The 103,481-nt window shown below is 40.3% G+C and carries 91 protein-coding genes, 1 other RNA gene and 2 riboswitches; of the genes, 77 read left to right on the top strand and 15 right to left on the bottom strand.

Annotated elements, in window-relative coordinates:
* From RR45_RS03890 to RR45_RS03900, 3 genes are all read left to right on the top strand, one after another.
* On the top strand, window positions 1-1,190 hold a 1,190-nt coding region (locus RR45_RS03890), incomplete at its 5' end, for a lipase family protein (protein WP_179295323.1).
* Window positions 1,191-1,229: 39 nt separating this feature from the next.
* Window positions 1,230-1,529: a hypothetical protein gene (locus RR45_RS03895; protein ID WP_031365367.1), complete on the top strand. Its 300-nt coding sequence runs from the start codon at window positions 1,230-1,232 to the stop codon at window positions 1,527-1,529.
* Between the two features lie 4 nt (window positions 1,530-1,533).
* Complete coding sequence (locus tag RR45_RS03900) at window positions 1,534-1,833, top strand: hypothetical protein (RefSeq protein WP_031365368.1); 300 nt, start codon at window positions 1,534-1,536, stop codon at window positions 1,831-1,833.
* 349 nt (window positions 1,834-2,182) lie between these two features.
* Here RR45_RS03900 and RR45_RS03905 read toward each other — a convergent pair whose 3' ends face one another.
* Entirely contained in the window at window positions 2,183-2,971 is a 789-nt protein-coding gene (locus RR45_RS03905) for a Cof-type HAD-IIB family hydrolase (protein ID WP_031365369.1), read from the bottom strand.
* A 39-nt stretch (window positions 2,972-3,010) separates the two neighbouring features.
* Here RR45_RS03905 and RR45_RS03910 point away from each other — a divergent pair, with 39 nt between their 5' ends.
* Both RR45_RS03910 and holA read left to right on the top strand, forming a co-directional pair.
* Window positions 3,011-5,383: a DNA translocase FtsK gene (locus tag RR45_RS03910; protein WP_072353502.1), complete on the top strand. Its 2,373-nt coding sequence runs from the start codon at window positions 3,011-3,013 to the stop codon at window positions 5,381-5,383.
* Window positions 5,370-6,371, top strand: a complete 1,002-nt coding sequence (holA, locus tag RR45_RS03915; RefSeq protein ID WP_031365371.1) for a DNA polymerase III subunit delta — start codon at window positions 5,370-5,372, stop codon at window positions 6,369-6,371. The genes RR45_RS03910 and holA overlap by 14 nt, the downstream gene beginning before the upstream one ends.
* Before the next feature lie 533 nt (window positions 6,372-6,904).
* Here the strand turns inward: holA and RR45_RS03920 are convergent.
* On the bottom strand, window positions 6,905-7,690 hold the full coding sequence (locus RR45_RS03920) for a DUF559 domain-containing protein (RefSeq protein WP_031365372.1): 786 nt from the start codon (window positions 7,688-7,690) through the stop codon (window positions 6,905-6,907).
* Window positions 7,691-8,018: 328 nt separating this feature from the next.
* Here RR45_RS03920 and RR45_RS03925 point away from each other — a divergent pair, with 328 nt between their 5' ends.
* The 6 genes from RR45_RS03925 (at window position 8,019) to tkt (ending at window position 16,604) form a co-directional block, all read left to right on the top strand.
* Window positions 8,019-9,167: an amidohydrolase gene (locus tag RR45_RS03925; RefSeq protein WP_031365373.1), complete on the top strand. Its 1,149-nt coding sequence runs from the start codon at window positions 8,019-8,021 to the stop codon at window positions 9,165-9,167.
* Window positions 9,168-9,554: 387 nt separating this feature from the next.
* Entirely contained in the window at window positions 9,555-10,505 is a 951-nt protein-coding gene (glyQ, locus tag RR45_RS03930) for a glycine--tRNA ligase subunit alpha (RefSeq protein WP_031365374.1), read from the top strand.
* Window positions 10,505-12,535: a glycine--tRNA ligase subunit beta gene (gene glyS, locus RR45_RS03935; RefSeq protein ID WP_031365375.1), complete on the top strand. Its 2,031-nt coding sequence runs from the start codon at window positions 10,505-10,507 to the stop codon at window positions 12,533-12,535. The genes glyQ and glyS overlap by 1 nt, the downstream gene beginning before the upstream one ends.
* Before the next feature lie 32 nt (window positions 12,536-12,567).
* A complete protein-coding gene (locus tag RR45_RS03940; protein WP_031365376.1) occupies window positions 12,568-12,810 on the top strand; it encodes a DUF896 domain-containing protein in 243 nt (80 codons plus the stop codon).
* A 226-nt stretch (window positions 12,811-13,036) separates the two neighbouring features.
* The gene (locus tag RR45_RS03945) at window positions 13,037-14,533 is read left to right on the top strand and encodes a gluconokinase (RefSeq protein WP_031365377.1); all 1,497 of its coding nucleotides are present in this window, start codon (window positions 13,037-13,039) and stop codon (window positions 14,531-14,533) included.
* A gap of 79 nt (window positions 14,534-14,612) precedes the next feature.
* On the top strand, window positions 14,613-16,604 hold the full coding sequence (tkt, locus tag RR45_RS03950; protein WP_031365378.1) for a transketolase: 1,992 nt from the start codon (window positions 14,613-14,615) through the stop codon (window positions 16,602-16,604).
* Between the two features lie 62 nt (window positions 16,605-16,666).
* Here the strand turns inward: tkt and RR45_RS03955 are convergent, their stop codons facing one another.
* Together RR45_RS03955 and RR45_RS03960 are read right to left on the bottom strand one after the other, a co-directional pair.
* The gene (locus tag RR45_RS03955) at window positions 16,667-17,290 is read right to left on the bottom strand and encodes an NAD(P)H-dependent oxidoreductase (RefSeq protein WP_031365379.1); all 624 of its coding nucleotides are present in this window, start codon (window positions 17,288-17,290) and stop codon (window positions 16,667-16,669) included.
* Between the two features lie 2 nt (window positions 17,291-17,292).
* Window positions 17,293-17,748: a MarR family winged helix-turn-helix transcriptional regulator gene (locus tag RR45_RS03960; protein WP_072353503.1), complete on the bottom strand. Its 456-nt coding sequence runs from the start codon at window positions 17,746-17,748 to the stop codon at window positions 17,293-17,295.
* A gap of 234 nt (window positions 17,749-17,982) precedes the next feature.
* Here RR45_RS03960 and RR45_RS03965 point away from each other — a divergent pair, with 234 nt between their 5' ends.
* The 22 genes from RR45_RS03965 to RR45_RS04070 all read left to right on the top strand — a co-directional run bounded on the left by RR45_RS03965 (window position 17,983) and on the right by RR45_RS04070 (window position 48,482).
* Entirely contained in the window at window positions 17,983-19,341 is a 1,359-nt protein-coding gene (locus RR45_RS03965) for an APC family permease (protein ID WP_031365381.1), read from the top strand.
* Between the two features lie 262 nt (window positions 19,342-19,603).
* A complete protein-coding gene (locus RR45_RS03970) occupies window positions 19,604-20,686 on the top strand; it encodes an aspartate-semialdehyde dehydrogenase (protein ID WP_031365382.1) in 1,083 nt (360 codons plus the stop codon).
* A 135-nt stretch (window positions 20,687-20,821) separates the two neighbouring features.
* Window positions 20,822-21,103, top strand: coding sequence for a vWA domain-containing protein (locus RR45_RS03975; protein ID WP_031365383.1), 282 nt, complete (start codon window positions 20,822-20,824; stop codon window positions 21,101-21,103).
* A 90-nt stretch (window positions 21,104-21,193) separates the two neighbouring features.
* Window positions 21,194-23,002, top strand: a complete 1,809-nt coding sequence (locus RR45_RS03980) for a lipase family protein (RefSeq protein ID WP_031365384.1) — start codon at window positions 21,194-21,196, stop codon at window positions 23,000-23,002.
* A 302-nt stretch (window positions 23,003-23,304) separates the two neighbouring features.
* Window positions 23,305-24,327: a DUF6273 domain-containing protein gene (locus RR45_RS03985; protein WP_143188725.1), complete on the top strand. Its 1,023-nt coding sequence runs from the start codon at window positions 23,305-23,307 to the stop codon at window positions 24,325-24,327.
* A 59-nt stretch (window positions 24,328-24,386) separates the two neighbouring features.
* A riboswitch (Lysine riboswitch) is annotated at window positions 24,387-24,564 on the top strand.
* Window positions 24,565-24,695: 131 nt separating this feature from the next.
* On the top strand, window positions 24,696-25,574 hold the full coding sequence (gene dapA / locus RR45_RS03990; RefSeq protein ID WP_031365386.1) for a 4-hydroxy-tetrahydrodipicolinate synthase: 879 nt from the start codon (window positions 24,696-24,698) through the stop codon (window positions 25,572-25,574).
* 117 nt (window positions 25,575-25,691) lie between these two features.
* Window positions 25,692-27,410 carry a ribonuclease J gene (locus RR45_RS03995; protein WP_072353505.1) on the top strand — a complete coding sequence of 573 codons (1,719 nt, stop codon included), beginning with the start codon at window positions 25,692-25,694 and terminating at the stop codon, window positions 27,408-27,410.
* Between the two features lie 295 nt (window positions 27,411-27,705).
* Window positions 27,706-28,230: a bifunctional pyr operon transcriptional regulator/uracil phosphoribosyltransferase PyrR gene (pyrR, locus tag RR45_RS04000; RefSeq protein WP_031365388.1), complete on the top strand. Its 525-nt coding sequence runs from the start codon at window positions 27,706-27,708 to the stop codon at window positions 28,228-28,230.
* A complete protein-coding gene (locus RR45_RS04005) occupies window positions 28,231-29,511 on the top strand; it encodes a uracil-xanthine permease family protein (RefSeq protein WP_031365389.1) in 1,281 nt (426 codons plus the stop codon).
* Between the two features lie 266 nt (window positions 29,512-29,777).
* A complete protein-coding gene (locus RR45_RS04010) occupies window positions 29,778-30,701 on the top strand; it encodes an aspartate carbamoyltransferase catalytic subunit (protein ID WP_425268460.1) in 924 nt (307 codons plus the stop codon).
* Window positions 30,702-30,726: 25 nt separating this feature from the next.
* A complete protein-coding gene (locus tag RR45_RS04015; protein WP_031365391.1) occupies window positions 30,727-31,815 on the top strand; it encodes a carbamoyl phosphate synthase small subunit in 1,089 nt (362 codons plus the stop codon).
* The gene (carB, locus tag RR45_RS04020; RefSeq protein WP_031365392.1) at window positions 31,815-35,003 is read left to right on the top strand and encodes a carbamoyl-phosphate synthase large subunit; all 3,189 of its coding nucleotides are present in this window, start codon (window positions 31,815-31,817) and stop codon (window positions 35,001-35,003) included. Before RR45_RS04015 ends, carB begins: the two co-directional genes overlap by 1 nt.
* Window positions 35,004-35,209: 206 nt before the next feature.
* Window positions 35,210-37,006 carry a heavy metal translocating P-type ATPase gene (locus RR45_RS04025; protein WP_031365393.1) on the top strand — a complete coding sequence of 599 codons (1,797 nt, stop codon included), beginning with the start codon at window positions 35,210-35,212 and terminating at the stop codon, window positions 37,004-37,006.
* 398 nt (window positions 37,007-37,404) lie between these two features.
* A complete protein-coding gene (locus RR45_RS04030) occupies window positions 37,405-38,190 on the top strand; it encodes a dihydroorotate dehydrogenase electron transfer subunit (RefSeq protein WP_031365394.1) in 786 nt (261 codons plus the stop codon).
* The gene (locus RR45_RS04035; protein ID WP_031365395.1) at window positions 38,190-39,131 is read left to right on the top strand and encodes a dihydroorotate dehydrogenase; all 942 of its coding nucleotides are present in this window, start codon (window positions 38,190-38,192) and stop codon (window positions 39,129-39,131) included. The genes RR45_RS04030 and RR45_RS04035 overlap by 1 nt, the downstream gene beginning before the upstream one ends.
* Window positions 39,124-39,828 (top strand): orotidine-5'-phosphate decarboxylase, encoded by a 705-nt coding sequence (gene pyrF, locus RR45_RS04040; RefSeq protein WP_031365396.1) that lies wholly within the window; start codon window positions 39,124-39,126, stop codon window positions 39,826-39,828. The genes RR45_RS04035 and pyrF overlap by 8 nt, the downstream gene beginning before the upstream one ends.
* A 103-nt stretch (window positions 39,829-39,931) precedes the next feature.
* Complete coding sequence (gene gpsB, locus RR45_RS04045) at window positions 39,932-40,339, top strand: cell division regulator GpsB (protein ID WP_031365397.1); 408 nt, start codon at window positions 39,932-39,934, stop codon at window positions 40,337-40,339.
* A gap of 54 nt (window positions 40,340-40,393) precedes the next feature.
* Window positions 40,394-40,790: RNase P RNA component class B (rnpB, locus tag RR45_RS04050), an RNA gene on the top strand.
* A 70-nt stretch (window positions 40,791-40,860) separates the two neighbouring features.
* Window positions 40,861-42,012 (top strand): THUMP domain-containing class I SAM-dependent RNA methyltransferase, encoded by a 1,152-nt coding sequence (locus tag RR45_RS04055; protein ID WP_031365398.1) that lies wholly within the window; start codon window positions 40,861-40,863, stop codon window positions 42,010-42,012.
* A gap of 1 nt (window position 42,013) precedes the next feature.
* Window positions 42,014-43,819 carry a cell division site-positioning protein MapZ family protein gene (locus tag RR45_RS04060; protein WP_031365399.1) on the top strand — a complete coding sequence of 602 codons (1,806 nt, stop codon included), beginning with the start codon at window positions 42,014-42,016 and terminating at the stop codon, window positions 43,817-43,819.
* Window positions 43,820-44,038: 219 nt separating this feature from the next.
* On the top strand, window positions 44,039-44,761 hold the full coding sequence (gene purC / locus RR45_RS04065; RefSeq protein WP_031365400.1) for a phosphoribosylaminoimidazolesuccinocarboxamide synthase: 723 nt from the start codon (window positions 44,039-44,041) through the stop codon (window positions 44,759-44,761).
* 4 nt (window positions 44,762-44,765) lie between these two features.
* On the top strand, window positions 44,766-48,482 hold the full coding sequence (locus tag RR45_RS04070; protein ID WP_031365401.1) for a phosphoribosylformylglycinamidine synthase: 3,717 nt from the start codon (window positions 44,766-44,768) through the stop codon (window positions 48,480-48,482).
* A 195-nt stretch (window positions 48,483-48,677) separates the two neighbouring features.
* Here RR45_RS04070 and RR45_RS04075 read toward each other — a convergent pair whose 3' ends face one another.
* From RR45_RS04075 to RR45_RS04090, 4 genes are read right to left on the bottom strand one after another with little or no spacing between them, the layout of a single operon-like run.
* Entirely contained in the window at window positions 48,678-49,628 is a 951-nt protein-coding gene (locus RR45_RS04075) for a siderophore ABC transporter substrate-binding protein (RefSeq protein WP_031365402.1), read from the bottom strand.
* A gap of 41 nt (window positions 49,629-49,669) precedes the next feature.
* A complete protein-coding gene (locus RR45_RS04080) occupies window positions 49,670-50,422 on the bottom strand; it encodes an iron ABC transporter ATP-binding protein (RefSeq protein WP_031365403.1) in 753 nt (250 codons plus the stop codon).
* Entirely contained in the window at window positions 50,419-51,375 is a 957-nt protein-coding gene (locus RR45_RS04085) for an iron chelate uptake ABC transporter family permease subunit (RefSeq protein WP_031365404.1), read from the bottom strand. The genes RR45_RS04080 and RR45_RS04085 overlap by 4 nt, the downstream gene beginning before the upstream one ends.
* A complete protein-coding gene (locus tag RR45_RS04090) occupies window positions 51,376-52,332 on the bottom strand; it encodes an ABC transporter permease (protein WP_031365405.1) in 957 nt (318 codons plus the stop codon). It lies immediately after the preceding gene.
* 201 nt (window positions 52,333-52,533) lie between these two features.
* On the opposite strand from RR45_RS04090, the gene radC reads away from it, so the two are divergent.
* A complete protein-coding gene (gene radC / locus RR45_RS04095) occupies window positions 52,534-53,214 on the top strand; it encodes a RadC family protein (protein ID WP_031365406.1) in 681 nt (226 codons plus the stop codon).
* 43 nt (window positions 53,215-53,257) lie between these two features.
* On the opposite strand, the gene RR45_RS04100 is transcribed toward radC, so the two are convergent.
* Together RR45_RS04100 and RR45_RS04105 are read right to left on the bottom strand one after the other, a co-directional pair.
* On the bottom strand, window positions 53,258-53,965 hold the full coding sequence (locus tag RR45_RS04100; RefSeq protein WP_031365407.1) for a gamma-glutamyl-gamma-aminobutyrate hydrolase family protein: 708 nt from the start codon (window positions 53,963-53,965) through the stop codon (window positions 53,258-53,260).
* Complete coding sequence (locus tag RR45_RS04105) at window positions 53,962-54,627, bottom strand: redox-sensing transcriptional repressor Rex (protein WP_031365408.1); 666 nt, start codon at window positions 54,625-54,627, stop codon at window positions 53,962-53,964. Before RR45_RS04105 ends, RR45_RS04100 begins: the two co-directional genes overlap by 4 nt.
* 249 nt (window positions 54,628-54,876) lie before the next feature.
* Here RR45_RS04105 and RR45_RS04110 point away from each other — a divergent pair, with 249 nt between their 5' ends.
* From RR45_RS04110 to RR45_RS04155, 10 genes are all read left to right on the top strand, one after another.
* Window positions 54,877-56,787, top strand: a complete 1,911-nt coding sequence (locus RR45_RS04110; RefSeq protein WP_031365409.1) for an ABC-F family ATP-binding cassette domain-containing protein — start codon at window positions 54,877-54,879, stop codon at window positions 56,785-56,787.
* Between the two features lie 6 nt (window positions 56,788-56,793).
* A complete protein-coding gene (gene glf, locus RR45_RS04115; protein ID WP_031365410.1) occupies window positions 56,794-57,924 on the top strand; it encodes a UDP-galactopyranose mutase in 1,131 nt (376 codons plus the stop codon).
* A gap of 86 nt (window positions 57,925-58,010) precedes the next feature.
* On the top strand, window positions 58,011-58,643 hold the full coding sequence (gene pyrE, locus RR45_RS04120) for an orotate phosphoribosyltransferase (protein WP_031365411.1): 633 nt from the start codon (window positions 58,011-58,013) through the stop codon (window positions 58,641-58,643).
* Between the two features lie 68 nt (window positions 58,644-58,711).
* The gene (locus tag RR45_RS04125; protein WP_031365412.1) at window positions 58,712-59,977 is read left to right on the top strand and encodes a dihydroorotase; all 1,266 of its coding nucleotides are present in this window, start codon (window positions 58,712-58,714) and stop codon (window positions 59,975-59,977) included.
* 98 nt (window positions 59,978-60,075) lie between these two features.
* Window positions 60,076-60,663, top strand: coding sequence for a DUF1054 family protein (locus RR45_RS04130; protein ID WP_031365413.1), 588 nt, complete (start codon window positions 60,076-60,078; stop codon window positions 60,661-60,663).
* Between the two features lie 143 nt (window positions 60,664-60,806).
* Window positions 60,807-61,739: a homoserine O-succinyltransferase gene (locus RR45_RS04135; RefSeq protein ID WP_031365414.1), complete on the top strand. Its 933-nt coding sequence runs from the start codon at window positions 60,807-60,809 to the stop codon at window positions 61,737-61,739.
* A gap of 35 nt (window positions 61,740-61,774) precedes the next feature.
* Entirely contained in the window at window positions 61,775-62,485 is a 711-nt protein-coding gene (locus RR45_RS04140) for a DnaD domain-containing protein (RefSeq protein WP_072353506.1), read from the top strand.
* On the top strand, window positions 62,475-63,119 hold the full coding sequence (nth, locus tag RR45_RS04145; RefSeq protein WP_031365416.1) for an endonuclease III: 645 nt from the start codon (window positions 62,475-62,477) through the stop codon (window positions 63,117-63,119). Before RR45_RS04140 ends, nth begins: the two co-directional genes overlap by 11 nt.
* Complete coding sequence (locus RR45_RS04150) at window positions 63,116-63,814, top strand: tRNA (adenine(22)-N(1))-methyltransferase (protein WP_031365417.1); 699 nt, start codon at window positions 63,116-63,118, stop codon at window positions 63,812-63,814. The genes nth and RR45_RS04150 overlap by 4 nt, the downstream gene beginning before the upstream one ends.
* Entirely contained in the window at window positions 63,801-64,571 is a 771-nt protein-coding gene (locus RR45_RS04155; RefSeq protein ID WP_031365418.1) for a Nif3-like dinuclear metal center hexameric protein, read from the top strand. Before RR45_RS04150 ends, RR45_RS04155 begins: the two co-directional genes overlap by 14 nt.
* A 405-nt stretch (window positions 64,572-64,976) precedes the next feature.
* On the opposite strand, the gene RR45_RS04160 is transcribed toward RR45_RS04155, so the two are convergent.
* The 3 genes from RR45_RS04160 to RR45_RS04170 form a co-directional block, all read right to left on the bottom strand.
* Complete coding sequence (locus RR45_RS04160; RefSeq protein ID WP_031365419.1) at window positions 64,977-65,549, bottom strand: TetR/AcrR family transcriptional regulator; 573 nt, start codon at window positions 65,547-65,549, stop codon at window positions 64,977-64,979.
* 96 nt (window positions 65,550-65,645) lie between these two features.
* Complete coding sequence (yidA, locus tag RR45_RS04165) at window positions 65,646-66,452, bottom strand: sugar-phosphatase (protein WP_031365420.1); 807 nt, start codon at window positions 66,450-66,452, stop codon at window positions 65,646-65,648.
* A gap of 53 nt (window positions 66,453-66,505) precedes the next feature.
* Window positions 66,506-67,825 carry an HD domain-containing protein gene (locus tag RR45_RS04170; protein ID WP_031365421.1) on the bottom strand — a complete coding sequence of 440 codons (1,320 nt, stop codon included), beginning with the start codon at window positions 67,823-67,825 and terminating at the stop codon, window positions 66,506-66,508.
* A gap of 326 nt (window positions 67,826-68,151) precedes the next feature.
* Between RR45_RS04170 and RR45_RS04175 the strand changes: the two genes are divergently transcribed.
* The 8 genes from RR45_RS04175 to RR45_RS04205 all read left to right on the top strand — a co-directional run bounded on the left by RR45_RS04175 (window position 68,152) and on the right by RR45_RS04205 (window position 79,346).
* Window positions 68,152-69,105 carry a thiamine pyrophosphate-dependent dehydrogenase E1 component subunit alpha gene (locus tag RR45_RS04175; protein WP_031365422.1) on the top strand — a complete coding sequence of 318 codons (954 nt, stop codon included), beginning with the start codon at window positions 68,152-68,154 and terminating at the stop codon, window positions 69,103-69,105.
* Entirely contained in the window at window positions 69,098-70,054 is a 957-nt protein-coding gene (locus RR45_RS04180) for an alpha-ketoacid dehydrogenase subunit beta (RefSeq protein WP_031365423.1), read from the top strand. The genes RR45_RS04175 and RR45_RS04180 overlap by 8 nt, the downstream gene beginning before the upstream one ends.
* Window positions 70,055-70,435: a YwiB family protein gene (locus RR45_RS04185; protein WP_072353508.1), complete on the top strand. Its 381-nt coding sequence runs from the start codon at window positions 70,055-70,057 to the stop codon at window positions 70,433-70,435.
* Window positions 70,436-70,582: 147 nt separating this feature from the next.
* Complete coding sequence (purM, locus tag RR45_RS04190; RefSeq protein ID WP_031365425.1) at window positions 70,583-71,605, top strand: phosphoribosylformylglycinamidine cyclo-ligase; 1,023 nt, start codon at window positions 70,583-70,585, stop codon at window positions 71,603-71,605.
* Window positions 71,602-72,147, top strand: a complete 546-nt coding sequence (purN, locus tag RR45_RS04195) for a phosphoribosylglycinamide formyltransferase (protein WP_031365426.1) — start codon at window positions 71,602-71,604, stop codon at window positions 72,145-72,147. The genes purM and purN overlap by 4 nt, the downstream gene beginning before the upstream one ends.
* Window positions 72,148-72,368: 221 nt before the next feature.
* Window positions 72,369-78,395, top strand: coding sequence for a KxYKxGKxW signal peptide domain-containing protein (locus RR45_RS04200; protein ID WP_031365427.1), 6,027 nt, complete (start codon window positions 72,369-72,371; stop codon window positions 78,393-78,395).
* 109 nt (window positions 78,396-78,504) lie between these two features.
* A complete protein-coding gene (locus RR45_RS11165; RefSeq protein WP_167362573.1) occupies window positions 78,505-78,648 on the top strand; it encodes a hypothetical protein in 144 nt (47 codons plus the stop codon).
* Window positions 78,649-78,839: 191 nt separating this feature from the next.
* A complete protein-coding gene (locus RR45_RS04205; RefSeq protein WP_031365428.1) occupies window positions 78,840-79,346 on the top strand; it encodes a flavin reductase in 507 nt (168 codons plus the stop codon).
* A 122-nt stretch (window positions 79,347-79,468) separates the two neighbouring features.
* Here RR45_RS04205 and RR45_RS04210 read toward each other — a convergent pair whose 3' ends face one another.
* The gene (locus tag RR45_RS04210) at window positions 79,469-80,269 is read right to left on the bottom strand and encodes an aminoglycoside 6-adenylyltransferase (protein ID WP_072353509.1); all 801 of its coding nucleotides are present in this window, start codon (window positions 80,267-80,269) and stop codon (window positions 79,469-79,471) included.
* A gap of 386 nt (window positions 80,270-80,655) precedes the next feature.
* A riboswitch (TPP riboswitch) is annotated at window positions 80,656-80,760 on the top strand.
* Window positions 80,761-80,907: 147 nt separating this feature from the next.
* On the opposite strand from RR45_RS04210, the gene thiD reads away from it, so the two are divergent.
* Genes thiD through thiE form a run of 5 tightly spaced genes read left to right on the top strand, consistent with a single transcriptional unit; the run spans window position 80,908 to window position 84,358 of the window.
* Window positions 80,908-81,723 carry a bifunctional hydroxymethylpyrimidine kinase/phosphomethylpyrimidine kinase gene (gene thiD / locus RR45_RS04215; RefSeq protein WP_031365430.1) on the top strand — a complete coding sequence of 272 codons (816 nt, stop codon included), beginning with the start codon at window positions 80,908-80,910 and terminating at the stop codon, window positions 81,721-81,723.
* Entirely contained in the window at window positions 81,720-82,415 is a 696-nt protein-coding gene (gene tenA, locus RR45_RS04220) for a thiaminase II (RefSeq protein WP_072353510.1), read from the top strand. The genes thiD and tenA overlap by 4 nt, the downstream gene beginning before the upstream one ends.
* Window position 82,416: 1 nt before the next feature.
* Entirely contained in the window at window positions 82,417-82,893 is a 477-nt protein-coding gene (gene thiW / locus RR45_RS04225) for an energy coupling factor transporter S component ThiW (RefSeq protein ID WP_244148288.1), read from the top strand.
* 30 nt (window positions 82,894-82,923) lie between these two features.
* Window positions 82,924-83,745: a hydroxyethylthiazole kinase gene (gene thiM / locus RR45_RS04230; RefSeq protein WP_167362574.1), complete on the top strand. Its 822-nt coding sequence runs from the start codon at window positions 82,924-82,926 to the stop codon at window positions 83,743-83,745.
* The gene (gene thiE / locus RR45_RS04235) at window positions 83,738-84,358 is read left to right on the top strand and encodes a thiamine phosphate synthase (protein ID WP_031365433.1); all 621 of its coding nucleotides are present in this window, start codon (window positions 83,738-83,740) and stop codon (window positions 84,356-84,358) included. The genes thiM and thiE overlap by 8 nt, the downstream gene beginning before the upstream one ends.
* 19 nt (window positions 84,359-84,377) lie before the next feature.
* Here the strand turns inward: thiE and RR45_RS04240 are convergent, their stop codons facing one another.
* Entirely contained in the window at window positions 84,378-85,046 is a 669-nt protein-coding gene (locus RR45_RS04240) for a DUF6198 family protein (RefSeq protein ID WP_031365434.1), read from the bottom strand.
* A gap of 471 nt (window positions 85,047-85,517) precedes the next feature.
* Between RR45_RS04240 and cls the strand changes: the two genes are divergently transcribed.
* The 20 genes from cls (at window position 85,518) to metE (ending at window position 103,381) form a co-directional block, all read left to right on the top strand.
* Window positions 85,518-86,990 (top strand): cardiolipin synthase, encoded by a 1,473-nt coding sequence (cls, locus tag RR45_RS04245; protein ID WP_031365435.1) that lies wholly within the window; start codon window positions 85,518-85,520, stop codon window positions 86,988-86,990.
* Between the two features lie 319 nt (window positions 86,991-87,309).
* On the top strand, window positions 87,310-88,296 hold the full coding sequence (gene guaC / locus RR45_RS04250) for a GMP reductase (protein ID WP_031365436.1): 987 nt from the start codon (window positions 87,310-87,312) through the stop codon (window positions 88,294-88,296).
* Between the two features lie 313 nt (window positions 88,297-88,609).
* Complete coding sequence (locus tag RR45_RS04255; protein ID WP_031365437.1) at window positions 88,610-89,824, top strand: MFS transporter; 1,215 nt, start codon at window positions 88,610-88,612, stop codon at window positions 89,822-89,824.
* A 58-nt stretch (window positions 89,825-89,882) separates the two neighbouring features.
* Complete coding sequence (gene rpsP / locus RR45_RS04260; RefSeq protein WP_003137168.1) at window positions 89,883-90,161, top strand: 30S ribosomal protein S16; 279 nt, start codon at window positions 89,883-89,885, stop codon at window positions 90,159-90,161.
* A gap of 114 nt (window positions 90,162-90,275) precedes the next feature.
* Window positions 90,276-90,515 (top strand): KH domain-containing protein, encoded by a 240-nt coding sequence (locus RR45_RS04265; RefSeq protein WP_031365438.1) that lies wholly within the window; start codon window positions 90,276-90,278, stop codon window positions 90,513-90,515.
* 94 nt (window positions 90,516-90,609) lie between these two features.
* The gene (rimM, locus tag RR45_RS04270; protein WP_031365439.1) at window positions 90,610-91,125 is read left to right on the top strand and encodes a ribosome maturation factor RimM; all 516 of its coding nucleotides are present in this window, start codon (window positions 90,610-90,612) and stop codon (window positions 91,123-91,125) included.
* A gap of 1 nt (window position 91,126) precedes the next feature.
* On the top strand, window positions 91,127-91,855 hold the full coding sequence (gene trmD, locus RR45_RS04275) for a tRNA (guanosine(37)-N1)-methyltransferase TrmD (protein ID WP_031365440.1): 729 nt from the start codon (window positions 91,127-91,129) through the stop codon (window positions 91,853-91,855).
* Window positions 91,856-92,458, top strand: a complete 603-nt coding sequence (locus tag RR45_RS04280) for an HAD-IA family hydrolase (protein WP_031365441.1) — start codon at window positions 91,856-91,858, stop codon at window positions 92,456-92,458.
* Window positions 92,448-92,828 carry a DUF1149 family protein gene (locus RR45_RS04285; protein WP_031365442.1) on the top strand — a complete coding sequence of 127 codons (381 nt, stop codon included), beginning with the start codon at window positions 92,448-92,450 and terminating at the stop codon, window positions 92,826-92,828. Before RR45_RS04280 ends, RR45_RS04285 begins: the two co-directional genes overlap by 11 nt.
* Before the next feature lie 6 nt (window positions 92,829-92,834).
* Window positions 92,835-93,680 (top strand): DegV family protein, encoded by an 846-nt coding sequence (locus tag RR45_RS04290; protein WP_031365443.1) that lies wholly within the window; start codon window positions 92,835-92,837, stop codon window positions 93,678-93,680.
* On the top strand, window positions 93,681-94,445 hold the full coding sequence (gene dapB / locus RR45_RS04295) for a 4-hydroxy-tetrahydrodipicolinate reductase (RefSeq protein ID WP_031365444.1): 765 nt from the start codon (window positions 93,681-93,683) through the stop codon (window positions 94,443-94,445). It begins immediately after the preceding gene.
* Window positions 94,442-95,659 carry a CCA tRNA nucleotidyltransferase gene (locus RR45_RS04300; RefSeq protein WP_031365445.1) on the top strand — a complete coding sequence of 406 codons (1,218 nt, stop codon included), beginning with the start codon at window positions 94,442-94,444 and terminating at the stop codon, window positions 95,657-95,659. The genes dapB and RR45_RS04300 overlap by 4 nt, the downstream gene beginning before the upstream one ends.
* Window positions 95,660-95,898: 239 nt before the next feature.
* A complete protein-coding gene (locus RR45_RS04305) occupies window positions 95,899-97,776 on the top strand; it encodes an ABC-F family ATP-binding cassette domain-containing protein (protein ID WP_031365446.1) in 1,878 nt (625 codons plus the stop codon).
* Entirely contained in the window at window positions 97,777-98,130 is a 354-nt protein-coding gene (locus RR45_RS04310) for a DUF2200 domain-containing protein (RefSeq protein WP_031365447.1), read from the top strand.
* A complete protein-coding gene (locus RR45_RS11030; protein WP_143188726.1) occupies window positions 98,127-98,411 on the top strand; it encodes a GNAT family N-acetyltransferase in 285 nt (94 codons plus the stop codon). The genes RR45_RS04310 and RR45_RS11030 overlap by 4 nt, the downstream gene beginning before the upstream one ends.
* Window positions 98,339-98,725 (top strand): GNAT family N-acetyltransferase, encoded by a 387-nt coding sequence (locus tag RR45_RS04315; RefSeq protein ID WP_084463426.1) that lies wholly within the window; start codon window positions 98,339-98,341, stop codon window positions 98,723-98,725. The genes RR45_RS11030 and RR45_RS04315 overlap by 73 nt, the downstream gene beginning before the upstream one ends.
* Before the next feature lie 4 nt (window positions 98,726-98,729).
* Window positions 98,730-99,569 (top strand): thymidylate synthase, encoded by an 840-nt coding sequence (locus RR45_RS04320; RefSeq protein ID WP_031365448.1) that lies wholly within the window; start codon window positions 98,730-98,732, stop codon window positions 99,567-99,569.
* A gap of 141 nt (window positions 99,570-99,710) precedes the next feature.
* A complete protein-coding gene (locus RR45_RS04325; RefSeq protein WP_084463428.1) occupies window positions 99,711-100,520 on the top strand; it encodes a threonine/serine exporter family protein in 810 nt (269 codons plus the stop codon).
* Between the two features lie 18 nt (window positions 100,521-100,538).
* Window positions 100,539-101,006, top strand: coding sequence for a threonine/serine exporter family protein (locus tag RR45_RS04330; RefSeq protein ID WP_031365450.1), 468 nt, complete (start codon window positions 100,539-100,541; stop codon window positions 101,004-101,006).
* A 119-nt stretch (window positions 101,007-101,125) separates the two neighbouring features.
* Window positions 101,126-103,381 (top strand): 5-methyltetrahydropteroyltriglutamate--homocysteine S-methyltransferase, encoded by a 2,256-nt coding sequence (metE, locus tag RR45_RS04335; protein ID WP_031365451.1) that lies wholly within the window; start codon window positions 101,126-101,128, stop codon window positions 103,379-103,381.
* The last annotated feature ends 100 nt before the right edge of the window (window positions 103,382-103,481 follow it).

Genomic DNA, 103,481 nt, shown 5'->3' on the forward strand with positions numbered 1-103,481 from the left:
CAATTCGTGGGAGTGATGGTGCAAGTATCTCCAGCTTGAATGACTGGGTTTCAAACGATGCCAATTTTGCTTTGACCAATACTTATATCCCACAAGCCAAACTTGCCAATCTTGCTTTGCAAGAAAAAATCAAAGAACTCAATGCCAAAGCACCTAATGCGGTCTTAAATGTTACGGGTCATTCGCTAGGGACAATGGTTTCAGCTCAAGCAGTCGCCAAACTTTATCAAGATGATATGAAAGCTTTTGATAAAATCGGAAAAGTTGTGCTATTTGATGGACCAGATGTTACGAAAAGTCTGAAAAAGATGGGGCTTTCCGATAAAGAAATTCAAAGGATTGGAGAGAAAGTCACTTACTATGTTAATCCTTTTGACATTGTGAGTATGTTGAATAGAACAGAACCCTTGGAAAAACAATTTGGGAAAGTGAACATCATCGTTCCTCTTCATTTCAATTCGACTTTTGATGGGCAAAGTAGTCACGATTTTGGGGAGTTTCAATTGGATGCGCATGGGAATCCTTTGGTTGCGAGCAAATCATTTCATCCGGAGTTGCTTGAAGCAGGAGAAAAACTTGCGAAGTTGATTGACAAAACGATTTCAACGCTTTCAGTAAGTGTCTCAATTACTGGTTTAGCAGGTGCTATCGCTGGGGGAATTACAGGATTGATTGCGCTAGGTTTGACCGCAGTTCAAGCAAAAGAGCTTTATGATTCTTATCAAAATATTATCCAAGTGGCTAAGAAAAAGTCTAAGGCATGGAACACGGCACATATTCCTGACTATCAAAATAGAATTCGATCCGCTACAGGTGCTCAAAAAATCGAATTGAGAGCCGAGTTATTACAGTCAGTTGCTCAAGATGCTGTTTTTCAATCAGAAGATATGGCGATTGAAGTAAAGACAATGGTAGATGAAGCAAAAGAAAAAGTCCAACAAACTATTAATGAAACGCATCAAGCAGTCGGAAATATTGTTCAATATTTAGATTATTGGGAAGTAAACAATCTTCTTTCTGAGTTTAATCTCTCTCAATTTTGGGATACGGGTAATGAAGAAGAAATTAGAAGTAAAACGGATCATTATCAAAAAGAGATGGAACACTTTGCGACAACTTTGATGAAAGTTTCTCAAAATATTCAAGAAGTAGATGCCCAAGGGGCAGTGGGTTTCAGTAAATTAATGTAAAGAATAGTTGAGGGAATGCGAGAAATGTACGAGACTTTTATGAATAATCCCTATCTAAATCCAGGATTATTGAATGAACAATTCGCTGAGGCGATGAAAGTTCAAGAACGATATGCAATTCAAGAAATTTTAAAAGCTAAAAAACTTTCAATCGAAATGCAAAGAAAGGCTCTTGATAAAAAATTAGATACGAAGAAAGAAGAAATGAAAAAATTTGCGAGTCAAACAGTCGCTTCAAATTTTAAGGAAGGATTGACGGGTAAAGCTGCCGAAGCGGCAGAAACACAGTTAAATTTATCAAAGTTTCAGCCAAGTTTTAATAATCCGATCAAGGGATAGACAAATGGACAATAATGAGAGATGGCGACTTGAAGAAGAATACGACGAAAAAATGAGATTAATCAATCAAGCGGAAGAGACAATTGAGGATTACCGCAATCAATTTCATCGAAAAACAAGTGATTTAGCTGATTATATTCATCGGTTTTATCATGAGTTGGAGAGCGAGTATGGGCGTCCCAATACCCAGCACTTTGAAGAAAATGTCGCTGAGTTTAACTGGTTTCTAAAACAAAAACAACAAGAGCTTGAAGAAACACGTGACGAAGCACGTAGAGATTATTACAGGAAAATGGAAGAATAGTTTTTTGTGAAGTCTAAATAAAGATATACCTACACCTAATGTTGCTTATCTCAATAGTATTTTACCCAATCATTGCTTTCAACATCTTAGATATGTTTTATTTATCAGGTTTTAATAGTAGTTTCTTACGATAGATAGTTAGTGCGCATATATCAGTTGTAACATCTTAAAAAACCGACAGAGTAGAATATAGTATAGTATAGTTGAGTTGAGTATACCTTACAAACCAAACCTATCATTTATAGAGCCAAAAGAAAGGCAATTAGAGTTGCATTGCCTTGCTTTTGGGGTTCTAATTGTCTTTAGCCTGATCGTCTGACATAAGCAATCGTGCAAAATGTCACATCACTTAAAGCCACCCCCAATGCTTAAAAGCATTGACGATACCATGGTCGGTATTGGCAGTTGAGGTAAATTCAGCAATTGTTTTGAGCTCATCTATGGCATTTCCCATGGCAGTTGCATGGTCAACTGATTCTAGTAGGTGAATGTCATTTGGACCATCACCAAATCCGTAAGTTTCGCCAGTAAAGCCTAATAATTCAACGACTTTCTTGAAGCCTGTCCCCTTGTTTGAACCCGCATTGATGATATCAATGGAATAAGGCGTATTCTTGAAGTAATTAAATTCAGGCACTAGATTTTGATAATAGGCGACATCGGATGCTTGATTGCTGAAAATTAGGAGCATGTTAATTTCGTCTGTCAAGTAGCGCGTGTCATTGACTGTTGGTAATGGTGCATCGGTATAACCGTAAGCATCTTTGACAAGAGGGGTCATCTCAGAAACACAGTAACTTTCCTTATTATAAAACGCAAGGGCTTGATGTTTAGCTTCTGCTAATGTTTTCAGTCTCTGGATATTAGCCACCGCCATTGGCTCGTGGTAAATAGTTTCGCCCTCAACGATGATATATTGACCGTTCATAGCTACCACACTCGTAATACCTGACTGAGCCATGAGTGAGTCTAATTCAAAATGCCCACGCCCAGTAGCAATGACAGGTAAAACACCGTTGCGTCGAATGTGGTGGAGGGCTTGAATAACTTCCTCGTCTAGTTTGCTTTGTTGGTTTAAAAGCGTGCCATCAAGGTCGAAAAATGCCATCGCATGATATGTCTTGTTTATATTTTCCATACAATTAGTATAACAAATTATGGTATAATTATAGTAATTATGGCTAAAAAAACTCAGAAAAAAACACAAAAAAATAGAAAAATATCCAAAAAAGCTCAGGCTGAACAAGCAGAAAGACGAAAACTTGTCGCTCTGTTTGTCAGCTTATTTTTGCTAGTCTTTGCCGCAACACGTCTTGGCGTGGTCGGGATTTCGCTCTATAACTTAATTCGCATCGCAGTCGGCAGCCTCGCCTATCCAGTCATCATCGCAGCTATTCTCATCATTATACTACCCATCTTCAAAAAAGAATTCTCATCAGAACACCGCAAATCTGTCGTCGGTCTGATTTTAATCTTTTTGTCAATGGTACTGGGCTTTCAGGCATATTTTGACAAATTAACAGGGACTAACCACACTTGGACTCTGGTTTCAAGTCAGCTTCTTAAATTAAAAGTGACAGAGTTTGTGGGCGCGGGGATGCTTGGGCATGCCATTTATTCGCCATTGAAACTTTTATTTTCAGTTATCGGTGTTTATTTGCTTGCAGGATTTTTGCTCTTATCAGGTTTATACTTCCTATCACCACAATTTTGGCAGAACGTTTTTGCCAAACTAAAAGCAAGTTCAGTAGCGCGACATACTAAGCGTCAAGACAAAAAAGTAAAACGTCAAGAAGCGCGCGAAGTGGCAGAAAAAGCAGCAGCTGTCACCGCAGCCATGCCAATTGAACTAGCAGAAGAGCTTGAACCAGTAAGTATTGACCCACAAGAATTGTCTGCACCAAGTAACTATGATGTCTTACCTTACAAAGAACCTGAGATAGTTATGCCAGACTATGAACCAGAAACAGGCGAAATCATAACACCAGAAACGACTGCAGATGACGCGATGCAAGAAGATGATAATCAACCTATCAATTTCACAACAACACCCGAGATGTCTCGTTATCGCCTACCTGATGCCTCTTTACTTGCGCCGACACCCATTAAAAATCAAGCTAATGAGCGTAAGAATGTTCAACATAATATTAAAATATTAGAGACAACCTTTAAAAGTTTTGGCATTCAAGCCACAGTCGAGTCTGCAGTAGTTGGCCCGTCAGTCTCTAAATATGAAATTAAGCCTGCAACAGGTGTTAAAGTCAGCCGTATTTTAAATCTACAAGACGATTTGGCATTAGCTCTGGCAGCAAAAGATGTCAGAATTGAGGCACCAATCCCAGGTAAATCAGTTGTTGGTATTGAAATTCCTAACTCAGAAGTCGCTATGGTTGGTTTCCGTGAGATGTGGGAAAATGCGCGGACCAATCCGGAAGAACTCTTAGAAGTACCACTTGGTAAGGCAGTTGATGGCACAATTAAAACTTTTAACCTCGCTAAAATGCCCCATATCCTAGTTGCAGGTTCTACAGGTTCAGGAAAGTCAGTCGCTGTTAACGGTATTATTACCAGCGTCCTGATGAAAGCTCTACCTAGTCAAGTTAAGTTCCTCATGATTGACCCTAAAATGGTCGAACTGGATGTCTATAATGACATTCCACATCTCCTCATACCAGTCGTGACCAACCCACGTAAGGCAGCTAGAGCCTTGCAAAAAGTCGTGGATGAGATGGAAAACCGCTATGAACTTTTCCGTCGAGTCGGTTCACGTAATATCGAAGGCTATAATGCTAAAGTCGAAAAATTCAACGCTGAAAATCAAGAAAAACAACAGGCTTTACCACTTATCGTTGTTATCGTTGATGAGCTAGCCGACTTGATGATGGTCGCATCCAAAGAAGTCGAAGATGCTATCATTCGGATTGGGCAAAAAGCACGTGCGGCAGGTATTCACATGATTCTTGCAACACAGCGTCCATCAGTTGATGTCATCAGTGGTTTGATTAAAGCCAATGTACCAAGTCGAGTTGCTTTCGCTGTCTCATCTGGTACTGATTCTCGGACCATCATTGATAGCAATGGTGCAGAAAAACTACTCGGTCGTGGGGATATGCTTTTCAAACCGATTGATGAAAATCACTCGATTCGTTTGCAAGGTGCCTTTTTATCAGATGACGATGTTGCTAGTGTCGTTGACTTCATAAAAAACCAAGCCAGCGCAGATTATGATGAAACTTTTGACCCAGGTGAAGTGGCAGAAGATGATGCCAGAAGTTTTGATAGTAATGGAAGTGCCGGTACATCAGATTCTGGAGACCCACTTTTCGAGCAAGCTAAACAGCTCGTTATCGAAAGCCAAAAAGCCTCAGCATCCATGCTACAACGTCGCCTTTCGACAGGCTTTAACAGAGCCACACGTATCATGGAAGAGCTAGAGGCAGCCGGCATTATCACACCTGCTGAAGGTACAAAACCTCGGAAAGTTTTAGTAGCGCATCTGGAAGAGCCTGCGGCTGATACTGAAAATGGAGGTAACCATGACAGTATTTGATGAGCTATCACGCGTAACAGCAGAAACCTTACCTCAGTTTACCGTTATCTCAGGGGAAAATGACGATATTATTTCTGAGCTGAAAACGCAAATCCTAGAGAAAATCGGCTTTGATTCATCTGATTTATCTCAGGCCTATTTCGACATGACAGAGTCTGACCCCGATTTAGCACTCGAAGAATTGGAAAGCCTCCCTTTTTTTGGAGACGGCATGCTCGTTGTATTTGAAAACCTTTGGGATTTAACGACAGTCAAAAAATCAGTCTTAAATGACAAGCAATTAACACGGTTAGAGCATTTTTTAGACCATCCGCTTGAGTCAACTCAGGTCATTTTTATCTTTCATGGCAAGCTAGATGGTAAGCGTCGGATTGTCAAAAAACTTAAAAAAATAGCCTTTGATTTAGAGGCAACTGACTTAAAATCAAATGAATTGACCCAGTATTTTGTTTCTGATTCAGGTTTACAACCTAATATTGTTAATCTAATCATTGAGAAGTCAAATGCTAATTTTGCCATCATCAGACAGAATATCGAAATGGTCAAAACCTATGCGGATGGTAGAGCAATAACGCCTGATGATGTCCAAGCAGCAGTACCCAAATCCCTATCTGACAATATTTTTGACCTGACGGAGTTGATTTTGAAGTCAAAATTAGTTGATGCACGGGCTTTGGTAGCAGATTTGGTGTTGCAGGGAGAAGATGAGATTAAGTTGTTGTCGATTTTGACGACAAATTTTCGCTTGTATTTTCAAATCAAACTTTTATTAGATAAACACTATACAGACCGCCAATTGGTAGAGTTTTTGAAGATTAATCCTTACCGTTTGAAATTTTTGGTTGGGCCTGCGCGAGCTAGAAGCAAAGCTTTTTTGGCTCAAGCCTTGCGCCAGTTGATTGACACTGACTTCAAAATCAAGTCAGGTCAGGCAGATAAAAAATTTCTTTTGGATATGGCTTTGATTCGCTTATCGGGGATAAAATAAATGAATGAGACTGAGATATATTGTGCAGTCAACGATTGAAAAAGCAAATCGGGTGTTAAATTAATCACCTGATTTGCTTTTTTTGTATTATCGTCATGCTAGCTTGTCAAGAAGAAGGAAATATGAACTGCTCTTCTTGACGACGATATGGTAAATTATTCAATGGTCATAGAGATTTAGCAAATTTATATTGTTTCCGAGAAAGATTCCCAAATTCGCACGAAATCGACTTTTTTGTGACTAAAATCGTATTGTTTCTGAGAAAGATTCCCAATTTCGCACGAAATCGACTTTTTTGTGACTAAAATCGTATTGTTTCTGAGAAAGATTCCCAATTTCGCACGAAATCGATGTTTTTGTGACCAAAATCGTATTGTTTCCGAGAAAGATTCCAAAATTCGCATGAAATCGATGTTTTTGTGACCAAAATCGTATTGTTTCTGAGAAAGATTCCCAATTTCACACGAAATTGATGTTTTTGTCACTAAATTTACATGAATGTATTTAATTCAATTTAGTACTACTTCTCGTGATCAATAATGTTTCTTTACAATTTTCTTGCCGTAATATCTCCGTTTAGGTATTCCGTAATTTTCAAGTATCTGAGCAAATCGACCGTTTTCAAAATCATGATTCATCACACGCATTATCTCGTATCCTTCTCGAATTAGATCCGATTCTCTTTGCCTTTCATTTGCCCGCTCATTCACATTACTGCTATATTTTATAAGACCATCAGCTTCTAAAATAATTTTTCGACCTTTAAATTCAAATAAAAAATCAACACGATACTTCTTTTTATTTTGACAAATCACTTGGTGTTGTTGAACTGGGATTATGACACCTGCCACATATAATTTAAGGCGAACTTTAGTCTCAAATGGTGATTCATCCAGTCTACTTGCAAATGATACTAGATGTCTTAATTTTGCAACCCCAGATTTCTGCTTTTGAGACTGACAATAGTTTAAAATTGTTTCTACACTGATTTCATTTTTATATAAATGATGACTAATTGATGAAATAGCTGAAATTTCTGTGTCGTTGACAGCAAGTTCAAGTAGTAAATCAACGAGTGTGATCACATTAAATCCTTTATATTTGCTCTTTTTAAAATAGGGTCGAATGTGCGTAATCGCTGTTCTATTTTTTATTTTCTTGTTAGATTGTACCGTATGAATTTCCAAAGGCAATTCCTCCCACCGTGGAGTTTCATAGAGAATTGCTGCATTTGTGTAACAAAAAATAGTATCAGGATTGTTTTTGGCATAATCTGTCATCATATTCAATAGTATTTGATTTTTATCTGTTTCTATCATCTATATCATTTCTCCAAATAAATTCTTTTCTACTTTAGAATACGTATTTTACGCTTAATTGTTATAATATAGACAATGTTTTTATGTACTCATCAGTCCAAACTAGATTTTTCAACATAAATTGAGATTGAATAAAATTTTCGAAAAAATGATAGATTAAATTATGCTAAATTTATACTTTCGTCATCTGAAATCAATGGCTTTATTTATTTTTTGTTAAAAATAAATAAAGCATGATACAATGGAGTAACAGTTATTTGATCTTATAACATCAAGTTAGCGTATCATGATCCTTAATTAAATATGATATAGAAAAGGAGTAACAGCAATGACAATTTCAGCTGAGCATTACGACGAGTTAGTATCAATTCGTCACCATACTCATGAAAACCCTGAGCTGTCAGGTCAAGAATTTCAAACAACAGCATTTTTAAAGCGATATCTTGAAGATTTAGATATCCAAGTATTAGATACAGGTCTCAAAACGGGTTTAGTGGCTCAGCTCGGTCAAGGAAAACCTGTGATTGCCTTGCGAGCAGATATTGATGCGCTTCCGATTTTAGAAAATACAGGGTTAGCGTTTGCTTCTAAAAATGATGGTGTCATGCACGCTTGTGGTCATGATTTGCATCAAACAACTTTACTGGGTGCTGCAAAGATTTTGAAAAATCGTGAGGCTGAGTTGCAGGGAACAGTTAAACTGATTTTTCAACATGCCGAAGAAATCCATATTGGGGCAGATGAGATCATTGCGACTGGTGTCTTATCAGATGTGCAAGCAGTTCTTGGTTACCATAATATGCCGACACTGCCAGTTGGGCAGATTGGTATTCGAGAAAAAGGCATCATGGCTGCTGTTGATCAATTTTTTGTGACGGTTAAAGGTGTTGGCTCGCATGCTGCATACCCACATGAGGGTGTAGATAGTATTGTGGCGACTACTGCTATTATTTCAAGCTTGCAGCAACTGGTTTCGCGTAATATTGATCCACAACACGCTGTTGTCGTTTCTGTTACGCATATGGTAGCCGGTAATACTTGGAATGTCCTACCGGATGATGCCATTTTTGAGGGGACAATCCGAACGTTTGATACAGCCGACCGCTCTCTTGCCAAAAAACGATTTTATGATGTCACTGAAAATGTTGCGAAAGCTTACGGTGTGACAGCAGAAATTGATTGGATTGTTGGGCCTAATGTGACTTACAATAATCCAGAATTATCTGCGTTTTTATTCGAAAAAACGAGTGCTTGGCACGATGATGTTGTCATACCCGAAGCATCAAATGCTGGTGAAGATTTCGCGACTTATGTAGAGCAGATACCGGGTGTTTTTGCTTTCATTGGCAGTAATGCGCCAGGCAGTCCTGGTCTACATTTCTCTGACATGGTACTGAAAGATGAGACTATTCCTGTTGCAGTTGATTATTATGTCAATAATGCTTTTGCTCTGTTGGAAAAGTTAAGAAAAGGCTGAAGTTAGAGCAGCTCTAAAAGTCAAATTTTACAAATGAGAAAAGTAATGTGAGGGAGAGGTTACATTACTTTTTGATTAGTACAAATTGTTCAAGTTTTTATATGCTTAAGTTGATATGTTATACCATAGATATATCCCCTGAACTTATCACATCATTTTTTGACAATCATCATAAAATTTGCTAAAATAGTCTAAAGCAAAGAAAGCAAGTGGCGCGGGTGGAGCTTGAAAATGAATATGAGCGCTTGATTGATTAAAACAATCAAGAATTCAGGTGGAACCGCGTCGATAAGGCGTCCTGATACTAGAACACAATGTGTGTTGAGTATCTGGGCGTTTTTGTGTTCTATGCAACATTTTAAATGGCAAGACAGTCGTAATGGAGGAATTATGTCAAAAAAACTATCATTTCAAGAAATCATCCTAACGCTCCAAGAATTTTGGAGTAAGCAAGGTGCTAATCTTATGCAAGCCTACGATAACGAAGTAGGTGCAGGCACCATGTCGCCTTATACTTTTTTACGTGCCAATGGTCCAGAACCGTGGAACGCTGCTTATGTGCAGCCATCACGTCGCCCAGCAGACGGTCGCTATGGGGAAAACCCAAATCGCCTGTTCCAACACCACCAATTTCAAGTGGTGATGAAGCCATCTCCTAAAAATATCCAGCAGCTCTACTTGGATAGCCTTGCAGCATTGGGCATTAATGCCCTAGAGCATGATATTCGTTTCGTCGAAGATAACTGGGAAAATCCGTCTATGGGTGCTGCTGGGATTGGCTGGGAAGTTTGGCTGGATGGGATGGAAGTAACGCAGTTTACGTATTTCCAGCAAGTCGGCGGGATTGAAGTCGATTCTGTGACGTCTGAGATTACCTATGGTCTCGAGCGTTTGGCGTCTTATATCCAAGAGGTTGAGTCGGTTTATGACCTTGAATGGGGCAATGGTGTGCTTTATGGTGATATTTTTACCGAGCCTGAGTATGAGCATTCTAAATTTGCTTTTGAGGAAATCGAAACAGATACTTTTTTGACGCTCTTTGATACTTATGAAGCGCAATCAACTAAATTGCTTGATTTGGGTCTCGTGCATCCTGCCTATGATTTCATCTTGAAATCAAGCCATACTTTTAACTTGCTAGACGCGAGTGGTGCGGTTTCTGTTACGGAGCGTGCGGGTTATTTGCACCGCGTGCGGACGATGGCACGCAAAGTGGCGCGTACTTTCATCAATGAGCGTGCAAAACTTGGTTTTCCGCTCTTGAAAGATGTAGCATTACGCGATAAATATCTGGGAGAAAATGGCAAATATACGGAAGTTGCTGGAGGTGACAAATAATGGCAAACTATTTACTTGAAATTGGCGTGGAAGAAATGCCAGCGCACCTTGTAAGTGCTGCGTCTCAACAACTTGCAAGGCGCACGGCTGACTTTTTGACAGAAAACCGCGTGACCTTTGAAACCATCACTAAATTCTCAACACCACGCCGTCTGGCTGTTTTGGTCAATGGTCTAGCAGATACCTCAGCGTCAATTGACGAAGAAGTCAAAGGCCCATCAGCCAAAATTGCCAAAGATGCAGAAGGCAACTGGTCAAAAGCTATCCAAGGTTTCTCACGTGGTCAAGGTGTCACACCAGATGACTTGGTCCTAAAAGGCGATTACTACTACGCCAATAAACACATCGCAGGCAGCGCAACAGCTGATATTTTGACGAAAATCGGCAGCGATGTCATTAGCAAAATGAACTTTTCGACCTACATGAAGTGGGCGAATAACAACTTCCTTTTCGTCCGTCCAATCCAGTGGCTCGTTAGTTTGCTTGATACAGACCTCGTGCCCTTTGACCTGCTCGATGTCACAGCAAGCAACGTGACTTACGGGCACCGGTTCTTGTTCGACGATACAATCGTTTTAGAAAATGCGTCAGATTATGAAACAAGTCTGAAACAAGCCTTTGTCGTAGCAGATGCAGACGCTCGTAAAGCAACAATCCAAGCACAAATTGCAAGCCTTGCCAAAGCCAATAGCTGGGAGATCTACCTAGAACCAGGCTTGCTTGAAGAAGTCAATAACCTAGTAGAATACCCAACAGCTTTCGTGGGTGACTTCGATGCCAAATATTTGGAAGTGCCAGAAGAAGTGTTAGTCACATCAATGCGTGAACATCAACGTTATTTCGAAGTGCGTGATTTGGCTGGTAACCTCCAACCACATTTCATTTCAGTCAGAAACGGGAATGCTGAGCACATTGAAAATGTCGCCAAAGGGAACCAAAAAGTTTTAGTCGCGCGTCTGGAAGATGCTGAATTTTTCTGGCGTGAAGACCAGAAACTCAAAATTGCTGATTTGGTTGAGAAACTCAAAAAAGTGACTTTCCATGAAAAAATCGGATCAGTCCACGCCCACATGGGACGTGTGAAATTAATTGCTGAGAAATTACGTCAGCAAGCCAACTTGCCAGCAGATTACGATGCAAAACTTGATCGCGCTGCTGATATTTACAAATTTGACCTCTTGACGGGCATGGTCGGTGAATTTGACGAGTTGCAAGGTGTTATGGGTGAAAAATATGCGCGCCTTGCAGGTGAAGATGCGGCAGTAGCTACAAGTATTCGTGAACACTACTTACCAACATCAGCTGACGGCGCCTTGCCAGAAACTGAAATCGGTGCAGTCCTTGCCATTGCTGATAAACTGGATACCATTCTCTCATTCTTCACGGTTGGCTTGATTCCAAGTGGTTCAAACGATCCCTATGCCCTTCGTCGTGCGACAGCAGGTATTTTACGAATTATTGAAAATCAAAACTGGGATATTGAGCTGGATACGCTTATCGCCGAACTTTATACGCTTGACTTAAATGGTTTCAGCTATGACCGCAAAGCTGATGTCATGACCTTTATCAACGGTCGTGTGGCTAAGATGCTTGAAGGCACAGCGCGTTATGACATCATCGAGGCAGTTTTAGCGACTGGTTCGCTTGATGTGGCAGGTTTAAGAGCAGCAGCTCAAGCCATTGATGCGAAAACAAGCGATGCTGACTTTAAAACATCAGTCGAAAACTTGGCACGTGTCTTTAACTTGGCAAGTAAACTTGAAACGGTATCAGCAATTGACGAAAATCTCTTTGAGAATGCATCTGAAAAAGCGCTGTTTGCGGCTAACCAAGCCTTGACATTGACAGACGATAGCACACAAAATATCATCGCTTTATTCGCCTTATCAGCTCCAATCAGTGATTTCTTTGATAACACGATGGTCATGATAGACGATCAAGCCCTTAAAAATAACCGTTTGAGCTTGCTTGCTGACATCGCAGGAAAAGCAGGTCAAATCGCTGACTTCACATTGATTAATACAAAATAATCAAGTATATACGCACGTTTAGGAGTAAAAAAATGGTAACACCTCAAGATATTGAAAGAATTAATGAACTTGCTCGTAAGAAAAAGACAGAAGGCCTCACAGAAGCCGAGAAAGTCGAGCAAGCAGAACTTCGCCAAGCTTATCTTTCTGGCGTTAAATCAAGCTTGCGCCACCATGTCGAGTCAATCAAGGTCGTAGACCCTGATGGTAATGATATCACACCTAAAAAAGCTAGAAAAGCGCAATATGATAAAGGTTTGCGCGATACTTTATAAACAATTAATCATAAAAATGGTGCTGGAAGTCATTTCCAACACCTTTTTTTCTTAAACGCAAGTAGACTGAGGCCTATCTATGATTGCGTATTGCTTTATACGGGTTTCTTCAGTATAATTTGATTGATGGGAACGTTGACAAATCAGACATGAGGTGACTCAGAAAAAAATTATAACTGCTAATCATTATTTTTGTCATATCAAATTGAGAAGATTGGGGGAAAATATGACGTATTGGATTGGCGTTGATATTGGGACAACAGCGACGAAAGCTGTCCTTTTTACAGCATCAGGAAAAGTTAAGGCAAGTTATACGATAGCGTATGACCTTTATCGTGATTCTTCAGGGATGGCGGAAGAAGTACCAGAAGATATTTTCGATGCCGTAATTGGCACCATACGAGCGGTATCTGATAGCCTAACCGTAACAGATAAACTAGCGGGTATTGGTTTTTCGGCACAGCAACATTCATTAATTGGAGCTGCTTATGATTTTAGACCATTAACGCGCGTCATAACATGGGCTGATATGCGGGCTAATGAAGAGGCAACAACTTTAAGAAACTCTGAGCAAGGACATGCTATTTTCATGCGGACAGGTACACCGATTCAGCCGATGTCACCCTTAGCAAAATTGCTTTGGTTAAAAAACAAGCATCCCGAGCGATTTCAGGCAGTGCGATACTTCATGGATATCAAAACCTATGTGTTTAACAGGTTATTTGGTGTTTATAAGCTAGATTTATCACTTGCTAGTGCGACTGGTCTTTACCACCTAGAGAATCAGCAGTGGGATTATGAGATTCTAGATATGTTAGGTATCACACGTGATAAGTTGCCTGAGATTGTTTCACCTTACGAAATTGAATCCGGCTTATCATTAGACGATGCGCAAAAAATGAATATTCCACCAGACACATCATTTATTTGGGGCGCAGCCGATGGTCCGATGTCTAATCTAGGCGTTAATGCCATGCAATCGAGTATTGCGGCTCTAACCATAGGGACATCAGGCGCTATTCGTGTCATGATAGACCAACCTCTTGTTGATAAAAAAGCAAGGACTTTCACCTATGCTCTGGATGAAACACATTGGGTTATAGGTGGTGCGACAAATTCTGGTGCATCTGTACTGGCTTGGCTAAAAGAGCAGGTCTTTGCTGACAAACTCACGTTGGAAGAAATGACAACAATGGCAGAAAAAGTTCCACCTGGTAGTCAAGGCTTGATTTTTCATCCCTATCTGGGAGGTGAACGGGCACCGATTTGGGATGCGACGGCGACGGGTGCCTTCTTTGGTCTTGGCTATGAACACGGTCAAGCAGAGATGGCGCGTGCTGTTATAGAAGGGATTACCTATAACATCCATGCCATTGCATATGCACTTGAGGAAGTAGTCGGCGAGATAAAAAGCATTCAAGCAACGGGAGGCTTTGTAAACTCTGAACTTTGGTTACAGATTCTTGCTGATATTTTTGAAATGCCAATTCATATTCCTGAAAGTCAAGAGGCTGGTTGTTTGGGTGCTATCATTTTATCGCAAAAAGCACTGGGGGTGATTTCAGATATTGATGAAGTCGCCAAGCAAGTAACGACTAGTACAGTCTATATGCCTTTGCCAGAGCATTTTTCTACTTACCGTGAACTAGAAAGACTCTATACTGAGTTACTCGCGCATTATCAAACGAGATATGGCAAATTGTCGGCATTTAAAAAAAGATAAATTCACAACCTTTTTCTGAAAATTCTGTTAAAAATATGGTATAATTTCTATAACTTAAAAAATGAGAGGCTTTTCAAACATGACTTTTGACAACACTGATCAACTGGGGGTCAATACGATCCGCACGCTTTCTATGGATGCTATCCAGAAAGCAAATTCAGGTCACCCAGGACTTCCTATGGGTGCAGCGCCAATGGCTTATGTCCTCTGGAGCAAATTCCTTAATGTCAACCCTTTGACGCATCGTGATTGGTCAAACCGTGACCGTTTCGTCCTGTCAGCTGGGCATGGTTCAGCGATGCTTTATTCACTCTTGCATTTGGCAGGTTATGATGTGACGATTGACGATTTGAAAAATTTCCGTCAATGGGGCAGTAAAACACCAGGACACCCAGAAGTGGATTGGACAGATGGTGTTGAAGCAACGACTGGACCATTAGGTCAAGGGATCGCCAATGCGGTTGGTCTGGCCATGGCTGAGGCACATTTGGCTGCGACTTATAACCGTCCAGGTTATGAGATTGTTGATCACTATACTTATGCGCTTAATGGTGATGGCGATTTGATGGAGGGTGTTTCTCAAGAAGCCGCATCTCTCGCAGCTCAGCTCAAATTAGGTAAGCTTGTTTTATTATACGATAGCAATGATATCTCTTTGGATGGGCCAACTTCAAAATCATTTCCAGACAATATTAAAATGCGTTTCGAATCTTATGGCTGGCAACATATTTTGGTTAAAGATGGCAATGACTTAGCAGAAATTGAAGCCGCGATTATCCGTGCCAAGGCTGAAACTGACAAACCAACGATTATCGAAGTGAAAACAATCATTGGTTTTGGTGCCGAAAAACAAGGCACATCTGGCGTTCACGGTGCACCATTGGGCCCTGAGGGTGTTGCTTTTGCTAAGGAAAACTATGGTTGGGATTATCCTGACTTTACAGTGCCAGCAGAGGTTAACAAACGTTTCCTTGAAACGCTACGTGCGCGTGGTGAAAGTCTTGAACAAGTTTGGCGTGAAACATTTGATGCCTATGCACAAGACTATCCAGAGCTTGCCAAACAATATGCGAATGCTTTTAGCAATGTCACACCTGAGCTTGAATTGCCCAAATATGAGCTCGGTACATCAGCTGCAAGCCGTGTAACATCACAAGAAACGATTCAAAAATTATCAGCACAACTGCCAAACCTTTGGGGGGGGTCAGCTGACCTTTCTGCCTCGAATAATACTATGGTCAAAGTCGAAAGCGATTTTGAGGCAGGTAATTATGCTGGTCGTAATATCTGGTTTGGTGTGCGTGAATTTGCCATGGCAGCAGCGATGAATGGGATTGCTCTTCATGGCGGCACACGTGTCTATGGCGGGACGTTCTTCGTCTTTTCTAACTATCTCTTGCCAGCTGTTCGTATGGCTGCTTTGCAAGATATCCCTACCGTTTATGTCTTGACACATGACTCAATTGCAGTCGGTGAAGATGGCCCAACGCATGAACCAGTGGAACAATTGGCAAGTGTCCGTTCAATGCCTAACCTTAACGTGATTCGCCCTGCGGATGGCAATGAGGTGATTGCGGCTTGGCGTCGTGCGGTGACTGAAACCAAACGCCCAACGGCTTTGATTTTGACCCGTCAAAACTTACCAGTTTTACCTTATACAGCTGAACTTGCTGAAGAAGGCGTTAATCGTGGTGCCTACATCATTTCGCCTGAGCAAAAAGATGCTGATTTAGACGGTATCATCATTGCGACAGGTAGCGAAGTAAAACTTGCAATTGACACACAAACTGAGCTTGCTAAAGACGGGACGAATGTGCGCGTCGTATCAATGCCTGCACAAAATATCTTTGATGAACAGTCAGCTGATTACAAAGAAGAAATTTTACCACTTGCCGTGACGAAACGTCTAGCTATCGAAGCGGGTACAAGCTTTGGTTGGGGTAAATATATCGGCCTTGCTGGCAAAACGTTAACCATCGACACTTGGGGTGCCTCAGCACCAGGCGATAAAGTTTTCCAAGAATATGGCTTTACAGTTGAGAACGCTGTTAAGATTTATCGTGATTTGTAAATTATTTTGATAGAAAATAAAGATAGTCTGAGGCTTATGCTCCAGACTATTTTTGATATCATTTACAAGGTTAGAGCGTGCTGTCTAACTTTATTAAGAAAGAGTTGGCGTTTTTTTAACGTGTTGCTTTCGCGTCCTAGATTACCCAAGACCATTATTTTCTTTGTTTTAATGCCACAATGGTTGAGTACAGCATTTTTTAGGCTAGAAATGCCATAAGAATCTGGAACGGAAATGAAACCTGAGAATAAGCGATACCAGAAAGTTGGCGCCATAGAAGTTGTGATAATATCTGCTGTTTTACCTTTCAAGAGTGGTTTAAATTGGCGACCACGTAAATAATTTAGGAAGAAGTTGCCTTGCTGATTACTTGAATAAGCAATACGAGGTGTGAAAACACGGTCAATCCAACCTTTTAACAGACTTGGCATGGTACTCCACCAGATCGGATAGATAAAGATAAAATGGTCAGCCCATTGAATTATCGCTTGTGATTTTTCAATTTCAGGGTCGTCAGGCATGTGTTCACGATAACCTAAACGCAAAACAGGGTCGAAGCTCATTTTGTTAAGTTCAAGTGTTTCAATCTCATGTTTACTGCGGTCTAAATTGTTGACAACTTCATCAAAAATTGCTGCTGAGAAACTTTGTTCGTCGGGATGCCCATTGATAACTAAAATCTTCATGATTATTTCCTATCCTTTATCTGATTTTCAATATGTGTAACACCTAGCGCTAACTTCCCTAAAAGGGTCTGGAGTTGCGAGATTTCATTTTCCTCAAATGATTGAAAGAGCAGTTTGAGTGCTGATGTTTCGATTTCTTGATTTCTAGTTTTACATGCCCAAGCTTTTTCGGTTAATTCAAGCCAAACGGCATTTTGCTTGCCTGAGTGAAACTGGACGTAATCATTTTTAGCTAATGATTGTGCTAATTTTTTGATATTTTGACGCGAACAACCGAGTTTGACGGCCAATTCACTCAGGTTGCTAGGTTCACTACTTGCCTGTAATAGGGTGATGAGCATGTATTGTTTCATCGTCACTTCTTCTTGCAAGAGATTTCCAACCGTTTGCATTCTGTTTGCAAGTATAAAAATAGAAGCGAAAACTTCTTGCGTTTGGGTAGGGGCGTGTTCAATCATGTTTTTACCTCGTATCGTAATTAATTACCACAATACAGTAATTAGTTACGATTTGCAAGTTATTCTTTTAATTTGTATTTCAAAAAAATATTTATTTTTACCCGGAGTGTTTGATTCGGGGCAATTCCCATGGTATTAATTATTTTTATGACTTGTTAAAACATCAAAAGTAGTTTATAATGTTTCAGTGGAATCGCTTACTAAAAATTTGTAAGTGGTGAAAATAGGAGACAAATGCAACAAGAAAAAACACGCAAGTTTGGTCTTTTGATGTCGATTGCGATGATTATTGGGATTGTGATTGGATCAGGTATATTTTTCAAAGCAGATGATATTCTAATTCAAACTAACGGAAATATTATGATGGGCTGTCTTGTCTTGCTATTAGGGGCTCTCGGAATTATATTTGGTGGGATTACCATTTCAGAATGGGCTAAGTTGACTGATGATGCGGGAGGGCTTATTTCGTATGCAGAAAATGCTTTTGGTAAATTATTTGCTTTTTTACTGGGTTGGTTTCAGAGTACGGTTTATTTCCCAGCGTTAGTTGCGATTGTTTCCTTTGTGGCGGCAAACTATACATTGGCGCTTTTTCCTTTCTTAGGTAGTGCGACATACGGTATCTGGCTGATGACTTTAGTCTATTTAATAGCTATTTATGGCATAAATCTTTTGTCGAGTAAACTATCAGAGATTTTTCAGACATCATCCATGTTTATTAAGTTGATTCCTCTCTTTTTGATTGCGATTTGTGGCTTAATATTTGGGAACCCACATGCTATTGCATCACATTCGATTACTTTGCCAATTATGCTATCGTCAACAGGTGCCATCGTAGCTGTCGCTTTCTCTTATGATGGTTGGGCTGTTGCACCATCCATTGGCCATGAAATCAAAAACTCGAAACGCAATTTACCCTTGGCACTCATCATTAGTCCTCTTATTATTTTGACAGTCTATGTCAGCTATTTTGTCGGCATTTCCCTGATGATTGGGCCTGGTGAGATTATGAAAATGGGAGATTTAGCTTTTTCTGAAGCAGCTGAGCGTTTGTTTGGACCGGTGGGGGAGCGACTTATGCTGGTTGCGGTGATTATCTCTGTTCTGGGGACGCTTAATGGCTTGGTGGTTGCAAATATTCGGGCGCCTTACTTTCTGGCTTTACGCAAGGAGCTGCCGTATAGCGATAAAATCGGTGTGCTACATCCGAAATTTAACTTGTCTATTTTATCTACTTTGATGAGCTTTGTCATGTCATTGATTTGGTTGGGGATTCATTTTTTGTCGCTCACAGTGCCAAGTATCAGCAGGTTTGGAATTGATATCTCGTCAATTCCGATTGTTATTATGTATCTCTTTTATACAGGGCTATATGTGGGCGTGATGATGCGCACGGCTAAAGGGCTGATTCATAATAAGCTCATCGGCTATGTTTGCCCGATATTTGCGATTCTAGGGGCATTCATGATTTTATATGGCGGCTTGACTGCCGCCAATGGTGTGATCTATTTAATCGTATCAGGTTTGATTTTAGTGAGTGGATTAGCGCTCTATCAATTTGTTGTTTGCAAGAAACCTAAAAATAGCGTATAATAGATTTATGCGATGAGTCGATTTGGAACGCAAGTTCCTTATTTACGCTGAGAGATTCGGGGCTTAGCCCGTCAAGGATTGATGGAATCTTGTCAAGAAATGTGAACTTTTTGGCACGGCTATTGTAAATAGTTGCTCTGGGGATCCCCTTTGTCTATGACAGAGGGGATTTTTTTAATCAAAAAAGACTTTCATTTTGATTAAAAACGTGATAAAATAGGGCTATTAAAATTTTTTAGAAAATTCAAACGAGGAAACCCACATGTCAAAAGAATACGTTGTTGCAGTTGTCGGCGCCACTGGTGCTGTAGGTAGTCGCATGATTGAAATGCTCGAATCATCAACGCTCCCAATCAAACAAGTGCGCTTGTTTGCGACCATTCGCTCAGCAGGCAAAGTCTTGACTTTCAAAGGCCAAGACATTACCGTTGAAGAAACAACAGAAAACTCATTTGAAGGGATTGACATCGCCCTCTTTTCAGCAGGTGGTGGTGTCTCAGCTAAGTTTGCACCCTATGCCGTTAAAGCAGGTGCAGTTGTCGTTGATAATACCTCAAACTTCCGCATGAATCCAGATGTGCCACTTGTCGTGCCAGAAGTGAATGCCCATGCGCTAGACGCGCACAATGGTATCATCGCTTGTCCAAACTGCTCTACGATTCAAATGATGGTAGCACTCGAGCCTATTCGTCAACAATTTGGTTTGGCACGTATTATCGTGTCAACTTACCAAGCAGTGTCTGGAGCTGGTGCTAAAGCCATTGCTGAAACAGAACGCGAAATCAAAGAAGTGGTTAATGACAAGGTGGATCCTAAAGACGTTAAGGCAGACATCTTACCAGCTGGTGGCGATAAAAAACACTATCCAATTGCTTTTAATGCCTTACCACAAATTGATGTTTTCACTGACAACGACTACACTTATGAAGAAATGAAGATGACCAATGAAACCAAGAAAATCATGGCAGATGATAGCATTGCCGTTTCAGCGACTTGTGTTCGGATTCCAGTAATTTTGGCACACTCAGAGTCAGTCTATATCGAAACCAAAGAAGTGGCACCGATTGACCAAGTGAAAGCTGCGATTTCAGCTTTCCCAGGTGCAGTTTTGGAAGATGATCCAAGCCAACAAATTTACCCGCAAGCAGTTAATGCTGCTGGGCATCGGGAAACTTTTGTTGGCCGTATCCGCAAAGATTTGGATGCAGAAAAAGGCATTCATATGTGGGTTGTTTCAGATAACTTGCTCAAAGGAGCAGCTTGGAACTCAGTTCAAATCGCAGAAACTTTGCATGAGCGTGGTTTAGTTCGCGCAACAGATGACTTGAAATTTGAGTTGAAATAATTATAAAAAAGTTGTTACAAAAGTTTTTTTGAGTAATAATAGGCTATGAACATTTTCGATGTTCATAGCCTATTTTTTGTGATTTAATCTGAGCATTTGGCATCCTTTTACGTATAGGTAGTAAGGGGAGAGTCAATGAAAAAAATAATGATGAGTCTACTTCTAGGGGTTATGTTAATCGGACAACTATTAGTGGCACATGGACTTGGTGTTGAAGAAAATCCGTTTTTACAAACGAGCAATGAGAAAATAGTCAAAGTTAATCTAGATGAGACAACTTTGACAGTATTTTTGATTGATACATCACGAACAATGAGAGGAAATGGGATTCAAACAACGGTCAATCTCATCAATCGTTTTGCAGCTGAAAGCGATGAAACGATGCTTTCAGTTATCAGCTATGATGATGAGAGTTAGACAATTATTGAACCGACAAAGGATAGAGGAGTCATTCAAGAAAAGCTCACGACCCTTACTTGTCAGGGCAAAAGTGATTTAACTGCTGGCTTGAAAACTGTAGGAAAACTTATAGAAAGCAAGCAATTTACCAAAACGAATCTCATTATTATCAGTGATAATGCCCCGACATCTGGCGAAACATTACAAAAAGGCACGTATAAAAGAAAAGATATTTATTCTTATAAGTTTGCCAATGCGGCAGATGATTTTGCAAAAGTGCTGAAATCAGCAAGAGTATCGATCAGAACATTGGCTTTTATGGATCATGTTGCCAATACGACAAAAGATTTTACCCAACGTTTTTTTGAAAATATTCAAAATGCTGGTTTTGTAGATATTTCGCAAGGTATTGATTTTTTATTTGAATATATAGAGCCAAATCAAACGCTTTTATCAGGTCAATTTGACTATGGTGTCACCGTTGAAGATCACAAAGGTAAGCGTGATGCTAGCACGCAATTTTATTATACAGATGACTATTTTAAACAGTCTAGTTATATAACACAAAGGCAAGGATTGTCCTATAATTCCAGTCTAGCCACCATGTCACTCAATCTAGAATTATCAGCTTGGGGAAGCCCGACACAGGCTAACTATCTATTCAAAAGCAATAACGTTAAAGACTTATTAAACAAGCTTGATTTTAAAGAGTTTGAGGCAAATGACGATTTTAAATTTAAGCCGACCAACGATTCGATTGGTGCAGTACTTGCTAACAAAAAATTAAAAGTTGATCAGGAAGATTATACTCTATTAGCCCTAGCTATTCGTGGTGGTGGTTACGAGTCCGAGTGGGCGAGTAATGTCACACTAGGAACATCTGGGCAACATCAAGGATTTGACAAAGCGAGTCAAGATGTTTTAACATTTTTAGATAGCTATGTTATCAAGCACAAGATTCAAGGTAAAATCAAGCTTTGGTTGACGGGCTACAGTCGTGCTGCTGCGACAGCAAATTTGGTTGCTGGTAGTTTGAATAATGGCAGAAAAATGCCACAAGTAACACTCAGTCCTGCGGATATGTATGCTTTCTGTTTTGAACCACCTGCAGGGACGCTGGATACTTTTGATGCTAAAAAGGACAAACATCATAATGTTGTGAATATCGTGAATTTGAATGATATTGTGACAAAGGTGGCACCAAATGCTGAAAATTTTGAATTTGTACGGTATGGCGAAGATACAACATTACCGACTAAAGAAGATGTAGGGGATACACAATATAATTTGCTACGGGACAGAATGTTAAGAGAACTAGAACAAATAGAATCTCTGAATGACTATCTTTTAGATGATTTTAAATGGAAAAAGATAAGTCTGACAAACAAGTCTCTGATTGTTAATGATACTAGTAAAGATGATGTTTTAAATGACTATTTAAAAACTTTTATCAACACTTTTGCAACAGAAGAACTCATGAATCGTGCTTACTATGTCCGTCATCACCAAGAAGATTTACGTACTATAATGGCTGCAGTATTAGGGAATACCTCAAATAAAAGGATGGTTTATGGAACAGAAGTACTCAAAATACTGCTGGATTTAAAAGATAATTTGCCTAAGGATTTAATTTTGAAAAAATCAGCACTTCAAAAATTTGGTCAGCTTATTGGAATTGATGATTTGACAGAATTAAACAGTAGTGCACTTGAACTTTTGTTAGAGTTTATGATTAAACACCCCAACTTAACCGTCACTTTATTTGAAAATCTTCAAATTATAGGTAACGCTCACCAGCCTGAAATTTGTTTAGCTTGGTTACGTTCTCAGGATAAAAATTATACAACACCGTTGCCATTACTACAAAATAAAAGGGATGATTCGGATAATTATCGAGTAGAAAAAAAACTATTATAAAACTAATATTGTAGTGAATGGTGAACAATATGGCAATATCTTAGGTGGTGGTATGACACCAGAAAATGAAAAGCTGAATTATATGCTATTCCTTTTGAAAATGGTCAATTTGAAGGTTGGATTAAAGATAATGAACGCATATCTACGGATTTAGCATGTGACTATACAGTGACAGGTGAAAGTACACTTATAGCAAAATTTTCAGTAAGGGGTGACAAGAATGATGAAAAATAAAAAAAATACTTATGATCATTATTTTGGGATTGGGGATTCTAGCTCTGATTATCTATGGCATACAAAAAATGGCTATAAAAAGCAAGTTGCCAAGCAAACCCCCGCAAATTCTAAGAGATTTAGCCTATGATTGTGATAAACGTTTAGGTTATACCATTTATATCCCAGAAAGTGGGAAGTTAGAACCTTATTATGTATTGACAAAAAACTATTATAAACAGGGGAATGTTCTGTTGATGCGGAAATATGTTTTAAATTCGGCAATTCCTTACAAACATGAATACAGTACTTCCTATTACGGCAATAGTTTGCCGGATAAATTCATGAATGAAGTATTCATCAAAGAATTTCCAGAAAAATTGCAAGATGACATACCAGTAACATCTATCAATATTACAGATGAAAACTCTGTTATGTTTCGTAAACATACAGAGGTCATCAAAAGACAGTTTTTCATTTTGCTTGAAAAAGAGTTAGGTAAAGATTATCCAGTCACTAGTGATGAAATGAAAATAAAATATTTTAGCGATAATAGGCATACTCGCTCACTAGGTAAACTCAAAACAGGAGATGTTGTCTCATGGTGGTTAAGGGGTGTTGACTATCATAATCGAGATAATTTTGCAGCAATCGCAAAATATAATGGTTATGCTGAATATGCAGAGGTTATGTCCCCTATCTATATCCGTCCTAGTTTTTGTTTATCCCCTCATACAAAGATTGTCAAAGAAACTATAGATGGTGAGGCAATCTATGTTCTAAAAGATTTTCAAGACTTAAATATCAAACCGAATATTTTAGTTGAAAAAGTTGGTCTAAAATATCCAAAGTTACAGGAATATTATGTCAAGCATGATTATGTTGGTGTTGATGTTGACATCACTAATCCCCAATATGGGGCATATCTAAGCGATAATCCAGTTGTACCTAGAGGCGAAACTATTGTCATCCGTGCTTTGCCCTACTCAGATGGTCAATTTGAGGGGTGGTACAGTGGTGATAGGTTAATTTCACCTGAACCGGTACTCACTTATCAAGTAGAAAAAAATGAAACACTTTTAGCTAAATTTTCGCACAAAATTCCACAATAATTGGTTAAATTCAATAGAAATAGTACTTTACATTATATTAAACAATATGCTACAATATAAACTATATTAGAGGTTGCAGATACGAAGAATGATAGTCGAGTGGTGGACACGATGACATTATCAGGCGGCGTAGATGCCGAAAGTCAAATTTTACCACAGAAATTTGACTTGGGGCGTTGGGTTAAATCCCGCGAACTGTCTTTTGTCTATCCAGACAAGAGGTGAGCTAATCAAATGACAATTTGACTAACTTGACAACCTTTAATTTTTATTAAAGGCTGTTTTTATACCCTAAAAACTTTGCTGACGGTCTCATGTCACCTCAAAACCTCAATGAGGTGCTTGCTTATGAAAAGAAAAGAGCGATTATGTCATTAGAACAATTAAAAAATGCCCAAATTATTACTGCCTTAGTCACGCCATTTAAAGCAAACGGTGAGATTAACTTTGAGGTCTTACCAAAATTGATTGAACATTTGCTTGCGCATCACACACAAGGGATTGTTCTGGCTGGGACAACGGGTGAATCACCCACTTTGACGCATGATGAGGAACTAGAACTTTTCAGAGTGGTGCAAGAGATTGTAGCAGGACGCGTCCCATTAATCGCAGGTATCGGCACCAATGACACACGAGATTCAGTGATTTTCACGCAAGAAGTCGCAGACTTTGGCGGTTTTGCAGCAGGTCTTGCAGTCGTGCCTTACTATAATAAACCAAGTCAAGAGGGGCTTTTTCAGCATTTTACTGCTATTGCTGATGCTTCAGACTTACCGATTGTGCTTTACAATGTCCCAGGTCGCACCGTCGCACAGCTGACACCTGAAACAAGTCTACGTTTGGCGCAACACCCCAATATCATCGCCATTAAGGAATGCACGGGCGTTGAAAATCTGACCTATCTGATCGAACAGGCACCTGAAGATTTCCTCATTTATACAGGTGAAGATGGTCTCGCTTTTCATGCCAAAGCTTTAGGTGCGCATGGCGTCATTTCAGTTGCGGCGCATACTAATGGTGATGACTTTTATGAGATGTTTGAACAACTAGAAAAGGGTGAGATTAAAGCCTCAGCACGCATACAACGTCAACTCTTACCTAAGATCGATGCTTTATTTTCATTGCCAAGCCCTGCTCCAGTCAAAGCAGTACTCAATCATCAGGGATTTGAAGTGGGTCCTTTAAGATTGCCACTTGTGGCAGCTACATCTGAAGAAGCCAGTCGCATTATCGAAATTGTTATTTGATATAAACTTGAATAAATGGTACACTAATAGTAAGTGTAACTGTACAAGATAAGTCGGAGCTGCACGGTTCCGGCTTTTGATTTGCAAAAATATCAATTATTGGAGAAAAAATTATTTATGAGTAAGATAAAAATAGCTGCGCTAGGTGGCGTGCGCGAATTTGGTAAAAATATGTATGTCGTTGAAGTTGACGATGTCATTTTTGTTTTGGATGCAGGCTTGAAATACCCAGAAACTGAGATGTTAGGGGTGGATTTTGTCATTCCTGATTTGAGTTATTTGGTGGAAAATGCAGACCGTGTAGCAGGTGTTTTTGTGACACATGGCCATCCAGACTCTATCGGTGCTTTGCCGTATCTTGTATCTGAAGTTCCGGTTCCTGTTTTCGGTAGCCAATTAACGATTGAATTGGCAAAAATCAGCGTGAAAAACTTTGATGGTAGCAAGAAGTTTGATGATTTTCATGTTGTTGATGAGTCTACTGAAATTGACTTTGGCACAGCAGTCATCTCATTCTTTGCGACAACCCACACGATTCCAGAAAGTCTGGGTATCGTGATTGGCACACAAGACGGGAATATCGTTTATACAGGTGATTTCAAGTTTGACCCAGCAGTTGATGAGGGCTATAAAACGAATATCAGCCGTTTAGCTGAAATCGGCTCTCAAGGTGTTTTGGCGCTTCTGAGTGAATCAGCTAATGCGCTAACTAATCTCCAACCAGCTAGCGAATCAGAAATTGCAGACAAGATTTTCGATACCATTGCTGACTGGGAAGGCCGCGTTATCATCGCATCTGTAGCTGGTAACTTGGCACGGATTCAACAAGTGATCGACAGTGCCATTAAAGTCGGCCGTCACATTGCATTTACTGGTCATGATTTGGACAGAATCGTTAAAACAGCCAGTGATTTAGGTAAATTGCGCATTGATGATGAACAAATGATTATCAATCCTAAAGACATCAACAAATACGAAGACCGTGAAATCTTAATTTTGGAAACTGGTCGCATGGGTGAGCCACTTAAAACCCTTGGTGACATGGCGACAGGCCGTCACCGTGCAGTCAAAATCAAAGATGGCGACCTAGTTTATACAGTGACAAGCCCAACAATTTCTTACGAAACAATGGTCGCAAAAACAGAAAACATCGTCTATCGCGCAGGTGGTATCATGAAGATGTTATCAAGCGATTTGACCGTTTCAGGCCACGCTAATTCTCGTGACTTACAGTTTTTACTAGATATCTTACGCCCTAAAAACTTAATGCCTGTTCAAGGTGAATACCGCGAGTTACAGGCGCACGCAGAGCGTGCCATGGAAGTGGGCATTTTACCAGAAAATATCTTCTTGGCAAAACGTGGGGAAGTCATCACTTTCGATGAAAATGGTAATTTAGAACCAAGTGGTGTGATGCCAGCTGAGAACGTGATGATTGACGGATCAGGTGTTGGTGATATCGGTAATATCGTCTTACGAGACCGTAAAATACTGAGTGAAGATGGTATCTTTATCGCAGTGATTACTATTTCTAAGCATGAGAAAAAAATTATCAGTAAGACAAAAGTTCACACACGTGGGTTTGTCTACGTGAAAAATTCCCGTAATTTGATGAAAGAAGCAGCAATCAAAGTAGACGAAAAAGTTAAGACTTACTTGGCAGGCGATAACTTTGATTGGGCTGAAATCAAGTCTGAAATTCGTGATACACTTGGTAAATTCCTATATGATCAGACAAAGCGACGTCCAGTTGTTTTACCGGTCGTCATGGAAGTCCGTCAAAATGATTTCCGTCAAAAACGTCATGGTAAAAATATGAAAAAAGTTGAAAAATAAGGAAAAGCAAGACAAGGCATCAGCGAGTCTTGTTTTTTTGTCTCAGAAAGTTTGAGTTTTAATCGTTCTATTTTGACATGGCAATATCAATTTGAGAAAAAGATAGCCAAAACTTTAAAAATTTGATATAATAATGACAATCAACAACAGAAATAGTTGCCATCCCCTTTGAGTGTGATGGTCTATCAAATAAACCTTTAAATCGTCCAGAGAGGCGGCAAGGCAAAATGACTGTTTTTTATCATTTCCCTGCCCAAACTGGCAGGGATTTTTTGTTGAAATTATAGGAGAGAATATGTCAAAAACAAAAGAAATCATTGATGATGTGACAATGAAACGTGCGATTACGCGAATCACTTATGAAATTATTGAGCGTAACAAAGAGCTAGATAAATTAGTCATTGTTGGGATTAAAACCCGCGGTGTGTATATCGCAAAGCGTATTCAAGAGCGCTTGAAACAGCTAGAAAATATTGACATCCCACTTGGTGAACTAGATACAAGACCATTCCGTGATGATGAAAAAACAGAAGAAAACACGACAGAAATTCCGGTTTCGATTACTGATCGTGAAATCATCCTAGTTGATGATGTTTTGTATACCGGTCGAACAATTCGTGCCGCGATTGATGGGCTTGTTGCCCTTGGTCGACCATCAAAAGTTAGTTTAGCCGTTCTTGTTGACCGTGGTCACCGTGAGTTACCTATTCGTGCAGATTATGTCGGGAAAAACATTCCAACTGCTCGTGATGAAGCAATTATTGTTCATGTTTCTGAAATTGATGATGCCGACAGTATTTTGATTAAGAAAGAGGACTAAATGACTGCCAATAAAAATGACGTGATTTATGATGTACACGATAAACCGCCAGTTGGTATGTGGATAGGTCTATCTTTCCAACATCTCTTTGCCATGTTTGGCGCAACTGTATTAGTACCAATTTTAGTTGGTATTGACCCAGCTATTGCCCTATTTTCAAGTGGTCTCGGCACACTTGCACATTTAAGTGTAACCAAGTACAAGATTCCAGCCTACATGGGGTCAAGTTTCGCCTATATTCTTGCCATGCAAAGTTTGATGAAATCTGACGGGATTGCAGCTGTTGCGCAAGGGGCAGTAGTTGGTGGCTTTGTCTATTTCCTTGTTGCTCTGATTGTCAAATTCGCTGGTAAAAGCTGGATTGATAAAGTCTTGCCACCGATTGTCGTTGGTCCAATTGTCATGGTCATTGGTCTGAGTCTTGCAGGAACAGCCGTGAATGACGCCATGAATAAAAATGGTCAATATAACCTGACATTTCTGATGATCTCACTCGTAACCTTGTTTTCTGTCCTAGCCTTTAACATGTTTGGTAAAGGTCTGACAAGTCTGATTCCGATTTTACTCGGTATTATTGTTGGCTACATCTTTACCCTCATCGTTCAGCAGTTCACCGGTACAACAATTATTTCATTTGACGAAATTGCTAAGAGTGCTTGGCTACACGTCCCTAATTTCGATATCATGTTTGTTGATTATCACTTCAAACTCTACCCGTCGGCAATTTTGACAATGGCACCTATCGCATTTGTCACCATGACCGAACATTTTGGTCATGTCATGGTTCTGAACTCTCTAACCGGAAACGACTACTTTAAGGATCCGGGATTGGAACGGACTTTAACAGGTGATGGTGTCGCACAAATCATTGCCGGATTCTTTGGCGCACCGCCAGTGACATCTTATGGTGAAAATATTGGCGTGATGGCGATTACAAAAATTCATTCCATTTATGTCATTGCTGGCGCTGCCTGCTTTGCTGTTATCCTCAGCTTTATTGGAAAAATTTCAGCGCTTATTCATTCTATTCCAACTCCCGTTATCGGAGGTGTCTCAATCGCACTTTTTGGCGTGATTGCGTCAAGTGGCTTGAAAATTTTAGTCGATAGTAAAGTAGATTTTGATGATAAACGTAATCTCTTGATTGCCAGTGTTATCCTAGTTTCAGGTATTGGTGGTTTGACCTTGAATGTCGTAGGTATCTCTATTTCAGGCGTTGCTTTCTCGACGATTCTCGGTATTCTCATGCACTTAATTTTACCTAAAACTATTGAAAAGTGACTGATAATTTGCTACAATAATAAAAACAAATAAAAAATCCTTTAACAACAGTCCCGTGAGGCTGTGAAGGTTGTCCACGAAAACGTCCGTCATTTTTAAAGTGCGGACGAGGCTATGGCTACCTTTAAGGTAGCCATTTTTTTGTATGAGGTACGTGATGATTTCGTTAGGCTTCCATTCACATACCTTATGCCAAAAATCTTTGAGGGGTGTGTTGTTTAACTGCCTTATGCAAACAATGTTATGAAAGGAACTTGCCTGTGACAATATCACCCGACGGTATCGTATCGATTAAACATTTAACAAGTATGGCGTTACTTAGTAATGATGAGGTCTTGGGCTTAATCAAACGCGCACAAGATTTCAAATATCAGCGGATTAAACCTGTATTCAAACGTCCGTTTTTCGTAGCCAATCTTTTCTTTGAGAACTCGACACGTACCCACAAATCTTTTGAAGTAGCTGAAAAAAAATTAGGGCTAGATGTCATCGAATTTGATGCGTCAACCAGTTCAGTTAAAAAAGGTGAGACTTTGTATGATACGGTTTTAACGATGAGTGCGATTGGTGTTGATGTCTGTGTCATTCGACATACAGATGAACATTATTATCAAGAGTTGGTCGATAGTCGGACCATTCAGGCTGCTGTTGTCAATGGTGGCGACGGTTCAGGGCAACATCCAAGTCAATCCTTGCTTGATTTAATGACAATCTATGAAGAGTTTGGCACATTTGAAGGTCTGAAAATTATGATTGCTGGGGATATTACACACAGTCGGGTCGCGAAATCAAATATGCAAATGCTGAAACGTCTCGGCGCTGAACTTTATTTCACAGGACCTGAGGGGTGGTATTCAGATGAGTTTGACGTTTATGGTCAATATATCGCCTTGGATGACCTCATAGACAGTGTCGATGTGCTGATGCTCCTTAGAGTGCAGCATGAGAGACATGAATCTGGCGAAACATTTTCAAAAGAGGCCTATCATGCGCAATATGGCTTGACACATGCGAGATATGAGCGGATGAAAGACACGGGAATTATCATGCACCCAGCACCGGTCAATCGTGGCGTTGAAATCGCAAGTGACCTAGTCGAGGCACCAAAATCAAGAATTGTGGCACAAATGACAAATGGGATGTTCATGCGTATGGCGATTTTGGAATCGATTTTGAATGGCAAGGCTTAGAACCATGACAAAGAAAGAGGAAAGAATGAAACGACTTTTAATTTTAGAAGATGGCACGATTTTTGAGGGGACGGCCTTTGGTGCGGATATAGAAGTAACGGGAGAGGTTGTTTTTAGTACAGGAATGACAGGTTATCAAGAGTCTATTACTGACCAATCTTATAACGGTCAAATTCTGACTTTTACTTATCCTTTGGTTGGGAATTATGGGATTAACCGTGATGATTATGAGTCAATTGTTCCGACTTGTAAAGGTGTTGTTGTGCGTGAGAATGCGCGTTTAGCGAGTAATTGGCGTAATCAAATGTCTTTAGATGAATTTTTGCAGCGTAAAAACATTCCTGGAATTTCTGGCATTGATACGCGTGCTTTGACGCGGATTATTCGCCACCATGGTACGATGAAAGCAACGCTTGTGAATCCTGGTGATGAAATTAAACACATTCAGGACCAACTCCGTGCAACGGTTTTACCGACAAATCAAGTTGAACAAGTGTCAACAAGCACTGCTTACCCAAGTCCAGGAACGGGTCGTAATATTGTTGTGGTCGATTTTGGACTCAAACATTCAATTCTACGCGAGTTATCAAAACGTGAGTGTAATTTGACGATTGTGCCACATACAATTACGGCTGAAGAAATTATTGATATGAACCCTGATGGGGTCATGCTGACCAATGGTCCTGGTGATCCGATGGATGTGCCAGAGGCTTTGGCGATGATTCGTGGGATTCAAGACAAGTTCCCAATTTTCGGTATTTGTCTGGGTCATCAACTCTTCGCCATGGCAAATGGTGCGACAACTAGTAAGATGAAATTCGGACACCGTGGGTTTAACCATGCCGTGCGTGAGATTGCGACAGGACGTGTTGACTTTACCTCACAAAATCATGGGTATGCCGTTGATGCAGACTCAATTGAGCGAACTGATTTGATGGTGACGCATATCGAGATTAATGATCAATCAGTTGAAGGTGTCCGTCATAAATACTTGCCAGCTTTTTCAGTTCAATTTCATCCAGATGCTGCACCAGGTCCACACGATGCAGATTATCTTTTTGACGAATTTATGGAAATGATTGATGCAACTAATCTTGAGAAAGGTGACTTCTAATGCCAAAACGTAACGATATCAAAAAAATCATGGTCATCGGCTCTGGGCCGATCATCATTGGTCAAGCAGCTGAGTTTGATTATGCTGGCACACAAGCCTGTTTAGCACTAAAAGAAGAAGGTTACAGCGTTGTCTTGGTCAATTCCAATCCTGCGACGATTATGACAGACAAGGAAATTGCCGACAAGGTTTATATTGAGCCAATCACGGTTGAATTTGTCACGCGCATTCTCCGCAAAGAGCGTCCCGATGCCTTGCTGCCAACACTGGGTGGGCAAACGGGTCTCAACATGGCGATGGAATTATCTAAAACAGGTATTCTGGACGAATTAAATATCGAACTCCTTGGCACCAAGCTTTCTGCCATTGACCAAGCGGAAGACCGTGATTTGTTCAAGCAACTCATGGAAGAATTGGATCAACCCATTCCAGAATCTGAAATTGTCAACACGGTTGAGGAGGCAGTAGCTTTCGCCAATACAATCGGCTATCCCATCATTGTCCGTCCAGCCTTTACCCTTGGTGGTACCGGCGGCGGTATGTGTGACAATGAAGAAGAGTTACGTGAAACAGCTGAGAATGGCTTGAAACTATCGCCAGTGACCCAGTGTTTGATTGAAAAATCAATCGCTGGTTTCAAGGAAATTGAGTACGAAGTGATGCGTGATGCTGCGGATAATGCCATTGTTGTCTGTAACATGGAAAACTTTGACCCAGTTGGCATCCACACAGGCGACTCCATCGTTTTTGCACCGAGTCAAACCTTGAGTGATATTGAATATCAAATGTTGCGCGATGCGTCTTTGAAAATCATTCGTGCGCTTAAAATCGAGGGTGGTTGTAACGTTCAGCTGGCGCTTGACCCAGATAGTTTTAATTACTACGTGATTGAAGTGAATCCACGTGTCTCACGTTCATCGGCGCTTGCCTCTAAGGCAACAGGTTATCCGATTGCCAAATTAGCAGCGAAAATCGCTGTTGGTTTGACCTTGGACGAGATGATTAACCCAGTCACGGGTACAACCTATGCTATGTTTGAACCAGCGCTTGACTATGTTGTGTCAAAAATTCCACGTTTTCCCTTTGATAAATTTGAGTCTGGTGAACGCCGTCTGGGCACGCAGATGAAAGCAACAGGCGAAGTCATGGCGATTGGCAGAAATATCGAGGAATCTTTCCTTAAAGCCGTTCGCTCCCTTGAAGTCGGTGTCTACCACAATGAAATGCCAGAATTGGCAGAAGTCACGGACGATGCTCTGGTTGAAAAAATTGTCAAGGCTCAGGATGACCGTCTCTTCTACCTGTCAGAGGCGATTCGCCGTGGCTATACGATTGAAGAATTGCACAGTCTTACAAAAATTGACCTCTTTTTCTTGGATAAATTGCTGCACATCGTTGAAATCGAGCAAGCCTTGGCTGTCAATGTGTTCAGTCCAGAAGTCTTGAAAGACGCAAAACGTCATGGCTTTTCAGACCGTAAAATTGCTGATTTATGGCGGACAGATGCGGATGAAATCCGGAAACGTCGCCTAGATAACAATATTGTCCCAGTTTTCAAAATGGTGGATACCTGTGCGGCTGAGTTTGAGTCAACAACGCCTTATTTTTATAGCTCATATGAGTTTGAAAACGAGTCAATCCGTTCTGAAAAAGAATCTGTCCTTGTTCTTGGATCAGGTCCTATTCGGATTGGACAAGGTGTCGAGTTTGATTATGCCACGGTGCATTCAGTCAAAGCCATTCAAGCTGCTGGCTATGAAGCGATTATCATGAACTCAAATCCAGAGACTGTGTCTACTGACTTTTCAGTGTCTGACAAACTTTACTTCGAGCCTCTGACATTTGAAGATGTCATGAATGTCATCGATCTTGAACAACCCAAGGGCGTTATCGTCCAGTTTGGCGGGCAAACAGCGATTAACTTGGCGGAGCCTTTGTCGAAAGCTGGCGTGAAAATCTTGGGCACGCAGGTTGAGGCACTTGACCGAGCGGAAGATCGCAAACTTTTCGAGGCAGCCTTGCAAGAGCTTGACATTCCACAACCTATCGGTGCGACGGCAACAAATGAAGAAGAGGCGGTTGCCAATGCCAACGCTATCGGCTATCCCGTCCTTGTCCGTCCGTCCTACGTTTTGGGCGGTCGTGCCATGGAAATCGTGGATAATGAGTCAGACTTGCGTAATTACATGCAGACAGCTGTTAAGGCGAGTCCTGACCACCCTGTTCTGGTCGATTCTTACTTGCTTGGGCGTGAGTGTGAAGTCGATGCGATTTGTGATGGCGAAAACGTCCTCATTCCTGGTATCATGGAACACATTGAGCGTGCGGGGGTTCACTCGGGTGATTCGATGGCTGTCTATCCGCCACAAAATCTGTCAGCTGACCTGCAAGCAACGATTGCCGACTATACCAAACGCTTGGCGCTTGGCCTCAACTGTATCGGCATGATGAACGTTCAGTTTGTTATCTTTGACAACACAGTTTACGTGATTGAAGTCAATCCACGTGCCTCTCGGACAGTACCATTCTTGTCTAAAGTGACGGGTATTCCCATGGCACAAGTTGCGACACAGTTGATTTTAGGAAAGACCTTAACTGAGTTAGGCTATGAAGATGGGCTCTATCCCGAAGATGATAAAGTTCATGTCAAAGCGCCAGTCTTTAGCTTTACAAAACTACAAAAAGTAGATGCCTACCTCTCACCAGAGATGAAATCAACAGGTGAAGTCATGGGCTCAGATACGACACTTGAAAAAGCGCTCTATAAAGCTTTTGAAGCATCATATCTCCACCTGCCAACTTTTGGGAACATCCTATTTACAGTAGCTGATGATGCCAAAGAAGAGGCGTTTGCACTAGCAAAACGTTTCCACGACATTGGTTACGGCATCTATGCGACTTCTGGTACAGCTAAGTACTTTTTGTCACATGGTGTCTATGCTGAAGTGATTGCTAAAATTGGTGAGCACACAGAAAGTCAAGCCAATATCGTAGAGAGTATCCGTGCTGGACGTATTCAGGCGGTGGTTAATACGATGGGGAAAGACAGGAACGACCATAACACAGATGGCATGACCATTCGTCGTGAGTCTATCGAACATGGTGTCCCTCTGTTCACTTCACTTGATACGATTGCTGCTATGTTGAAAGTTTTAGAAAGTCGCTCGTTTGTGACACAAGCGATTTAAGTTATTTACTAATAAAAAAATGAGAAATATACTAGCTGATGTTAGTATATTTTTTAATGTCAAAGTGTTTTGACTTATTTTATAAAAAAGTCAAAACGTTTTGACTTTTTTATTGATAGTCAAAAAAACAAGTGTGAGAGTACCAATTTTAGGGGATTTGTGCTATACTAGTCTAAGAGATTTTTAGAAATGAGAAATTATAAATTATGAAAAACTGGCAAAAACTATCCCTCACATTTATCATTGCAATTATTGCAATTATATTAGAGTTTGGATTTAAACAACCAATAATGACACGTTTACTCGTAACAGTGGCTGGGGCAATTTTAGCCATATCGATGTTTATCGAGATGATTAAAACTTTGCGTAGCGGACGATATGGTGTTGACTTACTCGCCATCATTGCGATTGTTTCAACCTTATTCATCGGGCAATACTGGGCAAGTTTGATTATCATTGTAATGTTGGTGGGTGGTGAATCATTGGAAGATTACGCTGCGCATCGTGCCAGTCGAGAATTGCACAAATTACTTGAAAACTCACCAACCTTCGCACATAAAAAAGTTGGTGATAACTATGTTGATACACCGATTGATGAGATTGAAGTTGATGATGTTTTGCTTGTTAAAGCCAGTGAAGTGGTCCCAATTGATGGTGTTGTCCTAGAAGGCGATAGCTGGTTTGACGAGTCATCTCTAACGGGTGAGTCTGAGCCTGTGACAAAAGCAATTGGCGATGATGTTTTATCAGGTAGTATTAATGGTGAAACGGCTGTCTTAATCCGTACCAGCAAAAAAGCAGCTGACAGTCAGTATCAAAAAATTGTCCAGTTAGTCAGAGAAAGTGAGGCAACACCTGCCCAGTTTGTCAGATTAGCAGACCGTTATGCGGTGCCTTTTACCATTGTGTCTCTTGTCATTGCGGGCGCTGCTTGGTTCATTTCTGGCGATATGACACGTTTTGCTGAAGTCTTGGTTGTCGCAAGTCCTTGCCCGCTTATTTTGGCAGCGCCGATTGCCTTTGTTGGTGGGATGAGTCGTAGCTCACGTAACGGCCTCCTCGTTAAAAACGGAACAACAATTGAAAAATTGTCACTTGCTAAAACAGTTGGCTTTGACAAAACGGGCACCTTAACGACTGGTGTGTTGCATGTTAAATCTATCATGCCTGAAACAAGCGATTATTCAGAAAATGATTTACTTCAAATTGCAGCCTCTCTGGAAATTGGTAGTAACCATATTTTAGCGAAATCATTAGTCAAACGTGCAGCAGAAAATGGCTTAGCACTTTTAGAGGTCGCAGATTTTCGAGAGTCGACTGGGCTTGGTTTAAGTGGTATGATCCAAAATAAAAATTATCACATTGGTCGCGCTAATTTTGCCCATGCTGATGGCGAAAAAGTGACTGGGACTGCTGTCTTCATCAGTGAAGATGAAACGTTTATTGGTAAAATTTTATTTGAAGATAAAATTCGACCAGAATCTCAGCATGTCATTGAAAGATTGAAAGCACAAGATGTGCAGCACATCTTGATGCTGACAGGTGATAACGAAAAAACAGCTGAGCTCGTAGCAGGAGAGTTAGGCATAACAGAAGTGTACGCAGGCTTAATGCCAAGTGAAAAAATTGGTATCTTAAAAGAATTGCCAGAAACACACCGTCCTATGGTTATGGTCGGAGATGGTGTTAATGATGCGCCAGCCCTAGCCTTATCAGATGTCGGCATTGCCCTTGGTGCCAGCGGCTCAACGGTAGCCAGTGAAAGTGCTGATGTGGTCGTTTTGCGAAATGACCTGAATCTTGTACCAGAGAGCATTAAAATTTCTCGTGAGACAATGAAAGTCGCTAAAGAGGCGGTTTTGATCGGTATCTTTATCTGTATCGCACTGATGCTAGTTGCCTCAACAGGTGTTCTGCCAGCTATTATCGGTGCCCTACTCCAAGAAGTCATTGATACTGTCTCTATCCTCTATGCCTTGAAAGCCCTGAAAGATAGAAAATAAGTGCTTGAAACCTATTGGTTTTTAGCCGTAAATTTGTTATAATAGACGAAAGTCCTTTAAGTCATGCCGAGAGCATGACAAGGTTGCAGCGTAGATGAGAGCAAACCGCAGGATTTTTCCTGCGGTTTTTTGTGTGAGGTGTGCGATGAGCATCGTTAGTCTTCAACTCACAACCCCAAGGTTGCATCGTTTTGACTGCCTCGTCCTCACACAATCTCACGCAAAAAAAGTTGTGAGGTGTGCGATGAGCATCGTTAGTCTTTAACTCACAACCCCAAGGTTGCATCGTTTTGACTGCCTCGTCCTCACATAATCTCACGCAAAAAAAGTTGTGAGGCATGCGATGAGCATCGTTAGTCTTCACAGAGCAAAAATAGTTTTTGAAAAGAAAGGTTGCGATGATTTTACAAGAAGAGATGACAGTTTTGTCAAATGTTAAAATTGCGCCACGAGTTTTTCGTATGGTGCTACAAGGTGAGATGGTCCTAGATATGAACTTGCCTGACCAGTTTCTCCATATTCGCGTGCCGAGCCCTGATAAGGTTTTGCGTCGCCCGATTTCAATTTCTGAGTATGACCGAAAAGCTAAAACCTGTGTTATTATTTACCGTGTTGAAGGTCCTGGACTTGCCGACGTTTCTCAAATGATATCTGGTCAGAAACTTGATGTCATGGGACCACTTGGCAATGGTTTCAACCTCAATATGCCCTTTCCTAAGCAAAAGGCTCTCATCATTGGCGGCGGTATTGGCACCCCACCATTAGTGCAACTCGCGCGTGACTTGGTGGCAATGGGCGTAGCAGTGTCAGTCTTGTTAGGCTTCGCCCAAAAATCAGCAGTCATTTTAGAATCAGAATTTGCTGCTGTGGCATCTGAACTCAAAATCGTGACAGATGATGGCTCATACGGTCGAGATGGCAATGTCGGCGTTTTAATGGATGAAATTGATGTGATGGCTTTTGACGCTGTCTATGCTTGTGGTGCGGCAGGTATGTTAAGAGCAGTTGCTAGTCGAACAGTCAATCATCCGAATGCCTTTATTTCAATGGAGGCTAGGATGGCTTGCGGCATGGGCGCTTGTTATGCCTGCGTCGTCCATGTGGGAGGAGATGAAACAGGTCAGCAAGCCTTGAAAGTCTGTGACCAAGGACCAATCTTTAGAGCAAGTGAGGTAGTTATCTGATGACAAATACTAGATTAGCGATAAAACTACCGGGACTTGATTTGAAAAATCCGATTATCCCAGCCTCAGGCTGTTTTGGATTTGGGCAAGAATATGCTAAATATTATGACATCAACCGTTTAGGTTCTATTATGATTAAAGCGACAACTGCGGAGATGCGTTTTGGTAACCCGACCCCACGTGTTGCTGAAACACCGTCAGGTATGCTGAATGCCATTGGCCTGCAAAATCCTGGTGTGGATGCTGTTATTGCTGAAAAATTGCCTTGGCTTGCTGAGCATTGTCCAGACTTGCCCATCATCGCCAATGTTGCGGGTTTTTCTAATGCAGAATACGCCTTAGTCACAGAGAAGATTTCTAAGGTTAAAAACGTCTCAGCTATTGAGCTCAATATCTCTTGCCCTAATGTGGACCATGGTAATAATGGTCTACTTATTGGTCAAGTACCTGAACTGGCCTATGATGCTGTCAAGGCTGCTGTTTCAGTGTCTAGTGTGCCTGTCTATGTTAAATTAACACCGAGTGTCGCAGATATTACAACCATTGCCAAAGCGGTCGAAGATGCTGGGGCAACTGGGTTTACGATGATTAATACCTTGGTTGGGATGCGGTTTAGTCTGCAGACGAGACAGCCGATTATTGCTAATGGTACTGGTGGTATGTCTGGGCCAGCTATTTTTCCAGTGGCGCTGAAGCTAATTCGTCAAGTTGCGCAGGTGTCAAATTTACCCATTATTGGGATGGGGGGCGTTGATTCTGCTGAGGATGTTTTAGAGATGATAATTGCTGGTGCGTCGGCTATTGGTATTGGGACGGCAAACTTTACAGATCCTTTTATCTGTCCTAAAATCATTGAGACATTGCCAGAGGTGATGGATAAGTATGGTATCACAGATTTAGAAACTTTTATTAGAGAATGTCAGGAGGCGATTCGTGGGTAAATTTATAGAAAACAGACCAGTTATTGCATTAGATTTTTCAGGTATGACTGAGGTTAAAACATTTTTAGAGCAGTTTGACAAAGAGGAGCAATTGTATGTCAAGGTTGGTATGGAATTGTTTTATGCCGCAGGGCCTGATGTTGTCAAATATATCAAGTCTTTAGGACACGACGTCTTTTTGGATTTGAAATTGCATGATATTCCAAACACGGTCAAGTCAGCGATGAAAGTCATTCGTCATCTTGGCGTTGATTTGACTAATGTACATGCCGCGGGTGGCGTGGAGATGATGTCTGAAGCTTTGGATGGCTTGGCTGGGTCTACAAAACTCATTGCTGTCACACAGCTGACCTCAACGAGCGAACAGCAAATGCGAGACTTTCAAAATATCCAGACTAGCTTGACTGAGTCGGTCGTTCGTTATGCACAAAAAACGCAAGAGGCAGGACTTGCAGGTGTTGTCTGTTCGGCTCAAGAAGTTGAGCTAATAAAAGCAGCGACTTCATCAGACTTTATCTGTCTAACACCTGGTATTCGACCCGCAGGTGCAGCAGTTGGCGACCAAAAACGTGTGATGACACCAAGTCGTGCCCGACAAATCGGTAGTGATTTTATCGTTGTTGGTCGTCCGATTACGCAAGTGAAAAATCCTGTAACAGCCTATCATTTAATCAAAAATGAATGGGCGGATAAGTAGAGCTGAGATAAGTTTTAAGACTGCTCGAAGTATCCCTTGTAAATGATGATTTTTTTTGGTAAGATTGAATGTATAACGAAAAGAAATAGTGAGACTCTGAATAATGGCAACTTATAATTTTACTCCTAAAGATATTTATGATGCAGATTTTGATGTGAAAATGCGTGGTTATGATAAAGACCAAGTCAATGATTTGTTAGATGATGTCATTGTTGATTACGAAAAATTTCAAGAAGAAATTCTATCTTTGCAAGAAGAAAATGAATTTTTGAAGAAGAAAATTCGTAATATTGAGTCAAAACCACAGGTTGCAGTTTCTGAGAACACACAGCGCTTTAACCCGATCACATCATCAGTAGATGCAAGTGAATCAACAGCGGGCAACCCACGTGTGACGATGAAATCAGCCAATAATTTTGATATTCTCAAACGTTTAAATCGTTTGGAACGTGCTGTTTTCGGTCCTCAAGCCCAAACAACAACGACATCAAATGGTATTTCTGGAGAATAAATAACATCAATTGATGTTGCTTATTAGAATACTTTAAAGACTTTTTAACAACCAGTTTTTGGATAATTGCGCGATTTCTTGGGTCAAATCTTGTGAATCGTGAGGAAAGTCCATGCTCGCGCGGGCTGCGATGCCCGCAGTGTTTGTGCTAGGCGAAACCATAAGCCTAGGTAGGTGTGTCAGACCTAACGGCTGAATTTTAGCTAAGTTTTCTCACGAAGATAGGCGACAAATTCTGTAAAAGTGCCATAGAGACGAGTTGCTTTGGAAACATAGCAAGTGGAACGTGGTAAACCCCTCAAGCGAGCAACCCAAACTTATGGTAGGGGCACTTGTCACGCGGAAATTGAACGTACGACGAGGCTTATTTTAGGCACGCCTAAAATAAGTAGACAGATGATTATCGAAGGTTGACTGAAATGTCAACTGGAACAAAACATGGCTTATAGAAAACTGGATGACAGGGGCTGGAGCGCAAAGCTCCAGCCTTTTTGAGATAGATGCCTCATGGAAAAGACAAAATGAAAAATAATTTTAATTTAGTAGCAACTGCAGCAGCAGGACTTGAAAGTTTAACTGCACGTGAATTACGAGATTTAGGTATCGAAACCAAAATGGATGACCGCTCACGTGTTTTATTTTCTGGAACCAAAGAAACGATCGCCACAGCGAATCTCTGGTTAAGAACAGCTGACCGTGTCAAAATCATTATCGGTGAATTTCCAGCGAAAACTTTCGATGAGTTATTCGAAGGAGTTTATGCTTTAGATTGGGCGGAGATTTTACCATTTGGTGCTCAGTTTCCAATTGCTAAAGCGAAAGCAATCAAGTCAGAGTTGCACAACGAACCAAGTATACAGGCTATCACGAAGAAAGCCATTGCAAAAAAAATGCAGGTTCATTATCACCGCCCTGAAAATGTGCCAATACCTGAGACGGGCGCACTGTTCTCAATTGAAGTCGCCCTTCATAAAAATGTCGCAACAATCATGTTGGATACAACAGGCGAGTCACTTTTCAAACGTGGCTACCGTGTTGATAAAGGTGGTGCGCCAATCAAGGAAAATATGGCAGCTGCGATTATTATGTTGACAAACTGGCGTGCAAATATGACCCGTCCCTTTGTTGACCCAACTTGTGGTTCAGGAACATTCTGTATTGAGGCGGCATTAATCGGCATGAATATCGCACCTGGATTTAACCGCGACTTTGCCTTTGAAGCATGGCCTTGGTTTGAAGATGAGATATTCAAAAAAGTTCGAGATGATGCGGAAAGCAAAGCAAATTATGACGCAGAACTTGATATTTCTGGGTTTGATGTTGATGGTCGAATGATTCAAATTGCACAAGAAAATGCACTTGAGATTGGACTAGATGATATTATTCATTTTAAGCAAATGCGTTTGCAAGACTTTCACTCGGACAAATTAGATGGCGTCTTGATTTCTAACCCACCTTATGGAGAGCGTTTAGGGGATGAAACAGCAGCCTATCAGCTCTATGAAGAAATGGGTGAAACCTTCAAGCCTCTTGAGACTTGGAGTAAATATATCATTACAAGTGATTTGGCATTTGAAAAACATTATGGCGCTAAGGCGACCAAGAAACGCAAGTTATACAATGGTCGACTTCGCACAGATTTGTATCAATATTTTGGTAAGAGAATAAAATAATATGGCTAAAAAAAAGAAAAAGACAGCTTACAAGGAAAAAACTTTAGCAATGAAAGATGCCGAAAATCTGACGGTTGAACAAGTTTCTGCTAAATCAGATGAGATTGAGACTGAAAATTTGACTAAGGAAAGCTCACTCGACAAGTATATTCGTCAGCACAGAGCAGATATTGAAACTGCAAAAAAAGAGCGCCAACTCAAAGCAACAATAGCCTCTGAAAGTTTGGATAAACTGGTTAAAACAGTTAGAAAAGCGACAACCGCTGATTCAGAAGATAAAATTGTTTCTGGAAAAGAAGAAGTACCTGAAAATGAGTTAGTTGAAAAACCAGTAACATCTGATGATTTAACACAAGATGTCACGTCAACAGAGGGTTCTAATTCTGAACCGCTAGCGATATCAGATCCTGAAACGTCAGAATTGAGTGAGACTATCGAGGAAATTGAACCTGATTTTCCAGAGATTCAAGGTTCTTTTGACACGGTCGTTTTAGCTGCGGATGAAAGTGATGAAGAAAATGATAAAGATATTACTGCTGATCCAGCTATATCTGAGACATCTGATGAAGTAGTAGGGCACTCTGAGGAAAATCTATCGTCAATTAACTTGATGGCACATGCCTCTCATGAGGTACCCTCAGCACCTTTAGAGGTGATAGAAACAACTGTTGAACCCGATATCGTGCCATCTTTGGAAACACCGTTTGCAAAACAAGATGAGACGCGTAGCGCATTTTCTGAAACGATAATTCCTGAGGTAACGTCAGAAGTTATGAAAAGTGTGACTGAGCCCGTTGAAAAAGCACCAAAATCGTATCATAAACCTCTAGTTATTGGCGTTTGTGCACTCATATTGTTAGCAGCAGGAGGAACAGTCTGGTATCAAGTTGACCAGTCCAACCAAAAGCAAGCTGCCCAAACTTCAAAATCTGAGGCTAAAAAATCTGAGGAAGCTAAAAAAACAGCCGCCTTTAACAAAGTTTATGCGACATTTTTCGTGGACGATAAAGCGACAAAATTAAAAAATGGTCAGTTCGATAACATTGGTAAACTGACAAGTGAGTTAGATAAGTTGAAAGACCAGTCTGACTACAAGACTTTGAAAGCTAAGGTAGACGAACTTAAAGCGGAAATCTCGGCCATCAAAGCGATGAATGGAAATTTTGAAAAACCGATTATCACAGATGGTGCTTTGGATAAAACGTCACAAGTTCGAGGTGGCGTCAAGCTAAGCTATACGGCAACTGAAAATGCGACTTTAAATACGTTATTGAAAGACGCTGTTGCTCAGGGTCAGGCGCAACAAAAAGCTAAGGAGTCAACAGCCACGGCACCGTCGGCCACAATTAGTGCATCAACTCCAGCTACAGCGCAACCTACAGCTCCGTCAACGTCTGAAAATACAACGACAGTACCTCAGCAAGTTGGCGCAGCTACCGCAACAGCAGACTCAGCAAGCGGTCCAGTATCATCAGGCTATGGCTTATCAACTGCTCAGTATCAAGCGCAATATCCAAATGTTACCATTGTGACTTCTAATTCACGTGTTCCTGTAGACCCTAATGCCGACCTCAGTAATCCTGCCTATGTTTGGGCACCTGGTATCAGAGAATTAGTGCTACAAAAATGTCGTGAACGTGGTTATATTACCGGTGACGCATACATTCTCCTACCTGCAAGTATCCAAAAAGGTAACGGCTATTACAACCTCTATAAACCTGATGGCACTTACTTAGTTTCAATTAACTGTAAAACAGGTTACTTCGTTGGTAATGCTACAGGTCATGCGGATAACTTGGATTATTAAGCTGTTCTCACAAGAACGTCAACCTCGACACCCTGTTTTTGAGAGATTCACTGATTTTAAGTTAGAAATCAGACTTGAAACAGCATGAAAACCGAACATTTACTATAGAAACTGCCTGATTTAGGCAGTTTTTTTGATGATTTATTAAAAATTTACGTTATCATGGATTTATAATTAATTTTGACACTAAGATGTTGAAGATATGAATGAGGAGAAAAAATGACTGACAAACGGACACTGCTCTATGAAGGTAAAGCTAAGAATCTCTATCAAACTGATGATACAGCAGTTGTACTCGCAGCTTATAAAGACCAAGCGACAGCACTCAACGGCAAGAAAAAAGACCAAATCGTTGGTAAAGGCGAGCTTAATAACCAGATTACAAGCCTAATTTTCCGTGAACTGAATCGTCGTGGTGTCCACACTCACTTCATTGAACAAGTATCTCCAACTGAGCAATTAAATACGAAAGTTGCCATTATTCCTTTGGAAGTGGTTATTCGTAATTATACAGCAGGGTCATTTTCTAAACGTTTTGGTATCGAAGAAGGGATCAAAATCCCAACACCAATCGTTGAATTTTATTACAAAAATGATGATTTGGATGACCCTTTTATCAATGACGCTCATGTTAAATTCCTAGATATTGCAACAGATGATGAGATTGCTTTTCTGAAACAAGCAGCGCTCGAGACAGATGCTATTTTGACAGATATTTTTGCCAAAATAGGATTGAAATTAATTGATTTCAAACTTGAATATGGTCGTTTGCCTGATGGTACAATCATTCTGGCTGATGAGATCTCCCCTGATACGTCTCGACTTTGGGATGCCGATAATAACCATGTTGATAAAGATGTCTACCGTCGTGATTTAGGTGATTTAATCCCAGTTTATCAAAAAGTCCTAGCCGGTTTACAAGCAGAATTTGAAGGAAAATAATCTCGTGAAAAAACGTATTTTTGTCGCTAAAAAACCTGAATTTAAAGTTAAAAACCATGCATTATTGACAGAGTTGCAGCATAATTTGCAACTCGAAACACTGACATCTGTTAATATCGTCCAAGTCTATGATGTTTTTCATGTGTCAGATGCTATTTTGATTGCTGCGGAACAATCTATCTTTTCTGAAAAAGTGACGGACAATCTCTTAACAAATGCCACTGTCAAAGCAGCTCTTGCTGCCTCTAAGTTCTTCGCCATAGAGGCACTGCCAGGTCAATTCGATCAACGCGCAACCTCAGCAGAGGAAGCCTTATTCTTGTTAGGTGCTAGCCATGATGCAATTGTCAAAACGGCCCAACTCTACTTGTTGAACCCAGATTTATCTGATGCTGAATTCGAAAAAATTAAATCTTATCAGCTTAATGCCGTTGATTCACGTTTTAAAGATATCGAGACTGAGATTGCTGAGGAAACAATCTCAGATGCGAATGACGAGATTCCAGTTCTTGAAGATTTTATCACAAAGACAGAAACTGAGATTGCTGACCTGCATAAATCATACTCACTCGCCATGGAAGTGGCTGATTTGTTGTGGATTCAGGATTATTTCAAGACAGTAGACCGAAACCCTACCGAAACGGAATTGAAAGTTTTGGATACTTACTGGAGTGATCATACACGCCATACAACTTTTGAGACTGAACTTAAAACGATTGATTTCTCAAAATCAAAATTTAAGGCCCAACTTCAAACAACGTTTGAAAAATATCTTGCCATGCGTGAAGACATCAAACGTAGTGAAAAGCCTACGACATTGATGGAATTGGCGACGATTTTTGGTCGTTACGAGCGTGCCAATGGTCGTTTGGATGACATGGAAGTATCAGATGAGATTAATGCTTGTTCAGTTGAGATTGAAGTTGATGTCAATGGTGTTAAAGAGCCATGGCTACTGATGTTTAAAAATGAAACACATAATCACCCAACAGAGATCGAGCCTTTTGGTGGCGCATCGACTTGTATTGGTGGCGCCATTCGTGACCCGCTTTCTGGTCGTGCTTATGTCTATCAAGCGATGAGAATTACGGGTGCAGGCGATATTACAGCGCCAATTTCTGAAACGAGAGCGGGTAAATTACCTCAGCAAGTGATTTCTAAAGGTGCTGCGCATGGGTATAGCTCATACGGCAATCAGATTGGACTTGCGACGACTTATGTCAAGGAATATTTTCACCCAGGCTTTATTGCCAAGCGCTTGGAAACAGGTGCTGTCGTTGGTGCTGCACCAAAAGAAAATGTTTTGCGTTTGAAACCCCAAGCAGGTGATGCCATTATTTTATTCGGCGGTAAAACAGGCCGTGATGGTGTTGGTGGGGCAACAGGTTCATCTAAGGTTCAGACTAAAGAAACAGTTGAAACAGCAGGTGCTGAGGTTCAAAAGGGCAATGCTATAGAAGAACGTAAAATCCAACGTTTATTTAGAAATCCAGAAGTGACACAGCTCGTTAAAAAATCTAATGACTTTGGTGCGGGCGGTGTCTGCGTTGCCATTGGTGAATTAGCAGATGGTTTGCGCATTGATTTGGATAAAATTCCTTTGAAATATCAAGGCTTATCAGGGACAGAAATTGCGATTTCTGAATCACAAGAGCGGATGTCTGTTGTGGTTGAAGCAGGAGATGTTGATAAATTTATCGCTGAATGTGCTAAGGAAAATATCTTAGCCGTTCAAGTCGCAGAAGTCACTGAAAAAGCCAACTTGACCATGGTTTGGAAGGGGCAAACGATCGTTGATATTGAACGATCGTTCCTTGATACAAATGGTGTCCGTGTGGTTGTCGATGCGACAGTTGTCGATTCTGACTTACCTGTGCCATTTGACAAAATGTCAACTTTAGATTCTTTAGATGCTGATTTGAATGGTCTTTTATCAGAGTTGAACTTTGCCTCACAAAAAGGCCTACAAACCATTTTTGATAGCTCAATAGGTCGATCAACAGTCAATCAACCTATTGGTGGGCGATATCAGATTACACCAACTGAGAGTTCTGTTCAAAAATTACCAGTCTTGCACGGTGTGACCAATACCGTCTCCTTGCTTGCGCACGGGTACAATCCAGAAATTGCTGCCTGGTCACCTTATCATGGTGCAGCATATGCTGTGATTGAAGCAACGGCACGTCTTGTTGCAACCGGTTCAAACTGGACCAAGGCACGTTTTTCATACCAAGAATATTTCGAGCGTATGGACAAGCAAGCGGAACGCTTTGGTAAACCACTAGCGGCTCTCCTTGGCTCAATTGAAGCCCAAGAACAACTCGGCTTGCCGTCAATCGGTGGGAAAGATTCAATGAGTGGTACCTTTGAAGATATCACAGTCCCACCGACACTGATTGCCTTTGGTGTGACAACGTCTGAAACAGAGCGTATTTTGTCACCAGAGTTTAAGTCACCTAATGAAAATATCTACTATATTCCTGGTGTAACGGTCACTGATAAAATCGATTGGGACATTATCAAATCGAACTTTGACTTACTAACTGACTTACAAGCGCATCATCAAATCACAGCAGCTATTTCAACAAAAGCTGGAGGTTTTGGTGAGGCAATTGCTCTCATGACATTTGGTAATCACATCGGTGCAGACCTTGCGCTATCTGATATTTCTGATATCGTCAAAGCGCAGTTTGCAGGCTTTATCTTCACTTCACCTGAAGAAATCGCAGGTGTCGCAAAAATCGGTCGCACAATGACTGATTTCAATCTCGTGGTTAATGGTCTCAGTCTCTCAGGCGACAAATTACTTTCAAGCTATGAAAACCCGCTAGAATCAGTCTATCCAACCTTGTTTGAACAAGATGATAGTTTAGTAGAGGTTGAGACAAAAGTATCTCCTGCACCTATTCAAGCATCAGCTAAAATCGAGACACCGCTTGTTTATATTCCAGTTTTCCCAGGTACTAACTGTGAATATGACACAGCTAAAGCTTTTGAGGCGGCGGGTGCTGAGGCTAAAATCGTGCCATTCCGTACTTTGGACATTGCGGATTCGATTAAGGAGATGGTTGCCAATATCGCACAAGCCAATATTCTCATGTTTGCTGGAGGGTTCTCAGCCGCAGATGAGCCTGATGGTTCGGCAAAATTCATTGTTAACATTCTTTTGAATGAGCAAGTTAAATCAGCTATTGATGCTTTCATTGCGCGTGGCGGTTTGATTCTCGGTATCTGTAATGGATTCCAGGCTTTAGTTAAATCGGGCTTGCTGCCTTATGGTCGATTTGACAGCTTGACTAACCAGTCACCAACCTTGTTCTATAACGATGCCAATCAGCACGTGGCTAAAATGGTTGAGACAAGAATTACCAACACCAATTCACCTTGGTTGACAGGTGTTCAAGTTGGTGATATCCATACGATTCCAGTCTCTCATGGTGAAGGTAAGTTTGTCGTTTCTGAGACTGAACTCGCTGAGTTGATTGACAACGGTCAAATTATTACGCAATATGTTGATTTCCAAGGCAAGCCAAGTATGGATTCTTTCTATAATCCTAATGGCTCAGTCGCAGCGATTGAAGGCATTATCAGCAAAAATGGACAGATTCTCGGCAAAATGGGTCATTCTGAGCGTTATGAATCAGGCCTCTTCAAAAATATCCCTGGTCATAAAGACCAACAACTCTTTGAGAGTGCCGTGGCTTATTTTAGAGGCGAATAATTGTAAACAACAAAAAGTTTTATAAAAATCATTCGTAGCCTGTTTCTGTGTTACTTTTAGATGAACTAGATAGTTAATATAACTGATTGTAGGGAAGAATAACATTTTCGTATTCTTTTTGCAAAACAATACGAAAATGCTAAAAAATCATGTCAGGCAGACGCTTGGCATGATTTTTGCTATAAATGTTCAATTTTATTTTAAAGCATGTGACACTTCATCAAGCATAAGTTTTGTTGATTTTAGTCCTCCACCACTTAAATACCAAACGGCTGCATTAAGCTCAATGACTTTACCATTTTTACTGGCTATTGTTCGTTTGACTAATTCATTATCTTTCAGACTAGCCCCTGTCATGTCACCACCGATAGCTTTAGTACGGTCGATAAAGAAAATGATATCTGGATTTTTTTCTAGGACATATTCATAAGAAACGCTTTGCCCGTGTGTAGAGGCTATGATTTGGTCATCAGCACTCTTGAAACCGAAAGTATCGTTGATAATGGCATAACGTGAGCCGTCACCAAAAGCAGAGACTTGACCTTCATTAGTCATTAATGTCAAAGATTTTAGACCTGAACTTTTAGCTTTCTTTTTAAGCGTATTAATGTTTGCTGATAAAGTTTTGATTTGGTTTTTCGTCTCAGCTTCTTTACCATAGATGCTTGCAATCGTTAGCATGTGTGATTGCGTTGAATCCCAAACTTTAGAATTATCAAGTGATAAATCTAAAACGGGTGCAATTTTTTCAAGGTCTGCTTTAAAACTTTGTTGACGTGCTGAAATAATGATTAATTGCGGTTTCAAGGCATTGATTTTTTCTAAATCTGGTTCTTTCAAACCACCAACACTCTCAACAGATTGAAATGCCTTCAAGTAGTCAGGCAGATTTTTCTTTGCAACACCGATAACTGATTTACTTTCACCAAGTGCTTGAATTGTATCAAGTGAACCATTATCGAAAACAACAACTTTACTTGGGTTTTTAGGAACTTTAACTTTGCTACCGTCTGCACCAACAACTTCGATGGTATCAGTTTTGGCCTTTTGAGAAGAATCAGTATTTTTTTTTGCGCCACAAGCAACGAGAACTATTGTGAGTAGTAAAATACCAGTGAAAGCCGTGAATAGTTTCTTAAGTTTCATATTATGTTTTTCCTTATTTTCATTATTATAGTTATTTCATTCTAAAAATAGAGACAGAATTTTTTGCCGTCAATTTCTTCGATGCGAATCGTCATGTCATACAGCGCATTTAAGACAGGCTCATTAATAATTTTGGCTGTTTCATCATGGGCAAAAATGGCACCAGACTTCATAGCCACGATGTCATCAGCAAAACTTGAAGCAAAATTTATATCATGCAAAACGATAACGACAGTCTTGCCGTAATCTCGAACTAAACTTTGCAAGAGTTGCATCATCTGCAAGGCAAAGTTCATATCCAGATTATTTAGGGGTTCATCTAGCAAAATATAGTCAGTATCCTGTGCTAAAATCATGGCGATATAAGCGCGTTGGAGCTGACCGCCAGATAGATTTTGGATATTTTCATCAGCTAAATCTTGCATACCAAGTTGTTCAATTGAGGTTTGAATTTTAGCTTTGTCGGTTTGGGTTAACTGACCTTTAGAATATGGAAATCGGCCAAAAGCGATGAGTTCCCGAACAGAAATTTGCATATTGAGATGATTCATTTGCTTTAAAATCGCTAATTTCTTCGCAAGCTCACGTGATTTAAACGCTTTGAGTTCTTGACCTTCCAAATAGATATGACCAGATTCAGCATCAATAAGGCGACTCATACAGGCGAGTAGTGTTGATTTACCAGCGCCATTTGGACCGATAAAGGCAGTTAATTTGCCCTTTTGAATGGTCAAATCTATCTCTTTTAGAATTGGCTTTTTGCCAAATGATTTCGATAAGTTTTCTATTTTCATCTTTTGTTACCATTTCTTTCGTATAAAATTTGCCCGATAAAGTAGCAGCCACCTGTGAATTCGATGATGACGTTTAAGGTTGTGTTAAAGCTAAAGATATGCTCAACCAGAAATTCACCTAAAATCAGCAAAAGGATGGCTATCAGACTGCCAGCAAGAAATAGTGATTGATGACGATAAGTTTTCATGAGCTGGTAAGCAATATTGGCGACGATGAAGCCGAGAAAGCTTGTCGGACCAACAAGAGCAGTAGAAATCCCGACGAGAGCGGTAATGGCAAACAAGGTCATGAGTTGTAAGCGTCTTAAATCAATGCCAAGATTAATAGCGTGGTCATTACCGAGATGTAACACATCAAGTTGGGGTGCTAAATGCCATAAAAATAGACAAATTATAGCAATTAGGATGGCTGCTATCGTTAAATGATCAGGTTTGACATTGCTAAAGCTAGCAAACAATTTGCCCTGTAAATGATCATATTCGTTAGGGTCTAGGATGACTTGCATGAAATTGCTGACATTGTTAAAAAAAGTCCCTAAAATCATGCCAATCATCAAAAATAAAAAGAGGTCTCGCTTGAATTTCTTTAGCAAGGTAAAAGAGAGGTAAGTACTGAGTGACATCGTGAGTGTGATAGTCAGTAGGAAGTCCCAAATACTTGTTGCTTTTGAGAGACTTTGACTGCCAAAGACGAAGATAGATAGGGTTTGAATCAAGACATAAAATGAATCAATACCGAGTATATTCGGTGTCAGGAGTTTATTTTGGCTCAGAGTTTGAAAGCTAATCGTTGAAAAACTGCAAGCAATTCCGACTAAAATGAAGGCTACTATTTTTTTCCCCCGCAAAGCGATGGCAAAGTCAAGATTTCCGTAGGTTTGATAGGTCATGAAAAGGCTGCAAGCTACTAATACTGCAAGTCCTAATGTGATAGATGTCAATTTACGTGTCATTTAGCTGTACCTACGACTTTCTTTGAGGAGAAGGCCGATAAAACAGATGCTACCTAAAACGCCGATTACCAAACTGACTGAAATTTCATAAGGGGCGATGATAATCCGACCAATCATGTCGCAAATTAAGAGGAAACTTGCCCCAAAATAGGCAGTGAGTGGGAGATTGTTTTTCATTTGGTCGCCAAATTTGAGGCTCACCAGATTAGGAACGATAATCCCTAAAAAGGGGATATTTCCGACACTCACGAGGACGATACTTGAGGAAAGGGCAATGATACCAATGCCAACTAAGCGCATTTTTTGGTAGGAAATGCCTAGGTTTGTTGCCATTTCTTGACCTGCTGCCATGATAGTAAATTGATAAGCAAAGAGGTAGATGATGATAAATAAGGGAATTGACAAGTAAAGTAGTTCATAATTGCCACGCATGACGACAGAAAAATTGCCTTGTAACCAAGATGCCATGTTTTGTAGCAGTTGATGCTGATAGGCAAAGAAAGTGGCGATACTGCCAATGATATTCCCAAACATAATCCCAACTAGGGGGATTAAAATTGTATTTTTGCTAGGTAAGTAGCGCGATATGAGTAAAAACAGGCAAGTTCCCAAAAAAGCAAAACCGAAAGCAACTGTGGTACGCATTAAAAGTGGTGCATTTGGCAGAAAGATCATGACAAAGACGATGCCTAGCTTGGCACTATCCATTGTACCAGCTGTATTTGGGGATACAAATTTATTTTGCATCAGATTTTGCATCACAAGACCTGAAACACTGACACTTGCACCAGCAATCACTAAACTCAAAGTACGTGGTAGTCTTGACGATAATAGAACAAGATTTTGACGACTTGACCAAGTTCCCAATTCGAAAATAGGGAGATCAACGAGCCCGATAAAGATCGAGGAGACGATGAGGATGACCAAGAAGATGATACCAGCTATTTTTTTAGTCACAAGTCTTTTCCTTGCCCTTTCAGTCAGATATGAATCTATATAATTATCAAAATAGAGGCCTCTATTTTTGATAGAAAGTGTCAAAAACTTTTGACATTTTCTATTAAAGCATAATATCACTATTTTGGCAATAGTCAGAAATTGTTAAGAATGTTGAGCAAAGCGCTATTTTTTTCGTATAAATTAAAGAGAGGATAAAAAATGTATGATATAAGAGAAGCAGACTACCCTATGAGACCGCGTGAACGTTTAGCAATACTTGGAGAGAAGTATCTATCAGACCAAGAATTACTGGCGATTTTATTGCGAACAGGTACGGCAAAGTCATCAGCTGTCGAGCTATCAGGGCAGATACTTCGACACTTTGAAACACTAGAAAATTTTCGTAGATCAAGTATAGAGGAATTGACTCAAATTCCAGGAATAGGCATGAGTAAAGCCATTGAAATGAGAGCTATGATGGAGCTTGGCAAGCGTATTCAGACGGCTGAGCGTGAGAGACAAGGTCAAGTGAAAGGTGCTCAGCAATTTGCGATGACCTTGATAGATGAGATGTCAGACTTTGATCAAGAACATCTGGTAGCCGTCTATCTGGATGGTAAAAATAAAATCATCAAAAAAAGAACGATTTTTGTGGGAACTGTCAATTCAGCCAGTGCCAATCCGCGGGAAATTTTACATTTTGCAGTTAAAACGTTAGCAGCAGGTATTTTAATTACCCATAATCATCCATCTGGTGATCCCAGACCATCAGATGCTGATGTTGTGTTTACAGAGCGAATGGAAAATGCCTGTAATAATATCGGGATAACGTTGGTTGATCATATTATCGTGGGGCATAAACGTTATTTTTCGTTTCAAGAAAGTGGCTTGATGTTTTAAATTAATAAATGCTCAAAAAAACGCCTCAATGTGAGACGTCTCATTAAAGATTAAAAACCGCGTAACGAAAGAAAGCTAAATCTTCGTCGCGTACATTATACATAAAATCAGGATGCCATTGAACGCCTAAAAAACGTAGATTTGGATCAGTTGATTGCAAAGCCTCTATGATATGGTCATCAAGGGACTTGGCAATCACCTCAAGTTGCGGTGCAAGCTGTTTGATACTTTGTCGGTGGAAAGAGTTAACATGCGCCTTGCGGCCATAAATTAAATCTAGTGGCGAATGCTTAGAGATGAGGACATCGTGAGAAGTCTGTGTCATTGCTTTATCCTGCCAATGGTTCTGAATTTGCTGATTGAGTGATCCTCCGAGGACGACATTAACCAATTGCATCCCGCGACAGACACCAACGATTGGCTTATTTTGTTTGATAGCTTCGTTAATCAAGGCAATTTCAAAGGCATCACGTTCACGATTATAGTCACTGGATTGAATCGTTTCAACTTCGCCATAAAATTCTGGCGCAACATTTTGTCCACCAGCTAAGACCAATTTGTCAATCATAGAAATATAACGTTTGGCATGCATCGGGTCACCAATAGGAATCATAATTGGGAGACCACCAACAAGTTGAACGGCTTTGATATAGCCAGAAGGGTTATAGGAAATGGCCATATGGCCCATGTCATCTCCCGCATCTCGTCGCTCATTTGCAGCAACACCGATAATAGGTTGTAAAGTAGTCATAGCTTATTTTCAATTTCTTTTTTATCTTGCATAAAAAATAAGAGTGTTTGAAGTTCACTCGTCAAGTCAACAGACTGAACTGTGATATTTTCTGGCACTTGGAGACGTCTCGGTGTGAAGTTGAGAATACCTATAATCCCAGCTTCAATTAAAAGGTCAGCAACTTCCTGAGCACGATCTGATTGGACGGAGATGATAGCAGTTTCAATATTAGCATCTGCCAGATTTTTTTGAATATCTGAGATATTGTAAATTGGGATACCGTCGTCAGTTTTCGTTCCAACGAGCGGGTTACCCGCGACATCATAGGCTTGGGTAATCCGCATTTTATTGCGGTCATGAAAACGATAGTTAATCAGTGCGCGACCTAAATTACCGACACCGACAAGGGCAATATTGGTCTCTGCTGAGTCACCTAATAAATTGCCGAAAAAGTCACGAAGCGCAGTAGTATCATAGCCATAGCCACGTCTACCAAGTTCACCAAACAGTGAAAAATCACGTCTGACGGTTGCAGAGTCAACGCCTAGTCTTGCGGCGATTGCTTGAGAGTTGGTTCGGTCAACTTTGTCAGCCACAAATTGTTTAAAAATGCGATAATATTGTGGCAGACGTTTGGCGGTTGCCTTGGGTAAAACTTCATTAAATTTTGTTACGACCATAAAAGTAAAGACTCCTTCAGTATTCTTTGTGAATAGATTACCAAAAGTTTGTGAAGTTGTCAAACAAAATCAACTAGCGTATTAGATTATACTCATCTGGTTAAAGAAAGTGAACAACATTTTGGAGATATTTTTTGTCAATTTGAGGCGACAAGGCTTGTCAATGAAGAAGTGGCAGAAAATAGCCGAAAACGTTTACTTTATTTACCTAGATGAGTATGAAAGGCTTTTTTGTGGTAAAATAGACCTATGATTTTACTACAAGGAAACAATATTTCAAGGACTTTTGGTGCAGATGTCCTATTTGAAAAGATAAATTTTACAATTCAAGATAATTCACGAGTCTCACTCGTCGGGCGCAATGGTGCAGGAAAGTCAACGTTACTAAAAATTATTGCAGATGTGGAGACACCAAGCTCTGGTGAGATTTCAAAGACTAAAAATTTGACCATGTCTTACTTAGCTCAAGAGACTAACTTTTCATCTGAGCAGACGATTTATGATGAAATGCTCAGTGTTTTTGAGGAGCAAATTGGGCAAGAAAAGCAATTACGCCAGATGGAAGCACAAATGGGAGAACTATCAGGTGCTGACTTATCTAGTTTGATGACGCGCTATGACAGCTTGACTGAAACATTTCGCCAAAATAAAGGGTTTACCTACGAATCCGACATCAAAAACGTCTTAAATGGTTTTAAGTTTGACGAGTCTTTTTGGGCGCAGTCAGTTTCAAGTTTATCAGGTGGTCAAAAAACGCGTTTGGCTTTGGCTAAAATTTTGCTTGAAAACCCATCTTTTTTGATTCTCGATGAACCGACCAATCACTTGGATATCGAAACGCTCTTGTGGCTCGAAAATTACTTGAAAAACTATCGTGGTGCGATTTTAATTGTTAGTCATGACCGTTATTTTTTAGATAAAGTGACAACTGAAACACTAGAATTGTCACGAGGTAAACTTGAAAAATATGTTGGTAATTATAGTCAATATATCAAACTTAAAGCTGAAAAACTCGCGACACAAGCTAAACAATATGATAAACAGCAAAAAGAAATCGCTAGCCTAGAAGATTTTGTCAATCGAAATCTAGCGCGAGCATCGACGACAAAACGTGCGCAATCAAGACGAAAGAAACTTGAGAAAATGGCGCGATTGGACCAGCCTCTCGCGAATGAAAAATCAGCACATTTCACGTTTTCACCAGCTATTGAATCAGGGAACGTCGTTTTAACTGTTGAAAATGGCGCGGTTGGTTATGATAAGGAAGTTTTGTCAAGTCCGATTAATTTAGACGAGCGCAAATATGATTCAATTGCGATTGTCGGGCCAAATGGGATAGGCAAATCGACGTTAATCAAGTCTATCGTAGGTAAAATCCCTTTGATTGAGGGGACAGTTAATTTAGGCGCTAACGTTGCTATGGGGTATTATGACCAAGAACAGCGTGATTTGACGCCTTCTAATACGGTATTAGAAGAACTTTGGAAAGACCATAGCCTTGTGCCAGAGGTTGAAATTCGGAATCGTCTGGGTGCTTTCCTTTTTTCAGGAGATGATGTGCAAAAAGCTGTCGGCATGTTATCTGGTGGCGAAAAAGCACGTTTACTCCTAGCTAAGCTATCAATGCAAAATGATAATTTCTTGGTACTTGATGAGCCAACCAATCACTTGGATATTGATAGCCGTGAAGTTTTGGAAAATGCGCTTATCGATTTTGATGGTACACTGTTATTTGTCAGTCATGACCGGTATTTCATTAACAGAGTTGCCGATAAAGTTCTTGAAATCTCTGCCGAAGGTAGCAAACTTTACTTGGGTGATTACGACTATTACTTGGAGAAAAAGGCTGAGGAGGCTGAAATCGCTGCACTTTTATCAGCAGAAAATGACGCTATCTCAGAACAGTCAGTACCTTCTAGTTATCAAGCCTCAAAAAATGACCAAAAATGGCGTCGGAAATTGACACGAGAGATTGAGGCTCTGGATGAGCAGTTACAGGTGTTTGATGTCTCAATTACTGAACTGCATGAGCAAATGGTTGAGTCATCAGAAGATTTTGTCAAATTAGGTGAGTTACAAAAAGCATTAGATGCAATGATGGCAGAAAAAGAAACTGTTGAAGAATTATGGCTGGAAAAATCTGAAGAACTTGGTGAATAAGTAATCGTGAAATACAATATAAAAAAATATGATTATCTTATTGTCGGTGCGGGGCCATTTGGCGCGACATTTGCGCATGAGGCGGCATTGCGCGGCAAGCGGTGTCTGGTTATCGAGCGTCGTAGTCATTTAGGTGGTAATCTATATACACACCAAGAAAATGGCATCAATGTTCACGATTATGGTGCGCATATCTTTCACACAGATAAGAAACCTGTCTGGGATTACGTCAATCAATTCACTGAATTTAATGGTTATATTAATCAAGTTATTGCTAATTATAAAGGAGATTTGTACAATCTTCCCTTTAATATGAATACCTTTTATCAGATGTGGCGAGTAAAGACACCAGCCGAAGCGCAGGCAAAAATTGCTGAACAGCGGGAGGCTGCAGGGATTACTGGTACACCTAAAAATTTAGAAGAGCAGGCGATTTCGCTTATCGGGACAGATATTTATGAAAAGTTAATCAAGGGTTACACAGAAAAACAATGGGGGCGTAAGGCAACTGAATTACCAAGTTTTATTATTCGTCGCTTGCCAACACGTTTTACCTTTGATAACAATTACTTTAATCATCGTTACCAAGGTGTACCAGTAGCTGGCTATACTGCAATTTTTGAAAAAATGTTAAACCATGACTTGATTGATGTGCGATTAGAGACTGACTTTTTTTCAGATAAAGAAACTTATTTGGCTGAATTTCCGCGTATTGTCTACACTGGGATGATTGATCAATTTTTTGGCTACAAATTTGGCGAGTTAGAATATCGCAGTGTCCGATTTGAGTCTGAGCTACTGGCAACTGATAATGCGCAAGGTAATGCGGTCATTAACTATACAGATGCTGAAACACCATATACACGGGTTATGGAATGGCGTCATTTTGACCAAAACGGGGATGATGATGTCACAATCTTAACTCGAGAATACCCTCAAGATTGGGATTGTCAAAAAGAGGCGTACTATCCAGTCAATGATGAGAAGAATTCAACTTTATTTAAACAATACCGTGATGAAGCGAAAAAATATGAAAAAGTAATCATGGGTGGTCGTCTTGGAAACTACCAGTACTATGATATGGATCAAGTTTTTTATGCAGCACTTGAGGCAGTCAAGCAAGAATTTAAACAATAGTAAGAAAAATTACCACTATCCTAGCCATTTCAAACCCATCTTATGATAAAATGGTAACAGAACAAAATTTGAAAGAGAGAACAATCATGCAAACACTATCTCGTGAAATTGCCAAAGACTTACTGGACATCAAGGCGGTTTTTCTTCAACCGAACGATCCTTTTACTTGGGCAAGCGGTATTAAATCACCGATTTATACGGATAATCGGATTACGATCTCCTATCCAGAAGTACGCCGTCGCATTGCACAAGGCTTTGCTGACCGCATTCGTGCTGAATTTCCTGATGTTGAAGTGATTGCAGGTGCTGCGACTGGTGGCGTGCCTCATGCGGCTTGGGTTGCTGAAATCCTTGATTTACCAATGGTTTATATCCGCTCTAAAGCTAAGGACCATGGTGCAGGTAATCAAATTGAAGGTCGTATTATTAAGCATCAAAAAATGGTCATTATTGAAGACTTGATTTCAACAGGTGGTTCGGTAATTGGAACTGCTGAGGCAGCAAATCGTGAAGGCGCTGATGTCTTAGGTGTTGCAGCTATTTTTACTTACGAACTACCACGTGGAATTGAGAATTTTGAAAAAGCAAATCTGCCTTTGATTACGCTCTCAAATTATTCTGATTTGATTGAGATTGCTAAAGTTATCGGCTATGTCAATGCGGATGAGTTAGAGTTATTAAAAAAATTCAAGCAAAACCAGAATACTTGGCAAGATTAAAAGTTATACTGATTTGAGTATATCATCAGTTGATTAACATCGTTCAATAAGATAAAAGAGGACCCGAAATGAAACTTATAAAAAATGGCCGTGTCATAGATCCTAAGAGCCAATTTGATGCAATTGCTGATATTTTGATTGATGGTCAGAAAATCATTGCAATTGGTCAAGACTTAGTTAGAGAAGATGCTGAAATTATTGATGCGACTGATAAAATTGTGGCACCTGGCTTGATTGATATTCATGTCCATTTTCGTGAACCTGGTCAAACGCATAAGGAAGACATCCATACGGGGAGTTTGGCTGCAGCGCGTGGTGGTTTTACAACTGTCGTGATGATGGCAAATACCAATCCAACTGTTTCAACGGTTGAGACTTTATCAGAGGTTCTGTCATCTGCGGATCGTGAAAGTATTCATGTTAAGAGTGTTGCAACCATTACCGATAAGTTCGATGGGCAAACGCTGACGGATTTTGAGTCGCTTTTAAAAGCGGGTGCGGCTGGTTTTTCTGACGATGGTATCCCGTTTACCGATGCTGGTCGGGTGCGTCGGGCGATGCAAAAAGCTGCGTCGTTTGACACGATTTTAGTGCTACATGAAGAGGATCCTCAATTAACGGGGGTTTTAGGGATCAATGATGGTGCGATTGCGCATCAATGTGGTGTGATTGGTGCGCCAACGGTTTCTGAGTATAGTATGGTGGCGCGTGATGCAATGCTAGCCTTAGATACAAAGGCGCGTGTACATTTTCAGCATTTGTCGGCAGGTGAATCGGTTGATGTGATACGTTTTGCTAAGTCTTTAGGTGCGCAGGTGACTGCGGAAGTGACGCCTCAGCATTTTTCGATCACAGAAGATGCGATTTTGACACATGGTACTAGTGCTAAACTCAATCCACCTTTGCGCCAGTCATCAGATATTGAAAAATTGATTGTTGGTTTGCAAGATGGGACGATTGACGTGATTGCAACGGACCATGCACCGCATACACACGCTGAAAAAGATCAAGAATTCACGAAAGCACCGTCTGGTATGATTGGACTAGAAACATCGTTATCACTTGGCTTAACGCATTTGGTTGCTCCCGGCCATTTATCTCTTATGAGTTTACTAGAAAAAATGACCAGTAATCCAGCGCAAGTTATGCGTTTAGATGCAGGTTATTTAGCCGAAAATGGCGCGGCAGATCTTGTGATTTTTGATGCGGATGCGGTGCGTAAAGTTACGACTGACTTTGCCTCTAAATCTAGTAATTCACCGTTTGTTGGTAATCAATTACAAGGTGTAATTGCTTATACGATTTGTGATGGTGAGATTGTTTATCAAGCTTGATAAACCTTATTTTTGTGGTAAAAGAAGATGATGAGGGCATCATCTTCTTTGATTTTAAACTAGATATAACAAATGCAAGCATATAGTAGGAGTTGCTAGTGAAATGTTTTAATGAAGAGTCTTTCAAGGTTTTTGATGTTGAAGGATTAGATGAGCGAATGGTAGCTATTCGTGCTAATATCCAACCGATTTTTGCTGAAATAATGGCTGAAGTTTCAGCGCGTTTGAGTGATGATGTGGGGTATGAGACTTTTGTACACATTGCCCAACATCGGAGACGTACGAGATATGCGCCTGAAAACACATGGTCAGCGATTTCTGATAATAAACGGGGCTACAAGTCCCAGGCTCATTTACAGTTAGGGATTTGGGATAACTATGTCTTTATGTATTTATCAATTATTGATAACCCTGCCAAACGTGAGCAATATGCGGACTATTTAGCTGAACATCATGAGTTTCCAGATGATTTTGTCTATTCACTGGATCATACCAAATCTGAATTTTTCTCTGTGACTGCAGGGGTAGAAAAAGGAATCCAGCGCTTGCACGATGTGAAGAAGGGGGAATTTGAAGTCGGACGGATTATTTCCCGAGATGCTAAAATTTGGCAAGAAGATCCACAAACCTATATTTTAGAGACTTTTAAGACTTTATTTCCACTTTATCAGCATTTAAATGCTTGAAAACTATTGATATATAGTTATTTTTTATAGCTATTTATAGTTTCATCATAGTTTAAAACTATGCTTAATCATGATAAAATAGAGGAATGATGTACATCGTTTTGATGTAGCGTCAGAAATTGGGTGCAGAAAGGAGAAATGGGATGCCTGTAAAAGTGAATAGTCAGTTGCCAGCTGTCAAGATATTAGAAGCTGATAATATTTTTGTGATGGATGAAGCGAGAGCTGCGCAGCAAGATATTAGAACATTAAAGATTTTGGTGGTTAATCTTATGCCTCGTAAAATGGTGACTGAAACGCAGTTGTTGGCTTTATTGTCTAATACGCCTTTACAAATTAATGTCGATTTTTTGCATATGATGACGCATCAATCTAAAAATATTACGCAAAATCATCTGGATACTTTCTATAAGTGTTTTAATGATATCAAGTCTGATTATTATGATGGCATGATTGTAACAGGTGCACCTGTCGAAAATTTAGATTTTGAGGCAGTTGACTACTGGGATGAATTGCATCAGGTTTTAGATTGGTCACGGACACATGTTTATTCGACTTTGCATATTTGTTGGGGCGCACAGGCTGGGTTATATGCACGTTACGGTATTCCTAAACATCCTTTGGCACAAAAGTTATGGGGAGTTTATCATCAAACGGTAGAGAATCCGAAACATGTTTTATTTCGAGGTTTTGATGATGATTTTGTCGCACCACATTCTCGGAGTACTGAGACTTATGCGAGTGAGTTACCACATGATTTTGAGATTCTTTCTTATGGTGAAACTTCGGGATTATCTCTAGTTGTCAAGAAAAATTTGCGTGAGATTTACAGCTTTGGACATTTAGAGTATGATCGGATGACTTTAGATTTTGAATATCAGCGGGATAAGGCTGAATTCGGTGAGGATATTGTACCAGATGCCTACTATCCGAATGATGATCCGACACAAAAACCCAAGATGACTTGGTCTAGCGCTGCCAGCCTTTTCTTTTCAAACTGGTTGAATTATGCAGTTTATCAAGATACACCCTATGATTTGCGTGAACTCGCGAAATACGAATATTTTAATCTTTAACCACCGATTTGGTGGTTTTTTGGTATAATGAAATCATGACTTATTATGATCAATTCAAAAAAAATATCGTCTTACCACAGGCGATATTGACACATATTTTAGATATTTTCCCGACACTCATGAGTTTTAATGTCTGGCTTTATTTTTATGGTAATGAATCCTTAGCGCCGAGTCAAATTGCTGGCTTTTTACAGATGACAACAGCAGAGGTTAATCAAGAAATCAATCTCTTGACAGATTCAGAGACGTTAACAGCTGAATTTGATGAGTCTACAGGCGAGATGCGCTTTGATACACATCCAGCTTTTGCAAAATTAGATAATTTCATATCAGCTACAAGCAATCAAGCCTCAATCTCTGATTCTGAACTGGACAATGAAATAGAAACGATTTCTGATATTGCGAGATTGATTGCAGCCTTTGAGCCGGAAATGCCAGGCGGTTTAACACCGATTAATATTGAAGAACTGCAAAAATGGTTGAGCGATGATAAATTTGATGTAGGCTTAATCCTTCAAGCCTTAAGGGAAGCAGCGTTAAATCGCAAAGTTTCACTACCTTATATTCGGGCGATTTTGCGCAACTGGCGCACTAATGGCATCGTGACAGCGCGTGATATAGCAGATAATCGTGAAGCGCGTGAGATGCGTCAGGCAGAGCAACAGAGTGATACAACCTTATCAGATGATTACTTTAACTCAGTCGATAGCCTACGCAAGGCTTGGGGGTATGACAATGCTAAGTAAGCAGAAATTTCTCAATGTACTTGCGATTATTGCAGATATGTTTCCTGAGGCACATGGTGAATTGGACGCAGCAACGCCTTTTCAATTGTTGATTGCAGTGATTTTGTCAGCTCAGGCGACTGATAAGGGGGTCAATAAGGCAACGCCAGCACTTTTTGCTAAATACCCTGATAGTCAAAGCCTAGCCTCGGCAGATGTTTCAGACGTTGAAAACTTGATCAAGACCATTGGCCTATATCGCAGTAAAGCTAAAAACATCGTGAGAACAGCTGAGATGATCGAGACTGAGTTTGGGGGTGAAATTCCGAGGGATAAAGACTTGTTACAGACTTTACCTGGTGTCGGTCGGAAAACAGCAAACGTTGTGCTTGGGGATGCTTTTGGTATTCCTGGTATCGCTGTGGATACACATGTCGAACGCGTATCGAAACGTTTACAGTTAGTCAAACAATCGGCGACTGTCACGGAAGTAGAAGAAAAGTTGATGAAAGTTGTCCCTGAAAAAGATTGGGTCGTGACGCATCACCGCTTGATTTTCTTTGGTCGCTATCACTGTACCGCTCGTGCGCCTAAATGCGTCGCTTGCCCTGTTCTACCCTATTGTCACTTTGGAGAAAAAACGGTTTTAAAATGAAAAATGAAAAATTATCAAAACGTCTGACACAAGTTGGAGAATTTGTCCCGCAAGATGCTGTTTTATTAGATGTCGGGAGCGACCATGCTTACTTGCCAATTCATCTCGTGAAATCCGAGCGTATAAGCAAGGCTATTGCTGGCGAAGTCGTTAAAGGCCCGTATGAGAGTGCTGTAGCAAATGTTAAATCAGCTGGCTTAGAAGAGCAAATAGCAGTTAGACTTGCCAATGGCTTAGCTGCTTTTGATCCAGCAGTTGACGATGTGACAACAATCACGATAGCTGGCATGGGCGGTCACTTAATTGCTGAAATTTTGGAGGACGGGCGCGATAAGTTGTGCCAAGTGTCAACCCTGATTTTACAACCTAATAATGGCGAACGCCATTTGAGACAATGGTTGCAAGCACACGATTTCACGATTTCTGATGAAAAAATTTTAGCAGAAAATGACAAGATTTATGAAATTATCGTCGCACATCCAGGAAAGTCAGCTGATAAATTAACGGAAGCCGAGCTTTACTTTGGTCCCTTTCTACTACAAGAAAAATCAGCAGTCTTTCTCGAAAAATGGGCATCAGAGTTAACCGCTAATCAAGCGATTATGGCAAAAATTCCAGACTCAGCCCAACAAAAAAAAGCTGAGTTTTCAGCAAAAATCGCCAAAATCAAGGAGGTTATAAATGTTAGCCAGTGATTTTTTCGCACGATATGAAGCTTATTGTCCTAAAGAGCTTGCCATGGCAGATGATCCAGTCGGTCTGCAAATTGGTACCCTCAACAAAGACATTCAAAAGGTTATGGTCACGCTAGATATTCGCGAGCAGACTGTTCAGGAAGCAATCGAACAAAATGTCGACGTGATTTTGGCTAAGCATCCCGTGATTTTTAGACCGCTTGATAATCTGACAGACCAAGATACACAGCAAAAAATCATCTTGGACTTGGCGCGTGCAGGCATTGCAGTTTACACTAGCCATACTAATATTGACATTGTAGAAAACGGCCTCAATGACTGGTTTTGTGAGCTGCTAGACATCACCGAAACTGAAAATTTGACTGACTTTGGTCTAGGTCGTGTTGGTAATATCCAACCGCAAACTCTGGGAGACTTTTCAGAAAAAGTCAAAACAGTCTTTGAACTATCAGGCTTAACCATTGTCTCATATGCGCAATCACTCGACCAAGAAATTAAACGTGTTGCCATTTGTGGTGGCAGCGGTGGTAAATTCTATCCAGAAGCCATTGCCAAACAAGCTGATGTCTATGTAACGGGTGATATTTATTATCATACAGCGCATGATATGCTATCACAAGGTCTTCTAGCAATAGATCCAGGTCACCATATTGAAGTGTTATTTGTCAAAAAAGTGGCACGGCTACTCAGAGATTTTAAGACAGATGTCACGATCATCGAAAGTAGTCGCCTTACAAATCCGTTTATAAAAAAATGATGCCTGTTTGAACTGGCATCATTTTTTAATTATTTTTGGCTATTGGCTTGTAAGATTTTAAGCTCAGCTAACTCATCAACATAGAACTGTTCAACCAGATCAGGTGTAGTCACTTTTCTAACCATATTCAGGATCAACCAACTATTTTGAATCGGTCAGCTGTTTGACATCAAAATTGGGATATATCAATCAAAAGTATGGGCTAAGTCAGAATCATTTGTCTTGTAAAACTTAACTTGCTTCAGGCATTCAATTTATTATTCTTGAAGTAAATGACAGCATAATTTACATAATCATCAATTGTATAATATTTCACCACACGTTTAACAAATGTCTCATTATTCATTTTATGAAAGAGCTTCGTAATTAAGGCCAACATCTTTTAAACTTATCAGGTTAATAGACTTAACGACTAATCGGTACGATATTTGGATTTTTGAGAATGTAAGTAATGATTTCTTCAAATAAGGAAACAAGGTATTCATCAGTATAAGTTCGGATACCAGCGATACTTGAAGCAGCCATACCATTGACAACAATCCATGTCCGAATGTGTAGCGCCTCGATTTGATCATCAGTCAAATCTTTATACTTATCAGATTTTGCGGCAAGTTTCTTATAGTTTTCAAAAGAATAGTCAAACATTAGATGATTGCGAGCAAACCCTTCAACAAAGAGCGCACGATAAAGATTCGGATTCGTTTCAGAAAAACGGATAAAGGCAATTGCCAAAGACACGAGAGGATCATCCGCATATTTTTCATTAAGTTTAACATCAAACATGTAGTGGAAAACGTGTGATAAAACGGCTCGTTTATAGTTCTCCATGTTCTTAAAAGCGCCATAAATTGGTTGTGTCGAAATGCCAAATTTTTGCGCAACATCACGAGCGGTGAATTTTCCAAAACCATAGGTATTCAAATATTGAAAACCAAAATCAAGCAACATTTCATCAGTAATAACTTTTTTACGCGGCATATCTTATTTCCTCCGTAGCCCTTGGTTATGGGCTCATAAATAGTAGTGTTGTAGCACTAGATAGTAGTATGTAATAGGTAAAACGAATTAGTAGTTTTAAAGCACCCACTCATTAATCGCGTGAGCCACACCAGATGCTTCGTTAGATTTGGTGATGTATTTCGCTATTTTCTTGAGTTCTGGGTTACCATTTGCCATGACAACTGGGTTGCCAACGGCCTCTAACATTGAGCGGTCATTTTCTTCGTCGCCAATGGCCATGGTTTCTTCATGCGATATCCCTAACTTTTCAGCCAAGTGCTGGACGGCTAGTCCCTTACTCGCGTTTTTGTTAAGGATTTCAAGATAGAATGGTGTTGATTTAACGATTGTATAACGCTCTCTGAAACGTGGTGGCAGTTTTGCAATCGTCGCATCCAATTTTTCGGGCTCATCAATATACATCATCTTGATGATTTCGTGTTTGCTCATTTCTGCAGCAGTCCGATATTTTAATGGCAAGCCTGTAATATAAGCCTCATTGACCGAAAACTTACTGATATTGCGGTTATGCGTATAGATAGTAGACATGGTAATCGAGTGAAGTGGCGTATCAAGTCTGCGACTCTCCATTTCAATATCTAAGTAGTCATTGTAAGTTAAAGGTTCATCGATGAAAGCCTCACCAGTTGCAGTAGCTTGAACTAAAGCACCATTATATGTGATAACATAGTCACCAGCATCTAGTAGGTTTAAAGATTCAAGAATGTTTTTAACCCCTAAAAGTGGTCGACCAGTCGCAATGACGATTTTAACGCCAGCTGCCTTAGCTTTTTGAATCGCATCAAAAACTTCAGGTGTGATTTCTCGATTATTATTGACAAGTGTACCGTCAATATCGATAGCAACAAGTTTAATAGACATGATGATATGATATGAGTCATGTATCTGACTCAGTTCCTTTCTACGTAATTGACTTAAAGTCTTTCTTTTCCTAAAAAATGATCGTTTTTAATATAGCTAATAAAATCTTCTTGCTCAGCTTTAAACAGCGTTTCTGGACTGAGTATATCCCTTGGGAAGTAGAAACGATTATCGCCATGTGTTGTGCCAGTTAGTGATTTGACAAGACTTGATAATTCGGATAATTCAGTTAAAGTGCCATCTTTTTGCATGATCTCAATTTGTGTTCGAGGATTTTGGAGTTCAGGTCTGTACAAATCATAAGGCAAATCAAAGTTGGAGTGGACGGCTGTATAGTAATCTGTATCAAATCCAATTTTTTTAATAATTTGACGCAGAATTTCTAAATCTTTTTCATCAGCACTGTCATATTTAATCGACTTAGCTAATTTACGATTGATGAAAGCATTGCTCAAGTCTGATAAGATTTCATCTGGATGCGTCTGCCAGTTTTGGAAATAAGTGGTCATGACACCATCGTCAAGATGCAGATAGTCTGAAAGTGTGAAATGATGCTCGAAAAATGGGACTAGACGCGGGCTTGTCAGTTTAAAATAGTCCTTTTGTGTCGGGTAGAGGACTTTGGCACGTTTCAAAAGCTGATGTAACAAAACTTCCATGGCACGGCTTGCTGGGTGGAAATAAACCTGCATATACATTTGATAGCGACTTACGATGTAGTCTTCGACAGCATGCATCCCTTGGACTTTAAAAGCAATACCATTATCAACAGGTGTAATCACACGCATAATCCGAGTTAAATCAAATTCACCATAAGTCGCACCGGTATAATAAGAATCTCTTAAGAGATAATCCATCCGATCTGCATCAATTTGACTCGAAATGAGCTGAACAACCTGCTGATTCTCATAATCGTGGGTAATGACACTTGCAATTTTGTCAGGAAAGTCGGGTGCTACTTTTCTCAAGACAGCATTGACCTCTGTAGAAGGATCGGTGATAATATTGACCGTAATCGCCTCATGGTTCGTATCGAAAACGCCTTCAAAAGTATGTGAGAATGCACCATGTCCGACATCATGCAGTAGAGCCGCACATTGTGTGACAAGATTTTCTTCTGGGTGCCAAGTTTCAGGATAGTTTTTGGTAAACATTTCCGTAATTTGCTTGGCAATATTGTAAACACCTAAACAGTGCGTAAAACGGCTATGTTCCGCACCATGAAAGGTATAGCTGGAAGTGCCGAGTTGCTTAATGCGGCGTAATCTCTGAAATTCTGTTGTACCAATCAGGTCATAAATAATTTGGTTGCTGACTGGGATATAATTGTGAACTGGATCACGAAAAACTTTCTCTAATTTTGTATTTGGCATGCTAAGCTTTCTATACTATTATAAGTAATTATATTATAACTTATATAAGTAGTTATATTATAACTTAAATTACTGAAAAATGCACGTCTTTTGATTAAAAAATATCTTAATATTTTCTTACAAATCGTAACAAAATGTCCTTGACTTATTGGCATATAAATTTCATGAAACTAAAATACTTAATTTCTAAAAAATTATCGTATAATAGACTTACATGTGCTTTTTAGATGATTTCAAAATCAAGTTATTCTTGAAACAGAAATATCTGGCGAAAAATAAAAATCAAGACTTTGAGTGGATACGAGTCGGAAGAAAGGAAAGGTATCATGCAAAATATTGAAAAAAATCGTGCATTGACTTGGTACCAAACGATGGTAACTATCCGAGATTTTGAAAATATCATCGATGAAAAAAATCGTGCAGGTTTTTTGTATGGCACGACCCATCTTTATAATGGTCAAGAAGCCATCGCTACTGCCATTTGTGATTTATTATCATCAGAAGATATGATACTTTCAACCCATCGGAATCATGGGCATGCCATTGCCAAAGGCACCAAAACTTATCCTATGTTTGCTGAGATTTTTGGCAAGAAAACAGGAACAAATGGTGGTCACGGGGGGTCTATGCACATTAGTGATATATCAGTCGGAAATTTCGGAGGAAATGGCATCGTTGGTGGGAATTATCCAGTCGCCCTTGGCCTAGCACAAGCTCTGAAAATGGATGGATCAGAGCGCATCGTCGTCTGTTTTTCTGGCGACGGATCGACTAATGAAGGCACATTCCATGAGAGCCTAAATTTAGCTAGCATCTGGAAGTTACCGATTATTTTTGTTGTTGAAAACAATCAATATGCCATGTCAAGTGATGCGTCTGTCATGATTGCAGGGAGTATATCAGAGCGAGCAAAAAATTATAACATGAGCGCTTATAAAGTAGATGGACAAGATGTTTTTGCTGTTCACGATGTCTTTATACAGGCGCGTCAAGATGTCAAAAGTGGCCCAGTTTTGATTGAGGCGGTGACTTATCGCTTTAAAGGTCATTCACGATCGGATAGCGAGCAGTATCGGACGCCAGATGAGTTTTTTAACTGGGAAGACCCGATTAAAAAATTACGTGAGGCTTTGATAGCTGACTATGACGTTTCATCAGAAGAAATCGCTTTGATAGATGAAAAAATCTATCGCCATCTCTCATCAGAGGCTGAGCAAGCCTTAACAGATGAGGATGCTAGCAGTCCAAGTGATATTTGGAAGGCGGTATACAGTGACTAAAACGTATTTACAAGCTGTTAATGAAGGCTTGCGCCAGATTTTAACAACTATACCAGAAAGTTATATTTTGGGTGAAGATGTTGGGACTTACGGTGGAGGATTTGGCGCGACAAAAGGTTTAGTTGCTGATTTTCCAGACCGAGTCTTAGATACGCCAATTTCTGAGGCGGCCATTACGGGAGTTGCGACGGGTTCAGCCTTACTCGGTAAACGGCCTATTCTTGAAATTCAATTCTCTGATTTTTTGACTGTCGCTATTGATCAACTTGTCAATGAGGCAGCAAAAATTCATTTTCTATCAAACGGTGAGCAATCTGTTCCTATGGTTATCCGAGCAGCAAGTGGTTCAGGTACTGGTGCCAGTTCACAACATTCTCAAAGTTTCGAGAACTGGTTTGCTCATGTACCTGGCTTGATTGTCGTCATGCCATCGAATGCTTATGATGCTAAAGGTCTCTTAGTTGCTGCGGTTAAAAATAATAACCCTGTTTTAATTTTTGAGCCTAAATCACTTTATAAAACAGCTATGCCAGTACCGTCAGAACTTTATGAAGTGCCAATCGGTCAAGCTAAAGTCGTTCAATCTGGTTGTGATATCACGATTATCGCCCTCGGGCGAATGGTCGAAGTGGCTAAGACTGTTGCAAGTCAGACAGACATATCTATTGAAATTGTCGATCCAATTACGATTTCACCACTTGATAGTGAGACGCTCGTTGCATCTGCCAAAAAAACTGGTAAGGTCTTAATTTTAACTGAGGCTGCCAAACGCTCAGGCATTTCAGGTGAAATCTTTGCGCAGCTTGTTGAGGCTGGCTTTAGTGGGGCAATCAAACGATTGGGCGGACACTTCATGCCAGTCTCAGCGGCTAAATCAGTTGAGCTTGCACAAGTCCCAACGGCAAAAGAGGTGCTTGCAACCATTGGCACGATGATGGAGGAGGTTTAAATGGTTAAAATTACGATTGACAACTTGATTCATATAGACCATGAAACTGAAATCATTCATGAGGAATATAAGGGCGATTATCACGAGAAAAACGGGAGTCATTTTCTAGTTTATCAAAACGAGATGAGCGAAAAGGTCGTCATGAAGTATGACACTGAGATGTTGACGATTACACGTTTTTCAAAACCTAGTACGATTATGAAAATGCACCCAGAGGTTGTCACGAAAACTGCAATTGCCACACCTGTTGGCCCGCAGCGTTTCGAGATTAAAACGCAACTTTATAAAAAATCTGCGACTGGTTTTAAAGCGAGCTATCAATTCTGGCAAGGTGAGACAAAAATCGCTCAATATGATTTAGAGATTCATTTTTCTTCTTAGACAAGACGTTTTCTTTAAAAACCGAACATTATCGTTAAAAACTGTCTGAAATGGCAGTTTTTTTGCTGATTTTCTTAGAAATTAACCTATAATGATAAAAAAGGCCGTATTTGAATAGGCTTAAACAAAAGAAAGTTGGAATCAAGAGTGTCTGAAAAAAATGCTTACGCGCAAGCTGGCGTCGATGTAGAGGCTGGATATGAAGTTGTTGAACGGATTAAAAAACACGTGAAACGCACAGAACGTTTAGGCGTTATGGGTGCGCTTGGCGGTTTTGGTGGTATGTTTGACCTAACAACGACAGGCGTAAAAGAACCCGTTCTCGTTTCTGGTACAGATGGCGTTGGTACAAAATTGCTGCTTGCTATCGAGGCGGACAAGCACGACACGATTGGGATTGACTGCGTTGCCATGTGTGTCAACGACATCATCGCCGCAGGTGCAGAACCTCTTTATTTTCTAGATTATGTCGCAACAGGTAAAAACATTCCTGCTAAACTCGAACAAGTCGTTGCAGGTGTCGCAGAAGGCTGTGTCCAGTCTAATGCAGCTCTAGTTGGTGGTGAAACCGCTGAAATGCCTGGGATGTATGGTGAAGATGATTACGACCTTGCTGGATTTGCAGTAGGTGTGGCTGAGAAGTCTCAGATTATCACTGGGGAGAAGATTTCAGAAGGCGATATATTGATTGGTTTAGCCTCTTCTGGTATCCATTCAAATGGTTTTTCACTCGTCCGCAAGGTTTTTGCGGAAACTGATTTAAATATGCAAATGATTGAACTTGGTGGGCAAAAACTAATTGATAATTTGTTAACACCGACGAAAATTTATGTCAAAGATCTCATGCCTTTGGTTAAAGCAGGCGTTATTAATGGTATTTCACATATCACAGGTGGTGGCTTTATTGAGAACATCCCACGGATGTTTGGCGATGACTTGGCAGCAGAAATCAAGGAAGGTACTTGGGAGATTTTGCCGATTTTTGAATTGTTAGAAAAAACAGGCAATCTCAAACACAGTGAGATGTTTGAAATTTTTAACATGGGCTTAGGTATGGTGCTTGCGATTTCACCTGAAAACCTTGAGCAAGCTAAAGCCTTGCTTGACGGTAACTGTTTTGAAATCGGACAAATCGTTAAGCGTGAGACAGCAGCGGTTATCATCAAATGAACTTAGCAGTTTTTGCCAGCGGTTCTGGCACGAATTTTGAAAATCTTGTCAAACAAGGTATTCCGATTACTTTTCTGTTCTCAGATAAGCGAGATGCTCAAGCTTTGATACGGGCTGAAAAATTAGGGATCACAGCACACACGTTTGAGTTAAAAGAATTTGAAAATAAGGCTGCCTATGAGACGGAACTGTTAAAGATTTTGGCACAATATGAAATTGATCTGATCATTCTAGCTGGTTACATGAAAATCGTCAGCCCAACTTTGCTACAAGCTTATGAAGGCAAAATCATTAATATCCACCCTGCTTTTTTACCAGAATTTCCTGGAGCACATGGGATTGAAGATGCTTGGCGTGCAGGTGTCAGGGAGAGTGGTGTGACGATTCATTATGTCGACGCAGGTGTCGATACAGGTCAGATTATCGCCCAACGACGTGTGCCGATTTTACCAAATGACACATTAGAAACATTTGAGGCACGTATTCACGAGATGGAATATTTGCTTTATCCAGAAGTACTGCTTGAGATTTTAGAAAAATAAAAGAGAGACTTGCATGATGAAAATGATGCAAGTTTCTCTTTTTATTTGAATTAAAAATATTTAAATGATAAAATAATGATATATAGATAAGTAAATTAAATAAAAAGGTGTGAGTATGGTTAGCCGTGCTTGACAAATGGTGAACAATATGGCAAACACAACACAACACAACACAACACAACACAACACAACATTAAGCATACTTTATAAAGGAGGTGATGATGATGAGAAGAAAGATAGAAGAAGAAACGAAACAAACCCATTATCGCTTATGGAAATCAGGTAAAAGATGGCTCTATGCGAGTGCTACTTTGTTGACCATTTTTGGTAGCGGTTACATTTTTGATGAGGTTGGAGTGACTGATGATATTATTAAGTCTGCTCAGAAATTTATTAAGGAGATTACGACGCTAGAGACGGTAGAGGCAGTGCAGACGGACTATGCCACAGATGGGGCGAAAGATATCTGGATTTCTACCGGTAATTATCAGGTGCAATTTATACCTGTAAAAACTTATAGCGCTATCCAAACACTTCCGTCACTTCCTGCGGGAGCAGTTGTTGAAAAAGCTATCCTGATGCGTCATAGTGAATGGCATCACGCTCAGATGGCTCCTAATACAGGTTTTGCTGTAACACTAAAAGGTGCGACGACACAAGTTCCGTTCAATTCTAATAGAAATTTAACAGCTGGTTATTATACAGATACGGGGTATCAGGTTTATTCTGATGTGACGTCGTTACTACAATCAGCCAATGTGACAGGAAATGACCTTGTAGGCAATTTTTCTGCAAGCGTCTACCCAACGAATGAAGACTCTATCGCATATACCTATCTTATTCTTGTCACAAAGCGTTCTGATTTTCCATTGAAACAAGTTACGATTAATGATTTTGACTTTGCAAGTCCTTATGGTTCTGCGGGAACCTATAATAATACGGCAAGCATCTCAATAGGTAGCGGTTATAAAGCCAATACCATTAACTTTTATACCTCACTTTGTTCAATGGAGTTGTCAGATAATGCCAAAGTTTTTATTGACGGCACAAAAATTATGGACGTTACCCACAACAGTGGTGGTGGCATTGATGAGTGTACCGCAAGTCTAGGTACATTTAACAATACAGTTACAACTGGTACTTTGGCAATCCAAAACAATACAACGGGGCATTTTGGCTTTACCTTGCAAAATATTGTAGGAACTTCGTCAGCAGTTTACGGTTTTATCGTGAGCGAAACAGAGGTCGAAAAAATCGGTCTTGTTCAAGAATATGTGGATAGTGACGGCATTAATCTAGGAACACTTTATCCAGCCTATGCTCAGACAAAAGTAGAGGGGACTCGTGGAGATTCATACCTTAGTTTCTTAAACCCACTATCAGCACCCGTAGGTTACAGTGGTCCAACAACTAGCACAAATGACCCAGATGATGGGTTTGGGGTCAATGATGACTTGTTTAATGAATTCTCAGATTCCACAGTGACTTACGCCTACACCAACCTCCCCCAAAAAACCGATGTACAAATCGTAGGTGGACCGCTGATTAACCAAGGAACACAGGAAGATGTTTTAGTCGGTCGGACAGACAAGCCCTCCGAGGCACCCAATGCAAGTTATACCTATATTGCACCAACTGGCTACCATATCGACAGTATCACCTCGACAGCCAATGGCGATACTCTGACCCTACCGACGATTTCTGGCACGACGACTAAAACAGCTACTCTAGCCGTCGCCAAGTACGGTTCAGATACCGCCACAGATTCCGTTATCACGATTCGCTTGCGGAGTGACACCGCAAACTCAAGTGTGACTTTCCAAGATGTGAGTGCCGATACCGTGTTAGATGCCATGGATATTGCCACCTCAACAGGTGCGGTCATTGATTTTTCAACTGCTAATACCAAATTAGCGACACTTCAAGCTGCTAACTATGTTGTCAAGGATAACGGTATCCCAAGTGTTGATACGACTTATACGCCCGGTGGCGACTATGATTACACGGTCAATCTCCTACACGATACGGAAATGCGGACAGATATTTATAATGTCAACTATACCGTTCACCATGATTATACGGATAACACCAAAGACCATGATGCGGTCGAAACGCTCCAAGTCACGAGAACTTATTACTGGGATAAGGTCACCAATGCCGAAGTGCCCGCCACTGCGACGATGGCGAACTATGCCGTGGCTGGCAATATAACCGTCCACCCAAGTGCACCAGTCTATGCGTTCAAAACAGGAGACGAGGCTAAGGGAACTTTGAGCGCGACAGGTGATTTACAGCTCAAAACGGTCAATAAAGATACGACACCAGGTGGCTGGATTGCCTCTAAAGCCAGTGTGATACCAGCTAAAATCGAGCTGAGTAAAAATGCCACGACAGGCACCAATAGTACAGGGACAATTACAGTCACTGACACGATTAATTACACCCAAAATCAAGTCGGGTTCACTGATGTCACCAATAATAATACCGACCTCGGACCAGTCTTACTGGAGGGCACGCTCAATAGCCCGATTGACTTCACAGCGACCACGACCAAGCTCAATGACTTGATCAATACGAAACACTACGTTGTACGGGATAGTGATGTACCAAGTGTGACAACCAATTTCGCTGTTGGCAATCCGAATTACACGATTAATCTGATCCACGATACGGAAATGCGGACAGACACCTATAACATCGGCTACACAGTCAATCATGTGTACTCTGACGGTGCTGCCAATCATCAAACCCTTGAAAATGTGACTGTGACACGGACTTACTACTGGGACAAGGTCACCAATACCGAAGTCCCCGCAACTGCGACGATGGCGAATTATGCTGTAGGTGGTAATAAAGATACGCATCCAAGTGCGCCAGTCTATGCGATCACTTCTGGTGCCGTTGATGTGACGTCATTGAACACAAGCACCGGTGCGCTCCAGCTCAAAACGGTGAACAGAGATACCGCAACCAATTGGCTGACGGATAAAACGAGTGCCAACCTAGCCGCGATTGACCTAAGTCAAAACGCTAATACAGGTACAGGTCAAACCACAACGATTACTGCCAGCGATACGATTAACTATTACCGCAATGCAGAGCTGCGGACAGATACCTATAATATCAACTATAATGTTAATCATATCTACAAAGGCGATACAACTAATCCGAATAGTCACATCACCTCTGAAACCTTACAAGTGACGAGACATTATTACTGGGACTTGGTTTCTAATACGGAGATTCCGGCAACTGCGACCATGAATGAGTATGGCGTGAGTGGTGTAATTGCGACTAAGCCAGGTGCCCCAGTCTATATCTTAGATGCTGCGGATATCGGTGATGTGCTCACTTTTAGCGCAACAACGGGTGACCTCCAGCTGAAAAGCGTTGCACAAGATGGTAAAGCCAATTGGCTGGCAGATAAAGCAAGTGTCACCCCAGCCTTAATCGCGCTGAGTCAAAATGCTGCGACAGGCACAAAAGGTACAGCCACTATCAATGTGTCTGGCACCATTAACTATTACAGTGATACCGAACTTCGGGTAGACACCTATAACATCGACTACATCGTCAAGCACGACTACACGGACAATACACTAGACCATGAAACTGAAGAAGAAGTCCAAGTCACCCGAACTTACTACTGGGATAAAGTGACTAATTCGGCTGTTTCTAGCACTGCCGATATGTCTCACTATGGCGTGAGTGGTGTGATTGCGACCAAGCCAGTTGCCCCAGTCTATGCCCTACACGCGGGAGATGTGGGAGATGTCGAGTCACTTGATACGGCAACCGGTGCTCTGCAATTCAAACCGATTGCCAAAGATGCCGCGATTGGCTGGGAGGCCTCTACCGCCAGTGATGTCGCCTCTCTCATTCAACTCAGTCAAGATCCAACGACAGATACAGGCGGTAGTGGCGATATTGAGATTATTGACACGATTTACTACTACAAAGATGTGGTGAGATTTAACGATATCACGACAAATGCGGTGCTTAACATTTATGGCTTGACAGGTTACGTAGGCGGTCCGATTGATTTTACCGGAGCTAATGCGCTGTTAACAGGCTTTGAAGCAGGTCACTATGTCGTTAGAGATAATGATATCCCACCCACACCGACCAATTTCCAAGATCACAATCCTGATTACACGGTCAATCTAATGCATGACACGGTCATGCGGACAGATACTTACACCATCGACTATGCCGTCAATCACATCTATTCAGATGGTAGTTATGACAGTAAGAGTCAAGGCAATATGACTGTCACGAGAACCTATTACTGGGACTTAGTCACTGACAAAGAAGTGCCTGCGACTGCCGATATGACACTGTATGCCGTCAATAAAGATAAGACAAAACATCCAGCTGCACCTGTCTATCAACTCGCAACTGCTGATGCAGGCAAAGCCCAGCTTGATACGGCGACAGGCGATCTGCAGCTACAAACGATAGCTGCGGATAATCATACAGGATACTTTGCTTCTCAAGCGCAAGTCAAACCAGATATGATTGAGCTGAGCAAGAATACCGTGACAGGTACCCAAGGCACAGCCGATATTAAGGTATCTGATACCATTAACTATTACCGTAATTCAGAAATGCGGACAGATACTTACAATATCAGCTACACCGTGTATCATGATTATTCAGACGGTAGTCATAACCACGATACAGCCGAAGTTTGGCAAGTCACTCGGGAATATTACTGGGATTTGGTGACGAACGCTGAAATTTCATCAACCGCCGATATGTCCCAATACGGTGTCAGTGGTGATAGTAAGACCCAGCCGAAATTACCTTACTTTAGCTTATCTGAAGTGAGTCGGTTGCGGACATTGGGTGCGACATTACCTACTACACTTCAACCTAATCCTGGTCTGACTAACGTGAATAGGCTAGGAGGCATTGGCTTATACGATCTGGATCTAGGCGATATGGGCTCATTTGATTCAGCAACTGGCGACTTCCAGCTTAAAACCGTCCGACAAGATGGTAAACCTGACTGGATTGCGTCTAAAGATTTTGTGAAACCAGCCAAACTAGAGCTGAGCCAAGACCCAACAACTGGTACCCCACAAATTGCCGATATTAATATAGAGGATACGATTGACTACTATCGAGATTCTGAAATTCGGACAGATACCTATAACATCAACTACACCGTGCACCATGACTATGCGGATAATGCCAAAGATCATGATGAGCAAGAACACATGACCGTGACGAGAACCTATTATTGGGATAAGGTCGCAAATGCGGAAGTCCCATTGAATGCGACGATGAACCACTATGCGGTGCATGGCGTTATCGTTGATGATCCGACGGATCCTGTCTATGCTTTTGCGGCAGGATATACGGGTGCAGCCACCTTGGATAAGGCAGATGGCGATCTCCAATTGCCAACAGTTGATGCGGATATCCGTGTAGGCTATACAGCTTCTCAAGCGAGTGTGACACCAAATGTACTTGCCCTACGTCAGGATGCCAACACAGGTACAGCTAAGACCGCAACGATTGACGTGACGGATACGATTACTTATACAGCTGATCCTTATGCGATTACCTATCTAAACCAAGATGGGACAGTCTTTACGACTTGGGATGCGGCTTATACGACAGTTCCGACTAGCTACACAGCAGAAGATGCGGTTATCTTACCTAAGCGAGACAATGTAGACAAACCAGGCAAAATTTTCCTAGGCTGGTATGACAATAATGCCTTTACAGGCGATGCCATCACGGACATCCCTATTGGCACGATAGGCGATAAAGTCTACTACGCCAAGATGAAAGATGATTTATCTCGGATTGACGCCAAAGACATTGTCCGCACCATCGGCAAACACCAAACCTACGCATGGCATCACACAGACCATGATGTGAAATTGTATGATGAAGATGCCAAAGAGATAGTAGATGCGGTGATTTGGACGATTATTGATGGTCAAGTCTATACTAAAACCGACATGGCAGCCTTGCCAGAGGGTGTTTACAATGCGACTTTCTCTAATATCGATCCACGGACGGATACGGCAGCTTTTGCGGGTCTATTGCCCACGACATCTGCCCCTAGAGCTGTCACATCACAAGCTAAAATCACGATTTTGGCGAAAGATGAGGGCACACTTTTGAATGCCGGTGAGCGTCGCAATCTTTTGACTGTCTTGAGTGGTTTTATCTTGATGATGCTATCAGCTGCGATCATCAAGTTGAACCGACGCAAACGCAACGATAATTAAACTTTTGACGCTTAACTTAAAAGTTTAATCTAACTGAAAAAGAGCTTTCGGGCTCTTTTTTAGTTAAACGGGTATAGTTTATTGCGTTCAATTAGTGTAAAATGAAAATATGAAGAAAATCATTGGTGTATCTGGTGCTGGTAAATCAGTTTTATCACGAGAAATGACGCAAGAGTTGCAGCTGTCTATTTATCATTTGCCGCCATTTCGTCAGGATAAAATCTCACGTCTAGGTATACCTGACTATTTTTAAGAAAAAATGTTTGATAAAGACGATATGAAATGCTTAAAGTTTGTTTGATTGTTTAATCAAAAAGTGTGATCGTTTATCGTGACAGCACTCGAATCACGTCCGGAAAAAGTCCAACTCATTACTTTAAAAAATCGCCGACAAGTGTGTGATTTTTTAGAACGAATTGAGTCATCAAGAAAAGGAGCTTCTATATGACATTTAAGACAGTCCACATTAACACACTTGACATGAATCCTTTTACTAAAATCGGCAAGGAGTGGCTACTGATTACGGCTGGTACAGTTGATAATTGTAATACCATGACTGCTAGTTGGGGAGGTTTGGGCTTTCTCTGGAACCGCAACGTCGCAACGGTCTATATCCGTCCACAGCGCTACACGAAACTATTTGTGGATGATAACGATATGTTTACACTCAGCTTTTTTGGTCGCGATTTTCGCAAAGCATTGACCTATATCGGTCAAACAAGCGGTCGCGATGAAGATAAAATTGCAACTGCTGGTCTCACCCCCTATTTGTTAGAAAACACCGTAGGATTTGAAGAGGCAGAGATGATTTTTGTTATGAAAAAATGTTATCAAACGTCTATTGACCCCGAGAAATTTCTTGATGCTACGATTGCCGAGCACTATCCAGACAAAGACTACCATGATATGTATATCGCCGAAATCGTTAACGTCTATGTGAAAGAACAATAAAGGGCACCTCTAAAAATTCAGATTTGCCCAAATTTGTCGGTATCCTTGATAATCGAAAAAATGCTTAAGTTTGTTTTAAAAGCAATTTTTAGAGGTACAATAAAAAGCCGATTGAGGCTTTTTTATAATTTTTGTAAAATGTAGTCAGTTGTTTGATTGACGGCTTCTGTATCATAAGTCAGTTGTAAATCATGACTTAGGCTTGGTAGGAGCTCAGTCGCCAGATGAAGGGCAGTAGATAAAGCAAGCCCAGTCCGAGTCAAATCTGACAAATCATATAAGCGTTCAAGACCATCAAAGTAATCAGGGAGTCGCTTGTGTGCCTTACCCACTGATAGAGAGAAGTCTGTGTCCTTTCCGACCCGCCAACTCAACAGGCGGTAAAGCTCCTCACGAACAATTGTCTCAAAAAAGTAGTTAGCATAGAGCAGTTCGCCCCGCAGGATACCTTTGAGCACATAGGTGCTGACCCAGAAAAATTCTATGACGCAGTCGTTAAATTCAATCTGAGTGGGCTGCTGTACCCAGTGAGTTTGGTCGGTTGTGGCGGGGAGGTTGGTACAAACACCTGTTTTATCAAGGAGGATTGTGTTCAGGGTATCTTCTGCCAAGTAGGCGGGCACTGAGGAGATTGGCTGAATTTTCAAGTCGAGGCGGTTACCATCCATGAATTGCATGAGCCAGCACCAGCGATTTTTTTCAGGTAAAATCTGCTGAATCATGAGTTCGCCAAAGTGACTGCGCTCAAACTGCTCAAATGCTGGGAAGTCAGCATCTGAAACAAAGTAGGTCATGTCATAATCTTGATATTGGTCTGGCTTGACAGTTGGGTCATTGCGTGATCCCTCACTGCCAATCATGAGAATGGCTGGATTTTCTTGTCCTGTTGTCATGATGAGGTTAAAAAGTGTTTCTGATGTCATGATTTTCTCCTTTCTGAGATTTTACTTCGTAAAATCTTGAAACTTGACCTACGCTGACGCTGCGGCCAAGCGAGGACATTCGCGAACTTTGTCCGCTCAAAGGCTTATCTTTTAGTGCAACATGTGATTTATCTTAAAAAGCAGTATTTTAACAAAAACTATTATACTCAAATACTTAAAAAATGAAAACACCTTTGGATGATTTTCGCCATTTTGTCATTAATAAGTCTTACCATACCCCAATACGCTTTCAACTTATTGCCTAAAACTGACAAAAATCAGCTCAAAAGTTGTGTTTCCTTTTTTTTAGGTACCTGAGTATATTTTTAGATGAAAATTAAGATAAATATGATATAATGACCATAGGTAACACATTTAATTAAATAATTTATCACAAGGGGAGCCGTTTTTGGCTGAGATTGAGCACTTGCTCTGGACTCTTTGAACCTGAACTCGTTAGAACGAGCGGAGGGATGTGATTGATATGTTTTGATTGATAAGAAAATAGATAGGTATCAGAAGTGTTAGGTATTTAAGACTAACACCCAATCTGGGAACACAGCATTATCTACTCTATTTTACTATCGCGCTAACAATGCTATCAACCTCTCCTTGTGATGAAAAGGAGAGGTTTTTTTATGGAAATGACGCAAAAAGCATTGACAATTGCAGGTTCTGACTGTAGCGGTGGTGCAGGCATTCAGGCTGATTTAAAAACATTTTCGGCACATGGTGTCTATGGTATGTCTGTTATCACAGCGATTGTGGCTGAAAACACTTATCGTGTTAGTGGGATTATGGATGTAAGTCCTGACATGATTGACAAGCAAATCAGGGATGTGTTTGAGGATATTTATCCCGATGCGGTTAAAATCGGGATGCTTAACACAATAGAAACGATGACCGCAGTCGCTGAGAGTCTCAAAATTTGGCAACCACAAAATGTCGTGATCGACCCTGTCATGTATGCCAAAAATGGGAGTCCGCTCATGTCACTCGATGCGATTGAGACGCTGATTAAAGTCGTTGTTCCTCTTGCAACGCTTGTCACACCTAATATACCGGAGGCTGAGGAAATTGCGGGAATGATGATTTCAAATATTGGCGATATGAAAGTTGCGGCGATGAATATACATGAGATGGGATGCCAAGCAGTGCTCATCAAAGGTGGGCATGCCAAAGGAGATGCAACAGATGTCTTTTATGATGGTCACAAGTTTTATCAGTTGACGACATCACGAATACAGACCAAAAACACGCATGGGACAGGTTGCACCCTATCTTCAGCAATTGCCAGTAATCTAGCGCTGGGATATCCCATGGCTGATGCTGTTAAACTGGCTAAAGCGTATGTGACTCAAGCGATTGCCCACGCCTTACCTCTTGGTCAAGGAAATGGTCCAACGCATCATTTTCATGATTTGGTTCAAAAAAAGAAAGGCGTGTCATCATGATTGCTCGAAAACTCAAAAATTCCGTTGCTAGCTTATGGGAAACAACATACCAGCATCCATTCGTCCAAGAACTCGGTCAGGGTAGGCTACCGCAAGAAAAATTTAAATTCTATCTCCTACAAGATTATCTCTACCTCCTTGATTATGTACGTCTCATGGCTTATGCTGCGATACATGCGGATGATGAATTAAGTATGCGCTATTTTACGACGATACAGTCTGATATTTTAGACTCAGAACTCGAGACACACAGAAACTATATGGCGGCATTTGATATTTCAGCAGAAGCGGCAGAAAAAGTTCAACCAACCTTGTTTAATCGCGCTTATGCAGCCAATATGTTAACCACTGCACAAAGTGGTCAACTTACTAAAATCATTGCTACAGTGCTACCGTGTGCTTGGACTTATGCCGAATTTTCCCAACGCTTGGTCAAAGCCTATAACCATGAGCTAGCTAATAACCCTTATCGAGTCTGGCTAGAAAAATATGCGTCTGATGATTTTGCCCAGTCAGCACAATGGTTGCTTGCAAAGTTAGAGGCCTTGATGCAAGATAAATCTGAGCAGGATTATCAAGAAATTCAGGCGATTTTTAAATCCAGTTTAGAATTTGAGTATCTCTTTTGGGAGATGTCTTATGAGATGCAAACTGGTGTTTTCGAAAATTATGAGAGACAAAAAGGGAACTGAAATGACAAACGGAAAATTTTTAAATCGCTTAGTTTTTTTGGCGATGATGGTCGCAGTCGGTGTCGTGATTTCACCTTTACTCCGAGTGGAGGGATTTGCACCGATGCAACATTTGGTGAATGTGACGTGTGCCGTCTTTCTAGGACCGTGGTATTCACTAGCTTGTGCGGTAGCAATCGGGGTAATTCGGATGTCACTGATGGGGATTCCGCCGCTTGCCTTAACTGGAGCTGTTTTTGGTGCTTTTCTATCCGGCATTTTCTATGCTAAAACGGGTAAAATCTGGGCAGCTGTTCTAGGTGAAATCATCGGAACTGGCCTTATCGGTTCAATAGTATCGTATCCTGTCATGACGCTTTTATATGGTAAAAGTGACCTCACGTGGTTGTTTTATGTGCCGTCATTTTGTATTGCTAGTACCATGGCGGCACACTTGCAGGTGTCATGCTTTATGCCATGCAGAAAAATGGTATTTTAGCTCAATTGATAAATGGTTTGGGACGAAAAAATGATTAAAAAACCACTCATTCACTATATCACGCACCCGATTGTCATGACGGATTGTGCGAACGCAATTTTGGCAATCGGTGGGAGTCCGATTATGGCAGAGCATCATGCCGAAGTTCAGGACATCACAGCCAAAGCAGCAGCCTTAGTTGTTAATCTTGGAAATATTACTGATTATCGGATGCAAGCGATACGTTTATCAGGTCAAGTCGCCTTAGAAAAAAGATTACCGATAGTCCTTGATTTAACAGGTATAGCAGTGAGTTCTCTTCGTAGAAGGTTTGCGCATGACTTTATCACAATGTTTTCGCCACAGCTCGTTAAAGGTAATGTGTCTGAAATTTTAGCCTTGTTGGCGTTTACAACGCAGGCAAATGGTGTGGATACAGGAGATAACCATTTGACGATAGAGCAGCTGATGAAGATGAGAAGCTTTTGTCAGTCGCATAGTTGTACCCTCCTTCTAACAGGGGAAATTGATGTGATTGTTGATTTTAGGGGTTTCATTTGTCTAAAAAACGGATCAGAGAAATTAACACAAGTAACTGGAACGGGGTGTTTATTGTCCGGCATACTAGGTTATTTTCTAAGTCAAGTTACTGATTTAGAAACGGTAGATGCTGTGGTTAAAGCAGTGGGACTTCTGACGATTGCTAGTGAATATGCTGACAAGAACTCAGTTGGTCTAGGTAGTTTTAAGGCGAGTTTATTTGACTATCTTGGCAATTTAAACCCCAATCAGATAAGGGAAAAATTAGTGTGTTTTGAGAGTCAAATACCTCAGGATATTGTGATGTATAGAAAGAAGAACTGCCATGAATAAAAGTGAATTAAGCCTATATTTAGTGACTGATCGGGGCAATTTAAGTGACCAAGATTTTTTGACGAAAATCGAGCAAGCTATTTTAGGTGGTGTCTCTTGTGTTCAATTACGTGAAAAAGAACTGTCAAGTCGAGCGTTTTACGAGTTAGCTTTACAGGTTAAAGCAGTGACGGATAGGTATCATATCCCCTTTTTAATCAATGACCGTTTAGACATCGCTTTGGCGGTGAATGCTAGTGGCGTTCATCTAGGTCAGAGTGATTTACCAGTCGCAGTAGCTAGGCATCTTTTAGGGTCAGACAAGCTGATTGGTATTTCTGCTAAGACAGTAGCACAAGCATTAGCTGCACAAGCAGGAGGTGCTGATTATTTAGGAGTCGGCGCTATGTTTCCAACTACTACAAAAGTCATCACGCAAGAGACAACACGAGAAACTTTGATGGCGATTACTGAGACGGTTCAGTTACCTGTTGTCGCAATAGGCGGGATTTCGAAGGCGAATCGTCATCAATTAATCGGTACGGGAATTGCTGGTATAGCTGTGGTTTCAGCGATTATGAGGGCTAGTCACCCGAAAAATGTTGCTGCTGAATTAAGTCAGATACCATTTTAGACAAAAAAAATACAGATTTTTAAAGTCTGTGTGTTAATTTAGGGAAAATATAGATGTCGGCATAGCCTAGCACTGTCCCCTGGAAAAACAAGGCAAATACGGTGCCAATATTAACAGCGGTAATCTGGCGAAAAATGATGGTGAGGATAATCATGATAAGGGCAGGAATTGAAAAGTTAACCCACTGGGCGATCTTGGCATTGCCTTTGAAATATTGAAATCTGAGGATATTAGTCATTTCATCACCGGGATGTAAAATCAAGTTAAGCCGTTGATAAATTGAAATCGCAACTGCAATCAGACAAATCCCAAAAAGATCAAAGATAATGATGAGCGGCAAGGGGAGATTGGGAATACCTAAAGTCAGGAAAAATTGCTTAAAAATCCCAACAAATGGGCCAAATAAACTGATAAAGATAATATTACCTAAGATACGAGGGGCGTCAAAGCGTCGTGTCAGGGCAATGTTAATTAAAATCTGAGAAGTACCATAAATGATAAGCACCCAAGAAATGGAAAAATTAAAATCCAGTGCGATATTAGCAGCTGATGCCGTCCACATACTTGATCCCATGTTAGCTGCGACCGTGAGCCCATTGCCAATCGCATTTAGCAAAAGCGAGAGGACAAAATAGTAGAATACCTCAAAAATTGAGGGCTTGCGCAGCCCATCCTGTGTTTTGATCATAGATACATTATACTATACTTATTAATCATATGCGTTTTTAACTTTTAAAAAAGAAGAACAGTTTATGAAAAAGATAGCAGTGATTTACAAATCACACTACGGTATTCCCAATTGGTCGAGCTTAGACTTACGAGAAAATACCTATGTCGCCTAGCATGATCCAGGTCAGGGACGTAAATTCATCTTATTTTACGATGAACATGATAAACTTCAAGGTACTTTCGGTGAATTTGGTGCCAATGCAATCAAAGGCTTATGTGCCATTTGTCAAGAAATGACAACCATCAGTCTATTTTTAGCAACGACTAAATCGAGTGGTGATGGCACTTATACCAAAAAGGGAATTATATCCGCCTAGATTCAGATGCATGTAATCAGCATCTCTATGATTTAAGTTCTTTTCATGGTTTTTTAAATGCCCTGAAATAATTCTTAAAGAATTTTTGTTAAAAATTATGTTAAAATACTAGTATGAATGCTTTTTTAGAAACAATCTTGTCCGTGGTCCGAACACATTTTAGTACAGTTGTGTTCTTTACTAATGTCCTCCTCTCATTAATTATTATTTTTCGTGAAAGAAAAAGTACGGCATCCACTTGGTCTTGGCTTTTTGTTATCAACTTATTACCCATTGTTGGCTTTATTTTATATATTCTAATCGGTAGAGGCATTTCAAGTTATCGAATTTTTAAGTTGGAAAAACAACCGAGGCATGGCTTTGCGGAAGAAATAAAACAGGCGAAAGCAGCCTATTCGAAAGACCGTTTTTTAACTAAATTAACAGATAATTATGTCATAGGTCAATTGTTACATATGCTGTTTATTTCAGAAGAATCAATTGTCTCCATGAATACAGATGTGAAACTTTTTACTGATGGTAGAGAGAAATTCGATGCCCTGATTGCTGACATTGAAAAAGCCCAGCACCATGTCCATGTCGAATACTATATTTTTCGTATGGATAATTTGGGCAAGGAATTAACACAAGCACTCATCGCAGCGAGAAACCGTGGTGTAGAAGTTCGAGTTCTGATTGATGCATGGGGTTCAAACGGCACGAAAATGCGCCATTTTAAAGAGTTGACCGCAGTAGGTGGAGAAGTCGTTTATTTCTTTCCACTGATTTTGCCACTGATTAACCCACGGACCAACTATCGGTTGCATCGTAAAATTGTCGTCATTGATGGGCAAGTTGGGTATACTGGTGGCTTTAATGTTGGAGATGAATATGTCAGTATCACCAAAAAATTTGGCTACTGGCGGGATAACCATTTGCGCGTGAAAGGGGATATTGTCTATTCCCTACAAAATCGGTTTATCATGGATTGGAATAGCCAACACCAATATGAAATTGCCAATTCATCAGCCTATTTTCCAAAAACAGATGCTTCAGGACATATCACGTCCCAATTTGTCTCAAGTGGTCCAGACACCAAGCGTGAACAAATTAAGATGGCATATCTTAAAATGATTAATGGGGCAGAAGATGAAATTATCATTCAAACACCTTACTATATCCCTGATGATTCCATTCATGAGGCACTGAAACTTGCACTTTTAAGTGGTGTTAAAGTTAGAGTGATGATTCCGAACAAACCCGACCATCCTTTTGTTTACTGGGCGACTTACTATTATAGTGCAAGTCTAGTGCGTTACGGTGCAGAAGTTTACACCTATGAAAATGGATTTGTGCATGCTAAGACGATTATTATTGATGGCAACTTTGCATCAGTAGGCTCTGCTAACTTTGATTATCGTAGTTTTAGTTTAGATTTCGAAGGCAATATGATTATTTATGACCGTGAGTTTTCACAACGTCTACGTCATGACTTCTTTGAAGACCTGAAAGTCAGTCGGCAATTGACAATGGCACGTTACGAAGAACGTTCGACTTTTATCAGATTTAAAGAGGGGATTGCCAGACTTATCGGTCCAATGCTATAGAATCCGAACATTCCAATAAAATATTTTCTAAATCATACAAACACTTTGAAAGTCTCTTTCAAAGTGTTTTATAATAAATAATGGAAGTTGTGACGAGCAGAGAAAAATGTTTGGAGAAACAAATGATATTAAGTCAAAACGATTTTCCAATATCTTCTGTCACAATAGTGAAGTTGAACAGATGTATTCGTTTAAGTGTACTTGTATGCTTTAGATAGTTAAATGAATATATAATCTGTTAAACTCGGTCGGTATCTGCAAATAAGCTAACTCAGATGAAAAAATCAGCTGAGTAGACTAATATTTGGAGAGTATAACTATGAATAATTTACCTGTTTTTGACTATGAGGACATCCAACTTGTGCCTAACAAGTGTATCATCAATAGCCGTAGTGAGGCTGACACATCAGTCAGCCTAGGTGGATACACTTTTAAAATGCCAGTCGTTCCTGCGAATATGCAGACGATTATTGACGAAGATGTCGCCGAATATCTTGCTAAAAATGGTTATTTCTATGTCATGCATCGATTTGATGAAGCTGCTCGGATTCCTTTTGTCAAAAAAATGCAAGCACAAGACTTGATTGCCTCGATTTCTGTCGGTGTTAAGGACTATGAATATGCTTTTATTGATGCCCTCAAAGCTGAAAATGCTGTACCAGAATTTATCACGATTGACATTGCGCATGGGCATTCTGATAGCGTCATTCGGATGATTCAGTATATCAAAGAAGTAATTCCAGAAACCTTTGTCATTGCAGGCAATGTCGGTACACCGGAGGCGGTTCGTGAGCTTGAAAATGCGGGTGCAGATGCGACAAAGGTTGGCATCGGACCAGGGAAAGTCTGCATTACCAAAGTTAAAACTGGTTTTGGGACTGGCGGTTGGCAGCTAGCAGCGCTACGTTGGTGTGCTAAGGCTGCACGTAAACCAATCATTGCTGACGGTGGCATTCGCACGCATGGCGACATTGCCAAATCAGTCCGCTTTGGTGCAACGCTTGTCATGATTGGCTCGCTCTTTGCAGGTCATGAAGAAAGTCCAGGTCAAACTATCACCAAAGATGGCGAACTTTTCAAAGAATATTTTGGTTCTGCCTCTGAGTACCAAAAAGGTGAAAAGAAAAACGTTGAAGGTAAGAAAATTTTGGTTCCGCATAAAGGAGCCCTTCAAGATACTCTGACTGAAATGCAACAAGACCTGCAGAGCTCAATTTCTTACGCAGGTGGCCGTGACCTCGAAAGTCTAACTAAAGTAGATTACGTTATCGTTAAAAATTCCATTTGGAATGGCGATAGTATTTAAGTTGAATGTTGAAAAGCAATTCTAATTGTAGAATTGTTTTTTTTTTTTTTGATTTTATTTTCTAACATTTCAGTCAAAAAACTATTTTCTGCAATTTTCATGTTGAAAAAAAGCAAGCATCATGTTAGAATTATACGGTGTATTTTTTAACTGATTATCAGTTTATTTCATTTTTATTAACAATTAAATAACTGAGTTATGGCTTTTTGTGACTAGGAGAATAACTATTTTCGCATTATGGCAAATTTTTATTTTCATTGGTCTCAAAGAAATTGATTCACTATCTTACTTACAAGGAGAGTAGCAAAACAAAATGGACAACTCGAACTCACAAAGAAAAGTTTTAATTTCTGCTGCGGCAGGGATTGGCTTAGAAAATATGGATATCATGTTTTTGTCATTTTCAATGGCATCAATTATTGCGACTTTTGGTATCTCAGGTACACAGGCAGGATGGATTGGCACGATTACTAATTTCGGGATGCTTTTAGGTGGCATTGTTTTTGGTCTGTTGGCCGATAAAATTGGTCGTGTCAAAGTTTTTTCTTACACTGTCATTATTTTTTCAGTCGCATCAGCTCTCATGTTTTTCGCTTCAAATATTTATCTTGTTTACCTGTTTAGATTTATTGCAGGAATTGGTGCGGGTGGTGAATATGGTGCTTGTATGTCCTTGGTATCAGAATCAACACCTAAAGAAAAATTAGGTAAGGCAACATCAATTGTTGCGATTGGTGGGCAAATCGGTGCGATTTTAGCAGCTGTTTTAGCGTCATTAATCATTCCAGCATTTGGTTGGAAAATGCTTTATGTGATTGGGTTATTTCCAGTCTTGATGGTTTTATGGATTCGAAAAGATATCAAAGAACCTGAAAGTTTTCAAGCAACAGATCGTGCCGACCGTGGCCATCTTGGCTTGCTATTCAAGGATGGTAAAACGTCATGGCAAACGATTGGTCTCAGTTTGATGGTCATGGTTCAAATTGCTGGCTATTTTGGTCTCATGAACTGGTTACCAAAGATTATGCAAGATCAACTTAACCTTAATATAGCGGGTTCTTCTCTATGGATGGTTAGTACCATTCTGGGGATGTCTGTTGGGATGATGACTTTCGGGACAGTTATGGATAAATTAGGTGCTAGATTTTCCTACACTATTTTTCTTATCTGTTCCGCAGCTTCGGTTTATCTTTTAATACTTGCCAACAGTAGAATGACTTTGATTGCAGCAGCAGTTGTTGTCGGATATTTTATCAATGGGATGTATGGTGGGTATGGCGCGATTATCTCTAGCTTGTATCCAACAGAAATCCGTGCGACAGCTAATAATTTTATCATGAATATTGGTCGTGCCGTTGGTGGCTTTTCTTCAGTAATTATCGGGTTTTTACTAGATAAATATTCTTTGATGATTGTTGTTGTTTTCTTGTCTTTTATCTACATTTTTAGCTTGGTGATGATGTTGACAATTCCAGGTATTTCAAAGTTGAAAAAAGTCGAATTAATATCTGTCAAGAAAAAAACTTGACACCATAAAAAAATCTGCTATAATAATAAATGTAAACAAAAAAGAAAAGAGAAATATCATGTCTGTAAAAATTCGTTTGACTCGCATGGGTTCAAAGAAAAAACCTTACTACCGTATTAACGTTGCTGATTCACGTGCACCACGTGATGGTCGTTTCATCGAAACAGTTGGGACATACAACCCATTGATCGCTGATGAAAATCAAGTAACTTTAAAAGAAGAACGCATTCTTGAGTGGCTTGGCAATGGCGCACAACCTTCTGACACGGTTAAAAACATCTTGTCAAAAGCTGGCGTTATGAAAAAATTCCACGAAGCAAAATACGCTTCAAAATAAGCAAGTATTATATTTGTGAGAAGCGACTATTTTTGGTCGCTTTTTTGATAAATTTAGCTTTGAGTAGCATAGTTACTTTTGAGTATAAACTTTGACTAAACGAAAGAGACCATTATGGATTTAGATGTACAAGAGTTGGTATTGACGATTGTTAAGCCATTGACTACTGAACCTGACCTTGTTCGTATTGACATTGTAGACGGCGAAGAGTTTATTGAATTTCACCTCCATGTCGCAGAACAAGATATGGGACGAATTATCGGTAAGCAAGGTAGGATTATTCAAGCTATCAGAACGATTGTTTATTCTGTACCTGTTGAAGGTAAAAAAATTCGTCTACTCGTCGAAAAATAATTAAGCGCTGATTTCAGCGTTTTTTTTTATGAACTGAGATTGTTTTAGACGCTCGAGTCTTGGACTGATAGGCGGTCTGTGGTATAATGTAAGAATGGATTATTACAAAGTAGGAACGATTGTTAACACACAAGGTTTGCAAGGTGAAGTACGCATTATTTCGGTAACAGATTTTTCAGATGAACGTTATCAAAAGAATGCTGAGTTGGCTTTGTTTGACAAGGCTGACAAGTTCGTCAGAACCTTAAAAGTCAAAACACACCGTAAACAAAAGAATTTTGATATTGTCAAATTTGACGGTCTTTATAGTATCAACGATGTTGAAAAATTTCGTGATTTTTCCCTCAAAGTAGCAGCTGAAAATCGAGCAGCATTAGAGAGCGACGATGAATTTTACTATGATGATATTATCGGTTTAGATGTTTTTGAAAATGATACGAAAATCGGAAGCGTGGTTGAAATTCTACAGCCAGGAGCAAATGACGTCTGGGTCATCAAGCGTCAAGGTAAAAAAGATTTACTTTTACCCTTTATTGACGACGTGATTTTATCTGTCGATATTGCTGAAAATCAAGTCACAGTTGAGATACCAGAAGGATTGGATGACTAAGATGCGGATTGATATTTTAACGCTCTTTCCAGAGATGTTTTCCAGTCTGGAACATTCGATTGTCGGCCGTGCACGACAATCAGAAAAAATTGAAGTTAACTTCCATAATTTTAGAGATTTCGCAACTAACACGCAAAAACATGTGGATGATATGCCTTATGGTGGCGGTCAGGGCATGCTACTCATGCCACAACCAATTTTTGACACTATGGCGTCATTTCCACACGATAATGCCCGAGTCCTCATGATGGATCCGGCTGGTCGTAAATTTGACCAGGCTTTTGCGGAAGAATTGGCGACAGAAGAGCAAATCGTTTTTCTCTGTGGGCATTATGAAGGATTTGACGAGCGAATTAAAACATTGGTAACGGATGAAGTTTCTCTTGGTGACTATGTCTTGACAGGGGGAGAAGTTGCTGCTGCTGTCATGATTGATGCTACCGTTCGCTTAATTCCAGATGTACTTGGCAAAAAAGCCAGCCATGAGGATGATAGTTTTTCATCAGGTCTCCTCGAATATCCGCAGTACACTCGGCCCGAGGATTTTCGGGGGCTAAAAGTACCCGAAGTACTCATGAGTGGGCATCACGAAAATATTCGAAAGTGGCGTCTGCGCGAAAGTTTAGCGAAAACCTTGCGTCTACGGCCTGATTTGCTTGAGAAATACGAGCCAAACGCCGAGGAAACTGAGATTCTAAAAGGATTAGAAGCCGAGTCTGTGGTACAATAGATGAAGATTAAAAATTATATTTGGGATTTTGATGGGACCTTGTTTGATACCTATCCAGTCATGATAGATGCTCTGCAGCAAACCATTGTCAAGCATGTCATTCAATACGATGGTGATCTGGCTTACTTTATCAAAAAATACTCAATTCGCAAATTTACTTTAGACTATGCGACCCCAGAATTTAGTGACGATTATCATGATCTCGAAACGAAACTCCAGACAGATGTCAAATTTTATCCAGAAATACCGGCTATTTTAGCCGACATTGTCAATAAAGGTGGGCAAAATTTTGTTGTCAGTCATCGGGATGATAAGACTTACGAGTATTTGGGTGATTTAGCAGCCTTATTTACAGAAGTGATTACCAGTGACAATCATTTGGCAAGAAAGCCCAATCCTGAGGCTTTGAATTATTTAATTGAGAAATATAAGCTAGACCGCAGTCAAACTGCTATGGTTGGCGATCGCCCGCTAGATATTCTAGCAGGGCAAAACGCAGGTGTTAAAACAATTTTATTTGATGAGGCAGGTATTTTTTTCGACAACGAGTTAAAAGCTGATGTCCTTATCCAAACATGGGAGAACTTTAAAAATGAAGATTGAACGCGAACAAGAATTTGTCCACCAGTTTCACTATGACGCCAGAAATTTAGAGTGGGAAAAAGAAAATGGGACACCTGAAACGAACTTAAATGTTCAGTTTCAATTAGTGGAGAATGTTGAAGGGATTAGTGAATCTGATACAGCGATTAGTGGTGCGTTGACATTCATTATCGTTCTTGAGAACCTTGTGGTTTCAGGTCATATCAGTCAACTTAGCTATATTCGTGATTTAGTGATTGAAAATAGAGAGCAATTAGATCAAGAAAAGATGCAAGAATTAGCAGCTCCTTTATTTGATTTGCTCAAACGTTTAACTTATGAGGTAACAGAAATTGCCTTGGACGAACCAGGCATTAGTTTGGAATTTTGAAGTCATATGAAAACCGCAATTATTACAGATAGCTCAGCTTATCTAAGGGATGAGATTAAGGAGAAAGCCAACGTTTTTGTGTTGGATGTCCCTGTTTTTATCGCTGGTGAGACTTACATTGAAGGCAAGAATTTGACTGCCCAAGCCTTTTATGACAAGATGGCAGCAACTGAAGCACTACCTAAAACAAGTCAGCCTAGCATCAGTGATTTGGTTTCACAACTTGAAAAATTACAGGCTGACGGCTATACACACGTCATTGGTCTATTTCTATCGTCAGGTATTTCAGGATTTTGGCAAAATATTCAATATCTAAAAGATGAATTTCCAGATTTGACCTTATTTTTCCCAGATACTCTAATCACGTCAGCACCATTAGGCTATATGGTCGAAATGACCTATAACATGATTAAAACCAATGCACCATTTGATTTTATCACTTCTGAATTAACTGAAATGATTAATCAAACAACAGCATTTATCATTGTAGATGATTTAGATCATTTGGTTAAAGGCGGTCGATTATCAAATAGTGCTGCCATGATTGGCAATCTCTTGAATATCAAACCAATTTTACGTTTTGACGAAGAGGGAAAAATTGTTGTCTATGAGAAAATTAGGACAAGTAAGAAAGCCTTTAAACGGCTCTATAAAATCTTGGCTGAAAATACCAAAGATAGAGATTATAAAGTTTACGTGATTCATTCAAATATACCTGAAAAAGCACACGATGTTGCAGAGGAACTGACCAGTAAAGGGTTTGATGTTTCTATTGCGACATTTGGCGCAGTTATTGGGACGCACTTAGGGGAAGGAGCACTCGGATTTGGTATTAGTCCGAAATTAAAATAAATGATTAAAGTAATTATTTCTGGTTTTAAAGGTCGCATGGGGTCAACCGCAGTTGAAATGGTCAACAATGATCCTAAACTTGAATTAGCAGCCCTACTTGATCCATTTGCTACTGAAAAAGAAGTAGCAGGTGTACCTGTTTTTAATGATAAAGCAGATGTATTACGTGTAGCAGCTGATGTTTGGGTTGATTTTACTATCCCAGACGTGGCTTACGATAATACAAAATTTGCGTTAGAAAACAAGATTTGCCCAGTTGTTGGGACAACAGGATTTACAGAAGCACAAATTGCAGAATTAATTGCACTATCAAAATCTCAAAAAGTCGGTGGGTTAATTGCCCCTAACTTTGCGATTGGCGCAATTTTAGTCATGGAATTTGCTAGAAAAGCAGCGCAATATTTTCCAGATGTTGAAATTATTGAGTTACACCATGATAAGAAGAAAGATGCGCCATCTGGTACAGCTATTAAAACAGCAGAACTTATCAAAGAGACCCGAACTTATAAAAAACAAGGGGCAGTTGATGAGGTTGAGAGTATACCAGGTGCACGAGGTGCAGAATTTGATGGGATGCGCATTCACTCTGTTCGCTTGCCAGGTCTTGTAGCCCACCAAGAAGTTATCTTCGGTGCCAACGGAGAGGGCTTGACCTTACGTCATGATTCCTATGATCGCGTTTCATTTATGGGAGGCGTTAATTTAGGGATTAAGAAAGTTGTCAACATCGACACATTAGTTTATGGATTAGAACATCTTTTATGAGAGTAGAAAAAATGCCGGCGGAGTTTGTAAAAGCTCTGCCGATTTTGCAAAAAATCAGAAATTCTGGCTATGAGGCTTACTTTGTTGGAGGCAGCGTGCGAGATGTTTTACTGAATCGTCGTATTCATGATGTGGACATTGCCACTTCAGCTCATCCCGCTGAAACCAAGCAAATTTTTGAGCATACAATTGATATCGGTATTGAACATGGGACAGTTTTGGTCTTGGAAAAAGGTGGCGAGTATGAAGTCACGACTTTTCGGACAGAAGATGTCTATGTCGATTATCGTAGACCGTCTCATGTTAATTTTGTTCGAAAACTTTCAGAGGACTTATTGCGCCGTGATTTTACTATCAACGCCTTTGCCCTAGCAGATGATGGCGAAGTGATTGATCTTTACGGTGGTTTGGCAGACTTAGAGGCCCGAATTCTTCGTGCAGTCGGTAACCCGACCGAACGGTTTAACGAAGATGCTTTACGAATTATGCGTGGGTTACGATTTGCAGCTATTTTGAATTTCGACCTAGAAAGTACAACTTTTGCGTCAATGAAAGAACATGCTCACCTCTTGTCAAAAATATCGATTGAGCGCATTTTTATTGAACTCGATAAATTATTAATCGCAGATTTCTGGCAAAAAGGCTTTCGTGAACTATTAGCGATAGAAGCCTATCCTTATCTGCCGGGATTTTCGGATAGAACTGCCTTAGGCAACCTACTAACACTTTCCTCAGATTTTAAATTTACAACCGCAGTCCAAGCTTGGGGCTACCTCGCTCATCAACTTGGCTATTCTGATGGAAAATTTCTACTCAAAAAATGGAAAGTCTCGCGAGAATTCTCCACCGCTGTATCAAAATTTTTGACGGCCTATGACAAGCGCTTGAAAGGTGATTTTTCACCCGAGGACCTTTATAATCTTGGAAAATCAAGTCTGACTTTAGTCGAAGAAATGTTTGCTGCGCAAAATCTAGAGACGAATTTTGAGCAAATCTCAGCACTTGATGCGCAATTGCAAATCAGAAATAAGAAAGAAATTGCAGTACCAGCAGGTCAAATCATGACAGAATTTGGTATCCAACCAGGCCCACAAATTGGTCAATTGTTCCACCAAATCGAGCTTGAAATTGTCAAAGGACACCTGCAAAATACACCACAGCATATTTTTGATTATGTCAAAAAGACACTAGGCGAACTTAAATTTCACAAATGACTCACTTGGACGGCGCATCAGTGTAGGTCAAGTTTTAATACTACTTTTCTTTAAAAATGCTAAATTTTTAGATTAAATTTCATCAATCCATCATTAATATTTTCGACATAACACTGTTATGCCTTCAAAATATTGCCTTGTCTTGACAAAATTTAATACTGAAAAGTGCTTAACATTTTAAAGAGAAATAGTATAAGATGTCACAAATTGAAATCTCAGAAGGAGTAATCATGGCGACAATGACTGATTTTCGTGTCGAAAATTTAACTAAATCTGTTGGCGATAAAACGGTTTTTTCACAGCTTAGTTTTATCATTCATCCTTTGGATAGGATTGGCCTAATTGGGGTGAATGGCACAGGTAAGACAACATTACTGGATGTGATTTCAGGAAAGTTAGGCTTTGACGGTGATCATTCACCGTTTTTTGGCCGTAATGATTTTAAAATTGAATACTTGACACAGGATCCACAGTTTGACGGCGAACTTTCTATTATGGATGCGATTTTATCGGATGAGTTACCACAAATGCAAGCCATAAAGCGCTATGAACAGGCTTTAATAGAGCTGACGCAAGATGCGACGAATGTCAAATTGCAAGAAAATCTCAGCAAAATTGAAGCACAGATGACTGCGATAGAAGCATGGGAGGTTGAAAATCAAGTCAAAACAGTTTTATCAAAATTAAAATTACCAGATTTAACAGCACAGATAAAAAATCTATCTGGCGGTCAAAAACGTCGTGTTCAGTTAGCACAAGCCTTGCTCAATCCGGCAGACTTGTTGCTCCTAGATGAACCAACCAACCATTTAGATGTTGATACAATCGCTTGGTTGGAAAATTATCTTAAAAACTCGCGTCAGACCGTTTTATTTATTACACATGACCGGTATTTCTTGGACAATCTTGCAACGCGTATTTTTGAGTTAGATAGTGGCAATTTGATTGAATATCAGGGAAATTACCAGGATTATTTGCAGCAAAAAGCTGAAAATGATGAACGTGAATCAGCCCAACAGCATAAGAATAAACAACTCTACAAACAAGAATTGGCCTGGATTCGCAAGTCACCGCAAGCTCGGGCAACCAAGCAACAGGCGAGAATTGACCGTTTTGAGGACATCAAAAAAGAGGTTCAAAGTGTGACGACATCAGATGATTTATCAATCAATGTCGCTACTTCTCGTATCGGCAAAAAAGTGATCAATTTCAGTCATGTTAACTTTGCCTATGATGCTGATAAGGTGATTCTAAAAGATTTTAATCTACTTGTTCAAAATACGGATAGAATCGGTATCGTTGGTAATAACGGAACGGGTAAGTCTACTTTACTCAATCTCATCAGTGGTGATTTAGCGCCAGATTCAGGTCTTGTTGAGATTGGTGAAACGATTAAAATCGGCTATTTTTCGCAACAAATTCGCGGACTGGATGACTCTAAACGTGTGATTAATTTCTTACAAGAAGTGGCAGATAATGCCCAAACATCGTCTGGCGAGTCGATTTCAGTCGTCAATTTACTGGAACAATTTCTTTTTCCACGCACCACACATGGCACCTTGATTGAAAAATTATCAGGTGGTGAGAAAAAACGCTTATATCTACTGAAAATCTTACTTCAACAGCCTAACGTTTTGCTGTTAGATGAGCCGACAAATGATCTCGATATCGCAACTTTAACCGTCCTTGAAAATTTCATCCAGCATTATCAAGGCGTTGTTATCACCGTCAGCCATGATCGCTATTTCTTGGATAAAGTTGCTAAAAAATTACTGGTGTTTGACAAGGGAACGGTTACCGAAGTTCACAAACTTTACTCAGATTATTTGGCTGATAAGCTAAAAGACGAAAAAAATATCGCAAAGTCTGAAATCAAGCCAGTCGTTAAAGAGAAAAGTGTCGAAAAACGCCGGATGTCGTATGCCGAGAAACAAGAATGGGCAACCATAGAAGATGACATTGCTACGTTAGAAGCCGATATCGCAAGCATTGAAACCGAGATGACTGAAAATGGTGCAGACTTCACAAAACTAGGTGACTTACAAGCAAGATTAGATGACAAAAATGCAGATTTATTAGCCAAGTATGAACGTTATGAATACTTATCGGAGTTTTAAATGACAACCAATCCTAGAATTTTAAAGATGACATTTTCTTCGGTCTATCCCTTATACCTAGCGAAAGTCGAAAGAAAAAATCGCTCGCAAGATGAGCTTGACCAAGTCATACTATGGCTGACGGGTCTTGACCAAGAAACTTTGGCGAATTTTATCGTATCAGAGGCAACATTTCCAGAATTTTTTCAAGCGTGTATACTGAACCCTAAGTCTGCCACCATTACCGGTAGCATCTGTGGGGTCAAGGTGCAAGAGATTCAGGATCCGCTGATGAAGAAAATTCGCTTGTTAGATAAGGTCGTTGACGAGCTGGCACGTGGCTGGTCGCTAGAAAAAATTAGAAGAGAAAAATGACTTTATCAACGGATAAGATAATGGATGAAACGGTAGAGATATTGTCGCTTGCCAAAACTCGCACTTTAGATTTGGAGCGCGTGGTATTGCGACCTTTGACGCTGGCAGATTTAAGCGATTACCACGAATTGACGAGTGATGATGCGGCTTTAAAGTATGATTATCCAGCTCATCAAAGTATTGAAGAGAGTGAGGAGATGTTAGTCAAATGGCATCTGTCTATCCCTTTTGGAAAATATGGTGTTTACCACAAAAGGATGCTAAAATCATTGGGAGTGTGAGTATTCGGCTGGGAGAAAACGCTGACGCCTATATTGGTTATACGTTTAATCAGAATTATTGGCATAAGGGCTATGCCACAGAGGCTGTCAGTGCGCTCATTCAGCTTGTTTTCACACAAACAAAGCTAAGCCTTGTTTTGGCAGAGGTGGATCAAGAAAATACAGCTTCGGTTTCTCTTCTCAAAAGATTAGGTTTTAAATTCCTGACTAGAAAAGAAAATATCAAAAATGCAAGAGGTCGTTTGATTGGTGAGGACACTTATTTACTTGAAAAATCAGAAATTCGCAATCAGCAGTCAAAAATGATAAAATAAGCCTATGAGAAAAGCAGATAAAATTTTTATTGATAACATCAACAACATTTTAGAAAATGGTGTCTGGAGCGAGAACGCACGGCCTAAGTATAAGGATGGCAAGACCGCAAACTCTAAGTATATCACGGGTGCTTTCGCCGAGTATGACTTGAGTAAGGGTGAATTTCCGATTACGACTCTGCGACCGATTGCTATTAAGTCAGCGATTAAAGAGCTGCTTTGGATTTATCAGGAGCAGACGAGTGATCTTGATGTTCTCGAAGATAAATACGGTGTGAAGTACTGGCATGAGTGGGAAGTTGGCGATTCTGGTAATATCGGATTGCGCTATGGCGCGACGGTTAAAAAACACGATATTATCACAAAGTTGCTGGATGGTTTGGCTAAAAATCCTTGGAATCGTCGAAATATCATTAATCTCTGGCAATACGATGATTTTGAGGCATCGGAAGGGTTGTTGCCATGTGCTTTCATGACCATGTTTGATGTGCGTCGTGTTGGGGATGACATGCTCTTAGATGCGACGCTGACACAACGTAGCAATGATATGTTAGTTGCTCACCATATTAATGCCATGCAATATGTGGCTTTGCAGATGATGATTGCTAAACATTTCGGCTGGCAAGTTGGTAAATTCTTCTATTTTGTCAATAATTTGCATATTTATGATAATCAGTTTGATAATGCGAAAGCATTATTATCACGAACCCCTTCTGATAAAAATCCAATACTCAAATTAAATGTTCCTGACGGGACGAATTTCTTTGATATCAAGGCTGAAGATTTTGAATTGGTCGATTATGAGCCTGTTAAACCACAATTGGCATTTGAATTGGCGATTTAAGCTGTTTATTAGCCAATGCTTGATGAACAGGAGGGCATCGAACTCAATCGTTGTCGATTCTAATACGACATTTTGTGTCGTGATTTAAGCACGTTATTCAACGTGCTTTTTCTTGAAAATTTTACTGGGGATAAGCTACTTATGATGGATAGTATAACGACGAAATTAAACGATGAGGCCTTGGCACCACATATTTCAGAAGCGCATCTTCTGATGGATGCCTGTCTTTTAGCGGGTGAAATTCTGATGGCTAATGGGTCTGAAATTACGCGTGTGGAAGATGTCATCTTACGGATTGGACGAGCTGCTGGTATTGAAAAGTTGCAGGTTTATGCGCTTTTAAATGCGATTACAGTCAGTTTTCCAACTCAAGGCTTGACGCAAATGCGTACTATTCCACCACGCATTCAAACCATGGATATGGAAAAAATCGTGGCTGTTAATGATTTGACACGAAAATTTACAGCACACCAGATGTCTTTAGTAGAACTGCACGATTGCCTCAGTCAAATTGACCGTACCATTCCGACTTTTCCAGTTTGGTTGCAAATTTTAGGTGCGACATCTGTATCAGTGTCGTTGATGGTTATGTTGACAAAATCGGCAGCGCCAATTAATCTTTTTTTGACTGCTATAACGAGTTGTCTTGCTTATACAATTTATTTGATGATTCGAAATCGCTTTAATATGCGCTATTTTGCATTATTTGTTGCTAGTGTGTTGATTTCTTTGATGATGCTAGTGAGCTCGCATCTTTTTAAGTCGCCATTTGACCCAGATATTGTGATTGTTGGTGCTGTCATGCCTTTTGTTCCTGGTGTTGCACTAACCAATGCTGTTCGAGAAATCATGGCTGGTAATTTTATTTCAGGACAAGGACGGATAATTGAAGCCTTGCTATCTGCAGCATCAGTTGGTTTAGGCATCGCCTTGCTGTCATTTTTCTACTGATTAGAAGGAGAAATCGTCGTGGTTATTTTTCTAAATCTGGTTGGTCAAACTATTTTGGCTTATATCAGTGTTTTTTCTTTTGGGTTCATACTCAATATTCCTAGAAAAACTTTGAATCGTGCGGGGATCGTTGGTGCCTCTGCTTGGTTGATTTATGAGCTGGTGTTTGTTTTGACCCAGCATCTTTTAGATAAAAATTGGCGGATTGTACTAGGCACCTTACTAGCAAGTACGGTCATTGGGGTGATGAGTTTAAGCATGAGTCGCGCCCAAAAAGTGCCCGTTTTGATTTATAATATTCCAGGAATTTTTCCTTTAGTACCAGGAGCTCAAGCCTATCAAGTGGTTAGAAATTTAGTTGTTGGTAATCGGGAGGTAGCAGGACAAAATTTTGAACTTCTGGTTATCATTGCTGGTGCTATTGTTATTGGGTTCTGGATAGCTGAAATTATTAATCGTTTACGGTCAATTAAACCTCTAACTTAAGCTAGAGGTTTTTAATATAGCTATTAACTATAACAAATAGCTGTTTTTATATATTTTACAACTATATCACGAGGTGTTAAAATAAGTCATATTAAAACTAAAACCTAAAGGGGACTTCTATGACAACATCAATTATCGGCTATCCACGGATTGGCGCTCATCGTGAATTGAAATTTGCGACCGAGAAATTTTTTAGACAAGAATTATCAGAAGCGGGTTTACAAGCAGTCGCTGCTGAGCAACGCAAAGAAAACTGGCAAAAACAAGCAGCAGCGGGTATTGATTTCATTGCATCCAATGACTTTTCTTTTTATGATACAACATTAGATACTGCTTTTGCACTCAACATTATTCCAAAGCGTTATCAGAACTTGGCTATTTCACCACTAGAAAAATACTTTGCAGCAGCACGTGGGCACCAATCTGAGGTAGGAGATGTTAAAGCGTTAGCCATGAAAAAATGGTTTAATACTAACTATCATTACATGGTCCCTGAGTTTGATGATGGGACGACAATTCAACTTGATTTGACGAAATTATTGTCGGAGTATCGTGAAGCATTAGCGCTTGGCATTACGACAAAACCAGTTTTAATCGGGCCTTTCACACTTTTGAAATTGATTCGTTTCACAGGTCAAACGCAAATTTCTGATGTGCAGAATGAGTTGGTTAGGGCTTATGCTGAGATTTTATCACAGCTTGTGACAGAAAAAGTCGAATGGCTCCAGCTAGATGAGCCAGCGCTTGTGTTTGACCTCACAACTGAAGACATTAGCTTGTTTAAAGCCATTTATGCTGACTTATTACCTCAAAAACAGACGGTCAAAATTCTGCTCCAAACCTATTTTGGTGACGTGCGCGATATTTATACTGACTTAATTCAGCTTGATGTTGATGGCATTGGACTTGATTTTGTCGAAGGTAGAAAGACAGCTGAACTGATAGCGACACATGGCTTTCCGACAGATAAAAAGTTATTCGCAGGAGTTGTGAATGGTAAAAATATCTGGCGAAATGATTATCAGAAAACGCTCGATATCCTGGCGACATTGCCCAAAGCATCAGTCGTTATTGGGACATCATGTAGTCTGCAGCATGTCCCCTATACCGTGAACGCTGAATCTGAGTTGTCCCAGGATATTTTACGCCATTTTGCATTCGCAGAAGAAAAATTGCTAGAGTTAAAAGACTTAAATGACATTTTCTGCCATGGTCAAGAGGATAGTTTAACAGCAAATCAAGTATTATTCGCAGCGAAACGCTACCAAGGCAATCGAGCCGTTCAATCGAAAGTAGCTGCTCTAGGAGATGCTGACTTCACCAGAACCCCAGATTTTTCAGAGCGAGAAAACGTTCAAAAAGCCATTTTTCAACTCCCGAAATTACCAACAACTACCATCGGCTCTTTTCCACAAACAGCAGATGTTCGTAAAAATCGTTTAAATTTCAAACGAGGTGAAATATCAAAAGCTGAGTACGACACCTTTAATCAAGAAAAAACTAAAGACTGGATAAAATGGCAAGAGCAAGTTGGTTTTGATATTTTAGTTCATGGTGAGTTTGAGCGCAATGATATGGTTGAATATTTCGGAGAAAAACTTGACGGCTATATCTTTACAAAAAATGCCTGGGTTCAGTCTTACGGTACCCGTTGTGTGAAACCACCGATTGTTTGGGGAGACATTGCTCGCATTCAATCTCTCACAGTAGAAGATGCAGTCTATGCTCAAAGTTTGACAGATAAAACGCTCAAAGGTATGTTAACAGGTCCAGTGACCATTCTCAATTGGTCATTTCCACGAGAAGACATTTCACTCAAAGTCTCAACCTTACAGATAGCCTTAGCGATTCAAGAAGAAGTACTTGATTTAGAGCAAAATGGCATCAAAATCATCCAAATAGATGAAGCGGCACTTCGAGAAAAGTTACCTTTGCGCCAAACCGATTGGCATAGTGAATATCTTGATTGGGCGATTCCAGCCTTTCGTCTGGTCCATGCCAAAGTTGCGCCTGAAACGCAAATTCATACTCATATGTGTTATTCGGAATTTACCGACATCATCTCAGCTATTGATGCCATGGATGCAGATGTTATCTCTTTTGAGGCTAGCCGTAGTGATTTATCGATCCTCGACGCACTTCAAGCCAATGGTTTCAGGACACAAAATGGCCCTGGTGTTTACGATATTCACAGCCCGCGTATCCCTTCTGTTGGAGAAATTCAAGACGTCATTCGACGTATCCTTACAAAAGTGCCAGTAGAAAAACTCTGGATAAATCCAGACTGTGGACTCAAAACTCGTGGAGTAGCAGAAGTCAAAGCTAGTTTAGAAAACCTAGTTAAAGCAACACAAGGTATTCGCTCTGAACTATGATGACTGAGCAATAATGAATGGTGCTTTAAATTTAAAAAGATTGAAAGTTGTTTCTAGCAGCTCTCAATCTTTTTGGTTCTTTGTCAAATCGTGTGGGAAA

Origin of the sequence: Pseudolactococcus chungangensis CAU 28 = DSM 22330 (assembly GCF_002441885.1) — a bacterium.
In the GTDB taxonomy this organism is placed as follows: domain Bacteria; phylum Bacillota; class Bacilli; order Lactobacillales; family Streptococcaceae; genus Pseudolactococcus; species Pseudolactococcus chungangensis.

Coding starts and splice junctions, on each gene's coding strand:
- RR45_RS03895 (WP_031365367.1), top strand. CDS start 1,230: ATGAATAATCCCTATCTAAATCCAGGATTATTGAATGAACAATTCGCT.
- RR45_RS03900 (WP_031365368.1), top strand. CDS start 1,534: ATGGACAATAATGAGAGATGGCGACTTGAAGAAGAATACGACGAAAAA.
- RR45_RS03905 (WP_031365369.1), bottom strand. CDS start 2,971: ATGGAAAATATAAACAAGACATATCATGCGATGGCATTTTTCGACCTT.
- RR45_RS03910 (WP_072353502.1), top strand. CDS start 3,011: ATGGCTAAAAAAACTCAGAAAAAAACACAAAAAAATAGAAAAATATCC.
- holA (WP_031365371.1), top strand. CDS start 5,370: ATGACAGTATTTGATGAGCTATCACGCGTAACAGCAGAAACCTTACCT.
- RR45_RS03920 (WP_031365372.1), bottom strand. CDS start 7,690: ATGATAGAAACAGATAAAAATCAAATACTATTGAATATGATGACAGAT.
- RR45_RS03925 (WP_031365373.1), top strand. CDS start 8,019: ATGACAATTTCAGCTGAGCATTACGACGAGTTAGTATCAATTCGTCAC.
- glyS (WP_031365375.1), top strand. CDS start 10,505: ATGGCAAACTATTTACTTGAAATTGGCGTGGAAGAAATGCCAGCGCAC.
- RR45_RS03940 (WP_031365376.1), top strand. CDS start 12,568: ATGGTAACACCTCAAGATATTGAAAGAATTAATGAACTTGCTCGTAAG.
- RR45_RS03945 (WP_031365377.1), top strand. CDS start 13,037: ATGACGTATTGGATTGGCGTTGATATTGGGACAACAGCGACGAAAGCT.
- tkt (WP_031365378.1), top strand. CDS start 14,613: ATGACTTTTGACAACACTGATCAACTGGGGGTCAATACGATCCGCACG.
- RR45_RS03955 (WP_031365379.1), bottom strand. CDS start 17,290: ATGAAGATTTTAGTTATCAATGGGCATCCCGACGAACAAAGTTTCTCA.
- RR45_RS03960 (WP_072353503.1), bottom strand. CDS start 17,748: ATGATTGAACACGCCCCTACCCAAACGCAAGAAGTTTTCGCTTCTATT.
- RR45_RS03965 (WP_031365381.1), top strand. CDS start 17,983: ATGCAACAAGAAAAAACACGCAAGTTTGGTCTTTTGATGTCGATTGCG.
- RR45_RS03970 (WP_031365382.1), top strand. CDS start 19,604: ATGTCAAAAGAATACGTTGTTGCAGTTGTCGGCGCCACTGGTGCTGTA.
- RR45_RS03975 (WP_031365383.1), top strand. CDS start 20,822: ATGAAAAAAATAATGATGAGTCTACTTCTAGGGGTTATGTTAATCGGA.
- RR45_RS03985 (WP_143188725.1), top strand. CDS start 23,305: ATGGCTATAAAAAGCAAGTTGCCAAGCAAACCCCCGCAAATTCTAAGA.
- dapA (WP_031365386.1), top strand. CDS start 24,696: ATGTCATTAGAACAATTAAAAAATGCCCAAATTATTACTGCCTTAGTC.
- RR45_RS03995 (WP_072353505.1), top strand. CDS start 25,692: ATGAGTAAGATAAAAATAGCTGCGCTAGGTGGCGTGCGCGAATTTGGT.
- pyrR (WP_031365388.1), top strand. CDS start 27,706: ATGTCAAAAACAAAAGAAATCATTGATGATGTGACAATGAAACGTGCG.
- RR45_RS04005 (WP_031365389.1), top strand. CDS start 28,231: ATGACTGCCAATAAAAATGACGTGATTTATGATGTACACGATAAACCG.
- RR45_RS04015 (WP_031365391.1), top strand. CDS start 30,727: ATGAAACGACTTTTAATTTTAGAAGATGGCACGATTTTTGAGGGGACG.
- carB (WP_031365392.1), top strand. CDS start 31,815: ATGCCAAAACGTAACGATATCAAAAAAATCATGGTCATCGGCTCTGGG.
- RR45_RS04025 (WP_031365393.1), top strand. CDS start 35,210: ATGAAAAACTGGCAAAAACTATCCCTCACATTTATCATTGCAATTATT.
- RR45_RS04030 (WP_031365394.1), top strand. CDS start 37,405: ATGATTTTACAAGAAGAGATGACAGTTTTGTCAAATGTTAAAATTGCG.
- RR45_RS04035 (WP_031365395.1), top strand. CDS start 38,190: ATGACAAATACTAGATTAGCGATAAAACTACCGGGACTTGATTTGAAA.
- gpsB (WP_031365397.1), top strand. CDS start 39,932: ATGGCAACTTATAATTTTACTCCTAAAGATATTTATGATGCAGATTTT.
- RR45_RS04055 (WP_031365398.1), top strand. CDS start 40,861: ATGAAAAATAATTTTAATTTAGTAGCAACTGCAGCAGCAGGACTTGAA.
- RR45_RS04060 (WP_031365399.1), top strand. CDS start 42,014: ATGGCTAAAAAAAAGAAAAAGACAGCTTACAAGGAAAAAACTTTAGCA.
- purC (WP_031365400.1), top strand. CDS start 44,039: ATGACTGACAAACGGACACTGCTCTATGAAGGTAAAGCTAAGAATCTC.
- RR45_RS04075 (WP_031365402.1), bottom strand. CDS start 49,628: ATGAAACTTAAGAAACTATTCACGGCTTTCACTGGTATTTTACTACTC.
- RR45_RS04080 (WP_031365403.1), bottom strand. CDS start 50,422: ATGAAAATAGAAAACTTATCGAAATCATTTGGCAAAAAGCCAATTCTA.
- RR45_RS04085 (WP_031365404.1), bottom strand. CDS start 51,375: ATGACACGTAAATTGACATCTATCACATTAGGACTTGCAGTATTAGTA.
- radC (WP_031365406.1), top strand. CDS start 52,534: ATGTATGATATAAGAGAAGCAGACTACCCTATGAGACCGCGTGAACGT.
- RR45_RS04100 (WP_031365407.1), bottom strand. CDS start 53,965: ATGACTACTTTACAACCTATTATCGGTGTTGCTGCAAATGAGCGACGA.
- RR45_RS04105 (WP_031365408.1), bottom strand. CDS start 54,627: ATGGTCGTAACAAAATTTAATGAAGTTTTACCCAAGGCAACCGCCAAA.
- RR45_RS04110 (WP_031365409.1), top strand. CDS start 54,877: ATGATTTTACTACAAGGAAACAATATTTCAAGGACTTTTGGTGCAGAT.
- pyrE (WP_031365411.1), top strand. CDS start 58,011: ATGCAAACACTATCTCGTGAAATTGCCAAAGACTTACTGGACATCAAG.
- RR45_RS04125 (WP_031365412.1), top strand. CDS start 58,712: ATGAAACTTATAAAAAATGGCCGTGTCATAGATCCTAAGAGCCAATTT.
- RR45_RS04135 (WP_031365414.1), top strand. CDS start 60,807: ATGCCTGTAAAAGTGAATAGTCAGTTGCCAGCTGTCAAGATATTAGAA.
- RR45_RS04140 (WP_072353506.1), top strand. CDS start 61,775: ATGACTTATTATGATCAATTCAAAAAAAATATCGTCTTACCACAGGCG.
- nth (WP_031365416.1), top strand. CDS start 62,475: ATGCTAAGTAAGCAGAAATTTCTCAATGTACTTGCGATTATTGCAGAT.
- RR45_RS04150 (WP_031365417.1), top strand. CDS start 63,116: ATGAAAAATGAAAAATTATCAAAACGTCTGACACAAGTTGGAGAATTT.
- RR45_RS04155 (WP_031365418.1), top strand. CDS start 63,801: ATGTTAGCCAGTGATTTTTTCGCACGATATGAAGCTTATTGTCCTAAA.
- RR45_RS04160 (WP_031365419.1), bottom strand. CDS start 65,549: ATGCCGCGTAAAAAAGTTATTACTGATGAAATGTTGCTTGATTTTGGT.
- yidA (WP_031365420.1), bottom strand. CDS start 66,452: ATGTCTATTAAACTTGTTGCTATCGATATTGACGGTACACTTGTCAAT.
- RR45_RS04170 (WP_031365421.1), bottom strand. CDS start 67,825: ATGCCAAATACAAAATTAGAGAAAGTTTTTCGTGATCCAGTTCACAAT.
- RR45_RS04175 (WP_031365422.1), top strand. CDS start 68,152: ATGCAAAATATTGAAAAAAATCGTGCATTGACTTGGTACCAAACGATG.
- RR45_RS04185 (WP_072353508.1), top strand. CDS start 70,055: ATGGTTAAAATTACGATTGACAACTTGATTCATATAGACCATGAAACT.
- purN (WP_031365426.1), top strand. CDS start 71,602: ATGAACTTAGCAGTTTTTGCCAGCGGTTCTGGCACGAATTTTGAAAAT.
- RR45_RS04200 (WP_031365427.1), top strand. CDS start 72,369: ATGATGAGAAGAAAGATAGAAGAAGAAACGAAACAAACCCATTATCGC.
- RR45_RS11165 (WP_167362573.1), top strand. CDS start 78,505: ATGAAGAAAATCATTGGTGTATCTGGTGCTGGTAAATCAGTTTTATCA.
- RR45_RS04205 (WP_031365428.1), top strand. CDS start 78,840: ATGACATTTAAGACAGTCCACATTAACACACTTGACATGAATCCTTTT.
- RR45_RS04210 (WP_072353509.1), bottom strand. CDS start 80,269: ATGACATCAGAAACACTTTTTAACCTCATCATGACAACAGGACAAGAA.
- thiD (WP_031365430.1), top strand. CDS start 80,908: ATGGAAATGACGCAAAAAGCATTGACAATTGCAGGTTCTGACTGTAGC.
- tenA (WP_072353510.1), top strand. CDS start 81,720: ATGATTGCTCGAAAACTCAAAAATTCCGTTGCTAGCTTATGGGAAACA.
- thiW (WP_244148288.1), top strand. CDS start 82,417: ATGACAAACGGAAAATTTTTAAATCGCTTAGTTTTTTTGGCGATGATG.
- thiM (WP_167362574.1), top strand. CDS start 82,924: ATGATTAAAAAACCACTCATTCACTATATCACGCACCCGATTGTCATG.
- thiE (WP_031365433.1), top strand. CDS start 83,738: ATGAATAAAAGTGAATTAAGCCTATATTTAGTGACTGATCGGGGCAAT.
- RR45_RS04240 (WP_031365434.1), bottom strand. CDS start 85,046: ATGATCAAAACACAGGATGGGCTGCGCAAGCCCTCAATTTTTGAGGTA.
- cls (WP_031365435.1), top strand. CDS start 85,518: ATGAATGCTTTTTTAGAAACAATCTTGTCCGTGGTCCGAACACATTTT.
- guaC (WP_031365436.1), top strand. CDS start 87,310: ATGAATAATTTACCTGTTTTTGACTATGAGGACATCCAACTTGTGCCT.
- RR45_RS04255 (WP_031365437.1), top strand. CDS start 88,610: ATGGACAACTCGAACTCACAAAGAAAAGTTTTAATTTCTGCTGCGGCA.
- rpsP (WP_003137168.1), top strand. CDS start 89,883: ATGTCTGTAAAAATTCGTTTGACTCGCATGGGTTCAAAGAAAAAACCT.
- RR45_RS04265 (WP_031365438.1), top strand. CDS start 90,276: ATGGATTTAGATGTACAAGAGTTGGTATTGACGATTGTTAAGCCATTG.
- rimM (WP_031365439.1), top strand. CDS start 90,610: ATGGATTATTACAAAGTAGGAACGATTGTTAACACACAAGGTTTGCAA.
- trmD (WP_031365440.1), top strand. CDS start 91,127: ATGCGGATTGATATTTTAACGCTCTTTCCAGAGATGTTTTCCAGTCTG.
- RR45_RS04280 (WP_031365441.1), top strand. CDS start 91,856: ATGAAGATTAAAAATTATATTTGGGATTTTGATGGGACCTTGTTTGAT.
- RR45_RS04285 (WP_031365442.1), top strand. CDS start 92,448: ATGAAGATTGAACGCGAACAAGAATTTGTCCACCAGTTTCACTATGAC.
- RR45_RS04290 (WP_031365443.1), top strand. CDS start 92,835: ATGAAAACCGCAATTATTACAGATAGCTCAGCTTATCTAAGGGATGAG.
- dapB (WP_031365444.1), top strand. CDS start 93,681: ATGATTAAAGTAATTATTTCTGGTTTTAAAGGTCGCATGGGGTCAACC.
- RR45_RS04300 (WP_031365445.1), top strand. CDS start 94,442: ATGAGAGTAGAAAAAATGCCGGCGGAGTTTGTAAAAGCTCTGCCGATT.
- RR45_RS04305 (WP_031365446.1), top strand. CDS start 95,899: ATGACTGATTTTCGTGTCGAAAATTTAACTAAATCTGTTGGCGATAAA.
- RR45_RS04310 (WP_031365447.1), top strand. CDS start 97,777: ATGACAACCAATCCTAGAATTTTAAAGATGACATTTTCTTCGGTCTAT.
- RR45_RS11030 (WP_143188726.1), top strand. CDS start 98,127: ATGACTTTATCAACGGATAAGATAATGGATGAAACGGTAGAGATATTG.
- RR45_RS04315 (WP_084463426.1), top strand. CDS start 98,339: ATGGCATCTGTCTATCCCTTTTGGAAAATATGGTGTTTACCACAAAAG.
- RR45_RS04320 (WP_031365448.1), top strand. CDS start 98,730: ATGAGAAAAGCAGATAAAATTTTTATTGATAACATCAACAACATTTTA.
- RR45_RS04325 (WP_084463428.1), top strand. CDS start 99,711: ATGATGGATAGTATAACGACGAAATTAAACGATGAGGCCTTGGCACCA.
- metE (WP_031365451.1), top strand. CDS start 101,126: ATGACAACATCAATTATCGGCTATCCACGGATTGGCGCTCATCGTGAA.